The organism is Butyrivibrio sp. AC2005 (assembly GCF_000424145.1).
Lineage (GTDB): Bacteria > Bacillota > Clostridia > Lachnospirales > Lachnospiraceae > Butyrivibrio.
The window spans coordinates 1-87,687 of record NZ_AUJI01000028.1; the positions used below are offsets into that span (position 1 = coordinate 1).

Here is an 87,687-nt window from a genome sequence, read left to right on the forward strand (position 1 = left end):
GAATCACTTCTACAGATTATAATGTCCTAATTTTCTCCACAACTTTTTTAAACTCATCATATCTAATTTGCTCAGAAAAGGTTTCATACCCTTATTTTTTAATAGTTGAAACAAATAAAGAAAAGCCTTGTCATCAAGGCCTTTCCATTATAAAATCCATCTTTAGTTATCAGTTCTCGAATCGGCGAATTAACAAAAATATTGCGTCTTTGGGCTAACCTTCTAGGATGTCCAGTTCATCATCAATAGCTCTGGATACAAACTGGTTTATTGTGATTCCTTCATTGGCAGCATATAATGCAATTTTCTTGTGCTGTTCGGGTTTAATACGGACATTGAAGGAGCCTTTAAACTCACGCTCAGGCTCTTTACCAATCTTTTTGCAGTAATCCAGGTAATTATCTATACAGTCATGCATTGACTGGGAAAGCTCTTTTACCGATTCTCCATGAAAGTTCAGAGAATCATTGATTCCGAGAACATGACCGATAAAAATCTGATCTTCCTGGTCAAATTCTACCTTTGCATGATATCCGTTGTATTCCATCAGTGAACTTATCATTCTATCTCACCTACTTCCTTAAGAAATGCTATGACCATCTTTACATGATACCTGTACAGCTCATTGCCTGGGTGTGGACCGTCAAATTGAAGGATGCGCTTGGTTTCAACATGATAATAGCCTATTCCTGATCCTCTTCCGCCCTCGAACTTTTCGCAGCCACATTGCTTCATAAGTGCGTCCAGTTCTCTTATTGTAAAACTTGTCGGTGCGGGTTTGGACAGTATTTTTTCTAGTAATTTTGATTTCTTTGGCACAGTAATTCCTCTTGCAACTATTTTCTAGTTACAATATAACACTTTAGCCCTACCTCGTCAATTCCAACAGAGTAACAGCTAGCATTTCCTTATTTCATACATATCTTCATGTTTCAGATACAATACCTGATATGTCGGGATTATTAGTGTGTTCCATGGATCAGATATATATACTCCGCCTGTAGACGTTGCTGATTTCTTGAACTGGATCCATAGGTCATCTATCATATCTGACATGATGAAAAGTTTAAGATAAACTTTATCTGCTTCAGATTCGCCAATTTCGTAAAAACGTATCCCACCTACACAAGTAACATCTTCCAGAGTATATGACCGTAAATTTCTTTGCATTACAGGCCGGATGTTGTGTCCAAGGCAGGCTGCGCTGATAGCATCACCGGGCTCTTCGAAGCCCTGCATTATCCATGTGAAGCATATTGCGAGCAGTGTCATATCCGAATCACGGATACTGTCCACGTAATGTAAGGTGTTAACATCGTTTTCTGACAGTGAGAAAATGCCCTTGCCTATGATAGACATATATTTTGCGAATAAAAAGCAGTCAACCATATCATAAGAGTCATACTCTGCAGGCATAATACGGAAGAACTTCTTTATGCGCTCAAATGGGTTATATACTACATTCTGCTGATTAAACCACGTGAAGAAACCCGCTTGAAAACAATCATATGTTTCCGGGCGTCGATCAACATACATTTTCGATATTATAGGCGTTTTATCTGCTTCTTTAGAAAGAATAGGTGAATAAAGATAACTTATATTTGAAGTGTACACTTTCCCATATTTTTCAAAAGATCTATTGATCACATCTGTATCATAAAAGTCATTTGGATTAGTCCTGCAACAAGGAAGGGGTAATAAATAAGCATTAAATCCTGTCCCTTTATCATACGGACTGCATCTGATTCCTTCAGCGTGATAAAAATTATGTTCAAAAACAAATCTCCCATCCGTCCCTGTTCCCGGGTGGAAAGGGCAGGTCTTTACATAATGGAACTGATGGATTATGCTATGATATCCATCTTTCAGGCATTTGGGGCATATTCGCATATGATATGTACCAAAATAAGATCTTGCAGTGTTATAATCCATATGCGCAAAGATTTCCATTTTGTCTATATACCACTGGGGCAAAATTTTATTAAGGCACTCGATTGTTTCTAAACTGTTTCTGCAATGTCCATCCATCTGAAATCCTTCTATATATTTCTTCTCGTTGGTCGCTTCAGCTCCAAGCATTTTGAGCGCATGTTTACTTGAACATATGTTGACCCTGCAAAAGTTTGCAAGAATGCTGAATATGGATTCATAAGGTCTCACCCATTTTTTATCCCATCTGTATTTTCTGGAAAAAAGTAAATCCTCTTTATTTAGTGTATTCATCATCTGATTCACCATAGCCCGAAAGCGCTACACAACTTTCAAGTTCCTTTCTCGTAGGGAATGCAATTGGACTGCTTCCCAGTTTTCCATGCTTATTGAGGCAGATCACCAGTGAATCTATGAAATATTTCATGGGAATATCTTCTGCCGCAATCCTCTTTTGGATCCTTACACTCTGAAATGCTTCCCAGAAGTCATTGCTGATATCAAAAAAGGTCTTACCATCTGCGTAAGGAAAATAAAAATCCACAAGTCCATCCGATAATATTTCATAGTCTGTAATGCAAACATGAAGTTTATCTACCGAAGCCATGCAGAACTGGAGCTCTTTGGGATCCTGTATACCAAAGAACTGGCTTTCATTGATCATGAAACGTCCAACTATCTGATCTTTGCCCTGAAGTTTAAAGGAATGCTTAAGATCCTTAAGTTCCCTTGTCCCGTACATGAACACAGATAACTGGATATCTTTTCCGCTAAGATTGTTATATAAATCCATAAGCCAGTAAAAATCCTTTTCCCTTAGTTTCCAGGCTTCATCAATGAACATGACTGCTTTCTTAAAGGGGGTCTCGTGAGCACGTAATATAAGCTCATTAAGAACTCGTTCTTTTAGTATTAGTGCGGTACTGTATCTGGGACATTCATAGCCCATAGCCATAAGTATCGAGGCATAGAAGTTTCTCTCAGTTTCGGGGTGATCAGTCACATTCCATATAATGACCATTTCACGGCTCCCATATTGATTTCTTATGGATTCAGCTACATAGTTCATGCACACCGTCTTGCCTATCCTGGCTCTTCCATAAGTAATACTCCCACAAGCTCCTATGCCGAGCCATGAATTGATTCTCCGTTCTTCATCAAGGATGCTCTTAGTCGGAAATACAAGTTTACGGGAAGTAAGATAGCGGATAGTCATCTGTGATATGAACTGTTCTGATATATTATTAGCTGATACAGCTTCTTTTGCAGAATACACGCATTAACCCTCCTTTCTGTTTTGGAACATCAACGTATAAAGGTCTTCCGGTGAAAGACCTTTAATATCTTCATATCTTAGTACAGCCCCAGTTTCCTGTTTTTTACGTACAGTCTCCAGGTTAAATGTATTATCACTTTGCTGTTCTGCTGCTATGCCCTTGCTAATCTCACGTCTGACTATATCTGCCCTGGTAGCGTTTCTCCGGCTTTTCTTTCCTTTGACATCAAGGCTTGATATATATGCATCTATCGGTGTATCAAATATTAGTTTTGATCTCCCACGCTCTCTGGCAAGCTTCAGGGCATTCTTTCTCGTCCTGACGGAATGTGATTTTGTACCGAATTCCCCACTTGCCTTAAGCGTGTCTATATATCTGCCATCCTGATCATATGCCTCAATACTGGAAATATCCCTGGGGTCATAAAGGATGGTCAGTGACTGTCCAAGGTAGTGTTCAGTGGCAGAGAGTATCTTGCTACGATACTCAGTACCCATAAACTGAATATATGCGTGTTTGCCATGTGCTGCCCTACCTCTGACAGTGCGTTTGTCCATCCTCATGTTCAGACGTTCTATGACTGATATGATCATATCTTCGTCAGCCACATATGGGTAAAGCCCTGCTTGAAACAGTTTGCAGCTCATGCACTCTAAGGGTGAAAGTCCATCTACCCCTTTATGGGGTGTGTTATTATACTCAGCTATGAGAACATCTATCAGTTCAGTCATCTGTTCATATGTGACATCATATTTTATTGCATTTTTTTCAGGGTTTTTTCTGACAGGATCTTTGGTATCTGACCCGGTTGTTGATGGCAGCATATGGAATCCTCTGGACTCTAGCGTTCCGAAAAATCTTTCAACAATTCCTCTTGTTTCGGGAGTTGCAACAGATCCATAGTTAACGCAGCAGCCAAGCTCATCTACAAGTTTTCCTACCGTGTATGCTGACAGATGCGATTTTGCATTATCCAGCATTATTGAATCAAAGACTGCATATTTGAAATCAGAAAACGCGGTTGAATAGAAACCGCCATTAGATGGATACTGAAGTCCTTCGATGGTCAGATCCAGCAGAGTTTTCGGTATGATGGCATTTTTAATAGCATCCATGACATCATACTGGTCGTAATTAAATTCCTGAGAAAGGGAATATCCAAGGATACATCTTGTTGCTATATCTATCACGGCTATTAACCACGCCCTTGTAGCAACAACCTTGCTAACAGTGCCGTCTGTATTGGGTACATCAATTACATATTCGATATCTATGATGTGGCCGTCAATCTGTACTGTAGCAAAAGGAGCCACCGGATTGACTGTAAGCCTGTGCCCAATCCCTGTAGACGCAAGCTTCTGGGCAGTATTTTTATCAAATCTTCTGGCATTTAAAGAAATGTTATCAGCTTCAAGTTTATGGACGTAGGCACACATGCTGACATATCCACGGTTTTCTGTAGTAAATGGGTACTGCCACTCTGTGATGCCAAGATTGCGGCATTCTTTAAGAAATAACCTGTGAAGTGATGTTATGTTCATGTTCCTGACAAGCGTATATTTCCTGTCACCAAAATAACACCCTACTATGAACTCTTTCAATTGAGGATACTTCTCCAGAAGCTGATCAAACTCTCTGCCATGTCCTGATCTCGTTTCTCTAAAGGGTTTACTTCCTGTTAAAAGACCGTGATATCCAAGAATATTCCCTGTATCATTTGAAGAAAGACATCTTTCTATCAGCGATACCATTCTCGAACCGGGGATACCTGTCATTTCAGTAATCTTTTTTACAGATTCGCCATCTATGTACATATCTACAGCCTGCTTATTTAGCATATACCTACTTCTTTTAGATTCAGGGACAGTACTGATAAGCGGTTCAGTCCACATGCTCCTTGCCTGGCGGAGTTCTTCGATATTATATTTTTTATTAGCCAATGGAGATCACCTCCGTATCTGCAGAGATGCAGTCTGTATTCATATTGCTCAGTGTGACCAATCCTCTATAGTACAGATCTGAAATATAATCCAGCGCTCTGTACTTTTCTAGGCGCCCCATCTTTTCAAGTTCACCGATACATATATGCCTTTTTGCCTGGATAAAACTTAGGAAGATCCTGTCTGCATTTAATCCACAAGCTGTGAATCTTCTGGCCCTGGCTGCAAGAAGCGATATATTTCGGATATAGAAAGGTCCTATTTCAATATTCTTTTCGTTTCGGAATACAAAATTGACATCATTCTGTAAGCACCACGCCGACTGGCAGGCAACCTTCACATGATCCTTACTATCATCAGAACTGCAAAGATATGCAACACCTTGATATTCTTCTGTTCCGTCTTTATATTTTACCCATGCATTGAACAGAACCTTTGACTCCTTCCCTCCTATATAGACAGTAGTTTCCAAAGGATATTCACAGTACCACTCCACATCAGGATTCATCTCAAGAGTAAGAATATTCTCATATTCAAGGTTAGAAAATACTGCTACTCTTCTCCGAAGTTTTCTGCTGTGAAATACCCAATAGTTACTGCCATAGCTTGAACTTCTCAGCCTGAAAATAGGTTCCTCGTATCGATACATTTTTAGTGCACCTCCTATCGATAAAATTAAGTTTATATAACGATAATATTATCGGCATAATTATATCCTTGGCACTCATATTCGGCTTTTTACACTTTTATCTATAAAATTACGGCTTTTTACAAAAATAGCTTAAATGGTACGGCTTTTTACGATTTTTAGCTTTAAAAATTTAACCTAAATGGAGAGTAATGTAAAATGTGAAAAAAAAGAAAGCCCATGGTTGTGAGCTTTCTCGTATATGTATATTTTACTGTTTTAGGTTAATCTGACATTTGCACGCCATTACAAAAACGGACATCCGACAGCATTTAATCAGATATACACTATGGTTTACAGAGGTGGATGATTATGAGCCACGAATACAGAGATCAGCTTGATATAAAGAACAATGAGAAAATAAATGAGCTTTTAAATGAAATGCCGGAATTTGTTGAATATTTCTATGACCATATGGTAGCCAAAGGACGTTCAACAAACACAATTCTTGGTTATATGTATGAAATTAACGTTTTCCTTAGATTTGTACAGGTAATTGCAAAAAAGGATTCGGTAAAACACATTGAGGTAGCCGATCTTGAGAAATTACGTCAGAATAACATCGAATCCTACATTGCAAAATCCGAAAACGGCAAGGAACTGTCAAATAATGCAAAATGCAGGAAGCTTTCTGTATTAAAGACGCTGTATACATATTATATTGGCAATGAAATGATAACTAAAAATCCGACAGCTCTGACAGAAGGCCCAAAGATTAAAGCACATGATGTAATAAAGCTTTCAGATTCTCAGGTATCGGCGCTTTTAAACGCTATCAAAAGTCAGGATAAAATGTCTGAGCATGCAGTTAAATACAATGAGCGCATGGTTTCAAGAGATCTGGCAATAATGATGACACTCCTTGGAACCGGCATGCGTATTTCAGAGCTTGTCGGGCTCAACATTTCCGATATCGACAAAACTGACGAAAAAAAGCGTTATCTGCGTATTGTCAGAAAAGGCGGCGACGAGGATAAAGTACGTGTTATAGCCCCCGTTTACAATGCAATAACTGAATATCTGATAGAATCAAGACCTCAATTGGTGAGTTCTTCAAGGGAAAATGCGCTTTTTATCTCAACCAGAGGAACCCGTATGTCCGTAAACGCCATACAGAAAATGCTTGAAAAATACTGCGAAAAAGCAGGGCTTCCCGACAACATTTCACCTCATAAGATGCGTGCAACCTTCGCAACAAAGGTATACGCAGAAACCAAGGATATCTATGCAATCAAGGATGCCCTTCATCACAGTACCATCGATACTTCCAAACACTACATATCAGATAAGGAAGCAAGGATTGATGCAGCCGCAGAGGCGGCAGGATCATTTTTTGAATAATTGGCTAATCCCACCAGTAACTTCCGTAAAATCTGTCTATATGATCCCCTGTTACAGCTACATCGAACATTCCGATAAGGGCAGGACCTTTATCTGCGTAGCTGTCAAAATCAGTCTGTGCAAGCTCTTCATTCTTAAGAAACCACTCAAGCACAGACTGACCTTCCTCATAATTACCGAAAAAGCTCATGTTGCAGGAAGGATCAAATTCCGTTTCCTCATCTATGATCAAGGTCATCTCCTTTTCATCATCCCCCATGAGTGAACTGGTCTGAACACCGCTAATCGTGACCTTGTCCTTAGAAAAATCCATAACGTCATGTGAATATACTGTGTAATATATCCTATGCATTACCCTTTTACCGGAAAACTTAATGTATGCTTCTTTGTAGCCTGAGGTTTGTGCATTAACAAGAGCACCTTCTGCCGATGACTCTGTCTCAAATTTATCGTAGGTCACACAATAATAAGGCTTCTTACTCAGATTCTCCCATTCCTGTGAAAAGACAACCGATGCCACAGCGCCCTGATCCTCTACTTCCTGAGCAAGTGCCTGTGCATCCTCCAGATCCTCAAAAGCACCTATCCATACGCCGTAAAAACCTTCGTCATAATAGTCGTTTGGCAGAGTATATGCATCGTAATTATAACTATCAGTAAGTACTTTACTTACTTCATCAATAGTTACGAAAGGAACATCACTTTCGTCGATTTTCTCAAGAATCATATGGCTTCCACCATCTGTTGCCAGAGAATTATCCCATATGAAATCCAGCTCTATGGAGCTATCTCCATCTAAAGCAAGCTGTGCTTCATATTCCATCGGCATGCTGCCTGATCCAAGAACGCTATAAGTACCGCTGAGCAAATCATCACTGTTCATGTGGTACTCACCGCCTGCAAAAAACACCTCTGTTCCGGGAGTCTCTCTGTAAAGCCTGAGAATACCCTTCTCGCCAAATTCTACATAGAGCGGATTATCAGAATCCTTTTCTTTCCAAAATCCAATCATTTTCCCGGAAAGATTACCGGATCCGGCATCATCCTTGAACATATATGGAAATGCATCCTCAACCTTCTCATCTAAATTAAAATGCAATGTTTCCTCATTATCAGAGAAAAAAGCTCCCGTAAAATCTATTCCACCATCTGTAAGCATAAGTCTGCAGGGTTGCGGAGCACTCTGATATTTACCCATATTGGACATAATAGAAAATACCAGCATATCGCAGGTAAAGACATCATCATTCTGATTTTTTGCTACATCCTTATCATCAGGAATAAATTCAGCACCCCAAAATGTATATGCTTCGATATGTTCAGAGTTTTCATCCTCATTAGCAATCCCCACATACGCGTAGAGATTGTCAGCAAACTCATAAATATCAAGAATATAGTACTCACCTTCACTGTTTTTACAGCTGTACTTACCGCACAGGCGCTTAGCAAGAGACATCTTCATCTCAGGAGCTTCTGCAGCATCAGACAAATCATCCTGTGGTTTGTCTGCCGCAGGTTCTTCCTCAGAATTATCCACCACCTCTTTACCCGGAGCATCAAACACCCCGTTGCTTCCTGAATTACCGGAGGCTGATGTTACCTTCGAACATCCCGATAATAGTACTAATGATATAAGCAGACATGAAAACAATGCTTTCCTTTTCATTTATTTCCCCCTCAATTCGACCTAATACCACTATTGGACTACTATTCACCTTCGATTATAGCAGATATCAAAATATTTTTTGTTGAAAAATCACGCAATTCCTGCGTACTCATAGCCTGCTTCTGTAACTGCTTCCCTGATAAGAGCCTCGTCGACATCCTTTGAATTTGTAATAGTTACCATATTCTCCTCATGTGATGCTACAGCGGATTCAATTCCGTCAATAGCCTCAAGTGCCTTCTTTACATGAGCCTCACAGTGTGCGCACATCATTCCGTTTACCTTAATCTTCATTTCTTTGTTCTCCTTTTCTTTTTCATCATTTGTATTTGTATCATTATCAGTCTGAGCATCTGCTGACTGTATGACTTTATAGTCAATCGGATTACTTACAGCCTTGTCTTTTGAACCATCATGTACTTTTAGCCAGTTAAGCCTTAAGGCGTTAGATACTACGCAAAAGCTTGAAAGCCCCATAGCCGCAGCCCCAAACATAGGATTAAGTGTCCAGCCAAAAGCGGCAACATAGCATCCTGCTGCAAGCGGAATGCCGATAACATTGTAGAAAAATGCCCAGAAAAGATTTTCATGAATATTCCTGATTGTAGCTCTGGATATTCTTATGGCTGCTGCAACATCGCGAATACTGCTCTTCATAAGCACGACATCCGCTGCATCTATAGCGATATCTGTTCCTGCTCCGATGGCAATTCCGACATCCGCACGCGTAAGTGCCGGAGCATCATTTATTCCATCGCCAACCATTGCAACTTTTCCATGCTCCATGAGCTTTCTGATAACAGCTTCTTTTCCGTCGGGGAGTACACCTGCAACTACTTCATCTACTCCTGCCTGTTCCGCAATTGCTCTTGCCGTGATCTCATTATCGCCGGTCAGCATTACAACATGGATGCCCATTTTCTTAAGCTCACTAACCGCCTGCGGCGTATCATCCTTTATGGTATCAGCAACCGCAATTATTCCGATAAGTTTATTATCTTTTGTGAAAAGAACCGGTGTCTTGCCCTGCGCAGACAGTTTATCCATGGCTTTGCTGTTTAACGCATCAGGGCTTCCCAAAATACCTGTAATAAATCTTGTATTTCCACCTGCTACAAAAGTGCCGTCAAGCTTTGCCCTTAGACCGTTTCCGGATAATACTTCAAACTCTGTTGTCTCAATAAGCCCTATATTATGCTCTTTTGCATAATCAATGATTGCTTTTGAAATAGGGTGCTCGCTTTTTGATTCCAGTGCATATGCAGCCGCCAGCAGTTCATTTTCACTGATACCGTCTGTAGGAATAACATCGGTAACACGCATAACACCTGTCGTTATTGTTCCTGTCTTATCAAGCGCAACTATCTGCGTTTTCCCTGTAAGCTCCTGCACTGCTGCAGTCTTAAACAGAATTCCGCTCTTGGCACCAACACCGTTTCCAACCATTATCGCCACGGGGGTTGCAAGTCCCAAAGCGCAGGGGCAGCTTATTACCAGAACTGATACAGCTCTTGCTATGGCATATCCGAAGGTTTGCCCTGCCAGTAACCACACTATAAAAGTGACAAATGCAATACCGATGACCACCGGCACAAACACTCCCGATACTCTGTCGGCAATCTTGGCAATCGGTGCCTTGGTTGCCGCAGCATCGCTAACCATTCGTATAATTCCTGCAAGAGTTGTATCCTCACCAACCCTGGTAGCTTCACATACCATATATCCCGAAGTATTGATGGTTGCAGCTGATACCTTATCTCCTGCCTGTTTTTCTACAGGTACGCTTTCTCCTGTAAGTGCTGATTCATTAACTGCACTCTCGCCCTCTTTTACAATACCATCTACGGGTATACTGTCTCCGGGTCTTACAACAAATCTGTCTCCAACCTTAACCTCCTCTATCGGGACAGTTTTCTCTGTATCACCTTCCAGAATGACAGCGGTCTTAGGAGCAAGCTTCATGAGTGCTTTCAGTGCATCTGTGGTTTTTCCTTTTGATCTCGCCTCAAGGGTTTTTCCTACCGTAATCAGTGTCAGGATAGTTGCGGCTGACTCAAAATAGAATTGATCCATGTAGTACATGACCTGATCCCGGTTTCCATCCATCACAGCACCGGACATGGCAAAAAGAGCATATATGCTGTATGCATAGGAAGCTGTAGCTCCAAGCGCTACCAGCGTATCCATATTAGGAGCCCTGTGAATAAGTCCCTTAAATCCACTGACAAAAAACTTCTGATTTATCACCATGATAAATCCCGCAATCAGCAGCTGATATAATCCCATTGCCACATGGTTACCATCAAGAAAGGCAGGTAGCGGCCAGTTCCATAACATATGCCCCATTGAAACATACATAAGGGGAATCAGCAGAATGACTGAAGCTATCAGCCTTTTTTTCAGTACCGGTGTTTCCGTATCTTTCAGCGAATCCTCATAGCCTCCTGCCGTGTTACTTACCTTATTTGCATTCTTTAGACTTGCGCCGTATCCTGCCGACTCTACAGCCTTAATTATTTCTTCCGGAGATGCGCTTCCCTCAACGCCCATGGAGTTCGTGAGAAGACTTACAGCACAGCTGTCAACACCGTCTATGGCGTTTACTGCCTTCTCGACTCTGGCCTGGCATGCAGCGCAGCTCATTCCTGTTACGTTATATTGTTCCATTTTTCACCTACTTCATAAGCTTCTGCAGCGTAGCCACAAGCTCGTCAATAATCTCATCATTACCTTCGCGGATATTATCTGCCACACAGGTTCTCATATGATTAGCCAAAAGTACCTTATTAAAGCTGTTTAGAGCACAGGTGATTGCAGATACCTGCACCAGGATATCGGTGCAGTATGCATTGTTTTCAAGCATTCCTTCTACTCCTCGCACCTGACCTTCTATCCTTTTAAGCCGGTTCATCAAATCTCTTTTTTCCTTATCGTCTCTGTCTTTATGTTTGCCGGAGCAATGCGGACAGCAGCCATTCATTTCTTCCATATTGTTCTCGTTCTCAGACATATATTTCCTCCAATATAAATACCCCGCCAGGGTATATTGCTTTTTCTACAATATATACCCTGGTGGGGTATCTGTCAAATGCATTTTGTAAAATTTATTCTAACAAAATTACTCCCCGGTAATTTCAAGCAATGTGTATCCATCATCAGGACATACAGCTGCTTTTCCACCGACAGCAGGAACCTTGTTCGATAGGTCATGGATCGTTTCAATCTCTTCCAGCGGATATAAGTAAGCCTTTATCGGAAGATTGTCATATTCCATATATTTATTCAGAAACGTTATAGTAGTCAAGCCAGTAGTTGACATCATAGCCCTTTGATACCACATCATCTATAATTGCTAAGCCCGTTCCTTTTGGTATTATTCGCCCCTCCCCGACAAGCTTATCTGCTTCGGCTGCAGTAAGTGAATAGTATGAATTACTTACCCCATAATCTTCGTATTCCAAATCGTTCACGGCATATATGATGAATTCTGCCCGCAAAAAATCATAATTGTCACCGGGTATTCTCTGAAGGTCAGTCACCACAGTAAATGCGTTCCCAAGATAGGTCTCCCCGTCTATTGAAGGCTCTGTATACCAGGCTGTATTGTCTTCGCTTATCTCTATGGTGCCATTATATGGATTATCAGCTTCCACACCAAAGAAATCACCTTCCTCAAGGTTACTCCCGAAATACCTGCCTAGTATCTTATTTACGCTGCTCTGGTCGATCCAGGTGCGGCCATTCTCATATTTCAGACCGGAGGGATCATTTAAAAGCTTCCACACCAGAGTAAAATGTGCCCACTCTGCGGGATTATAGCCCGCGCAGTCATAATTCTGCTCTGAGAAATTGGACAGGAAAATGTTAACGTCATGCTGAAGCTCTTTGGACATCTCTATGGTCTCTCCCGTGGTTTTCAGCGGCCATACCGCTTTCAGTGTGTTCTTTGAAAGGCCGTAGGATTTAAAATCTTCCTCGTAGTCACCGAGATAAGCTCCTATATAATCCGTCGTCTGAAGCGCCCCCTCCTTAGAGCCAAAGTCCAGCAACAGGCATACTCCTCCATCAAGCTCTGCTCCTGTTATCCTTACCGAATTTGCTTCATAAGGCCGCCCTGTCTTTTCTGCAATTGCTTCCTGCAGCTCTTTTGAATTGATGATTCCTTCCTTATCAATAACAGGATAGGGAGTCCACTCTCCGGGCATACTGGTATACAAAGTAGTATCCCATGCTGTAACACCGCCGGTTCCAAGGGTGTAATGCGTTATAAGGATTTCGCAAACATTTCTGTTCCCTAAGTCCTGGAACTCTATCACTTCTCCCTCATTCGGAAGTGCAGAGTAATCATCCGTTGTAAATGTACCTTTCCTGGTACATTCAAATACGTAGTGTTTTCCTTCTCTTTTTATCACGTCCGGTTTATGGTCGCCGTCAAGATCCTTATCCTTATATTCCGGTATCACGTCACCTATATCGCCCTCAAAATCCGCATATTTCCCACCGTCCACAAGATTAATGGCATACTTATTAAGGATATCCTCAGTATCCATTTTATAGGACAGTCCATAAAACTCATCTGCCAGAGATGAAAAATCAGGCCCTCCATCCCACACATTCTCTTCTATCTCTTCAGGCTCTTCAGGATTTTCAGGCTTTGAGACAATTTCATCGTTCACCACATTGTCATAGCCGGAAAGCAGGCAGCACATAATTGCAGATATCAGAAGTACAGATAGTTGTTTGATTTTCATCCGGTCACCCCCGTAACCATTGTAGCTGATTAAGCACTTGGAAAAACTCCGTTGGATTTTGAGGTCCAACGGAGCTTTTGGCGTTGTCAGGTATTAATATTTTGTTCCGGTAGCTTCAGGTGTAACTGCCATGAGTGAACGAATAACATCGTTACCAAGGTCGCCCCTCTGATGATAGGACGATGTTCCTGATTTTGTAGTCAGATTTGACATCTCAGCAGTTGTAAGGCAGAAGAATTCTCTACAGATATTGCCCCCCTGTGTAAGTCCATCATCAAAGGTAACATCTACTTCATACCACTTACCGTCATCAAGCTTAATTACGTTCCACTGGTGAGCACCACCACCACCAAGGCCACCGCCTGCATTACCATATACGCAGAAGCATTCGATACCGGCAAGGTCACAAAGAAGCTTATAAGCCCGTGCGTATCCTGCACATACGGACTGCTTGTTTACAAGCGCCTCGTATGCTGTCTGTCCGCTGTACTCTCCACTTCCATAAGTCACAGTCTTTATAAGTTCATCATGAAGAACCTTAGCCTTCTTATACTTGCCCTTTTTACCTTTTGCTTTCTTGTAAATCTTTTGAGCTGCCTTGAAGGTTCTCTGTGCCTGATCAGGAGTAAGTGCTCCGTCCATCTTATAAGCAACAACGTGATCAGCCAAAAACCACTGCTTTCCTACAAGTGTATCCTGAGAATACTCAGCCTGTTTCCAGTCATTCTTCTTAAACTGTTTCCTTCCCTCTTTATATCCTGACTTTAACTGCCCGGACATTTTCTTATAGTAAACACCATTCTTCTTTATATATTTTTCATAGCTTAAAGTCTTCTTACTTTTCTTACTTGATTTATTCTTGGCACTTGCCTCTGTTTTTGTTTTAGCATTGACATCAACCGAAGAAGCAGGCTGTGCGAAGGCAAGCGTAAATGCCAGCATTAACACTGTTAGTTTTTTAAGATATCCTCTCATATGAAAACCCCTTTCTCATAAGAATTATTCCTGAACTAATTGGATTGGAAATACAGCTCGTCTGGTCTCTTTATTCTTCTTGTCGTAGTAGGTTACTCTGATGTAGGTATATGTTGTTTCGCTCTTTTTACCAAACTCCCAACCCTTAAGATATAATTTATTTACATCTCCTTCATCCACAGTGCTAAGCTTTATTTTTTTACCATTCTTTACTTTTTTCCAGGATATTGTCTTTGCGTCCTGATCATTAGGAGGATAATATCTATCAAGAGAACTGTATGCATCTGTATATGCCATCGCCATTTCCTGAGTTGTTTCATCTACAGGCAAATACCTTATGGATGGTGTACCTACCTCAAGTTTTTTAAGCTTGAAATCCGGGTTCATTACAACCTTTATAGCACCTGACTTCTTAGTTGTTACACCATAGCCAAATCCCTTTGCCCAAACACTGTTCCCGGGATCTTTATCCTTTGAAGCTGAAGCCATCACATCTAATCCGCCATAAGTAAGTGACTTAATCGGATTTCCATCTTCCTTCGCAATAACCTTGAAGGTCTTTTTTACTTTACCGCCATTTTTAAGAATAGCATCATAGCTCACCTTATATGTTCCAGCCTTAGTGGTATATAACCTAATCACATAGTATGAGCTATTATTTCCCTTAGGCATATCTGTAGCAGCCCTGGAAGCACTAACGGTTATAATCTTTCCATCGATATTTTTGTAGTACCAGGTTTGTCCATCTTTAGACATGTAATCGGGGGTACATTGTTCTTCCCCTAAATCCCTTTTTTCAACCTTGTTAATAATTTTAATCTGCAGATCCTTATTTTTTGACTTGAAGTTTTCAAATCTCGCTACATCTTTAGTTGTCGTAAAGTCAGCGGTTTCATGATATGAATTTGTCGTTATTGTTTTTGTTTTAAGCTCAGAATCAATCACTCCGGGATTTAAAATATCATAATCTCTCTCAGACAATGACTCTTTTGTGTCTTCATTAACATAGGTATAAATACGGTTCCCATTTGCATCAATCTCCCATTTATAATAGGATTCCGCATTTGCCGTTATAGGAGCAACCACCGTGACAGATAGTGCCAGTGCCATAGCGGCAGCACCGATTTTAAAGTATTGTTTCATAAAAATAGCACCTCCAATCATAAGAAATAGAAACTCTTCCATTTAATTATAAATAAGTCGACTTGAAAAAAAATGTCACGTTACGCAACATTTTCTGAAATTATTTATAACAATATTAAGCACAAATAAAGTTGCATTATAAATTTCTAAATTGAATAAAAAAAAACAAAACAGACATTTTTGCCTGCTTTGTTCTTTTTGCATCACATATTCTTATAGAGGCAGCCTTTAACGCGCTACCGGTAATAGCGCATCAATCCAACTTAACCGGATCCCAGCCATAATCCTGGTATGCGGTGATAGAAAGGTTATTACTCTTAACATACTCAGAAATAATCGGCTTTCTTTGCTCATCTCTGCTGGTTCCCTGTACAGTTTCAAATACCTTCATGAAATCATCATAATGCTCTCCGAAAATTTCCCTGGCACTGGAATCATGGTCGCTGCCATCTTTGCATACATCAAAAGAAGTAACTTCATAGCCTGTGTCGGTCTTCTTAAGATGCATCGCCCCGGGATAATCTCCACTGGATACACATTCAAGAATATCTCCGTTAAGGTTATAATTGAACACATAGAAATCGCCGTATACAACAATGTCGGCCTCATTACTATCATCCATAGTAGTTACAGTAACAACAGGAATACAAACATCAGCCGGTTCATATTCACTTGCAACATTACTTATAAGATAATTATTTACTTCATAGAGTACAGAAGCTTTATCAGGATATTCATATTGAGGAAGTCCTGCAGCATCCTCCACCGAAGCAGCTTTTGCAGTTTCACTCTCCTTAACTTCTGTAGTTGTAGCTAATTCTTCAGGTATAGCATCGCTTCCAACGAGAGGCTCCTGACTACCGCAGCCCGCTCCTGTTACCATAATTCCACACAACAATGCTAAAAGAATTTTACTTAATCTACTCATAATATCCTCCTCTCGAAAAGGAATTGTCTTACACCAATAATTATATGCCAGTCTGCGTTATGAATAGTGTCACGTTCTGTCACAATTTCTAAAGTTTTTCTTAAATAGACATAATCCCCGATCTCAATGTATTGTTAGCAGGCTTTATTAACATATAATTTTTTGCCATTCCATAGTTTAAAATTAACTTATGTTTCAAATTGAAACATCTTTTTTCACCATCATCATAGAGAAATTTTCGCGAAATCACTATACTTATAGGGATAGTGCATTTTGTTATTACTATGGTAGGAGTTATTTATACATGGACTTGAATTTAGGAGAGACAATCAAAACTCTTCGTTCAAATAATAATCTTTCGCAGCAGCAACTGGCTGATAAACTTTTTGTAAGCAGATCAAGTGTCGCCAACTGGGAAAATGGCAGGCGCAGACCTGACCTGGTTCTTATTCTCAGAATGGCTAATATTTTTAATGTCGATCCGTCAATTCTGATTGATTCTATAAGTACCACCAGTTCCTCACTTGAAGTCATCATTGTGGATGATGAAAAGATATTATTGCAGGGAGTTATTCCGATTCTGGAGGAAGCAATACCTGATGCCAATATTACCGGCTTTACAAAGGCTTCCGAAGTAATCGCCTACGCAAAGCAAAATGTTGTTAATATCGCATTTTTAGATATTGAACTTGGTAAGACCAGTGGCATAGAATTATGTAAGGAGCTTATGGCTATTAATCCTCATACTAATGTTATTTTCCTTACAAGCTATCCTGATTATGCTCAAAAAGCGTGGGAAACAGCAGCGAGTGGTTTTTTAGTCAAACCTATAGCGAAAGGGGACGTTATCGGTCAGCTTGCTAAACTCAGATATCCTATAAAGGGAGTAGGCCACTATGATGTATCAGATAAATTGGATTGATATAGTGGATTTATGCATTGCATCTATGGGATTTACCGTAGCTGTAATGGGACTTCTTCTGTCCATTCATGCCCAGTTCATGGAAAGCTGGATAAAAAAATATTTCACAATAGTATTTGGTATAACCATCGCATATATAGTATCTGACTACACGTCTCAGATCTCGCTTATATTTTTGGGCAGAGACTTTCGCCTGTTGTCAAAGGCAGCCGTTTTCTCCGAATCGTTCTTTTCATCACTACTGATGCCTGTTCTGGCAGTCTACATGCTACACCTTATTGGTGAAAAAATAACGCATACTTTTTTCTATGTTGTCAGCATCTTATGGGGAACCTATATCCTGCTTCTTTTGGCAACACAGTTCACAGACTATATATATTACATAACAGACGAAAATGTATATTACAGAGGACCGATTTACCCCGTCCTTCTGGTTCCGCCTGTTCTGCTTATGATAGCTAACCTGATATTTCTCCAGTACAATAGAGATCGTTTTTCCCAAAAGGAATCCCTCAGTCTACGGTTATATATTCTGATTCCTTTGTTTTCCATGATCCTCCAGATGCTGTTCTATGGAATTCTGATTATCGTCCTTGGTACATCTGTTTCCATCATGATCATGTTTGCAAATATCATGAGCGATCAGATTGAAAAAAATATCAGGCAGTCTTCAAAGATTGCAGAACAAAGACTGCTTATCACAACTCTGCAGATGAGGCCGCACTTTATATATAATACACTCTCGAACATCTATTATCTGTGTGATATCGATCCCGAGAAGGCCAAGACACTGATAGGTAATTTTACGACCTACCTGCAAAAGAATTTCCACGCAATAACTAAGCAGGAACCCATTCCCTTTGAGGAAGAGCTTCTTCACACAAAGGCATATCTTGAGGTAGCCAAAGTTCGGTATGAGGGCATGATAAATGTGAAATGTGATACTGCTTATACTTCTTTCCGTCTCCCGCCTCTTACCCTGGAGCCCATCGTGGAAAACGCTGTAAAGCATGGTCTTGATCCTGAGTCTGATAGTCTCAATATTTTTATAAAGACAGAGCACGAAAATGGAACCATCAGGATTGTTGTTGAAAATGACGGCGTAAATTATTCTGAAAAAGAGGATTCTACTGCAGAAGAAAGCACCGGTTCTGAGCACATCGGTCTAAACAATGTACGTAACCGTATAAAAGCAATGTGTAACGGAACTCTCGATATTGAACCGCGAAATGGCAGCGGAACTGTTGTAACAATAGTCATTCCGGAGTAAACCTAAAAACTCATCAAGCCGTTTCTTTCAAACCACTTGGCACTGACTTTAAGGCTCTTAACAGGATCCTTATCAATCCAGTTTTTGTGTGTTTCAAGAACAATAGCCTTAACACGTTTATTTAAACGGACTTTATCCATCATAGAATCAAGAGGCATATTTCCGGTACCAAGTTCTGCAGCATCTTCTTTAAGTATTGGAGTGGTAAATGGTCCGGATTTCCTGCATCCTCTGTCATTGATATGCCACATTACCATCCTGTCCCCAAGCTTGTTTATAATGTCATTCACATCCGCTCCTCCATCGGCCATCCAATATGTATCAAGTTCGAAATTAACATAACGCGGATCCGTGTTCTCCACAATGATATCATAAGCGGTCTTATCTTCTGTAACCCTTTGAAGCTCAACATTATGATTGTGGTAAAGCAGCTTAACACCATATTCTGAAAGGCTTTCACCGGCTTTATTCAGCCTTTTGGCCAATTTCTCAACTTCTGTGAGATTACCGTAATCAAACCTGTACATTCCTGTTATCACCACAGTATCCGTTCCAAAGCTCAGTGCCTGCTCAGCAACAGCTGCAGGATTTTCTTCAATACTGTTCAAATAACTGTGGACACTTATGACCTTAAGCCCACTTTCTGCAATCAGCTTCTGCCAGTCAAGCTTTCCTCCGTTACCTGCCGGCATTCCAGCTACCTTAGTCATTATTTTTACCAATAACGGGGTCGGCTTAATCATAAATTCATTAAGCTCTATACCGTCGTATCCAGCCTCTTTGATTTCTTTAAGAGTAGCAAGTGCTTCATCATAATTATTGCATCTGCTCCCTATCATTATCTGTTGGACACCCGTAAGGATCCGATTCTGCTCTTTTCTTGCCTGTAGTTCCGATTCATAATCAATAGGGCTATTTTCTCTTGTATACACTCTTTCTTCACCACTTCCTGTAACCCAAAATGTTGTTAGACAAATTATAACGATTACTACTGCAACAATAGCTACAAGTTTATTCCGTTTCATTTAAAATTTTAAATCCCTTCAAACATAATCATGGTACTCTTCTGTATTTTCTGATCATCTACCCAACTACCTTTATTGTATGTAGTTCCCTAGATGTTTTAAACTTTGTTTGGGAGTTCTAATCTGTGTCTTCCTGTCAACAGCACAGAGACCGAAAGTAAGTGCATAGCCCTTCTGCCACTCAAAGTTATCAATAAGAGACCAGTGACAATATCCAATTACCGGGATACCTTCACTTATGCAATTCTGCACACCTTCTACTGCCTTATCTATGAATGCAACTCTCTGAGCATCATCTGATGTGGCAATTCCATTCTCTGTAACCATAATGGATATACCCGGCATCTCTTTATGAACACGTCTGATCACATTCTCAAGAGCCTCAGGATATACCTCATAATCCATCTGTGTCATTGGTGTCCCTTCCGGAACAGGCACTATTCCATCATGTCCATATGTAGTTCTTGTATAGTTTTGCAGGCCAAAGAAATCGTCATCCTTTATATATGGAATATAATGTCCAAATTCTTCATCCCATTCTCTGTCTGCAGCTTCTTTACCACCCTCTATATACTGACAATCATGAAGAGACAGCGTTATTCCGACTTTAATACCCGGATTGACAGCCTTTATCGCTGCTTTCGCTGCCTGATGCGCTTTTATTACGATCATGTCTCCATTGGCATCGGTAGCCGAAACAAATGTATGTGGCTGAGGATCTCCAAATACTTTTGCATTTTCCATGGCTGCCATCTTCATTTTTTCCATTGGATCAGAGAGATTAAGCCCTACCTGAACCTGGCCTTCCATTGAATCCTTTTCACTATTATCAGTGTGGTGTTCCTTACCTGCATCCCCTGCTGCAGCTGCCATTTTAACCATCATCTGCTTTTTGAATCTTTCCATGAGGGCACCAATCTGCAATCTCATATTAGCTTCATTGATGGTACAGATGTACTTGATGTCGTCTCCAAGCTGCTCCGTTACATACTTTGTGTAATTCGCAAACAGCTCCACTACATTTTCATTATCCCATCCCCCTTGCTTGATCAGCCATATTGGGGATGTAAAATGCATGAGTGTAATAACAGGTTCGACTCCATTTTCCCTGCAGCATCTGATTACATTTCTATAATGCTCAATCTCTTTTTCATCGAATTTACCCTGCTCCGGCTCAATACGTGCCCACTCGATTGAAAACCTATATGTATTAAGACCTGCATCGGCAAGCATCCTGATGTCTTCCTCATATCTGTTATAGTGATCAACCGCATCAAGAGACGGCTCAACAAACTGGGAATATTCCATGTTCTCCATTATCCAGTAATCGGAGTTTGTATTGTTTCCTTCCACCTGGTGAGCCGCAGTTGATGCACCAAGCATAAAATTCTTATCAAATTTATTCATCATGTTATCCTCTCTTATCTTTATTGTAAAAGTCATAGCTTCCGCTTATCAAAAGGCGAGAATCCTGCCCCGGAAGTATAAGCTCTGCTTCCATCCCTTCCGGTATTTCAAAGTGATAGGAAAAAGAGTCATATTCTTCCACATATCTCCATTCAGAAACAACGCGTCCTTTGGGTGAATCATAAAATCCCCTGGCAAACTTAAGACTCTTATCCGGTACAGGCCTTATCCTGACCTTTTCAAAATCATACTGAATACCCAGAACACCTGACAAAATCCATCCGGAAACAGCTCCGTATGAATAGTGGTTCAGCGAATCATGAACTGTGTCGTCTTCTCTGATACCATCCCAGGTCTCCCAGATGGTTGTGGCACCTTTATCAACTGCATACAGCCATGATGGATAACCCTTTTGCAAAAGAAGTCTGTATGCAGTATCCACATATCCAAAATCTGATAAAACACTACAAAGGAACGGTGTCGATAAAAAGCCTGTATTCAGGTGGTAATCATTTTTGATCACCAGCTCATTAAGGTCCCTCGCCGCATCCCTGGCCTCTTCATCAGAAAGCAGCCCTAAAGCAAGAGGTCTTACATACTCGCACTGTCTCTCAGATCTTATGTGTCCATCCTTTAATACCAGATATCTGTACGCACTTTTTACCTTCTCTGATATCTGCTTATAACGGGCACAGTCTTCCTCCTTCCCTAATATATCTGCTATTTGGGAAAGGATTCCTGATGAATATGCATAATAAGCTGTTGCGACTTCCGGCTGCCCGTTCTTAAAAGCAGCCATCATAGTCTTCATAACATCTGCTCCAGGCTCGCACCATTCGCCATAATCCATTCCGGTGTCAATTATGTATTTCCTATATGGATTCTTTCCAAACCGGTTTTTTAGCTTGCTTTTCCCGGCTCTTTCCCCAAGAAAATCCACCCATTTTTTCATCATCTCATAATTATCTGAGAGAATAGTTTTATCCCCATACACTCTGTAAAGATTCCACGGGACAATTACCGACGCATCTCCCCATCCAACTGACGCAGAAAACATCTCTGCTATCTTTCCCGGCTCAGAATTCTTAGGGCATATATATGCCATTTTCCCGTCTTCATGCTGACTGAGCCTGACATTCGCAAGCCATTTTTCGTAAACAGCCCTGCAGTCCATCAGATATGTGCCTGTCCTTACAAAAACAGCTGCATCGCCGGTCCAGCCTGCCCTCTCTCTTGTGGGACAGTCTGTAGGAATATCACAGAAATTTGACTTCATTGACCATAGGCTGTTATTAAAAAGCTTATTAACTGCTGTGTCGCCGCACTCAAAACCTGCCGTAACCTTCATATCCGAATAAACTGCGATACTTTTTATGCTTATCTTTTCAAGAGGAATATCCGTTATGACCTTTACATATCTGAACCCAAATATTGAAAAATGCGGTCTGAACTCATTTCTTCCCTGTTTGCAGATATAGTTTATCTCCTGCCTTATTCCACCTGACTTATTTCTGTCCCCGGGCTGAAAATTGGCGATTGTAAAGTTTCCGTTTTCATCAAGTGTCTCCCCATGAATGAGAGTTATCTTTTCCCCTCCCATGGCATCTTCAATGACAAAAGATGTATATCCTGCCAGATTCTGTCCAAAGTCATATACGTTTTCACCGTTAGGTGTTTGTAAGAGTTTTCCTTCAAATGCCTCATGTTCTGTTATAAAAGGTGCAGACTGGCTTATAAGATTATCTAATGAAAAATCCAGGACTCTTGCCTTATGCCAATCCTTAGCTTCTTTTCTCGCATCAAAATTCTCTCCAAGCTCAAGATCGGTAAGAAGAATAGCTCCGTCTTCACAGGCATCCCAGTTTTCATCTGTCACAAGAATCGGGGCATCCTCCTTCTCATCCGCGAATATTGCACATAGAAAAGAAATATCGCTGCCATACAGATTACGAACACCATCTATTCCATTACATCCTCTGTACCAGCCATCTCCGAGCAAGGCAGTTATCTCATTTTCTCCATCCCGCAAGAATGATGTTATGTCATACTCCTGATATTGAAGCCTCTTATCATAGGAATCGCATCCGGGCATAAGCCGTCCTTTTGTTATTTCCTGCCCGTTTATTTTAACCTCATAAACACCATGGGCTGTAGCATAGAGCACAGCTTTATCACATGTACAGGAAAACTTTTGTCTTAGATATCCTGCACCTTTACGGACTTCCGGTTTTGTTTCCTTCTCCGGTGTTATCCATTTTGACTTATAAAAAATAGTTTGCTTAGTATTCATATCTTCCTTATTTTCAGAAGTGCCGCTGATATTGCCTGCACTTCTTCTGAATCTGTATCCATACCGCCCTGCTGAAGGAGCTTAACGAGCGGCTGGCGAGCTATCATCTGTTGCATAGCCTCTGAAATTTGAACTCCTACGCCCATTCCTCCGGCCGTTTCTTTTTTGATAGCAGCCATCATATGGTCAATTATTGCTTTACCCTCAGGGACAACCTGTATTTCTGCCATTGTACTGTTGATGGAAAGATAGCCTTCTTTTACTTCTATCTCTGCCGGAGCCTCAAACCAGTTCCTGACCTTTTTGTCCGGAGCAAAGTAGGAAGGATTCGGTGTTGAAACCTTTTTTATCTCCATCTCGTCAGAGAGTTCTCCCGATACAGCTTTAATACTATGTGTTCCGCTTATTAAAACATTAAACTTAAATACATGTTCTCCGTTTTTAGTTGCATACCTTGCACCATCAACATAGAGCGTTACTGACTTTTGATTGGAATAAACTTTTATCTCTGTCTCTTCTTCCAGTCTGTCATGGTATCGTCTTCCACACAGGTGAACGAATGGCTCATCTGACCACCAGGCCTTGTATATGTAATACGCATCCTTTTTCTGTTTTCTGTCAAAGGTGATCACACCCTTATGGTTCTTGCCGGGATCCCCCGCTTCATTTCTGCCTGCGGCTGCAAACTCAAACATATTCCATAGATATGTTCCCCATATATATGGTCTTGCAGCGAACACCTCAAGCATATGCTCATGATAGAGTGCCTGGTAGCTTTCGGTGTAATCCCCTTTTTCCGGCATCGGAGACTGAAGATCTATAACAGCATCCGCACCATACTCTGTCAGGCCGATAGCAACATCGGGGTGATTCTTATGGAACTCATCAAACCACCTGTCATTATCATCCATTTCTCCTACATACCAGCCGTAATAAAGGTTGTACCCCCTGATATCAGGCAGCGTCACCAGAGGTGAATCCGTCTCAAGCAAAAACAGATTTGCCATTGCTGAATACCTTATAGGATCCATCTCATGTACCATATCGTTTAGAATCCTGTGATTCTCCATCAGATCTTCTGTTACTCCCTGAAGGGTAATTTCATTGGAAAGTGCCCAGCACATGATAGAAGCATGATTGTAATTCTGAGTAATCAGTTCCTTCATCTGGCTGATGGTATTCTCCCTGCCTGCGTCCATGTGAACAGTTATATAAGGAATCTCTGCCCATACAACAATGCCCTTTTCATCACACAAATCATAAAAATACTGGTCATGCTGATAATGTGCGAGGCGAATGGAATTAGCCCCCATAGAAAGAATAAGTTCAATATCTTCCTCATGCATCTTCCTGGTAATTGCATTTCCAACACCCTCTCTGTCCTGATGCCTGGATACGCCATGAAGAGGATAGCTCTTACCATTTAGGAAAAATCCCCTCTTGGCATCCACTGAGAATTCCCTTACTCCGAATCTGTCATATATCCTGTCGCACTCTCTTTCTCCATCAAAAAGTGTTGCTGTTATGCTGTATAAATAGGGGTCATTCATCCCGTTCCATAGGTGAACATCAGCTATCATGAATTTCCCGTGTACCATTTTTCTGCCATCATTTTCCACTACCGGAAATCTCTGCTCAGAAACACCATCAACAGAGATGAGGACACTGTCACCACCATTTACATAAGCTTTTATTTCTATTTCTGCATCATCTCCGATAATTCTTGGAGTCACATACAAACCATCTCCGCCGTAATAATCCAGATCAAAATGCTTTTCATCTACTATTACCATATATACATCTCTGTATATCCCACCATAGAATGTGAAATCAGCTCTCTGTGGATAAACCTCTCCATTAGGTTCATTTGAAACCTCAACTTTAATAAGGTTTTCATCCTGCAAGAAATCCGTAACATCCACTCTGAAAGTCGAATAGCCTCCGTCATGAGCAGCTATCTCTTTTTCACCCATCAAGACTTTGCAGGAAGAGTTAACTCCCCTGAATTCTATGTAGACACGCTCCCCATACTCCAGTACAGGCCTGTCAAATTCTTTCTCATATATGCATGTACCCCTGTAGTACTGCTCGGGTCCGGTCTGCCCATCAACTGCATTCCAGGTGTGGGGAAGAGAGATTTCCTGTTTTTTTCCTTCTTTAATAAATATCCATTTATCATTCCAAAGAGTTGTTGTCCTCATAATGCCCTCAATAACTTTCCTTCTTCATTATTTTTGTATCCATGTTGATCCTGCGTTTGTGCAGCTTTTTTATCCGAGATATTTTTCTGGATTTCTTCCATTTTTTCATAGGTGATGGATGAGTTCTTCATTGCGACCAATGTACATATCCAGCCAATAATAGGGAAACCTATCATTAACGCTACCGTCATGAGCCTGACACCCCATGTAAGCGGATCTCCCTGTTGAGGAGCAGTTGTTGTATACCCTATAAATCCAACACACAGCGTCGCAATAGTAGCACCAAATGAAGAGACAATCTTATCGATGAAGCTGTAGGTAGCAGAAACTGTTGCCGGCATGTACTTTCCTGAGCGGTCCATTTCATAATCAACCACATCCATTCTTAAATGGCTGGTTGCAACAGAGACCACCATTTTCACTGCATTGTTACCAAAGTTAAACAACACATATGTTACTGCCATCATAATCGCACCTGTGGTAATATTGCCGCTGAATATACCTCCTACCAGCTGTGTCGGTGCAAAAAGAAGATAAGCAGCATACGCTATGTTCATAATAATACAAATCTTCGTCCAGCTGATCATTACTGCGCGGCTTCCTTTTCTGCCGGCTATCCTTGCTCCAATAATTGCAAATATGATGGATGGCAGCATAGCAGCTGCTGATAAAATCGAGGAAATCGCCATTGAACCAATCATGATTCCGTTAAGCATTGTCGATACAACTGCAGCTGATCCGATAGTCTGAGCAAGCTTATCTGAAGTCGCTGCCACAATAAATCTCTGAAGCTCCTTATTATCCTTTATAAGTGCAACCATATCTTTAATTCCCGGTTTTGCATCAGATGAATCTGCAGACTTTATACCCTCAAAATTTTCAGGAATGTCATAGGGAGCAATTCCTATACATGCAAGAATGTAGAAGAACAATGATACGAATATTGCTACAACATTGTATGTTCCAAAATACTCTGTTCCCTGAATATTATTGAATCTCGGAAGAATCACAGCTGATGCAACAACACCCATTATCATAGGAAAAAGGTATGCATAAGCCGTGCTCCATACTCCGATCGTAGGTCTCTGTTTGGGATCGTTCGTAAGAATACTCATATTAATCTGCCCAGCTATGCTCACAAATGTATAGCCAATAATGTAGATTGCATAACACAGAATAAAATACGCAATACCTGCTCCACCGGTTAAATCCATCTTTGGTCCAATGTTACACATAAGGGTTGTGGAAAGAGCCATTATCAGCCATCCAAACATTATGGAAAAGCGTACCTTTCCATATCTTGAATTGAATCTTTCAAGAAAATAAGCGATTATCGGATCCGTTATCCCATCGAGTAACCTGGATCCTGTAATAATAAGTCCTGTTACAGCAACAAGAATTCCAAAGTTTGCATTGCCTATATAAGTTGCGCCATTCATAAGCAAATAGAATGCCATCTGCCCCGCTCCTGTCATCATAGATAGCGCTATGTGCCAGGTCTTGGCCTTTTTATACATAACTCCATTTTCTTCTCTTATCAGAGATTTATCCTTTGCCATCTGTATTCCCCTTTCAACTGCTGTTTTTTACTAACGAAAGCTTTCCTTCTTAAGCAATACTATCATTTGACGTTATTTGTAGTTAGTATTATTTTATTATTAATAGTATTATTTTATCCTCTTTATGATTATTGTCAGGAGAAACTATGGATTACGCTTTATTTCAAACAATTCTTGAAAATATATTGGGAGTTAGCTGTGAAGATGTCACAGACATGTCTTCTTCTCTTGAAATTTTCGAGAAAAAAAATTGTTTTAGCAGTCACCTGCAGCCCATGTTTACAAAAGACGCGCTTCATTACCTCTTAAACGCATCAGATCGGGATACCATATATGAAATCATTGATTCCATCGGTGTCTGCGCCTGCTTTTTTGAATTCAATGATCACAGATTCATTCTTGGCCCATATGTAAAGGATGAATATTCTGATATTAAGGCAGAGACTCTTTTGGCTCAGTATAATGAGCCTTCATCCAAATCAATACCATTAAAGCTGTACTATACAGGCTTTCCAATCTGTTACACTGATCAGCTCACAAAAATAATAAATAACTGTATTATCTCTTTTGCTCCGGAAATAACAGAATACACATACAGACGTTTATCGGGATTTATTCAGGGTGAAACTGAATCTTTTGAATCTCACGAATACAAAGAAAAGAACTATAGCGAGATTTACAAACGATACGATGCTGAAAAAAGATTTCTTTCAATGATAAAAAATGGCGATACAGAAAACCTGCTATCTGCTTTTAGTGCCATGAAATCAGGTAATCTACTGGCTGCATTTCCAAAAGAGACTATGTCTTACTATGCCTCCGGATCAGGAATTGCCATTCTTCGCGCACTTTCCAGAAAAGCAGCTGAAGAATCCGGTCTTTCCGTTATCACGATCGATACTATAACACAAAAATATATTCAGCTTGGCACAAAAACAGCAAACCGCGACCTTCAGACAAAATATCTTATCGATATGATAAAAGAACTTACGGAAGCAGTTCACGATTTTCGCCTGTCTGCAGGAGGGTACTCTCCCGCGATACAAAAAGCCCTTGAATACATAGGTCTTAATCTCAGCGAAAAAATAACCTCGGAAGATATTGCAAACAAAACAAACCTCTCTGTCTCCTATCTTCTTAGACTCTTTAAAGAAGAAATCGGAGATACCATTACAGGATATATTGCGAAAAAAAGATGTCAAAAAGCTGCTGAACTCCTTAGAGAGTCATCACTCCCCATTCAGGAAATCAGCAGCTTTGTAGGATACCCGGACAACAATTATTTTGTCAAAGTCTTTAAAAGGTTCTATTCTGTTTCCCCTTCTGTATACAGAAGCAGGAAGGACTAATGTTTTGATGAGCAAGACAGAACACTAAGCAACCCCCATTACAATATACATTACATAGATTGAAATAGTGCTTACCACCGGGACAGTTACAGTATCATAACCATTTTTTGTTACAAGTTCAGTTATAGCAGCAAGTGGCGCAGCCACTATTACAGCAGGAATGCATATTTCAAGAGGAACATTACCAACAATCAAAAGACTTGCCATTCCAAATATGAACGCAATGAATGACATTGCTGCCGTACCTTCCCAGCTCTTTTTGTGGTCAACACTCTTAAAACGCAGCACCTTATGTTTTCCAAACCTTTTTCCAATAAGAGCCGCCGCTGCATCACCGAATCCCCACATGAGAATAGCAGCTACTGCAAGCTCTTTTCTTCCAATAATTCCCCAACTGAGAATAATGATCAGTGCCATGGTTCCAAAAAGCTGAATAAGGCTTGATTTAAGCTCCCCAGGCCTTCTCTCAGACATAAGCGCCGTGAATTTCTCATTCTTACTTGATATAAGTAGTCCCGGATACATCATCAGTATCACTACTATTGGAATAACAGCCGCCGCAATCCATACCTTCGCAGCATAAATCATCACTATAACTGACGAAAATGCCACAAAATGAAAAAGCTTTCTAAAGAGTTCTTTTGGAAGTTTTACAATTCGGTTGACTCCAAAAAGCAATGCAGCAACAGAAAACATATAAATTAAAAAGTATTTAAGTCCGTTTAAAACATCAAATAGTATCTCCATTTCTCGTTACCTCTCTCAATATTATGATAAACTTGCAATTGTTTTTCCTGAATCGTCAACTTCTCTTCTATTCGCTTTGTTTGAAACATGGTTCTTTCCTGATATTCTTTTCCATTCACAGATCATGCAAATGCAAGATATGATTATTGCTCCGAAATCTGCTACCACATAAGCCAGTCTTATTCCAATAAAGCCATAAATCTTTTCCAAAATAAAAAGCATTGGTGTAAGTAAGAGCCCTTTTTGAAGTACAGAAATAAAAGTAGCTTTCATGGCTGAACCGGTAGCCTGCAGGAAATTTGTTCCAAGGAAAAAGAAGCCAAGAAACGGGGAACTAATCATTAGTACTGTCAGGATACCCTCTGAAATTACTGCAACTGCCTGTTCTTTCAAAAACAATGCGATTATGCTGCTCCTTAATACCACAACTAAAACCGTGGTAATGGCTCCAACTGATGAAGTAAGAATCAATAAGATTTTCATTACTCCTGCAAGCTTTTTCCTGTTACCTGCGCCGTAGTTATAGGAAAGCAGGGGCTGTGCTCCCATGCATATTCCCATGAGTATCATTACAATAATCATATTCACTCTTCCGGCTGCGGCATTCGCTGCAATTGAGTCTGAACCGTATTTTGCCAAAAGCTGATTGGCAAAGGAATTAGATAATCCTGAGAGCAATGTACTGACTGCATTTGGAAGTCCAAGCGCCATAACAGAAAGAATATATGCCGGTTTTATAATAGCGTAATGCGGCTTCATGTTGAGAACTACCGCCTTCTTTTTCATGTACAATCCGTAATAAACTGTTGCTGCCATATTGCCGATTACTGTTGCTATAGCTGCACCTGTAACTCCCATTCCCAAAACGAGTATGAAGATGGGATCCAGGATTATGTTTATTATTGTCCCCATGAGATTTCCTATCAGCCCCTCTTTCATCGCGCCTTCAGCTCTCATGACCTGTGCAAGCATATTTGTAAGAAGCAGGAAAGGTGCACCCATTGCAAGGATGATCATATAGTTTCTTGCGTATCCTTCAATATCTGTAGTGGCTCCCAGGAAAGCAAGCAGAGGCTTGTTAAGCACTATTATCACTGCTCCCGAAACAATTCCAAGTATGACCGCTGTCCACATACACAGTGATGAAACCATTTTTGCATGCTCCAGGTCTTTTGCTCCCAAATCCTTTGATATAATTACTGTCCCACCGCCTGAAATAAGCATGGCAACGGCCATAATTATATTAAATATGGGACTAACCACCGAAACTGCAGCAACCTGCGCTGTATCCCCGGTCTGTCCGACAAATATCATATCAGCCATGTTATATATGAGCATGACCATTATGGCGATAAGAGCCGGAATAACCATCTTTAATACCGAAGCCCACAGATTATCACTCTCATAAACCTTCATCTGTTTATCTTTCATTTCTCCCTCTTTTCCCAATAATATACTATTGATATTTAATGTACATTTGTTTATTATCTTGTTGTGTGATTGATTATAGAAAGAGCAAAACTCTTTTTCAATCATCAATATCAGCTCAAACGTTACTTAATAAACAAATTGGGGAGAAGTGTTGATTATGTCACAGAAAATTAATAAAAAAGAAGACAGAAGAATAAGATATACAAAAATGAGAATCCGAACTGCATTTCATGAACTTATACAGGAAATGGATCATGAAAAGATAACAGTAACTGCCATCTGCAATCGCGCTGAGATAAACAGAGCAACCTTTTATAAATACTATCTGGATGTTCCGGATCTCGTAGATAAACTCCAGGACGAGACAATAAATGAACTGGCAGAAAAGCTGGATTTTACAGCAAAAAACAATACAACGGAAGAGTTTCTGATTGAGACACTTGCCTTTATAAAAAATAACAGCGATGGACATTCCAATCTTATCTCAGTTACCCCATCAGGTGCTTCCTCTTTTACTGATAAGATTTCAAGGCTGGTATATTGCAAGTTTTCATCTTTTATCGAACCTATGATACCGATAAAATCAAACATTGAAAAAGTAGTCGTCTTTTCATATATTGCTGCCGGAAGCGCAGGCGTCATAGATTATTGGATCAGAACCGGATACAAGGAAAATGAGAAATCAATCGCAAAGAAGATTTCTTTGTTAGCTTCAGCAACCCTTAAATGTCTGTAATTGGAAGTTAAATTATTCTATATAACTTACTATCGCATTATCCCGACAAATTCAATTGGAATTTGTCTTACTATTAGATGCCAGTTAGCGTATCTACTTTCATTGTCGGACATTCATGAACTCCCTTATATCTGTAAATGCAATAAAAATTAAGCTTTTTTTCGACAAAATACTAACGCATTTTTATGTAGTGCTTTTTGCAGCAGGCTATTTTAACCACTATCTTCTGCTGCTATTTCATTTTGACGCATTTGAAGCAGTCGCTTTTTACATCAACGGCCTACCGCTATTTCTGATCCACTAATATGCAGCAGAGATTTTAACCCATATCACTCTGCCGCATATTATCTCTTTCTTATTTGCGATAGAAAATATATTCTAAAATCAACTGCTGCAATCACCTATTTTCATATTTGTAGAAGACATTACATCCAAATTTCAACTGCAATTATTCACTTTTTCTTCTCTTACAGCAGTGATTTTACGAAATATCTTTCAACACTAATGGTATGGTGACTCTCCATATATCTTATCGAATCTTTAGAAAAAATCTATTAAAAACAGTACATTAATTATTCCCAAAACATGCTAGAATAATTGCATAGAACCATTTTTCAGAATCTGTTGAGGGGGATACGAAATTGAAAAATTTAAAGCGTTCAGTCATCAGTTTTTCTTTAGTTTTTTCACTAATCATTTTATCTACAGTCAATTGCATTACATATGCTGCAAACAGTTCCAAATCGTTAACAAAACATTATGACACATATAAGGATTGGTGGATTTACGACGGAACAATTCCGGATGTCGTAAGTAAAGATTTTAAACCTGACAGCAAAACGCAAAAGTTCCTGGATGAAGCTGAAAAGAAGGGCATCGCTGACTTTGCTCCTGAAGATACCAATGGGTATGAAGGGAAAGGTGATGTTTATTATAAGGTAATAGCCAAGACCCCTTCCTACACTTTATTCTTTGTTGGCGAGACTTGCAGGATGCTTCTGAAAACCGAAGATGCAAACTATGTAAGTATTGATGTACCGGCTGTTTCTATCCGTGGTATTTTTCCGGAATGTACTGAATACGATCTGGACAGTGACGGTGAACCTGAGCTTGTCATCAAACCTCATATTCTGCATGGCACTGGCTACTTTGAAGAGTTTGTCCTCATTGCAGATCTGGATAAAAAGTCTAAATGTACCGTATACTTTTTGAATCCCGAAAAATACATGGCAGATATTGCTGAGCATGTTGAAGCAAAGGAATCAAGTGGCAATGTATCACTTTACGTCGATGGTAAAAAGGAAGGAACAGAAGTCGCTTCATCGGATTTAAGTGATGACTTCAATCCGGGTCTTTATCTTGAAAATGTTATATATTTCAGAATATATGATGGCACAATATGGATAGGCGTAAATCCTATGTTTGATGCAGCCAGCATGACAAGTCCGGATGTAATGGTCTGGTATCCCGTGACCTATGAAGGAGACGGCGATTATACCGGCGGCGAAATTGTATGCAGACCTTTCGGCTACGACCTTTATCAGAGGATTACCGAATCCTTCACAGAAGATGATCTGTACACTACCTGGGACAATCCGATTTTTGAAAAGCCGCTTCTTTTAACTGCAGAAAAGAAAGACAGCCTCGACAAGAGCAAGACCTATGATATAGAAGTTTCTGCCTGCAAAGTATCTATTATGAAAAATGGGAAGCTTTCAGAGATTGGAACAATTGAAAGCGCCGACAAAAATCCTGTTGCCATGTCTCCCGACGGAATTGTTGCAAAAGGCAATCACTTTTTATATGTATACGAAGCTACTCCGAATTGCCGCGAACTCGTAATCAAGGATGGCGTTGAGGATAACACAATTAACAATTTCAGCAATCATAAGGGGTATATTCGAATCCGCAATGGAAAAGCCGAGCCCATTACAAAGAATGAATATGAGGCCATATATAAGACTTATGAAAATGCTGATTCTATAAAATTTTAGAACTAAATCGAGATAAAGCGAGAGCCTGCCATCAATTAGCGGGCAGGCTCTTATCATAATCCTACTAGTTAAGCATTCATCTCATCAACTAAGCTTTTTGGCTTGACGGTCATTTCTACCCACGCAGGGATAAAGCCACTTTTCACCGCATTCCTGGCAGATCTGATATTCGACCACGCAGAGCAATAAAACGGGACTTTTCCGCGATTAAGAATTTCCCTTGCCAATTTGCTTGTCAGTGCAGATGCAATCCCTTTTTGCCTGTATTCCGGCAGAACATCTACACCTATCTGCCACATATCATCGCAGTCAGCTGAACAAGCCGCAAAACCTACCAGCCTGTCATTATCATATGCTCCTACACCCAATACATCCAGATGCTTTCGATCCTTACAGAGTGCATTGCTCCATTCCGGCAGGTACAATTCTTTAAAGTCCTCCTGAACAAGTATGCGTGTTTCGTACAGACAATCCATATCACCTATCTTGTTTACATCAGGAAGATAATACTCCGCCATAAAGCATACTTCATACCCTCGTTCTGCCAATCTCTCATTAAGCCAATGCATATTCGGCGTCTCAAAACAATGGTAAAACTCAAATTTGCCAATATACTCAGTCACCAGATCTGATACTTCTTCTGTAGTAGCTGCAACGATGTTACTCCCATAGGAAACAAAATTGCATATAATTGGCTCTTTATAGTATTTTCGCGCATTCTTTCCCAAATAAAAGGGAACAACAATATTCTTATCTGATAAAAAATCATTTGCCTGACAACCTATATCCTCTGCAGATTGCCTTAATGCTATTTCCTTTATCTCACTGTTAGTCATTGGTCAAACCTCATTTTTTTCATCACATAGCCCCCATAACACACAACAAAACAGTGCTGTCATTTTACCTGCTCTTTAGCCATGAATCTTTTAAAAGAAGCTTTTCTGCAGCTTTCCTTCCTGCATTATATACCCTGTCGAGTTCCGCGGGATCTTTTTCAAGCGGTTTTATGTTAAGGGGGTCTTCCGGTCGGATAACCAGTACATCCCCTGTTTTCTCACGTTCACGTACATATTGTTTTTCCTTATTATACATAAGGTATCTGTTCTCTATTGCTTCAACAAATTTGGGATAACGTCTGTATACCCGTTTTATAAGCCACATGAAGCTCTGTTTTTTCTTTACAAAGTCATAGGGCTGAGTTTCAACAACAAGTATATGGTCAAATCCCTTATCTTCCATGAACTTTAGAGGGATTGAATCAGCTGTCCCTCCGTCGAGAAATTTTCTTCCATCAATCTCTACGATTCTTGAAGCAAGTGGCATGGACGCTGATGCCCGAATCCATGTGATGTCTTCCGACAATCCATCATAGCACTTATGATAAGCTGCTTCCCCTGTTTCGAGGTCTGTCACTACGACATAGAATTCCATAGGATTCTCCATAAAAGCCTTGTCATCCCACAGGTCGAGTTTATATGGCAATTCATTATAGCAAAACTCTGCTCCGAACAAATCTCCGGTCTTTATCCACGATGAAATGCTTTTATACCGCTTATCTGCTGAATATTTCTTGTTGTATCTTAATGGTCTTCCTATCTGCCTGGATTTAATATTACATCCAAAGGTGGCTCCTGCAGAAACTCCGATACCACCGTCAAAGTTTATTCCATTCTCCATGAGGACATCTATTACTCCGCAGGTAAAAAGTCCTCTGAGGGCACCGCCCTCCATCACAATTGCAGTCTTCATATATATAAATTATCCCCTATATCTTCATGTTCTCATAAACAATCAAATCATATCCAAACTATTTTAGCACAGAAATAGTATAAAGATTCTATTCATCATTCTTTCTTTTCACAATTGCAGAAACTTTTGCACTTGGTGCATTTTAGGCATGAAAAAACAGCCCAAGCCAAAAGCCACTATGCTTTAAACTTGGACTGTTTACTTCATTTTTTCTTATCCATTACTCTTCTTTAATATGCTGGGATATTTCCAGTAAAAATCCCGAAGGACCTACAAGTATTGTGAATTTTGAGGATCCGGTATCAATCGTCTGGCTGGCTCTTTCATGGTTCGGTTTCCTACAGCCATGAGCAAGGAAAAACTCAACTGCTTCATCAAAATCATCCACATTAATACGGATCATAGTATATTCGCCATCGCCTTTTGCCACGTCTACATGAAAACCGTTGGCGTCCTTCATTCTAACGTCAGTGGTCTTATCATCACCTATTCCTTCTTTAACATGGCGTCTCTCGAAGCCCATCTCTTCAAAGAGCTTGATAGCAGGTTCAGGATCCTTTGTGATAATCATTGGGTTAAACGATGTAATTTTCATTTTACTTGTCTCCTTTCTTTTTACATCTTTATATATCAATAAAACTCAGACAATTCGAAATAATAATCCCTCTTCACCTGCGATTATTATCCTTCCCAATTCACTTCATGTATGATTGTCGAAATTTTACCTTCGATATATCAAGGCAATACAGATTTCTATTCCCTACTCTTCAATGCATCTACCATATTGATGGAATAAACCTTGGAAGATACATACAGATTCACAAGAACAGAAACCATAAATGTTCCCACTATTGCTCCGATATAAGGCATTGCCGAAGGATTGATTACCATGTCACGATAAATTCCGGCCACAACATCAACAAGAATATCGAGCATTATACGACCAAAGGGCACGCCAAGCATAGCTCCCACCACTGTAATTGCAAGGCTCTGCTGCAACAGGATAAGTCTGATGTCTCCGGACCTGAACCCGAGAACCTTAAGCGTCGCTATTTCTCTGGTCTTCTCAACATATGATAAAACGCCGAGGTTATATAAGACCACAACGCCCATCACTATAGCTATAGCGATGATAATATAGGAAATGTAATATGATATTTCATTTGAATTTTCCAGAGTCTCTATCAGCTTTTCCTTAGTGTCTATCGAGTCTATTTCTGTCCGCGATTTTAATGAAGGCGGCACTGTTTTATTCGTATAGACATAATTGGGCATAAATTCACCGCCTAGATCTTCCCACACCTTTCGGCTCATTATGATTCCCTGCCCTGAAGCTATTCGACCCTTTTTTACGATTGGAGCGCTAAACACCTTTGAGCTTCCCGGTATCTTCCATCTAAGAGTCTGCCCGACTTCGATGCCCAGATAATCATACAGTCGTGAAGTAAGTATAATTCCATTTTCAGGCAGATCAGTATATTCAAGGTCCACATTTTCCATCATAAAAAGATTACCGTCATCAAGAACGGTCATCCCCCTTACGGATTCAGCAGAATCAGTGAAAAGTGTTACCTGAATGTCCTGGATCAGCTGTCCGTCGTATTCCTTAGCATACTCATAAACAGTCCCATAAGGTGTACCGTCCTTAAAGCTTATCTGACCATTTGCCCTGAAAATATCTCCATACATCCATTCAGATTGCGTAGCCAGGCACTCAAAAAAGCCAAGTGCCATAAATATCAGCATGCTACATACCAGAATTCCTACAATACTGACTGCTGTTCTTAGCTTATTTCTTCTAACATCACGAATATTCCATCTTGTAGCAAACTTAAGTGAATTCCATAGTATGGTTTTTTCAAAAATGCTTGCCGAATCAAACTTAGGTGCCTCTGCCTGCAATATCCTTGCAGCGCTTTGTACAAGAAGCTTTCTTGTTGTTAAATATGTCACCAGCATACAAAGGCCTATAGTCGCAAAGGACATATAAAGTGTTTTCACCGTAAGCTGAAGGTTCTGAAGAGGATTCTGGTAGTAATATTCATTAATTCCATTCAGATATGCTCCAAGCGTAATAGGTCCGATAATAATTCCGGATAAGCATCCCAGCGACGCTATGATCACAGAATATGACATATAGTGGAACATTATCTTTCCTCTGGAAAAACCCAGAGCCTTCAATGTTCCGATCTGTACTCTCTGCTTGTCAGTAAGTCTGGTCATGGTAGTTATGATTCCAAGCATTGCTACAGCCAAAAACATAAGTGGAAAAATTGTCGAAATTGCATTATTAGAATCCATTGAGCCGGCATAATCCGCGTAATCCTCATCCTCTATCTTTGTTTTTATAAGAAGATTAGGATTATCAAATTTATGCTCTATCTTTGAACGCATGGCATTCATTGTAGCCTTTTCTTCATCAGTAAGAAGATAGCTATTATGCGTAACATCCTTCAAATCCACAATAAGCTTATCAAACCCTATCCGGCCATTGGGATTCTCGTTTATGTCCATGATAATAAAGCCATGAGTACCATACTCCGGCTCAGTATACGTTGCATTGGGAATATAATATAAAAATTCCGGGCTATAAATTAGCCCCTTTACCTGTTCGTGCAGTGTATAGTTTCCACTGGTAAAGGTCAGTGTATCTCCAACCCTGATACCCATGGGATCCGCAAAGCGTTTCTCTACCCAGCATCCTGTACTTCCGGGAGTATATTTCTCTCCGTCAGTCAGATACATTTTTGAAACATTATTGCTGCCTATATAATTCAGAACCAGTAGCCTCTCCTTATCAAGGCTGATCTTACCGGTTCCTCTTAAAATACCATCGACATTATTAACACCTTCATAGTTATTTAGCATATCTATGTCATGATATGTAAATGCTATTCCCTCAATATTCAGATCTTTATAATTCGTCATCGTAAAGTAATCGGAGGCCGTACGGGTCGCTCCTACATTACTGGATTCAAATCCGCTCTGAATAAGAAGGGAAAGTAACGTCATTATATAAATTGCCAAAAACTGTCCTGCATTCTGTTTTAGATCACGCAATACTTTCCTTAAAAGAATCATCTGCGCCTCACCTGTTTACTGCTAAAGACTTTAGCTACTTAATTGCCCGGTTTAAATCTTTTTCCTACATCCTCGTCACTCATAGCAGAGGTAATAATCGACTCTCCTTCGGAAATCCCCTCAAGAATCTCTGTAACTCCATTTCCTGAAGCGCCTTTAACTATGCTTCTCTTCTCGGCTTTTCCTCCCTTGAGCACATAAATGTAATCTCCATCATCTCCCGTATAAACCGCTTTGTCCGAAACGCTAAGGACACTCTTTTCTTCTTTGGTAAAAATGTGAATCTGTGCTTCAAGGCCTATCGTAGGCTTTGCTTCAGAATCATCAAAGGTTATCTCAACCTTAACCTTAGGCTTTCCTGAAGTGTCTGTGGTAGTAGCAACCGGAGAAATTACAGATACTGATCCGGTATAGGTCTTTGCCCCAATAATAACCTCTGCTTTTTGTCCAACCTCTACGCTTTCTATATCATATCTTGACACCATCAGTGTCGCCTTGTATCCACTATCCGGCTGAATAACGAAAAGCGGTGTACCTGCTTCTGTTATTGCTCCATCATCCACAAGCCTCTCCAAAACCGTTCCTGAAGTTGATGCCGTAACGCCGTTCTTTACTATACTAAGCAATTTGCCCGCTATCTTTTCTTCAATCCTGGCGATTTCCACAGAATCTTCGTAGGATTTTAACTGAGCATCACTTACGATCTTTTCCTCTGCAGCCATCTTCTCAGATATAGATGTAGACCATTGTTTATCTATGACTTCAAGCTGTCTTGAAAGCTCTGCATATTTAGCATAATCTTCAGTTGACAGTTGATTAACCGGGATTGAAGCCAGCGCATCTTTGCTTTCATTAAGGCTGTTCTTGATATTATTTACGGAATCCTTCGCGTTTTGTGTCCCATTTGCATAACTGTTTGCTTCATCCTTTACTTTTTTATAAGTTTCCTTCTGCGCATCCTTCTCTCTTCTGAGTTCTTCAAGATTATTATTTTCATTCTCTATGAGCTGAAGGTACTTTGTATAATCCTCCGATCCCTCCTGATATTTCGAAAGCTCTGACTGATACTTTTTGATCTGATCCTTGGACAAATCTATTTTTTCCTTGATACTATCAATTTCTCCCTCGAGTTCGATCTGTTTTGCGTGAGTTTCCTGATATGCGCTAGTTTCTGCCGCAAGTCTTGCAGCTTCTGTCTCGAGATTTGTCTGCTGCTTCTCAATTTCCCCCTCAATGCCCTTAATACTCTGTTCAATGCTTCCACTTTTGGCATTTTGAGCAATACTTATATCATCCCTGTCTTCTTCAACGGAAACATACTGAGCAAGCAGATCACCTGCCCTGTTGGCAGCGGTTGCAGCCTTTGATCTGTTCTTCTGATTATCTGCCACAGCAGCATTATAATTATCTTCATAGTAGGTGACGTTAAGGCCGGCTTTATTATACTGATTCTCCGCCTCTGTCACATCATAATTGGCAAGCTGGTCTCCCTTTTCAACGCTATCATTCACCTTACAGGCTACAGATGACAATTTTCCGGAAGCAGGTGCATACACAGTTACCGCAGCATCCGCTTCAATGAGCCCTATCTCGCTAATGCTCTGGGTAACACTTCCCCTTACCACTTTTTCCACATCAACAGAATCCGGAATCATGCTATATGCAAAGACACCTCCCGCCGCCGAAAGAACTACTACTCCCGCAATTATATTTCTGACTATTGGCTTCATATCCCCCTCCTGAACTATTAAAGCAAACTCATGTATATACGGATTTATTTATCATTATCAGCATCACATCACCAATTAAGCTCGTCGGCTTCTTTGGGATAATCATTCGTTACTATCCTGCTTACAGTTCCATCCTTCACATATATGACTTTATCCGCTATATCTGCGAAAAGAGTATTATGCGTTACCATGACAACTGTTCTTTTATCCTCTCTGCATTGGGCGCAAAGAAGCTTTAATACCTCTTTGCCTGTTTCAGTATCAAGCGCTCCCGTAGGTTCATCACACAGCAGCAGTCTCGGTTTTTTAGCTATAGCTCTGGCTATGGCAACTCTTTGCTGCTGACCTCCTGACATCTGGGACGGAAAATTATTTTTCTTTCCATCCAATCCCACAAGCCGCAAGGCTTCAATCGGATCCATAATGTCAATTCCAAGCTCACTCATAAGTCCCACATTTTCCTCAGCCGTCAACGTCGGAATAAGATTGTAAAATTGGAAAATAATACCCACATCTATAGCGCGAAACGCGCTTAGCTGCCTGTCAGTTAAATTGGTAACCGTTTTTTCACCGAATGTGATCTGACCGCTGGTGGCACTGTCAAGTCCACCCAGCATATTTAGAAGCGTACTTTTCCCCGATCCTGATGGCCCCAGAATCACAACCATCTCTCCTTCATCAATGGTCAGGTTTACCCCCTTTAGGACCTCGTGCGGAACAGAACCGGAATAATACGTCTTGCCGACATTTTCCAGAGTAATCAATACTCCCATACGCTCTTTGAAATACCCCCATATCTCATAAGATATCTAATTTTAGCACATTTTTATATGCATTTACATATTTTTGTCTCAGGACAAATCCAGACGCCCTGAAATATAGTATTTGTAATGCTTTTTCTTGCAATATTCTCTTATTTTATTGCTGAATTTTTTATCCTTGGTGTATTCCAGCAGATAGCTTTTTTTATGGGCGCATTTTACAGTCTTTAACCTGAATTATTCACGGCTTAATTACAAAGCCGCATAGTTACTGCAATTAAATTGCATATTGCTTTCACCCAATAAGTGAATCCTTAGGGGTATTAATAAAGCCCCGATTCTGTTACAATTTTAGGTGTCGAATCCAAAACCATAACAAAAAAGAGGCTTCATATATCTAGTTTAGATTACACAACCTTAGAAAGCAATAAACGTTTTAAATATCAATTTATTGATATTTTAGAATTACTCTTTCAGGATAGAAAGAAGCCAGTCAGAATCAGGAGTATCCAGGCTTTTATCTATGGTCATTTCCTCCATTATCCCCTGGAATGCAGACCAGAAACACAACGCCAGAAGCTTTGGATCACCCTTTCTGAAAATTCCTTCCTTCTGTCCTTTTTTTATCAGCTTTGCAGTGTTATCAATTGCTTCCACCGACAGAGCAACCTTGCGCACCTCTTCAGGCATGCCGGCTCTTCTGGCCTGTGCCATAAGTACAAACATATTTGCAACATAAGGATCCTTTTTGGCGTAGGTAAAAAGCTCATCCAGCATACCTTTCAGGAAAATGTCGCCGGGAATTCCGTCACCCCCGGCCGTTGCCTTTGTAAAATCCTTCCCCATAAGCACAAGTGCCATCAGCAGCTCTTCCTTAGATTTAAAATAATGGAACATGAGTCCTGTACTCATTGGAACAGCTGCTGCTATATCCGTGACCTTTGTCTCATGATACCCTTTCTCTACGAATAGAGTCAGTGCAGTCATAAGTATTGCTTTTTTTCTCTCTTCCTTCTGTTCTTCCCTTGTCATTATCTTCGCCCTTAAAATATCCCTTATTTTTGCATATCCTCTGAATAGCAAACTTACCGTTGGTTACAGCTACCGGAAGTCCTCCGGGTGAGTTATTCCACTGACCTGCAAAGCACAGGTTTCTGATTCCCTTTATATCGCCTTTTACTCTTATCTGGGTACCCTTGGGAGTTGTGATAAAGCTCATATAACTTCCATGATAAGCATTACAATATCTTTCATATGTGAGCGGTGTCCATGAATCGAGATAATGAAGCTCTCCTTTGAGCTCAGGGTATTCAGCCTCGATTCTATCTGTTATAGCAAGCACCAGCTCTTCTTTTGCTTTTCTATACTCATCTTTGGACAGGCTCTTCCAGAATTCATAGTCCGCATCGCTTTGAACGATATTCGTCTGAAGTACCTGTTTTCCATCCTTCACACATTTGGGGTCATATCCGTATACCTTCACATACATGCGGTCCACTGTTCTGGCACCAACCTTAAGAGGCTCTATACCGATAAATACGGTTTCCCCGGGATTAAAATTCTTATCTACAGCATAAGCTACCTGAAAACCACTTACAGCAGGATAGGCTTCCGTCTGCTCATAAGCCTTTTTCAATGCCTTAGGCATATACTTTTTATCAATCATTTTTCCGAAAAGTATGCTTGTATCTACAGTAGCAACGAAATAATCTCCTTCGACCCTGGTGCCATCTGAAAGCAGCATAGCTTCTGCATTCTTTCCATTGATGATAACTTTGTCTACTGCTTTATTATAGAAAATTTTTCCACCCAAATCCCTGAATCGCTTCTCCATCCTAAGTGACAACTCAAGAGAGGCTCCCATAGGAATGTCACCATTTCCATCTGCAATTGAGGCATAGGATACAAGCAGTGAATATGCCGTGTATTCCTTCGGGAGATAATCACAGAATAGCTTTTGAAGGAGAGGCGACTTAAATCGCTTGCTGTAATCCTCCAGAGAAATCATGCCAAGGTCCTTAATTACCTTAACGAAATCCCCCATAGATTTGCCAAGGCGTATATAGTCACCTATACCAAACATATCCATAGGCTTCTTTGCAGGCATTTGACACTGTTTCGAAAATTCCACATATTCTATGAATTTATCTATCTCATCCTTATCTTCAGGTGAGAGTTCTGTCAGTTCACTCCTGGTCCTCTCAAGATCAGCCCATAATGTTGCCTTTTTCCCATCCAGACAGGATGTGTAAAACGAAGTAAGTCCAACATATCTGGTATCCTCTGAGATGGCCCCTACTGTCTTCCATACATCATACAGTTCAGTCCCCTTCTTTGTTCCTGTAAGCCAATGTATGCAATTATCTATATGATAGCCTTCCCTGTTCCAGCCAATGCATTCACCACCGGGAATGGCGTTCTTCTCATATATCTCAGCCTCCATACCGGCTAAAAGCGCATATATTCCTGCTGATAATCCTGATATTCCCCCACCAATGATTACTATCTTCTTTACCTTCTTCATGTTCTCTCTCCATAATATTGAATTTTTATTCATTGAATATATATTCAATATAAACCCACAATGTGGTAATGTCAACCCTCAAAAACGAATTAGTGACACTTTTGTGACACTAATAGTGAGATAATAAAGTCCCAAATGATTTCCTCTATTATATAGTTCCCTCTATAATAATTAAGGATGATAAAGGCGTCTGCTTCAGCAGGCGCCTTTATTCATGCAAACATATTTTTATGATCGTTGGCTACAGATATTATACATTTAATATATTTAATATATTTTGTATATTTATAATAACCCAAAATATCATAGTGGTTTCTTCTGTATTACCATGTTTTTGCTTCCCAGTCATAGTTTTCGTCATGTATAGTATTATCGCCGTCATAACCTGACCATTTATCCATCATTTTCTGGTTTTCCATGTTTTCCTTCATTGACTGCTTTCTGATAACGTCAGTTGCATAACTGAACTCTTCCTCTGTAATTGTTATTTTGTTCTGTATGATCCCCATTTTCTTACTGGTCTCCTATTATTTTTCACCATCTCTCCATCGCTAAGATAGTGTTATCTCCTCACCTGTACAGCGCTTCAATCCTCCTTCTCTGTACCGATTTCACTTTTAATACAGTTCATACAGAAGTTTTGTTGCAGATGATTACAGATTTTTTAACTTAATGCGCGATAATGTATTCAAGCTGCTGTGCTAGCTTCGTATTCTCCTTCACGCACCTCAGTCAATATTTGATATTCCTTCTATAGTGACGTAATCGAGATTTAAGTGGTAGATCAACAAATCTGATAAAGTACTTTTAGACTTACACATTTTAGCTTGCGGAAATTATGTTCCCTGCATGAGTTAAGTCTATTCGCGAACAATTATGAATATAGACTTAATCAATATTTGGGCGGTAAACCAACTCTTGCATTCTGCTACCTACTGACGTAATTGTTCAGCTATTGAAAATTTTACAGTCTATGCATTTTACGTCTATTTATGCTGATATTAGCTCATTGGAATACTGCTCTAATTTCACTGTAGACCAATATCTGTTTTTCCGCCTCCATTGACTGAATTCTCATGGCTTGCGGGGATACACTTCATCAACGAATTACGTCTATGCGCAAACAAATCAGTAGTTAGGAATAACCCCCATTTTGGCGTTAACCCAATTCTCTCTTAAAAGCCTTTTCTGACGTAATAACATCTTCTCCCCAAAATGACTTCTTGTATGCACAAATCTACTTTTGTACGCAAGAAGTTACTCTTATATAACAAAAAAGTCAGTCCCAGGTTTTATCCCGAAACTGACTTTTCTAAATAATTTACCATTCTATTAGTTTATTGTTTGTCATGCCACCATATTACAATACCTTACTCAAAAGCTCTTCCAAACATAATTCCAATCTGTGACAAGGCCACCATTATCTTTGCCATCACTCATAGAGCCGGTATAAATACGCACCCTTATGGTCATCTTTTCACCTTCATACTCTCCTTCAGGAAATACATAGTAAAAGCTTCCTGCATCTTCATATTGACGATTACTCGGTGGTCCTGCCCAGACATCAATATAACCATCATCTTGAGAATCTGTTATCACATTTTTAAATCTATCACCTGCGCCTCTTCTGCTTCCATCTTCCCAGTATGAAAGCTTTCTTATATCTACCGAATTATCACACAGCTGATTATCCATTCCACCCTGAAGTGTGGCACTAAGCCTCATCTCAACTCTTTCTCCGGCGCTTATGTCAGCCGGAGGTATATCAGCAATTGTCGTATATAAACCAGTAAAGGTTCCATTAATATTTGAAAACCTGCGAGTAAGGCGGTATACCATCTGACCATCTATTTGCTCATGACTATATTGATAGATAGTACCCAAATACTCTTCATTTCCATAAACTGTTTCTGATGACTGCAATAGCCACATTCCTGTAGACGTTTCATCACCATTTCCAAAGGACTGCATTCCAATTTCATTTTCAGAGAGCTGCATTCCCTCTTCTGTATAGGAAATATCTTCACCAGAAGTCGTCCAAATATAATTCCAGTCAGTGACAAGACCACCATTATCTTTGCCACCACTCATAGATCCGGTATAAATATGCACTCTTATAGTCATCTTTTGACCTTCGTATTCTCCTTCATCGAATACATAGTAAAAGCTTCCTGCATCTTCATATTGGCGATTACTGGGCGGTCCTGCCCAGACATCAATATAACCATCATCTTGAGAATCTGTTAACACATTCTTAAATCTATCACCTGAACCTCTACTACTTCCATCTTCCCAGTATGAATGCCTTCTTATATCTACCGAATTATCACACAGATGATTATCCAGTCCACCTTGAAGTGTAGCACTTAGTCTCATCTCAACTCTTTGACCAGCGCTTATGATAGCCGGAGGTATATCTGCAGTAGTCGTATATAAACCAGTGTGGGTTCCATTGATATTTGAAAATGTACGAGTAAGATAGTATACCATCTGACCATCTGTTTCCACATGATCATATTGATAGGTCGTACCCAGATACTCGTCATTTCCATAAACTGTCTCAGATGATTGCAGAACCCACCTTCCTTCAGCAGCATCAGCTTTTACAGGGGTCTGCGTAAACACACCTGCTACAACAGTAAAAATTAATAAAGCGGTAAGTAGTATCGAAATCAATCCTTTTTTATTCATGATATCACCTCGCTCATATATGCAGCTTTTAGTGCTCCGATACTATTATACTATGATTTATTATTTAGGATTCTTAAATTACTCTAAAAGAAGTCATACGGCAACTTCATTGTGAAAAATCATATTGAATACTCATCTTTTTACATATAGAATATATGCTTAGCAAAGAAAACTACATCGTATATAAATGGATAGGGGAATAGATTTGAAAACTACTAATATGACGTCAGGAAACAGCATGAAACAGATCGTGATGTTTTTCCTGCCGTTACTTTTTGGAAATCTTTTTCAGCAGGTTTACAGCCTGGTTGACAGCATAATAGTTGGCAAAGGAATAGGTGATAAGGCTCTGGCGGCCGTTGGCGCATCAGGAACCCTTAATTTTCTCATACTTGGATTTGTAGTGGGACTGACAAGAGGATTTGGAATTACTTTCTCCCAGTCATTTGGAAAAGAAGATTCAAGACTTCTTCGGGGCTACGTTTTGGCGGCACAGTATATCAGCACAATCATGAGTGTCTTGTTTACTCTCCTATGTCTAATGACATTGAAGAGTATGCTGGAATTTCTTAAAACACCCTCCGATATTTTCAGTGATGCCTATAACTATTTTGCCGTAATACTCGCCGGAATAACCATCACTGTACTTAATAATCTTGCAATCACCATACTTCAGTCTCTTGGAGACAGCAAAACGCCACTATCTGCAATGATAATCTCATCCATAACAAATATTATCCTGGATGTTTTTCTCGTGATGGGTCTGCATTTTGGCGTCATAGGGGCAGCTGTGGCCACAGTTATCGCGCAGGCGGTTTCATATATATTCTGTCGAATGAGAATTAATAAGGTACCTATCTTAAATGATGAAAATCCGAAAGACAAAAGTAAAAGTCCTCTGGTTTTTCCACAGTTTTCCTTATGCATTGACCTGCTTAGAATCGGTCTTCCTGTAGCATTTATGAATTCTGTAACAGCGGCTGGCGGAATGATTCTTCAGTACTTTGTAAATCTTATGGGCAGTGCATATGTTGCCGCTTATTCTGTCTGCATGAAGTTTGCGGGATTGTTTGAGCAGTTTGGTATCTCTGTGGGACTTTCTATCCTTACTTTCGTTGGACAGAATAAAGGAGCCGGAAAATATAGCCGTATTCGCATAGGAGTAAGACAAGGGCTTGTTTTATCCATAATTGTGAACGTTCCACTTGCACTGATACAGATTGTAACTCCTGAAATCATTTCCAAAATTATGATAAGTGATTCTGTCACTATAGGGTATTGTGCAGAATTTATGCCAATTCTGGGGATAAGCCTTTTTGCACTTGGCGGATTATTCGTATTCCGCTATGCAGTGCAGGGACTCGGGAACACTATGATTCCGATGTTTTCAGGTTTTCTTGAGGTTGCAATGCGACTGGGGTTCGGATTTACCCTTGGAAGATTATCATTTAGAGGGATAGCCATCTCTGAAGTCTCTGCTTGGATTGGTGCATTCATAATGCTGGCTTTGACTTATTTCATATTAATGAAGAAAAACTGAAACCCTTTTTGATACCCCATCCCCTAAAACCGTTAGGGGATGGAATATAACTCAACGTTTTGAATAATACGCTTTTTTATCTTCATACATTTTTCCATCTGCGGCCTGTATAGCTGCAGTTAAATCGTATGAGCCCTGGCAGAACACGCTTCCTACAGCAAAGCTTACGTCGGAGGTATTATCTGCCATACCTTTTAGCTGCGACACCTGCTCATTCATCTTTTCCTCAGTGATATCCGGGCAGAGCACTACAAATTCATCGCCTCCGATACGATAGATCTGATTATCTCCAAAGGTTATCTTTAGGATGGCAGCTGCTCTCATCAACAGTTTGTCTCCTTCATCATGGCCCTTTTCATCATTGGTCTTTTTTAGTCCGTTCAAATCTGCGAATACAACCGCCATAGATTCAGGCAATTTGCCTGTTCCCTGAGTATGTCCGTTAATGTACTCATCCATAGCGTTACGATTTCCTACCTGAGTCAGTGCATCCACAGTACTCTTTATTTCCAGCATGGACATAAGCTGATGGTTTTTAATAACTGCAGCAAGTAAAAAGGTTGAAAGCTCCAATGTCTCCTTTATCTCATCTGTACGCGTAACATCATAGTTCGCAGCCCAGATAAAACCTACTAATGTCTGACCATATCGAATGGCATACAGGATTATATTGTGTATTCCATATTTGCATAATGACTGATACCAGGCAGGATCCCGCTCCTCAATGACATGAAGATCATCCATAAGCAGACAATCAGAAAGAGCCAGATCTGCTTCCCAGGCCATGGCCGCTTCAAAAGGAGTGCGTCCCATTTGCTGAGCAAGTTCTTCCATAAATTGATTCCGAACTCCACTTTCATCAATAAATGAGCATTCCTGGTTATCTTTATCTACCGTATACAATGCACACCTTTCAGCACCGCATATATTTCTGAGCAGAGCAGAAACATCCATAATGGACTGACAAAAATCCTGTGTTTCATGCAATTTGATTCCTATATCCAATACAGCGCTGGCTATTTTCGGGGACTTTATTGACATGGAATCGGTCTCCACCTGATCTGAAAAAGTGATCACATAAAGACAATATACTCTCCGGCCGCCCTCCGGTACTTTAGGGTTCTCATCTTCATCCCATATATCCGAAATAGGCATATAAAATCCCTTAAGCCATAGACCGCGAGCATTAACATATGAATATAAAGGGCTGGAAGTACTGGCACATTTATAAACATAACTCTCAAAATTCAGATCCATCCAATAATTTCGGTAGGGAATTCCGGGATAAAACTCCGGTGCATCTGGATTCATCTGAAGCATAACCACATTTTGCTTATTTACTGCCATCAGACGAATTTCACTATACTTTCCGTCTGACAAAATATCAAAAGAATACAGACTGGCAAAGCCATCTATTCCCTCGATCCAAGACTGATAATCCATATAATTAAACGTCCTTCCTCAAAGACCATTATAATTGAATGCAAAAAATACTTCGTTTTAGGTCGAAGCACTGTCCGATTTTATTTTATACTTTCTCTAATAGCAATTCCATACAAATCAATAGTATAATATTAAACAAAGGGGGATTTTGCCATGGTAGGAATTGCACTTATTATTCTTGGAATCATATTTGTTTTTGTGGGACTGTATTATGTACTTATAAAAGCGCCAAGATCAAGAGCTCAGTTTGAAAGAAGAACAGCAAAAACAGGTGGAACAATTATCGATGTTATCGTAAAAACGCACAAACAAAAAAGGAAAAATCATGCAGGTTATCACACAACGTATACTTATAAAGTTACCACTAGTTATAATGTAAGCGGAATGGAGTATACATTGAAGAATATACCTGCTGTCCTGGCACCGCAAGTAGGTGATAGTGTGGATATATCATATAATCCGGATGATCCGCAGGATGCTCATGTTGACCAGTACACAGCTGATCCTGACACAAATAAAAAAGGCGGACTTGGCATTCTTGCCTTCTCAGCTATCATGATAGTACTTGGCGTGATTGTTCAATTCCTTAAATAAATAGGATTGTTTTCTAAAGCATAACTTCCCAAACAAAGGACGTATAATAATAATAATGAGTAATACACGTAATTCAAACAGACGAGAAATGATGACACAGACTCCTGTGCCTCAGCTGATACTTAGAATGTCGGTACCGACTATTATCAGTATGCTGGTTACAGCTATCTATAACACCGCAGATACTTTCTTTGTTGGAAAAATCTCAACTCAGGCAACTGCTGCTGTAGGAATTGTTTTCACGGTAATGGCACTGGTTCAGGCCATTGGCTTTTTCTGCGGTCACGGCTCCGGAAATTACTTGTCAAGAATGCTTGGTGCCGGAAAACACAAGGAAGCTGATGAAATGGCTTCAACCGGTTTTGCTCTTGCAATAATCATCGGCATTATCATCGCAGTAATCGGAAATCTGTTCGTAAAAGATCTGTCCTACTTAATCGGTGCTACCAGCACAACTCTTGAGGATACCCAGAATTACATGAGAATAATCCTTCTTGGAGCTCCTTTTATGATCGGTCAGTTTGTCATAAACAATCAGCTGAGATTCCAGGGCAGCGCCATGTATGCCATGGTTGGCCTTATGTGCGGCGCTGTAATGAACATGGGGCTTGATCCTCTTCTTATTTTCGTATTTCATCTTGGTGTAAGAGGTGCCGCACTCGCTACAATTGCGGGTCAGATCACCAGTTTCTTCGTTTTATATATAGGAAGTAAGCGAGGTGAAAACATCCGCCTTCGACTTTCAAATGTACACATAAACGGACATTATTTATATGAGATCATTAACGGCGGTGCACCATCTCTTTTCCGTCAGGGCATGGCTGCAATCTCAACTCTGCTACTTAACAGAGCCGCAGGTTCTCTTGGAGGAGACGCAGCAATCGCAGGTATGTCCATAACTACAAGAGTCATGATGATGCTTATGTCCGCACTTATTGGTTTTGGTCAGGGTTACCAGCCTGTATGCTCCTTCAACTATGGCGCAGGTTTCTATAAAAGAGTTAAAGAAGGTTACTTCTTCTGTGTAAAATATGCAACTATATTCCTTACAATTATAGGTGTAATCTGCTTTGCATTTGCTCCTCAGGTCATAGGAAGTTTCCGTGATGACGCTGATGTAATCGCAGTTGGCGCTGTGGCCCTTAGATATCAGTCAGCAACCCTTCCTCTTGGAGGAGCCCTGGTTATCTCCAATATGATGCTTCAGTCCATAGGAAAAGGTGTCAAGGCTTCTATCACATCTTCAGCAAGGAATGGTATTTTCTTTATTCCACTTATCCTGATTCTTCCTGCAGTCTTAGGAATCCGTGGAGTTGAGATGACTCAGGCCTGCGCTGACGTTCTCTCTCTTGCAATTACGATTCCTCTTGCTGCATCAGAGCTTAAGAAATTCAAGTAAGATTTTCAGCGGTTATCGTCTTTTCACTTCTATTAATCTCTCATTTTTTGGTAAAAAGAACCCTGCTACAGGTCCAACAAGCAACACGCAGGCATCAGAATCGTTCTTCAAAAGCTGAGGCTATATTATTCATTTATCTATTCTGTATTTTGGTTGTGTAAATTCCCCCAAATAGCTGCAACAATTTCTTATCTCCAACTGTATTATAGATAGACTGAGATCAGCCGGAGGGTTATCTTAGCAAAAACAATCAAAAAAGAAGGAGAAAAATCAGATTTTTCACATTAGTCATTCTTTTTAGTATTGCTGCAACCGCTGCACTTGTAACTTTCTTTTAAGAAAACAAAAGAATCGTCATCATAAAATATATTTTTTGTCGGAGAACTATATGAATACAAAATCCAGAACCATAATTTCAAATCAAAACAAATACAATGAAATCTCAGTGTTCCGTTTCATTGCTCTAAATATTGCTGTCCTGTGTATTGGATTGACTTTGATCCAGCTTTTCGCCGCATATGAATTTAAAGATTACGAAACAGCTACTGCATATATAGACAATGTCTCTTCAAGAGAACGTTATACAAGAAAAGGAGTTAGGACAGAATACACATATGATGTTCACTGGACCTATGATGGTGAGAAACATGTAACAACTAAAAAATCATCTATGGATAAGCCGGATTACAATCTTTCTGAAGTAAGAGTTAACCCTGAAACAAAAGAGATGACTCTTGGAAGCAGCAAAGGAAGCCTTGACGGAGCGTTGCTTACAATAGGTACCTCGGCTGTCTGCTTCCTGATATGGTTGATTTTGTTTTTATTCTCTAAGAATCGCAAACAGGAAGTAAATGAAAACTGCACCCTTTCCATAGGAATTGGCATTGTTGGCCTCCCTATGACGCTCCTTTGTACCTTTGCGATTTTTTCAGATAGCAAATATTCTTCCAGCGCTTTTCCAATAGTAATGCTTGACATCTGTTTTGCAATATCACTTATAGCCGGAATCATTGTGAAGAAAAAGGTCAAAAATTCGTAAACGAGGAGACTGTGATTATGCAGATAGTTTTTTGTTCTGGGTTTATTCCACTTATGATAAATACAATACCATTACGGTATCTTAGTTTGTAAGTATCTCATCAAGGAGCTGTGGCGTATCATGGAATGAAAATCCCGCGTGCAAAGACCATTGCTGTACTTTTTTTCCAAAGAAGAAATGCTAAAGGCATTCCCAGAAACTCAGCAATTATAAAGCTCATCCACACCATATTCAGATTACCAAAACTACTTGCTGCTAATGCGAATATTAAAGGAAGCAGTGCCTGTCTAAGCATAGTCAAATACATGCTCTTTGTACCCAGAGATAATCCCTGAAGTGCAGCTGCGATGATAAGATTGATAATTGATAAAAGGTATGCTACTGCGAGAAGCCTGATTGCAGGCACTCCTATAGCCAGCATATTTGAAGATGCATCAAAAATCTCCAGTACTTTTACAGGTAGTATTTCCAGTATCAGAAAGAATACTGCATAAAACAGCAGTCCATATCCAAATGCCCATTTAACTGCGTCGTTTACCCTGTCTTTCTTGCTTGCTCCATAGTTATAAGCAACTATCGGAATTAGCCCATTGTTTATGCCATGTACTCCCACAGTTACAACGCCGTACATGCGCGTGCAGACACCGTAAACGGCAACAGCTGTGGATGAGAACCCAAGGAGTATTGAATTCATGCCAACATTCACGAATGAAGTAAGTATCTGTACTACTGTAGACGGTATTCCCACACTCAGAATCGCACGAATGCTTTCTTTGTCCGGATGAAGCGTGAATGCAAAAGGTATTTCCTTATTCCATTTCCTGTTTATAAGGACACCTGCCATGAGCCCCACGCACTGCCCTATTACTGTTGCTATAGCAGCACCTGTAGTTTCCAAACGTGGAATTCCAAACATTCCGAAAATAAAGATCGGATCCAGGATCAGATTTGTTATGGATGCAGCAGATAATGTAAAAATAAACAGAGTAGATTTACCGCTTGCTATTACAAATCGGTCAAATACCCACTGTCCCATCTGGCCGAATGAGAACAGCATGCAGATGGTAAGATATTGTTTTCCATAAGTAGCAATGGCTGCATTGCCGCCGGACTGCCAATCATAGTAAGCATTAACAAAAAGCAAGCATACTACCGCATTTATCATCCAGGAGCATATTGCAATAAAAATTGCAGCACTGGCCGTCTTTTTTACCCTATCAGGTCTTTTTTCTCCAAGAGCTTTTGATATTACTGCATTCAGACCAACAGCGTTACCAAGTCCCAGTGATGATACGATCATCTGCACAGGAGCAGCTAATGAAAGTGCAGTAAGTGCATCCTCAGATATTCTGGAAACAAAAATCGAATCAACAAAGTTGTAAAGTGAGTTTATCAGAAGGCTGAGCATAAGCGGAATTCCGGTTCCAAGAAGAAGTCTGCTCATCTTCTGCGTTCCCATGATATTTTCTGTTTCATTTGAATTTCTGCTCATCCGGCACCTCCTTTGTGTTGTCCTAATGCAATCATATTATAGCCATTTACTATAATCAAATACTTGTATTAGATACCTTGCTATAATAAAATCGAATAGGAAGTACAAGCTTTTAATGGAGGCTTACATTATGGATATAAGGATTATGCAATATTTTCTGGCGATAATAAGAGAAGGGACTATTTCAGGAGCAGCAGAAGCTTTGCATGTGGCGCAGCCATCACTTTCAAGGCAAATGCGCGCATTGTATGAACCACGCCTGCCTGATTAGGCAAACACTTCCTTTCCATTAACAATGATCTTTACCTCATTACATGTGAAGATCTTGAAAAAATAATATATATTCTCTTTAGTGGTGCATATCTGAAATTTAAATGATATTCGATTTTGTCGTAGATTTCCTATGCATCCTTATATGCTGACAGTGCTTCCGTAAGCTGAAGGGTATAGTTTTTTGTCAGCTTAGATGCACCAAGTGGATATGAATCCGGCAGAACCTCAGAGCATACCTCCGGCTCCCAATAAAAAATCCCAAGTCCTTCATTATCAGGAACTCTTTTAAGCATCCTGATAGTGTCTCCTATAAGCTGTCTTGTTTCTTCTGCCTCATATTCAGGTCCACCTATTTCTGCAATCATAACCGGCTTATGAAATCTTTCTCTGTACATATCAATACATCTTGTCCAGTTACTTATGCTGGAATCTACGTTTTCTTCCGGGTTTTCCCTGTTTATCAGATCGCACCAGTATGGATAATCCGAAAAGCCAAGTATATCTGTCATCCCACCATTATCAAAAAAGTTTTCCAAAAACGGCATTACCCAATCAGGATGCTGACCACTCGCAAGATGAAGCACAACTTTACAATCCGGGAATATATTTTTTACAGCCAGATATCCGCTGTTTATGTATTCGACCAACTGCAAAGGGTGTTTTTCCAAATCCCCCATAGGATGCATCATTCCGGGGTTTATCTCATTGCCAACCTGAACCCATTCAGGATATATGTCCTTATTTTTCATGATTCTTAGAACATTTTCAGTATGTTCTTCAACCTTTTTGCATAACTCCTCATGGGTTAATCCCGACCATGCTTTGGGTATGTACTGTTTTTTGGGGTCTGCAAATTCATCACTATAATGGAAATCGAGCATAATGCGCATACCGGCTTTTTTTGCCCTTAAAGCAGCTTCGGCCACCCTGGGCGCATCACAGTATCCAAGCATTACCATTGTTCCGTCTTTTTCCTCAACATAGCTTTCATTTGGAGGATCAACAAATATCCTGAATCTGACTGAATCGGTGCCCTTTTCCTTTACCGCCTCCAGGCAGGACACATTCTTACCCTTTTCATTTACCCATTTAAAACCTCTGTCCTCAAGCTGAGTCATCCATCCAAGATCAGCCCCATATGCAAATTTATTCTTCATCATCAGTAGTCCTTTATTCTTGTTATTTTAGAAAAGCCGCACATGGCGGCTTTTCCGTTTGTATTATTTATCTCGTTGCTTTCCATGCATCATACTGTGTGTTGAATTCATCAAGAACGTTCTGAAGGCCTGAATCATAGCAAGCTTTGATCATCTCATCTATTGTAGAATCCACATCATCTACAAGTCCAAGCTCCAGCATGGGTACATAGTCATTAAGCACCGCACTTACAGCTGCCTTGTAATCAGCCACATTTGAATCGTCAAATACAAATGTTACTGTAGGATTGTTTACTACTCTTTCCTCCCAGCTTTCTGTTACCTTTTCAGCCCTGGGGTCACCACCGGCTTCCTTAAGATCACCGTTTTTGATAGCCCAGGATGCAGAAATCGCATATGCAGCAAAGTCTCCTGCTTTATCTGTTTCTGTATATTCCCCTGCATCATTTATTGTATAATGCTCATCTTCTACTCCGAGTATCCAGAGATGATTCAGATATGTGTCATTTTTCAGAATATCCAAGACCATTGCTGCTCTTGCAGGATCAGCACTTCCTGCAGCTATAGCCATATCGTTGTTTGAATAACATTCACATCCAACAAGGTTATTCTTTGTCAGATCATAAGCAGCCCCCACTACACCTTCAGTCTGCTCTGCCTGATCAATATATGTGAATACTGATGTGTTCCATGCAATTGATGCCCCCTGAAGATTTCCAAAAGCATCATCATCCGTAACTGTATTTGTAAGAGCACTTCTGCTCCATGCCCCCGCATCTGCCAATTCCTTCATGTCATGAGCATAGCTTTTGAAAAGATCCGTCGCATATACAAGCTGAATATCAGATGATTCAGGTAATGATCCCTCTTTATAGTCATAGATCAGATCAAAGTAATCGCTGTCCAGAGCAAGGAATGTATTCTCCTGTTGTCTGTAAACATCCCAAAGCTCATTGTTGTCGCATGACGCAGCCAGCGCATAGATTCCACTCTCCGGCGTTTCTTTTTCAGCAATCGTCTTTGCATAATTCATGTAATCATCCCAGCTATCAAGTGAGCTAATACCATATTTATCCGCAAGATCCTGTCGTATTGCGACAATCTTCCCCATAGGTTGTGCCTGATTTGAGGGAACAGCTATTGTCTGACCGGAAATGGTTGTTTCATCCCAACTCTCAGCTGCCTGATATTTATTTGTAAGTGGCATATTTTTTGAAATAAAATCAGTATCAAGCACGAAGAACGAACCTTTCGCAGCTTCTGTATACATAAAGCACCATGGTGCGGTAAATATAAGATCAACCTGACCACCTGTAAGCGTAAGCGGATACATCTGCTGATAATCTGACCAACTAAGGAAACTAACATCCACATCTGTATTAAAAGGCTCAAGATATTCATTTGTCTTTGCCAGAACATCATCCCACGCAGCAGGCGTATCACCTATAAGTGTTATATTCACTGTCTTATGCTCAGACAGATCCACATCCGCATACATTTCAGGAGTAGCTTTTACTATTCCTTCTCCGATTTTTTCCGGCAGATCATCAAGTGATACAGATGGTGCCTTTGCAGTAGCTTCATCCTTTATCTCTGCATCTCCTTCATTCTCCGTACTTACACTTTCTGTTCCCCCTGAAGCTGATCCGCATCCTGCCAGCATGGATGCAGTCATAGCCATACTAAGAATTACTGACACTACCTTCTTTCTCATTATTATTTGTCCTCCTTTAAATCTTTAACCCATTATGGGTAATGCACGCTTTTTTCATTACGAATCTATAAAAAATTTCTTCAAGTTAAACTCATCATCCCTTGACTGCTCCGATTGTAAGTCCCTTGACAAAATACCTCTGGACGAAGGGATACAACAGCACTATCGGACCTGTCGCGATTATGGTCATCGCCATCTTCATTCCCTCAAGGGGTATGGATGGCAGTGCTATTCCGGACTTTTCAGCCACTATCCTCATAGCCTCAGCACTTCCAAGGATTCTCTGAAGGTAGTACTGCAAAGTGAACATATCCTCATTTGTTACAAACAGCATGCAGTTATACCAGTCATTCCAATATGCAAGAGCTGCAAACAGAGAAAGCGTCGCAATAAGAGGCTTACTCAGAGGTAGTATCAGTTTTGCAAATATCGTTATGTCATTTGCTCCGTCAATTTTTGCGGATTCTGTTATCTCTGCAGGAATCCCGGCCATAAAAGATTTTGCGATGATCATGTTCCATACTGAAAACATCAGCGGAAGAATGAGTCCTACAATACTATTCTTGAAATTTAAGTAACGTGTGCACATTAGATACCATGGAACCAGTCCTCCATTAAAAAGTGTTGTAAAGAAGAAGAAAAACGAAAACTGATTTCTCCAGGGAAAATCCTTCCTGCTAAGCACATATCCTGTCATTGTTGCCATAAGGACAGAAAGGAATGTTCCTATAGCGGTCACACTTATTGTCATCCCATAGGATTTAAGTATTGCTGCAGGATTCTTAAGGCACAGCGCATAGCTCTGAAGACTTAACTCCGAAAGCTTTGGCAGTAAGGGATACCCATCCCTTATCAGTGAAGTCTCACTTGTAATTGACGCCACTATTATCAGATAAAATGGGATAACGCATATAAGAGCGAATAATCCAACTACTACTGAACCAACCGCGTTTACAGCCATCTGATCCCGGCTTACTTTCTTTTTCTTCTTTTCACCTGTTTTATCAGGCATTCCTATATCTTCAACATTTGTGCCTTCCGTAAGGCTTATAACATCAACAGACATTTTCTCCTCCTTAGTAAAGTGCATAATCAGGATTTGCTTTTTTAACCAGCTTGTTACATACCATGATGGTTATGAAACATAGAACTGACTGATACAAACCAGCCGCTGCAGACACTCCCACATTTCCATTGTCGATAAGAAGTCTGAACACATATGTGTCTATAACATCCGTCATCGGCTGAAGAAGTGCACTACTCTTAACAGTCTGGTAGAACAACCCGAAATCTCCGCGGAAGATGTTTCCTATACCAAGAAGTACCAGGATCATCATCGTTGGCAGGAGGGAGGGAATTGTAAGATACCTTATCTTCTGCCATGCAGAAGCGCCATCAATTGAAGCAGCTTCAAACATTTCCTGATCCATGCCTGTTATTGCAGCAAGGTATACAACCGAACCATATCCTGTTTGTTTCCACAATTTTAAAAAGATAAGGACGAAAGGCCATGCACCAGGTGTGTTATAAAGGTCAAAGGGCGTTCCTCCTAATGAAGTTACAACGTTATTAAATACTCCCCGCTCAAAGTTGAAAACATTGTAGATTATGGCTCCTGCAACAACCCAGCTTATGAAATAAGGAAGAAACATAAGTGACTGCACTGTTTTCTTAAAAGTCTTGTGAATGATTTCGTTTAGAAGGATTGCACTTCCCATTTCAAATACAACACCAAATGCTATGAAGGCTATGTTGTATAAAAGCGTGTTCCTTGTTACCTGAAACAACTTCCCTGAGATAAGAAGTGCCTTGAAATTATTAAGTCCATTCCATGGGGAAAAATAAATGCCGCCGTTATACTGATACTTCTTAAATGCCATTATTATTCCCGTCATTGGAATATAGCTGAAAACTATAACATATATAAGTGCCGGTAAAAGCATTAATAGCAACATCCAGTGACGCTTCAATTTTTTTATCATATCCATGCCTCTTTTCCTATGCAAAAAATACTGTTAATACATGATTATTACTGTGTTTTCATGCATCTGTCCTGTTATTATTTTATGATTCAGAAAAAGCCAAAACAATGACACGAACCGACTTCTGTGCTAAAATTTGTATCATATATGGGAATGAATGGAGTGGAAATCAATGTTAAAAGAGATAACTAAAGATTATATAACCAGCACAAATCCTAACGCTTCGTTCGAAATAAGTACCGGAAGTGACTCAAATTACTATCAGTTAAAGCAACCGTATCAGATCACGTACGAATTCTGTAGTGGCACCAAAGAAAGCGACTATATGAATGCCATTACATTCTCAGAGGATGAGTCATTCTATGCAAGGGACTCATTTTATGGTCACGATAAGGCCTTTCATGACCATCCTCTCCATTTTCATGACTATTACGAAATAATGGTTGTTCTTAGTGGAACTGTTACGCAAAGAATTGAAGATATCGATTACAAATATCCTGAAGGAACATGTTGTCTTATAAACAGAGGAATACGGCATTCTGAAAACTTTGATACAGAGGCAAGTATCCTGTTTGTTGGACTTTCAACAAGCATGATTGGAGAATTGTTTACAGTAGCAGAACATTCATCTTTTCACTCTGAAAAAGATTTTATGAAGAGTGATCTGTATAATTTTATCATCTCAGATCTGGATAACCCTGAACGAAAAGCATATCTGGATATGATACCTGCGTTCAACAGTATTTCCAACCTTGGAAAGCTTCGTGAAATAACAATTGAAATGCTTAACACTATGATGTTTCCTCACTTTGGCTCTTCATATAAAATGAGAAGTCTACTTAGTGAGCTTCTATTTTTTATATCCTCCAATTACAATTATCACTGTACTGAAATTGAAATGGGTATGGGAAACGATCAGCTTCTTTTCAGCCGCATAGGCCATTTGATGGATGAAAGAAATGGCAGAATAAGCCGTGCAGAACTTGAAAAAGCATTAAATTACAGTGGCGATTATCTAAACAGAATCGTGAACAAATTTACAGGCATGTGCCTCTATGATTATGGTATGACATTTTGCCTGAAAAAAGCTGCAAATGAGCTGGCAACAACCAAGGCATCCATAACTTCTATCGCACAGAGCCTGCAATTCTCCAACCGGACACATTTTTATTCACTGTTCGAAAAACAATACCATATGACTCCTAAAGAATACAGGGCAAAAAACTCCGTTCACATGGCCAGTCATAGTTTTAAGTGCGAATGACTTCAGTGAGAACAACCAGCTGCGACTATAATTTTTTTCTCCTTTTTCTTCATTAAAAAATAGTTGTTGTTTATCGTTACAATATAAAGAGGGTTCATGTTCACAAAAGGTTTCACTTTTTTTGAAAAAATATTAAAAAAGTTTTGGCGGCTGATTTTGGAGCACAAAAAAGGAATGCGACAAGTCTTTAATACTTGCGCATTCCTTTTGTAATTCAGTAACCTATTTTTCTTAGTCCATAAGTAAATGGCGGATTATCTCTTTACCTTTACAGCGTATTTTCCGGAATTACCACTTACTTCTATTCTATATGTGCCCTTTTTCAGTTTTAATTTAAGCACGTTTGTATCAGCTTTTCCTGCATAGACATAGTCAATTCTCTTATTTCCCTTGTATACAGACATAAATATACTGGTGGAGTCTATGTTCTTAATGATGAATTTATAGTTGCCCTTCTTGTTGGCTTTTACCTTAAACCAGTCATGATCATCATCAGTATCAAGAATACCGTTTACATTTTTCTTAAGCTTTATGCTCTTAGCCTTTTTAGCCTTGCTGGGTTCATCTACTCTTCCGGAAATAGAGATTTTATATCTCACATCATCGTAGTAGCCTGTCACCTTTATATAATATGTTGTTCCGGCGTTTACTAAAACAGTTCTCTCATTTGACTGTGCCTTACCTGCATAATAAGAGTCGCTCACACTTGTCTCATCTGCCTTAAACACCTGAGCAGTCACACCGCTTCCATCAATATTCTTAACTGTTACTGTAACAGCGGTATTAGCACCTGAGTTAAAGCTAAGCCAGTCCACATCATTTTCCGTTTTAATTGTTCCTGAGTATTCGTTTGCTATCGGAGATGCAGTAGCAAGAGTGTCTCCTTCATCATTCTCAGCTTTCATATTGAGGACAAAGTTTCCACAGCTATCATCGTATTCACCATGAACCTGAACAAAATACACAGATGACGGATTGAGTTTTACATACTTAGATTTTGTCTCATTTCTTCCTGTATATACAGTTTCAATATTTGCTCCGTCTGAATCATACAGACGGCTGTAACAATAAAATCCAGTATTCTTCAGCTCCATCACATACCAAAAATCATTGCTTGCGTTTGTTGTAAATGTGTACCAACGATTACCCTTCTCTGTGATTACTCCGGAAGTGGGAGTATTAAGTGCCAGCTGTGCTACATTTGACTTTTCAAAAAAGTCCCCTTGCGTTGCCTTACCGGTAAGGCTGTGTCCGCAAAGTACTGAAGCACAACAACATAAAGTGAGTACCAGTGTTAATAGTTTTTTCATCGTTTTCTTCATTTCAATTCCTCTCTTCATACAATATTTGATAGCGACAAATATGTCCCCTCTGCGCATCATCCATCGCGTTTGCGGCTGAATACGCACTTAAACATTTTATCACTACTTCCATCAGTTGCCTATCACAAAAAATTGCCTTATTCCATATTCTTCCTACATATTAACCGTCATCACAAATCGTTTTTGTCGTCTTTGCAGCCTTGTCCATTTTACTCATGCGCATACCCTTCATCTTTATTGAGGATTCTTGAGTTTATCCGGCAGCCTTCTATTATCTGCTTAGACATCTGCCGTGTTCCGTTATAGGAAAATGCCCTGTACATCAGGTACATCCACAGGGTTATAAGCGCAAATCTATTATATGTTAGATAATGCTAACTGTTTTTTCAAGAGTAATCATAGAAAAGATGCCGCATTGAACATTATATAAGCGATGAATCCTTTAAGGCTATAAAAAAACACATGGCACAGTTCTGTCCCAACCATTAAATGTCTATTTTAGCTTCCCTACGCCACCTTCTGTAAAATTTTTCTGATTAGCCATGTACATTACCTCCAAAAAAAGGCAGCCGTTCCAACGGTCAGTAATTGTTTTAAATACGAAAAAGTAAATAATAATACAGACAATTATGCATGTGTTATAGCTTGTAGCATGTATTCTTCATTACGGTTTTCCTCGAAGAACTTTCCTTTAACAAAAAATGTTGTATCCTCCTCATGGAGTTCGCTTTTCTCAAAGCCGCTGACATCCTTCGGTGTAAAACAAAGAACGACCTTTTTCACCTGAGATCCAAAGGAAGTAATAACCTCATCAACCGATCCTTCGCCAATAATTGTATGAAGAATCAGCGTACCATCCTCTATTTCAGCAACTGCATAGCTGTTACAGTCCTCAATATAGAACAGGTTCTCTGTCATAAACTGCGATAAATAGAACATATATAATCCGGTATTTCCGACCATATACATCTGAGCATTCTGACTTTTGGTGTCAAGAAGCAGGGCAGCCTTATCAAAATCATCCCTCCCGTTTAGAGGCACCATCTTTGCTTTATTTTCTCCTGTTATACTTACTTCTTTTGTATACTGATATTCCTTTGCCTCTTTAAAGCCAAATCTGGGATAAAACTCAAGAACAGAGTCATTGGCAAAAAGATAAATTCCATCTACCTTTCCTTCATAATCCTTCATAACCTGTTCCATCAGCATTCTTGCATAGCCTTTTCCCCTGTGATCAGGATCTGTCATAACTGTGCCTATCTGAATCAGCTTTATGGTTTTGTCCTTATAATTCATATTGCAGGCATTTACCGAGACATTGGATATAACCTCGCCATCTGACACAATAGAATACGGAATATAATTATCCTTCCAAAATCCATTTTGATACCAGTTTTCAAAGTTAAGTCCAAAATTCTTTTCAGCAAGTCTATTGAACGATGCTCTAAGAGCATCATTATCTCTATAATTTTTTTCTATATATGCTTTCAATAAAATCAACTGCCTCCTTTATACCACCGCTTTTTTTAAAGCTTTCCGATATCTTTTCAGCGCCCTCCCTGAAGCCTTTCTCTTCAATAACCCGTGTAACTGCCATTAGTACATCATCTTCTCCTATTGAGGCAAGCCTAAGTCCGGCACCAAGTTCTTCTGCCCGCCGTGCCACTGCATCCTGCTCAGGTGTCTGAGGGAACAGAATGAGCGGAACTCCAAAATACAAACCTTCAGAAGCAGAATTCATTCCACAGTGCGTAATGAACGCATCAGCAATCGAAAGCACAGCCATCTGATCAACACTTTCATAAACCTCAATATTATCCGGCAAATAATCAAAATGATCCTTATTCGTTCCCATCGACATAATGACCTGATAGTCCGTATTGCCCAAAACATTGATACAGTTATGATAAAAATCTCTGTTCTGGTTAACCGTACCCATAGAAATGTAAACTGTCTTTTTTGCTTTCTTTTCAAAAGCATCCGTAATTGGACGAATCGACGGACCTATGAAATGATACTTATCGGAAAACGTATCCGAACATGGCTGAAAAAACCTGGAAGTATACACCACTGTATTTGTATTATTATCATTCTGTACAATATCCAGGAGCCCCTTTACCGGATAGCCTTTTTCCTGAAGTCGTTTTATCTGTTTATTAACCTTGGGCATAGAGAACAGCATTTTCAGTGTTTCTCCAATGCCGTGTTTCATATATCTGGATGAATACCTGTTAAACGCGAAAGTTGTCGTTGATGAAACAAAAGGAATCCCATGCTTCATCGCAGCCAGCTTACCCCAATACGCAATGGAATCAGCGACAATAACATCCGGCTGCAATTCATTGATTTTTCCGGTAACCATCTCGTCCAATGCAAGCGTAGATGATACAAGAAGTTCAACCGCAAATGCCTGATCTTTCCCGACTCGATCAGCATTTTCTTTATCTTCCATTTCGAAGTCATAACCATCACAGGGAATAAAAAGCGCTCCTGCAGCCTCTATCTTTTCTCTGAACATCTCAAAAGAAAAATAATAAATTCTATGCCCTGCTTCAGTCAGCGCCTTGACAAGACCAAGTGTAGGATTGGTATGTCCATGGGCAGGAATGCAAAACCACGCTATTTTCATAATTCCACATTGTCCTCCTTCACTTCCTTCATACAGTAATAATCACCTCATTCAAAAGCGCTTCTTCATCTGCTCCTATGATGTCGAGTCCGGTTGTCTTGATTAGTTCTACATTTTTTATTCCGTAGAAATTCTGAGCAAGGGTTTTTATATAGCCAAATCCATAGTCCGTCGGTACATAGTTGCCCCCTGCTGTCATAACATAATAAAGCTTGTTTGCTTTACACAGGCCCCTTGGAAATCCCTCCGGTGTATACTCGAAAGTAACTCCCAGCACGTTTATAACTTCAATATACTGTTTTAGCATAGCCGGAAAAGACAAATCCCAGTAAGGCGCTGCTATCACGATTGTATCTGCCTCTGCAAACTGCCTGGCCAAAGCAAACATGTCATCGTCAAAAGCGCCTTTAGAAATAAGGTGATCTCTCTTTTTCAGATAAGTCTCATTCGTTACACCAAAGGAAATATCTTCAAGAGCGACACGAACAACCTCTTCATTAAGCTTTTTCAAAAGAGCTTCTGCAAGCCTCTTTGTCCTCGAATTCTCTCTAACACAAGCATCAATAAATAAAATCATATTATTCAGCATTCTCCTTTCAACCAACCGACAGATTTTTTCAAAGCCTCAATATTTTCTTCCACCGTGCGATTCTCTATGAGTGTTTGCATACCAAAGTGTATCATGTTCGTCCCCCGCTGTATTTTTTAACTACTTCATATTGTATCTCATTTTCTTTGCTGCTTTAGCCCATTTTGATATTTCTTTTTTCTTGGCGTAATTCCTTGTATTCTCAGCGCTTAAAGATTTATACAGCGTATATCTTTCGAGTGACAATTCTCCGTTTTCTATCGCTGCTTTTATGGCGCAGCCGGGCTCTGTATCATGCTTACAATCACTGAATTTACAACATTTCTCTAATTCAAGGATATCCGAAAAGGTATCATCAATTCCCTGCTCTGTGCCGGCCATTCCAATTTCTCTCATGCCCGGAGTATCAATTACAGATACACCGTTAGCGAGCTCTATCAATTGTCTGTGTGTAGTGGTATGTCTACCTGTAGAATCTGATTCCCTGACTTCAGAAGTTCTCATTATTTCTTCACCCGCAAAGGCATTTAGTAGTGTTGACTTGCCTGCACCGGAGGATCCCATGAGACATATAGTCACACCGGGCTTCATATATTCCTGTAACTCATCTACTCCTATCCCATACAGTGCTGAAATTGCATGAACTCTGACTTTGTCAGATATACTCTCAACTTCCCTTACATATCTGCCATAATTACTGCATAGATCTGACTTGGTCAAAACCACCACCGGAATTGAATTTCCCTGAAGAACAACACTCACATATCTGGCGATTCTGTTGTAACTGTAGTCTTCATTGAGAGATGTCACAATAAAAGTATAGTCTACATTAGCCACCATATATTGCATAACTCCTGTTTTTGCCTGATCGGGTCTCTGCAAAAAGCTTGATCTCTCGCAGACAGAAATAATCATTGAATCTCCCTGGCTGTTATATAAAAAGTTGACGTAATCTCCTACAACAGGTAATTTGTCTGCCTCCTCTTCGTAGAAGCTTCCTTTTAGTCTCGCAGGTAGCTCCTGCTCAAAAAACTTTATGGTATAGCTGTTCTTACTGATCTCAGATATTCTTCCACGTTTTAATTCAGTATTATAGTTATCTTCCTTTTTTTCTTTTCTGATAGTTATGTTACTCAATTTTTCGTCTCCTTATTTTTCATTCATAAATTCACTCAAATAGTACTAATATGGAGACCCTCGTAGCGTAATTCTGCCCGAAAAAGGCAAAAGAAAACCGTGACAAATATGCCACGGTCTGTAAGCAATTAATTACCCTGTATAAAATCAAAGGGCGCAAACCGAGGTCTTCATACTATATTCTGTTATAATGGTCATTTTCTTTACACTCATCACGAATACCTCGCTTTCTTTAATATTTTAGAACAAAAATATTGTATCAATATTCAGTACTAATTTCAACAGTTTTTCATGCATAGATTGTAATCTGACTTCCTTGATAATGGTACCTACGGAAAGTAGAGTTCATCTATTTCTTCTTCATATATCCATTTCAAGTTCCAGGCAATCCCATGTTTCGCCATTTATCTCATAAGTATCAGTTTTCGGAAGATCTACAAATCCAACTGATCTGTAACAATAATAAGCAGGTTCGTTATTCTTAAACACACCAAGGGATGCCTTCCCCGCACCATAGATTTCTTTGGCAAATACTAAGCCCAGCTGAAGCATCTTTTTACCGTAGCCTTTGCCTCTGATAGCAGGGTTTACAATTACAAATCCAAATCTCAATTCATCATGGGACTTAGTAGGCCTTCTCATTGTGAAGAAGCCGACTATCTCATCATCATCTACTGCTGTAAACGCCATCAGGTTGCTTACTTCATTAAACTGTTCAACTGTAAGCGGAAATTTCCCAAGCACTCCCGCAGTCCATTTGTAAAATGCAGTCTCTTCGTTTGTCCAGCTTAAAATTGTCTCTGCATCATTTTTATTATATGGTCTAAGCCTTAGCATAGGGTTACCCTCCTTTATGCCTGTGTTCCTTAATGCTAATTCTCTGATTAATTTTCCTCTCGTTCCTAACGCCGATTATAACACAAGCCCAACTACAATGACCGCCACCACACTCATGTATGAAAAAGTCATCTCCTCTTCCTGCCCTTATTTCAAGTAATACTCTTTGCGGCAGTCTATTTTAACCACAATTATCTAACTCAATATCTGTTTTAAGATTTTGTAGCAGTTACTTTATATATCGAATGACTAACGCTTTTTCCTTTTCTCCTATTTGTAGCAGAGGTTTTAATCTATATCCCACTGCCGCATATTTTTCTTTTCTTATATGTGTCAGAAGATATGCTCTAAAATCAACTGCTGCAATCAGCTAATTTCACATTTTTAGAAGACTTTCTTTGTTATACATAGACTTCCCTGCCATTCCCCACTTTTCCAAGGGTGGTTCATTCATAATAATAAAAATATCCGAAGGATCAACAGATAAATGCCGTAAATTGTTGTATTCTATCTCATTACCATGTTATTTCATAAAAAGAAAAACAGATCTAAACGCACATATTTAGGTCTGTTTTACACTTATTTTTTCATGAACTCAAAAACCTCAAACAGTCGGTAACACCTTTTGTTCTATGAATTCCACCCTGTCGAAGATCCTTGGTTTAAATGTACCCGTCATTCCCACGGATACGTTTTCTTCTTTGTTTACATAGATGATATTTCCGCTGTCACCAATCGCAGCATAAACCTCTCTGTCATCATAAGGCTTGTACCATAAGTAGCCGTAATTCATAAAACCAAATCGCTCCCCCAACTTAATATGGGGTGACAGCATGTCGTTCAGGTACTCTTCGGAAATTATTCTATTCCCGTTATACAAGCCTCCATCAAGAACAAGTTCACCAATCACTGCCATATCCTTTGCAGACATACATAATCCCCATCCCGCAGTAACGCTGCCCTGAGGGTCGCTGTACCATTCATATTTTCTGGGATTCTTATTCATGAAAAAATCAAACTGGTCTTCCTTGGAACTGTCTCCGTGTGGTATTCGCTTCGGAAGTCCTAGGGGAAGGAAAAGATTCTTATTGGCAAAGTCTATGCATTTCTCGCCCGACGCTCTTTCAATTATTCCCGCCAGAATCTGAATGCCAAGGGTAGCATACCTGAACTCACCGGTAATTCCCTTACGTCCTCCAAGATAATCTAGTATCGCAAGAGTAAAGTCCTGCGAAGTGCAAACCTTTTTCCAGGGTTCTGACTTTCCTTTATACGGAGCTGTCATTGTAAGCAAATGCCTTATTGTAACATCATAGATAGTTTTCTCTCCGCGCTTTACTGTGTAATCCGGGAAATATTCCATCACCTTCTGATCCAGATTTCTGATGTGTCCCTTGTCCAACGCAATGCCTGCAAGCATCCCCATCACACCTTTAGTCACAGAGTTTACATTCATCGCATCTAAAGTCTTAAACCCGTGCCAGCAATCATCATAGGCTAAATCACCTTCTTTAATCGCGTATATCTGACAGATGTTGCTCTCATTTCCGGTGCTCTCCGAAATGTATTTGTGAAGTTGTTCTTTATTCACTATAAAAGCCTCCTCTTAGAAAGATTTGGACGTCCTAAGAAAAGGCTAATATGATTAAAAATTGTTTTCAAGAAAAATCTTCTTCAGTATTACACTTTCCAAATAAGAAACTTTTTTCTTTCCATCAACACTATTCCTCCGGAATACTTCCGTAGGCAGCTATAGCCTCATCCACTGTCATTTCTCCATTGCCAACAGCATATATAGCAGCCCTGAATTGTCTGACCGCCGGATCCAGAAGCCCGGTTTCCTTGTCACTAAAACACCTGTCAGCCGGTATATCTGCAAGCGACGAATAAAGTTCGTCAGTTGAAAAATCATCTATAGGTGTGATCAGACGCTTTAATTCTGCCATGTTTCCAAGCTCTTTCTTACTGATAAGAAACCGCATGAATTCATTAGCCATATCGAGATTTCTGCTTTTCTTGTTAACGGAAAAACAAATACTGATAGAATTGATGAAATAACCGCCATCATCACCTGCAGGCGCAACATAGAATCTGTATTTAAACGGATGTGCGGAAAAAGCATCCGACTTACTCTCTCTCTTAGCGGTTCCAGAAACCACATCACCTGTAGCAAGCATTATCGGTACATCACCTTCAAAAAATCTCATGATTACCGAGTCATATTCGTCTGTAATCTCCGCCTGGCATTTTGCCACATCTATACAATCTGAGGTGACAAACTCATTAAGTCTCGCCAGCGCAGGACGCATCAGCTCTCCGGATGACGGATCCAGATTATTGAGTCCATCAACCTTATCGCTGTTTTTTAAAACATCATATGCAAACATCGGATAGGCAAAACAGTTAAACAGCCCCGATCCACTGAACACATCTGGTCCCATCACAGGAGATTCATATCCTGCATCTTTGAGCTTTGCACAGACATCCATAAGCTCATTAAAATTATTCGGAACCTTTAATCCTTCTTTTTCAAAGATATCCATATTGACAAGCATGCCATAAGAGGTGGTGAAAATCGGGAGCATAACAACATCCCCCGAATCCGTAGTCCTTATAAGCGAATTCCTGATGCATGAATAATCGATTGCGACAGAAGAATCGGAAAAAACCTCACAGGCTTCAAACATGGCATCATACTTTTCATCACCGATCATCGATCCGTTAGTAGTAAAAATATCCGGTGGCTCGCTGCTCACAAGAGCGCTGGGGATGACGTTCTTATAATCATCCATTGTTACATACTGCAGATTTGCATTCGGATAGTATTCATAAAAGCGCTCAAACTCTGCTTCAAGCGACTCAAAGTTACCATAGCTGCCTGCAACCGTTAACGAAAATTCAGTATCCTTGTCATACTTCGGGACAAAAGAAACATCCTCTTTCTTTTGGCTGCCACAGCCCTGCAAGAGAAGTATACCAACCATACTAAGTGATAATATCATTCTCAGGGTCTTTTTCATAAGCGTCACCTCATCCTCTTTATCCTGTTTACTCCAGGTCATTTAGTGGTTCAAGATCTCTCGCCAGCTGCCTGTACCTGGAAAGAAATCCGTCAAGTTCTTTCTCCAGCATTTCCGAATCGCCGTTGTTTCCGGCCTTCTCAAGTTTTTCAGCAAAATCTCCCAGCTCCATTGCACCTATCAAGCGTGAAGCACTTTTAAGCCCATGCACCTTTATGGTTGTGTTCTTAATATCCTTTTCAGCCCAGTAGTTCTCTATTTCTTCAGCTTTCTTTGTAGCACTGCTCATGTACAACGTCAGAGCCATAATATAATCCTCGGCATCGCCACAATAATCAATGCCTGAGGCTAAATCGAGTTCCTTAAGATTGTACAAAAAGGCCGGAAGTCCATTATCGTCAGTATCCACATTTTCAGTTTCGGGAAGCTCATTGTCATCAGTATCCCCGTTATCAGATTCGGTATTTACCTTATCCCCGGGAAGATATTGTAATAGCATCATCTCCAACCTTTCTGCATCAATTGGCTTGGTGAGATAGTCATCAAATCCGGCATTTGTGTACATCTCGCGCATACCCGATATCGCATTGGCGGTAAGACAGATTACAGGCGTACCTGTATTGGGAGTCTCCGTCAGCGCCTTCATCTCCGTGAGAGTTTCTATACCATCTTTGTCGGGCATCATATGATCCAGGAAAATAGCATCATAATGCTTTTTGGTAAAAAGCGATATGCATTCATCACCACTTTCTGCTGTATCAATCTGGAGGCCGGTCTTCTTTAACAGATTTACAAATACCGTAAGATTAACAGGCGTATCATCAACTACAAGCACTCTTGCATCAGGTGCTGTGAATTTCTCATGGTAGTTTGTCCTCTCACTGGATGCACGTCTGAAAGCCTCCTCGAAATCTCCAAGGGGATCCCATTTAACAACTTTCTGCTCAAGTTCGAAGGAAAAAACCGAGCCCTTACCATATTCGCTCTCCACCTCAAGATGACTACCCATCATATCAAGAAATCTCTGGACAATAGTCATTCCAAGGCCTGTACCTTCAATGTTTCTGTTCCTTTTTTCTTCAATACGCTGAAAAGCAACAAACAGTTTGTCAAGATCTTCCGGTTTTATGCCTATACCGGTGTCTGCAACACTGATTTTAAGTATGATTGAATCCGGTTTATCCTCAGGCTTGCGAGCATTTATGGAAAAGGTTATGGATCCCTGTTTGGTGTACTTTACTGCATTAGAGAGAATATTAATTACGACCTGCTTGATTCTGATCTCGTCTCCGTTAAGGACAGTGGGAATGTTCTTGTCTATGTTTAGTTTTAAGGCAAGCCCCTTGTCCTCCGCTTTCTTTTGCACCATGTTTACAAGATCGTTAAGAAGGGAGACAAAATAGTAATCAACGTTTATTATTTCCATTTTACCCGCTTCTATTTTTGAGAAATCCAGAATATCATTGATGATGCCAAGAAGCGTATTTCCTGCGGTTCTTATACTTTCTGAATACCTTCTGATATTCTCATCCCGGGAATCCCTAAGTACCATCTCGTTTAACCCCAGTATCGCATTCATCGGAGTACGGATGTCATGGGACATAGTAGATAGAAAGTTGGATTTGGCCTCATTAGCCTGATTAGCCTGCTTTGCAGCCTCTGAAAGCTTGCGGTTGTAAGTCATCATGACAATCGAATTGAATATAAAAAGAATTAAAAAGCCAAGGGTAGCTATGCCAAGTAGCAGCCAGTCTATTGACCTGCTCGCCACCAGATTGCTCGCAGGAATATAAGCCAGTAAAGACCATGTCGTCATAATCTCAAGAGGTGTATAAGATAAAATACAGTCCTCTCCCTTATAGTTCCTGATCGTCATGGTACCTGTTCCGCCGGCTATCTCATTGATTACTTGCTTATATTCCTCTGACGTAGCAGCATTATATGACTTATAATACTCAAAGAAATTGCTGTTCTTAAAGGATTTGCCATGGACAACATAATTACCTTCCTTGTCCACAAGGCTTATCTCAACATCCTCATACTCACCTTTGAGAAAAACAAGCTTTTGCTCAAGACGACTCAAAGGCACAACTCGCATCAGAAGACCTTTTTTCAATTCATTATTTTCGTTGTCAAGAACAGTCACATTATTTAAAAACGCGATAGACTGCACTCCGTTCATAGGGTTTGTGTAGGCTCTTGTGAGGCCAACAACATCATTTGTATCCCGCTCAGTTTCGATATTGTCAAAGATTTCAATTTTCTTGTAGGAAACAGTATAGACATTGGGATCAGCTACATTAGGCGTCGTCGAAATACCTTCCCGTTCAGGACTATCCAAAAAGATTAAATGCCCCTCAATCTCCGAAGAGATTTTTGACTTCCTGATATAGGATATAGCGTCCTCTGCTGTCATCGGGGCACCATCTTCCGCTGAACGATTGATATAGTTCGCCCATAAATCACAAAGATGCTGTTCATCCTCAAGGTAATTGGCGATGATCTGACTGGTAGTCATGGTCATCTTTTCAAAGGCGATGATCGCATTTTCGTTGCTCTCTTCTGCCTTGGTATTCGCATACCTTATGATAAATAGCATGATAAAACCCATTATTAAAAGATTTATTGTTATTATCAGCCCTCTTTTCAAACTCTGCCCTCCGGCTTCCCTCAAAAGAAAATGGAACGGTGTTAGTCGCATAATACCGCTAATTTTATTATTACAAAAATTAATAAAATTTATCTTAAGCCTGGATAAAATTATTCTAATTTGAGAAAAGTCATGATGTTCTTTCCTTCATTTGCGGGATCAAACACCTCCCCTTACCCGGGAAAAGGTTTTAGATGACCAGAAAACTCCTTTTGGTCCATTAGAGACGGGATGGTATAATTATAGAGCTATGATTGAATTGAAGGGAACACTAATATTGATGAATATCCTAAGGAGGCAAGAGCAAAGATGAGCACCCCCGGTACTGCAAGATTGGAATATGGCGATGACTCTTTTGAAATCAGATGCTTTTCCCACAGCGAAGAAGATGAGAAATCCGGCAATCCCTATAACTGCTCTTTTTATATGAGTGTTAATTCCGGAGAGTTTTCAGGCAAAAGCCCCTGCTGTGAATGCGATTATACGGATATAAAAGAACTAATTACACAGCTTGAGGATCTTATCGACTTTAAAGCAGATGAAGCTGTTTTCCGGGAATTATCCTACGATTCAATTATACGCTTTGTCGGAGACGGATGTGGGCACATCACAGTGTCGGGTACTATTTACGGAGATGCAAAAATCCAATCCCTGTGTTTCGAATTCATGACTGATCAGACGGTATATCCTTCGTTCATAGACGAACTTAAGAGACTATGAATTCATCTATTTGCTATTTTTTTATATTCTCACTTAGCCAGGATTTCTATAAAAATTATAAATAATTTTATCCTCAAAAATGTCAGTATAATCTTCACAAAAGAATGTACACTGCCCAAATAATGCTAATGCTGATGGACATGATCAAAGAGAAGTAATTGGCTGTTTCCAGCTATTACTTCTCTTTTTTTCATGGACTGATTATTTCACAGCCCCTTCTTTTGTATTTGATATTACATGTGTGTGATCATTCAAACTCAGTAAGATCAAAATCTTCTCCGTCCATCTCACCCTCTTCCATGTAGGGGACACCATCTCTTATTCCAAATTTTACGGTCACATCATAATCATGATAGATACCCTCATAATCATAATCTACGTAATCTGCTGCATTTATGTACTTCTCAAGTTCTTCAGCAGCTTTTACAACCTGCGGATCATCTGAATCACCACCAATTGCAGGTCCTGTCGGTCCATGATAAGCAGTAAGCTGATAGGTATTGCCCTCTTCATCCGTGCCGAGAATAAAATAGTCATACGCGTTTTCAAGATCATCAGTAGTGTAAAGCGGCTCCCCAAACAGATACTGAAGACGTCCGTAAGTCAGCACCATTGAATTTGGATCCGCAAGGAAATTCCCTATATGGCGGATCTGACTACCGGCATCCCATTCTTTTACCCTTTCGTCATCTTTTACAGATTCAAACTTGATTTTCATACCTTCTTTCCTCCTTGAAAATAGTTCCCCCTCTATCGTCAATATACACCAACATTATAACATTTTTTCAAACCTTGTTGGACAATTGTTGGACATAGCGTTTTACAATGCATTCAGAAGGTATAAATAAGCATATATTTATTGAAGATATGTTATTAGTTTCGAAAGGAGATATTATTTATGAGGAAGAATGTTAGTTTAAAGAGAGTTATGGCATCAGCAATGGCAGTCGTTATGGCTGCAGCACTTTGCGTAACAGCTGCACCTACATGTCACGTAGAGGCTGCTACAAAGAAGGTAACAGTTAAACTCAAGCAGAACGGCGGCGATAAAGACGTAAAGATGGATAAAGGAGCCAAGCTCCAGATTAAAGCAAAGAAGGGTGGCAAAACACTCGGTAAGAAGAGCTTAAAGTATTCGTCATCAGATAAAAAAATTGCTACAGTAAACTCCAAGGGTGTGATTACAGCAAAGAAGAACGGCGAGGTTGATATCGACATCGAAGAGAAGAACGGTGACTATAGCGCAACAATTACTGTAACTGTAGGTAATAAAAACAGTGGTAAAAAGTCAGACAGTATCTGGCTCGATGCACCTTCAATCACACTCAAGGTTGGTCAAACCTTCCAGGCACATGTACACAGCAAGCCCGAGGGAAGTGCTAAGGCTGACAATGTTTCCTGGTCAAGTGACAACAGCGAAATCGCTACCGTATCCGGTGGCAAGATTACAGGCGTTGCAGAAGGTAACACAGTAATCTACGCAACAAAGGATGGTAAGACAGCAGCTATGCAAGTAATCGTAACGAAATAAGATATAGTAAAAAATAAAGGGGCTGTCGCATTAGATGAATTCTTAGTGCGACAGCCCCTTTTTTTAGTTAATAGGTGCGGTACATTATCAATCCAAATCTGTCACATACTCAGGTGTCTCGTTCCATGTACCATCACCGTTTAATGTAAGATGCAAAAGAACATATCCAAAAGTATCTGCGTGTCCCTGCCTTGTATCAGCAGGAAGTGCGATCTCTTTTCCGTCCGCTCCATAGACATGTGGCTCATAACCGCCGTCCCCGCCCTAATATCCAAGGTCGATTACTTTTATCTTTTCCTTCTTTCCGTCGCCGTTTAAGTCAGCTTCTTCAGAATATCCATCAGTCATGGATTTGTGTTCATGAGCATTCTCAAAGTAATCCTCACCATCTGAAAATGGAAGATTTATAAACTTCTCTCCGGAACCCTTTATGTAGTTAGGAAGCTCTGTCGAATTCACATTACCATTTGAGTTGCTATGTACTCTATCGTCATTCTCTATAATATAAGAAACCTCTTCATCATCAGAATCCCAACCAGCTGACTCATCAGAATCACACTGCACAGGTACATAGATTCCATCGCTTCCCCATGGCTGAATCATAAGCATATTGACTGCTACATTATCATCGATGAAGAATATCGAAACAAGCTTGCCATCTTCTGTATCTTCACCGGCACTAACAACAACCTTTGACTCATCCTCAGAAAGGTTAAGAAGATATCTTGCTGCGGAAACCGGATCAAAAAGTTTTGCGTAAAGACCATTTGTATCCTCTTTTGCATTTTGGTTTAGATCCTCACCAAGACCGTTCTTGGAATAATCCATCTCGTCAATGTTAATGCCACTATAATAGGCATCCATAAAATCATCATAGTTTTCAATGTCAGTCATCTCTTTGAATTCTTCAGAGGTGATTTTTAAATCTCCGTTTTCATCAGCTTCTATGCCAAGGTATTCCTTCCACAGATACAGATGAGGCTCCGAATCTGTTGCGCGATAAATAATCTCAATACCCTTATTACCTATCCCCCCATAGAGTACAGAATAGCTGACAGATCCGCTTATATCTCCTGTAAGCATTCCCGGCCAGGGACTTGACCATCCAAAGGAGTCGCCGTCCTCATCCCTCATAAGCAGCTGCTCTTCGATGAGAGTCTGCTGAACTTCTTTAGTGCATGCGTTCACAATGCCTTCCGCATTCCTGTCCATAAAATCCTCGCACCACTGTCTTACAAGGCCGTCTCTCGTCTGCTTAATATTTAAAACATTTGAATCGTTTGCATCTTCTGCAACACTTGTAAAGAAACAGGTTGAAAGTCCGGCACATACTAACACCAGCATCACGATAAGCCAGAAGGTAGGCTTTTTATAATTGAAGATTTGCTTAACTCTTGTTCCTACTCCCACTTCACCAAAAGCAAGCGGATACGCCAGAACAAATCTCCTATGGGTACTGCAAAGAAGTAGCGACGTTGCATAGGATTTTTTCTCATCCAATGACATGTTACTTATGACCTTTTCGTCACAGGAAAGCTCAATGTCCTTACAGAAAAGTGCGTAGGAAATCCACACAAGAGGATTAAACCAGTGAATAGCAAGCAGTAAAAATCCAAACTGTTTTCTTACGTGATCACACCTCGATATATGAGCCTTTTCATGTGCAAGTACGTTTCTTACTGTCTCATCATTAAGCCCTGAGGGCAGGTATATCACAGGTCTAAAAACTCCAAGAATAAATGGCGTGTCAATCTCGTCACAGACAAATGCATTATCACTGCCTTTCATCCTGATGGAAACCCGTGTCTTCTTTTTTATGGATAGGTAGCTGAGAAGTGCATATCCAAGAACGATGAGTCCTCCAAACATCCAGATCATCTGAAGTCTAATAAATAGGTCTTTTCTTAATGTCATATTGTCATGGCTGGCAGTATCAACCGTCGTAATTTCTTCACTTGGAAGGTACTCTATTTCTTCATCAGCAGTTTCAGGTATGATAGCTTCATTTTCATCTATTCCTGCCATCCACCCCGACTGTAATGAGGAAGACGGCTGATAATCATGCAGGACAACCTCTGTCACCTGACTGCCATTACCACTTCCATAAATATATTCCTCGATCATGCCACCGATGTTGGGAAGAAGTCCAAAATCAGCCTCTATTTGAAAAGGCATAATCAGGCGTAGCGCAACTATTGCCCACAGCACCCCCATGAACCACTTAGGCGCTTTCTTAAGTGGTATTCTAAGAAGTATTACTGCAACCATCAGAAAAGTTGCAGCCACATTCATTTCAATCACTTTTATAAAAATCGTCCCCATACTTTTTCCCTCCGGCTGTCTTTATTAAGTGCTGCTCTACTATGACTATCCTCACCCCAAGCACCTAATATTCCTATAATGTTAAAACTTTATTCTTTTGCGTTATCAATTATCTTCTTTATCTCTGCAAGTTCCTTCTTCGAAAGCTTCTGGCGTGATGTGAACGCTGCAAGAAAAGCAGGCAGCGAACCACCAAAGGTCTCCTCCACAAACTCCTCACTTTTCCTCGTATAAAACTCTGCCTCGGAAATCATTGATGTGACAACGCCATCCACATTTTGAAACAAACCCTTCTCGCAGAGCTTTTTAAGAACTGTATAGGTGGTAGATTTTTTCCACCCGAACTCGTCTGCACAGAGCTTTACCAGTTCGCCTGACCCAACAGGCTCCTTCTCCCAGATAAGCTTTGCAAACTGCATCTGAACATCCCCTAACTCAACAGCCATGGCCACCTCCCATTTGGACTATCCACTATAGACTACACTTTAAGTCTATGACAGATAGACCATTGTGTCAATGTATTTTTATTTGACATTACAACGTTATTTTCTCTTAAATGAAAAAAGCCCCTTAAATTATACAGAGCGAAGGGTCTTTAGATAATTTAGGATATAAATAAAAAAAGACCGTATTTTGACGTTTAAGACGCTCATTTCGCACAGGTGGAAATATATACGAAAAAATATTTAAAGCAGCTTATACGGGAAAATATGATCATATTGTGCATTGCCTCACTACTCAAGGATTGACGACGGTATACAACTAGCAGAAAATCCTCCTTCTACTGATAAAATATAAGAATTTTGCAAACTAACCACAGTGCAAACAACTAATTTTGTGCTATGATATCTACTCAGAAGAATCACTATGAGGAGAAAAAAACAATGAAAAAAGTTTACAAGTCAATTCTGATGCTCTTATTTGTACTGATCATATCAGTAGGTCTAAAATGTTCATTAAAGGCAAAGGCATTTAATAACGCTGAATCGTCCAATATATACACGATCAGTAATGAAGAATCATCTCTTGATAGTTATGAACCCGATGATCCAGTTGAAAAATTCTATTATACTTTGGGCTACATATCAGTACCTATCGCAATAATTGTGCTGATCATCATAGCTATAATCACTTCATTAAAGAAAAAGAAGAAGCCTTATCCACAGCAGTATATGAACCCTTACGGGCAACCATTGAATTCAGCAGCATCCCAAGCCGGACAGAAAAATTTCTGTACCAAATGTGGATCCAAAATTGTGAAAGGTGCAGTCTTCTGCGTGAATTGTGGAACAAAAATTTAAATCAGATCATCACTGAGGAGGCATCTATGCCAAACAAAATCAGTCTGTTATTCCCAAATCAATCTGTAAAATTTTCATCACTTCCTGATACCATCATTCACGATATAGGTATGGATAATATCATCAGTAAATTATCAGGCCAGCAAAACGAACAGACCTATATCAAAAATGTAATGAAGACAGTGACGGCTGATTCAGAAACTGCCATGTACCGCGCAGATATTTTTGATGATTTGATGAAAAATAAAAAGATGCGGGACAATATCATGGTTCTGCTGGACAGAATCAATTTTCTAAAAGAATACGGCAGTTATAAGCACGACCATGACCACGATCCCGGTGTTTGGGATCTTCTCCACAGACTTGATGAAATACACGATTATATCGACAGCATAGAAGCCCTCTATAACTGTCTTAATGATGCTGACCTAGGTTCAAAGGGACTCACATCTCTCAAAGAATATGTTTCAGATTTGTATAACGACAACTGTTTTGGAGAATTACAGAAAGATATAAGTGAACTTAAAGCAGATACCGGTAATCTCAAAAGCGTGACCGTAGGAATCAATCTAAACGAGCGCTTTGAAGCAAGTGGCATCGGCATAGTTTCAATAAACAGCAAGCCCTTTACAAAATCTAATATCCTGAGCCATTTTTCAGATAAAATCACCAAAAACGGGGGTATTAAGGATACTACTGAGTGGTCCGGAGACTATCACTTTGAGGAATTTTCAGCAAAAAATCCGATTGCATCGAATAACACTCCGGTCATTCCTATGTTTAGTCCCCTCGCTTTCATGAGCCTTAAAGCTGTTTCCGAAGCTGACGAGACTACCCGTAGCATCACTAACTACATGGATGATATTACCGACAAAATGCTAAAAAGTACTGTCCGCCATCTCCGCGATGTACTTAGCAAATACACAATGCTTACGATTACTGACATCACTGATCTTATGCCTGAGTTTATCTATTACATAAGGTGGGTTGAATATATAGAAAAGCTTACAGCGGAAGGATATATCTTTTGCAAACCTGTAGTAAACAAAACTCCGGAGCTTTCTCAAAGAATGGACGCTAATGACGTCTATAACATGAAGCTTATCGGAAGTCTGCCCATGTCAGATATTGTAGTTAATAACCTGATATTCGATAGCGAGCATAGCCTGTACATACTAACCGGTGCCAACCGTGGCGGTAAAACCACAATCACCCAGACTATAGGTCAGCTCTTTTTCATGGCACAGGGTGGCATATATGTCACAGGAAGCAGTTTTACATATGAGCCTGTGGATTCCATATTTACGCATTTTCCCGCGGATGAGGATAAGACCATGGATCTTGGAAGGCTGGGAGAAGAATGTAAAAGATTTAAGGAAATATATGGAGATGCAACAAAAAGCAGCCTTCTGCTCCTGAATGAAACCTTCTCTACCACATCGTTTGAAGAAGGCTATTTCATAGCAAAAGACTGCGTTAAGGCAATTCTGAAAAAAGGAATCAGAACAATCTACAACACACACATGCACAAGCTGGCTTATGATATCGATGCCATCAATGATACTTCGGATTCACATAAAGCAGCTTCTCTGATTGTCTGCTCTGAAGGAGGCAACCGTTCTTATGAAGTTAAGATAGCTCCTCCTGAAGGAAACTCCTATGCAAACGATATTGCTCAGAAATACGGCGTTACGCTTGAGCAGTTAACCTCGAATGAGTAATCATTGCTTCTTATTTATTCATGTCGGGAAATACAACGCACGATCCGTTTTCTGCCCCGGTATATATTTTCTGCTTTGCCTTTTTAGTTTTCTCCTGCACAGACCATATGCCGGGATAGTTTGAATGCACACTATACTGCGGAAAGTCTGATGAGCTTATATCAAGCCTTATCTTACTTCCCTTTTTAAAGCACCAATCAATATCCCAGGTTTTTAATTCGATCATTACTTTTTCTCCGGGAATATAGGTAACTCTTCGAGGAGTTCCGTTTCGATAGGCAAGGGTAGTAATGGTACCTCTTACGTTATACGCCTTGCCGTCTTCATATACTTCACTAATCTTTACAGAAAAAGCGGTATCTTCTGCATCAGACGAAACACAAAGTTTCACGCATATCTTTCCGCATATATGCATATCTTTGTCCAAAGGGGCAGAAATAAAAGAAACAACATCCGACCTGTAATCTGCCTCAGGCTGAAGATGAGAACCATTTTCCGTCATAGAATGAAATGTTGATTCCGCTCCTTTTGAGAAAAGCGGATCATCAGGATCATATATAAATTCTGATTTTCCCTCGTTCTTAGGAAGTTCCCATGATAAACACTTTTTTCCATCGCTGTTAAGATACAAGATTGTTCCGCTTATTTCTTCTTTAGGAAAATCATTAAGTATATCCCATTTATCCTCTCCTATTCTGTATAGCTTTATCATACCCTCAGGTTTCGCATCTCCCCTTTTTCATATGTGCCATATATTCTTCAATAAGCTTTTGTATATCTGTTTTTTCATTACCCATGTAGAAGTCCTCCTCTCTATGTTATGATTCACATAATCAGAAAAAGAACAATTTAATTTACCTTTTATCAATCCTTAAGCATAGTTTTATCATTATTTATTATAATAGAGAAAACCTGATATTTCTTGTATTTTGAGGTGACTGCTTATGAAAAAACAAATTAAATATCTAATATTATTATTCTGTTCTATTGTTCTTATAACAAACGCACACTGTTTTAATCAAATTTCTGCATATGCCAAAGCAAATTCAGATGTATCCTCTACTTATCAGATTAAGGATATATCCTCCCTAAATACCAGTAACGAACAGGCTTATGTCATAGATAATTCAGCCTTCCTCACTACGGAGCAGGTAAAGGAACTATCTGACAAATTGATATATGAAAACAATAAGAACAACTTTGATATAGTAATCCTTACTGTGAATACTATTGGTGACAAGGATCTTACCACTTTTTCCGAAAACTTTTATGACTCTAACGGATATCGTCCTGATGGTATCCTACTGGTAATAGATACAGAAAACCATGCCTGGCACGTTACCACTACGGGAAGCGCTATCAAATTGTTTCCTTCCCGCCAAATAGATGACATGATGAAGGATGTCGTTGCAGAACTATCTGCAGATAATAACTATGCTGCTTTCTGCACTTTCATAGAGAAAATACTAACAGATCTATGAATGGCTATATCATTTGCAACTACAAATGATATAATATTGTAGAAACGTATAGTAATCATCGTTATTTAGAAATGCGATGTTTTTCTGCATAGGAGGGTCGGGTATGAAAAAATATATTGCAGAATGTATTGGAACCTGTGTGCTTGTTGTTCTTGGTTGTGGTACAGCCATGCTTGTTGGGTGTGATGCAGCAAATGGCAGTGGTTATCTGCTGACTGCTCTCGCATTTGGCCTTACAATTGTTGGAATGGCATATTGTGTGGGGAATATTTCAGGCTGTCACATCAATCCCGCTGTATCCTTAGGTGTTCTCATGAGAGGTGGGATTGAAATTAGCGATTTCATCGGTTATGTAGTATCACAGTGCATCGGTGCTCTTATTGGATCAGGAATACTTGCTCTTATCTTTGGCACAGGCGGAGTAACAGATCAGACCGGCGGCTTTGGTTCAAATGGACTTGCAGGTGTTGGAGGCAGCGTTATTGCAGGACTTATCGTTGAAATAGTCCTTACTTTTGTCTTCGTTCTCACAATACTTGGTGTGACCTCTGAAAAAGCTGACCATGGCTCTTTTGGCGGACTTATAATTGGTTTTACACTTACTCTCGTGCACATCCTTGGTATTGGGCTTACAGGCACATCTGTAAATCCAGCAAGAAGCTTTGGTCCTGCTGTAATAGCTGCAATCACCGGAAACACCGCTCCTATTGCATCACTGTGGGTGTTCATTGTAGGACCTCTTGTTGGTGCAGCACTTGCAGCGATTGTTTATAACTATCTTGAGGATTAAATTTATCATATTATATGAAAAGGCGAACCCTTTCGGGTTCGCCTTTATGTTTTTCAGTTATCAACAAGCTGAGCTTCTATATCATCATAGGTGTACTCATTTTGTTTGAAATTACTAAAAGTATTCTTCTTCTGTCTCACTACAGGCTCTTCATATCCATCCTTTATGGCTTTAATCATAAACCCAGTAATATTCTCAACTCTTCCGGGGGATAAGCATAATACTTTATAAGCCTTTTCCACCTTGGAAATATCATATTCCGCAGCTTCTGATATAGCACGGAGGTCTTTTACTTTAAGCTTCTCGTCAATGATTTCATTTACCTGATCTATGAAGTCTTCCTTTTCTTCAGGCGTTAATACCCTAATCTGTACCTTTTCAGCAGCCTTTACTTTCGTAGTCTTCTTGTCATAGATCATGAATCTGATCGAATTGGTTTTTCCACCTGTTCCTGTTCTGATAGGTTCATATTCGAACCTGATGCTTGTGGTTTCATCAAGTTCCTTCTTTGCCTTATCCAGGGTATTTTTCCTGAAAGTCGTGAAATTACTGTATTTTGCCTTTCCCGTCTTTCCTGTACCCTTTGCTTTTTTCTTTTCAGCTGTCTCCTGGGCTAACTGTTCAATATATCCGAAATCAACATTCGATTTTTTTAAGGCGTTTACAATCTCTCTGTTCTCCGTAGGATCTATTATTCCAAGTCTTAATTTCAGATCTGTAAGGTTCATCACCAGTATATACGGTTCTGAATTATCCAGGTTTTCTCCTCTTTTATGAGCAACATAGCTCTGTTTGTCAAATTCTGACTTTAATATCTCGTACATTCTGTAGCTATAGATACTTTTAAGCGGAATAGTCTCCTCCAGAGAGAACATTGTATAATTCTCTTTCAACTGATAGAGCTGATCCGTTATCTTGTTATTGTATCGCATCTCAAGAATTCCATCCTTGAATTTACAATCCGTAACAACATTTAACGCTTCCAGTTCCTGTGTACTGTCATTCGTATAGATGATTCTCCAGTCAAGAAGTGATGCCTTCTCTTTTTCCGGCTCCACAAGTGCCTTTATATGGTCATAAAAAGATCCACTCTTATTTGAGAAAATCCTTCTAAGATCACTGCCATATAACGTTGCTACCAGCTGTCCGGTCATATTGTCCAGCTGCGCCTGCTGTATTCCAACTGAAAAAATCTTCTGAGCCAGAAGAGACGTAGTACCTTTAGCATTTATAAGGGCATTCGATTTTGAATAATGCCTGCCCTTAAGGATACTAAGATCATAAGACGATTCTTTTTTCTTAGTCATATATCCCCCAAATTCAAATAATGATACAAACTTTTTTCACTAAATACATTATATGGGCACAATAATAGATATGTCAACCAAATTACACCATATCTTGTCCCCATCAACATCAGAACTTGAATAAATATTATCACATCTTAACCCTTTTTTCATTAGTTCTTTTCCCCGTGAACGTTAGAACTTCCACCCTCGCATACTATACATGCACTATTTGGCCGTATTTGTTATTGACTTATTCAGTCATACTAACCTGGTCAATATTACTTGTATTCCCTTTTACGTCAGAACTTCTTTTTTATCATTCCCAAATACATCAGATCTTCCCTTTTTATATTCCCAAAAACATCAGATCTTCTGTTTTAGGTTCCCTTTTTCATCAGAACTTTATATATGACCATTCCCAATTACGTCAGAACTTCTTTTGCCATATTTTTTATATCAATAACTTGTCATCAATATCTTGTATTAAAAAAAAGATGAGCAACAAATTGTCACTCATCTACTATCTTTTAGATGTTTTATCATACTTTATAGTATAATCATTCCCTTTTACATTAGAACTTTCTTCCCTATTCCCTTTTACATCAGAAAGCTATATTTTTTTGTTCCCATTTACATCAGAACTTCATGTCTTTTACCTATTTTCCTGGGTATTTTACTTACTTAAGAATGGCCATTTTATGCCATTTCCCGGATTTAAATTCCCATTTACGTCAGAACTTCATTTCAGGTTCCCATTTACATCAGGACTTTTACCCTCAAAACAATAATTTCCTTCTTTATCAGCCTATAAAAACCGGCCTTATAGAGTATTATTTCGCTTATTCCCATTTACATCAGAACTTCAATTTGCCATTCCTTTTTTACTCATGTCATTTTCCCTTTTACGTCAGAACTTCCTCCATCCGCATCAGGTCTTCATTCCCTTTTTCATCAGCAAAAACATTCCCTTTTTCATCAGATTTTATTCCCTATAACATCAGGGTTTAGCCCCATTTCCGTCAGAAGTTCTTCCCCATTTCATCAAATCTTTTACATAAGAATGGCTTATTCATGCGTTTATTTAACTCTATAATATAAATTAAAAGAAATGTTGTTAATAAACACTAAAAGATAACACAACCTCCTGTGATGAAAAAAAGAGCCCAAAGTGAGCTCTTTTGATAAAATCAGGTTTTAGAAATTAGTCCTCAGCATATATTTTAGATTTAACTGTTTCATAATAGTCAAAATTTTCCTGATAATCCTTTTTAAGAAGATTAACAAGATAATCAAGCTTATTTTTACCTGATGCAGATGATGCTACTTCAAGCATCTGCTTTTCTTCAGCAGTAAGCTTGATATTAAATATAGTTCTTTCTTCGAGGGTTTTTCTGGGTCTTCCAACTTTCTTCTTAACAACAGTGGTTACTACAGTATTTACAGGTTCTGGTGCGATAATAGTCTGAGGAACAGGTTCTGGCTGTTCTACAGGCTGAGGAACGACTTCCTCAACAGATTGTTCTTCCGCTTGAGTACTTTCTACAGCATTTTCATATAACTGCTCTACTATATCATCTGTTGAAGTCTTATTTCGTGAATTGTATTTATCTTTGAATTTATTTGGTCTGGGTGCCATGTTATATCCTCCTTCACTCTTCGATTCTGCTAATGATTTCATCTACAATATTTCTGTAATCAATTGCTGCTGTAGATGATTTTTTGTAAGTCTGTACCGGTTGATGCATCATTTTTGCCTCATCTACTGCTGCTGTTTCCCTAACACTCATTACAAATGGGATTTTCTCTGTCTTTATTTCATCAGGAATATCATTTTCAACCTTTTCATTTATGATATCCAGTACGGTATTACCAATGTTTGTCTGCCTGAATCTTGTAATGATAACGCCCATGATTTTTGAATCTGCAAGTTTTCTTTTGCCCGGTTTATGGTATTTCATCATATCTGTTACGATGGCATCTATTCCATCAAGACTGTCTTCGCCTGAATCAGCACACATAATGAAGTAATCTGCAGCTATGTAACTCATATTGAGTAATCTGTTACGAGCAGGTGCATTATCAATAAGGATATAGTCATAATCATCAGATAATGCATCAATAAGATCTGCAAGAAGGTATGCATCATCAATATCTTCGAATTCCTTATCGGCCTTAGACATTGATGAAGATCCGGCTATAAGATCATAACCTGCAGGTACTTTTTGGATAGCTGCGTTTATATCAGGATCATCATCAGAAAATAAATCATATATTGTGGGCAAGGATTTGTCTGCCTCTGCGTTTTTTGTAAGATTACATTGCTGATCAAGATCAATTGCAAGTACCTTCTTTTCCAGTTTTGTAAGTATTGAAGCAATTTCTATTGTGGAGGTAGTCTTACCTACTCCCCCTTTCTGGTTTGCAAGTGCTATAGTTACTGACATTTTTAAAAATCCTTTCGTAAATAATATAAATTTAAAATGGTTTTTATATAAATAAAATCATTTTTAAATTTATAAAATTATTTTATGTATTTTATATATGAAAAACCTAAAAACATTATAATACAGGCTATTACTGGTGTAAAGGAAAAAGGAATATAAAATATACAATAAATTATAAATAATAAAATATATTATAAATATAATAATATATTGAGAATAATTAATAAATAATAAATATATATAATTAAATGAAATATAAAAAATAAATAAAATACATGAAATATATAATACATAAAAAAATATAATAAATTGCAATTCGTTTTATAAATTATTTAAATCTAAAAAATATATATATTAAACAGCTACATATACTATTTGTAAAAAAATAAATACTGGCAATTTAAATATATTAAATATATAAATATATATAAATTCAGGCTTGAAAAAATCTTCAGAAAAATTTCAAAAAATCTACTATATAAAAAACATATACAAAATTAATTTGTATATATGAAATATATTTTAAATTATTAAATTTATGAAATTAGTAAGAGTTATATATATTTAATAAATAAAGTAAATATAAAATATAATATAGTTACAAAAAAATATTTATAAAATATAAATATATTGTAAAGGTAAAATATTTAAAATTACCAATTTGAATATAATATATATTTAATATATTATATATTTATTATATATACTATAAAATATATAATAAATATATTGAATATATGGAATATAATGTATATATAGAATATATGAAAATGAATAGAATATATTATAATAATTAAATATAATAAATATATTATAAATATAAGCTATAATAAAAATAACACATATATGAAATATATTATAAATAATATAAATTATAAATAAATAATATTTTGTAATACATATATTATTAGGTATGTCTAAATATATGAAATATATAAAATATAAAAAATATATTATAAATAATATATTATAAATAATATATAGCATAAAACATACATTATTGTTTAATAAAGAATATATATTTTATATATGTAAAATATTAGACCCATGCCGGCTGTATAAAATAATACCAATATAAATAATTTAAATATATAAAATATACATAATACGTAAATGAAAAAAATCTAGATTTCTTGGTAAAATAAAGCATTTATTCAAGGAATCATATAGTAAAAAATGAATTTAATGTATATTTTAAATATATATTATTTGTTGTCGATGATAATAGTTATTATAAATTATAAATATATATAATAGTGAAGAAAAATATAAAATTTAAATTTATGTTATTTTTTTGCATGATTTTTAGAATATAATATATATATTAATTTTACTATAATTAATATATATATTATATGTAATAAATTTACTATTTATATTAAATATACTATATATGCTATATACTTTTTGCTTAATGCATATTTTATATATGCTATATATTTAATATATATGAAAAATGTGTCCGCTAATGAATTATGTTTGATAAATATTAATTATTTTGTATATTTATAATTTATATAAATTAGACTACAATCATATATTTATATAATTTTAAATTTATGTTTTTAAAATATTCAAGATGTATACTAGCGTAAGTTTACAAGTTATAAAAGGCTAATGCCTCGAAACGCAGTAATCATCTGCGTTTCAGGCAAGTCAAGCCGTATACCTAACTATAGTATTTTTGCTGAAGTCCGTAGACCTCTTCGATCCGTGATGCCAGTTCATCACCTTCGATGAACGCCTCTATCTTCTTGGGCTTTGCTATATCACCATAGAAGGTGGTGACCCTGTTGATCGCATTCATAGACTCAAGGCACTGATCTATGCTGCAGTCAATGCCTTTTTGATGAAGTTCCTTGCGAAGCAGGGTACATAATCTATAGGCAAGCACACAGATAA

The 87,687-nt window shown here is 39.3% G+C and carries 73 protein-coding genes; 18 read left to right on the forward strand and 55 right to left on the reverse strand.

Annotated elements, in window-relative coordinates; genetic code table 11:
• Nucleotides 1-214: 214 nt before the first annotated feature.
• From G602_RS0107895 to G602_RS28755, 6 genes are all read right to left on the reverse strand, one after another.
• The gene (locus tag G602_RS0107895; RefSeq protein ID WP_022766333.1) at nucleotides 215-562 is read right to left on the reverse strand and encodes a type II toxin-antitoxin system HicB family antitoxin; all 348 of its coding nucleotides are present in this window, start codon (nucleotides 560-562) and stop codon (nucleotides 215-217) included.
• Nucleotides 559-819: a type II toxin-antitoxin system HicA family toxin gene (locus G602_RS0107900; protein ID WP_013282470.1), complete on the reverse strand. Its 261-nt coding sequence runs from the start codon at nucleotides 817-819 to the stop codon at nucleotides 559-561. The genes G602_RS0107895 and G602_RS0107900 overlap by 4 nt, the downstream gene beginning before the upstream one ends.
• Before the next feature lie 78 nt (nucleotides 820-897).
• Complete coding sequence (locus tag G602_RS0107905; RefSeq protein ID WP_155829732.1) at nucleotides 898-2,226, reverse strand: hypothetical protein; 1,329 nt, start codon at nucleotides 2,224-2,226, stop codon at nucleotides 898-900.
• Nucleotides 2,207-3,205, reverse strand: coding sequence for an ATP-binding protein (locus G602_RS0107910; RefSeq protein ID WP_022766335.1), 999 nt, complete (start codon nucleotides 3,203-3,205; stop codon nucleotides 2,207-2,209). The genes G602_RS0107905 and G602_RS0107910 overlap by 20 nt, the downstream gene beginning before the upstream one ends.
• A gap of 3 nt (nucleotides 3,206-3,208) precedes the next feature.
• Entirely contained in the window at nucleotides 3,209-5,146 is a 1,938-nt protein-coding gene (locus G602_RS0107915; RefSeq protein WP_024864881.1) for a Mu transposase C-terminal domain-containing protein, read from the reverse strand.
• On the reverse strand, nucleotides 5,139-5,795 hold the full coding sequence (locus tag G602_RS28755; protein ID WP_022766337.1) for a hypothetical protein: 657 nt from the start codon (nucleotides 5,793-5,795) through the stop codon (nucleotides 5,139-5,141). The genes G602_RS0107915 and G602_RS28755 overlap by 8 nt, the downstream gene beginning before the upstream one ends.
• A gap of 351 nt (nucleotides 5,796-6,146) precedes the next feature.
• On the opposite strand from G602_RS28755, the gene G602_RS0107925 reads away from it, so the two are divergent.
• Nucleotides 6,147-7,175: a tyrosine-type recombinase/integrase gene (locus G602_RS0107925; RefSeq protein ID WP_026658521.1), complete on the forward strand. Its 1,029-nt coding sequence runs from the start codon at nucleotides 6,147-6,149 to the stop codon at nucleotides 7,173-7,175.
• 4 nt (nucleotides 7,176-7,179) lie between these two features.
• Here G602_RS0107925 and G602_RS0107930 read toward each other — a convergent pair whose 3' ends face one another.
• From G602_RS0107930 to G602_RS0107965, 8 genes are all read right to left on the reverse strand, one after another.
• Entirely contained in the window at nucleotides 7,180-8,841 is a 1,662-nt protein-coding gene (locus G602_RS0107930) for an SPOR domain-containing protein (RefSeq protein WP_026658522.1), read from the reverse strand.
• Nucleotides 8,842-8,931: 90 nt separating this feature from the next.
• Entirely contained in the window at nucleotides 8,932-11,508 is a 2,577-nt protein-coding gene (locus G602_RS0107935; protein WP_026658524.1) for a heavy metal translocating P-type ATPase, read from the reverse strand.
• A 7-nt stretch (nucleotides 11,509-11,515) separates the two neighbouring features.
• Nucleotides 11,516-11,830: a metal-sensing transcriptional repressor gene (locus G602_RS0107940; protein ID WP_196808621.1), complete on the reverse strand. Its 315-nt coding sequence runs from the start codon at nucleotides 11,828-11,830 to the stop codon at nucleotides 11,516-11,518.
• A 129-nt stretch (nucleotides 11,831-11,959) separates the two neighbouring features.
• Nucleotides 11,960-12,115, reverse strand: a complete 156-nt coding sequence (locus G602_RS30240) for a hypothetical protein (RefSeq protein WP_155829733.1) — start codon at nucleotides 12,113-12,115, stop codon at nucleotides 11,960-11,962.
• Between the two features lie 4 nt (nucleotides 12,116-12,119).
• Nucleotides 12,120-13,592, reverse strand: coding sequence for a hypothetical protein (locus G602_RS0107950; RefSeq protein ID WP_026658526.1), 1,473 nt, complete (start codon nucleotides 13,590-13,592; stop codon nucleotides 12,120-12,122).
• A gap of 93 nt (nucleotides 13,593-13,685) precedes the next feature.
• Nucleotides 13,686-14,567 carry a transglutaminase domain-containing protein gene (locus tag G602_RS28760; protein WP_026658527.1) on the reverse strand — a complete coding sequence of 294 codons (882 nt, stop codon included), beginning with the start codon at nucleotides 14,565-14,567 and terminating at the stop codon, nucleotides 13,686-13,688.
• Between the two features lie 24 nt (nucleotides 14,568-14,591).
• Entirely contained in the window at nucleotides 14,592-15,710 is a 1,119-nt protein-coding gene (locus G602_RS0107960) for a hypothetical protein (RefSeq protein ID WP_026658528.1), read from the reverse strand.
• Nucleotides 15,711-15,963: 253 nt separating this feature from the next.
• Nucleotides 15,964-16,638: a hypothetical protein gene (locus G602_RS0107965; RefSeq protein ID WP_026658529.1), complete on the reverse strand. Its 675-nt coding sequence runs from the start codon at nucleotides 16,636-16,638 to the stop codon at nucleotides 15,964-15,966.
• Between the two features lie 304 nt (nucleotides 16,639-16,942).
• Here G602_RS0107965 and G602_RS28765 point away from each other — a divergent pair, with 304 nt between their 5' ends.
• Entirely contained in the window at nucleotides 16,943-17,560 is a 618-nt protein-coding gene (locus G602_RS28765; protein WP_049945127.1) for a response regulator, read from the forward strand.
• Nucleotides 17,535-18,830 (forward strand): sensor histidine kinase, encoded by a 1,296-nt coding sequence (locus G602_RS0107975; protein ID WP_026658530.1) that lies wholly within the window; start codon nucleotides 17,535-17,537, stop codon nucleotides 18,828-18,830. Before G602_RS28765 ends, G602_RS0107975 begins: the two co-directional genes overlap by 26 nt.
• Nucleotides 18,831-18,832: 2 nt before the next feature.
• On the opposite strand, the gene G602_RS0107980 is transcribed toward G602_RS0107975, so the two are convergent.
• The 5 genes from G602_RS0107980 to G602_RS0108000 form a co-directional block, all read right to left on the reverse strand.
• Nucleotides 18,833-19,855 (reverse strand): sugar phosphate isomerase/epimerase family protein, encoded by a 1,023-nt coding sequence (locus tag G602_RS0107980; protein WP_081675901.1) that lies wholly within the window; start codon nucleotides 19,853-19,855, stop codon nucleotides 18,833-18,835.
• Between the two features lie 72 nt (nucleotides 19,856-19,927).
• Complete coding sequence (locus tag G602_RS0107985) at nucleotides 19,928-21,262, reverse strand: glycoside hydrolase family 1 protein (protein WP_026658533.1); 1,335 nt, start codon at nucleotides 21,260-21,262, stop codon at nucleotides 19,928-19,930.
• Between the two features lie 4 nt (nucleotides 21,263-21,266).
• Nucleotides 21,267-23,552 (reverse strand): alpha-L-rhamnosidase, encoded by a 2,286-nt coding sequence (locus G602_RS0107990; RefSeq protein ID WP_026658534.1) that lies wholly within the window; start codon nucleotides 23,550-23,552, stop codon nucleotides 21,267-21,269.
• Entirely contained in the window at nucleotides 23,549-25,753 is a 2,205-nt protein-coding gene (locus tag G602_RS0107995) for a glycoside hydrolase family 2 protein (RefSeq protein WP_026658535.1), read from the reverse strand. Before G602_RS0107995 ends, G602_RS0107990 begins: the two co-directional genes overlap by 4 nt.
• Nucleotides 25,750-27,312, reverse strand: a complete 1,563-nt coding sequence (locus tag G602_RS0108000; protein ID WP_026658536.1) for an MFS transporter — start codon at nucleotides 27,310-27,312, stop codon at nucleotides 25,750-25,752. Before G602_RS0108000 ends, G602_RS0107995 begins: the two co-directional genes overlap by 4 nt.
• A gap of 146 nt (nucleotides 27,313-27,458) precedes the next feature.
• Between G602_RS0108000 and G602_RS0108005 the strand changes: the two genes are divergently transcribed.
• Nucleotides 27,459-28,661, forward strand: coding sequence for a helix-turn-helix transcriptional regulator (locus G602_RS0108005; RefSeq protein WP_026658537.1), 1,203 nt, complete (start codon nucleotides 27,459-27,461; stop codon nucleotides 28,659-28,661).
• A 24-nt stretch (nucleotides 28,662-28,685) separates the two neighbouring features.
• Here G602_RS0108005 and G602_RS25765 read toward each other — a convergent pair whose 3' ends face one another.
• On the reverse strand, nucleotides 28,686-29,408 hold the full coding sequence (locus G602_RS25765) for a diacylglycerol/polyprenol kinase family protein (protein WP_049945128.1): 723 nt from the start codon (nucleotides 29,406-29,408) through the stop codon (nucleotides 28,686-28,688).
• 21 nt (nucleotides 29,409-29,429) lie between these two features.
• On the reverse strand, nucleotides 29,430-30,839 hold the full coding sequence (locus G602_RS0108015) for an MATE family efflux transporter (protein ID WP_026658539.1): 1,410 nt from the start codon (nucleotides 30,837-30,839) through the stop codon (nucleotides 29,430-29,432).
• Between the two features lie 157 nt (nucleotides 30,840-30,996).
• On the opposite strand from G602_RS0108015, the gene G602_RS28770 reads away from it, so the two are divergent.
• Both G602_RS28770 and G602_RS0108025 read left to right on the forward strand, forming a co-directional pair.
• Entirely contained in the window at nucleotides 30,997-31,575 is a 579-nt protein-coding gene (locus tag G602_RS28770) for a TetR/AcrR family transcriptional regulator (protein ID WP_026658540.1), read from the forward strand.
• Between the two features lie 641 nt (nucleotides 31,576-32,216).
• On the forward strand, nucleotides 32,217-33,569 hold the full coding sequence (locus tag G602_RS0108025; RefSeq protein ID WP_026658541.1) for a hypothetical protein: 1,353 nt from the start codon (nucleotides 32,217-32,219) through the stop codon (nucleotides 33,567-33,569).
• Between the two features lie 68 nt (nucleotides 33,570-33,637).
• Here the strand turns inward: G602_RS0108025 and G602_RS0108030 are convergent, their stop codons facing one another.
• The 10 genes from G602_RS0108030 to G602_RS0108080 all read right to left on the reverse strand — a co-directional run bounded on the left by G602_RS0108030 (nucleotide 33,638) and on the right by G602_RS0108080 (nucleotide 46,105).
• Nucleotides 33,638-34,405: a GNAT family N-acetyltransferase gene (locus G602_RS0108030; RefSeq protein ID WP_026658542.1), complete on the reverse strand. Its 768-nt coding sequence runs from the start codon at nucleotides 34,403-34,405 to the stop codon at nucleotides 33,638-33,640.
• Nucleotides 34,406-34,469: 64 nt separating this feature from the next.
• Nucleotides 34,470-35,318 carry a patatin-like phospholipase family protein gene (locus G602_RS0108035; RefSeq protein WP_026658543.1) on the reverse strand — a complete coding sequence of 283 codons (849 nt, stop codon included), beginning with the start codon at nucleotides 35,316-35,318 and terminating at the stop codon, nucleotides 34,470-34,472.
• A 220-nt stretch (nucleotides 35,319-35,538) separates the two neighbouring features.
• Nucleotides 35,539-35,913, reverse strand: coding sequence for a VOC family protein (locus tag G602_RS0108040; protein ID WP_026658544.1), 375 nt, complete (start codon nucleotides 35,911-35,913; stop codon nucleotides 35,539-35,541).
• Between the two features lie 158 nt (nucleotides 35,914-36,071).
• Nucleotides 36,072-38,399, reverse strand: coding sequence for an ABC transporter permease (locus G602_RS0108045; protein ID WP_026658546.1), 2,328 nt, complete (start codon nucleotides 38,397-38,399; stop codon nucleotides 36,072-36,074).
• 38 nt (nucleotides 38,400-38,437) lie between these two features.
• A complete protein-coding gene (locus G602_RS25775; RefSeq protein ID WP_044931512.1) occupies nucleotides 38,438-40,129 on the reverse strand; it encodes an HlyD family efflux transporter periplasmic adaptor subunit in 1,692 nt (563 codons plus the stop codon).
• 68 nt (nucleotides 40,130-40,197) lie between these two features.
• Nucleotides 40,198-40,902, reverse strand: coding sequence for an ABC transporter ATP-binding protein (locus G602_RS0108055; protein ID WP_026658547.1), 705 nt, complete (start codon nucleotides 40,900-40,902; stop codon nucleotides 40,198-40,200).
• A gap of 453 nt (nucleotides 40,903-41,355) precedes the next feature.
• Complete coding sequence (locus G602_RS0108065) at nucleotides 41,356-41,922, reverse strand: TetR/AcrR family transcriptional regulator (RefSeq protein ID WP_026658548.1); 567 nt, start codon at nucleotides 41,920-41,922, stop codon at nucleotides 41,356-41,358.
• Entirely contained in the window at nucleotides 41,837-43,414 is a 1,578-nt protein-coding gene (locus G602_RS0108070; RefSeq protein WP_242835527.1) for a phytoene desaturase family protein, read from the reverse strand. The genes G602_RS0108065 and G602_RS0108070 overlap by 86 nt, the downstream gene beginning before the upstream one ends.
• A 323-nt stretch (nucleotides 43,415-43,737) precedes the next feature.
• On the reverse strand, nucleotides 43,738-43,923 hold the full coding sequence (locus tag G602_RS0108075) for a hypothetical protein (RefSeq protein WP_026658550.1): 186 nt from the start codon (nucleotides 43,921-43,923) through the stop codon (nucleotides 43,738-43,740).
• 865 nt (nucleotides 43,924-44,788) lie between these two features.
• Nucleotides 44,789-46,105 (reverse strand): hypothetical protein, encoded by a 1,317-nt coding sequence (locus G602_RS0108080; protein ID WP_026658552.1) that lies wholly within the window; start codon nucleotides 46,103-46,105, stop codon nucleotides 44,789-44,791.
• A 205-nt stretch (nucleotides 46,106-46,310) separates the two neighbouring features.
• Here G602_RS0108080 and G602_RS25780 point away from each other — a divergent pair, with 205 nt between their 5' ends.
• Nucleotides 46,311-47,645, forward strand: coding sequence for an MATE family efflux transporter (locus G602_RS25780; protein WP_196808619.1), 1,335 nt, complete (start codon nucleotides 46,311-46,313; stop codon nucleotides 47,643-47,645).
• 51 nt (nucleotides 47,646-47,696) lie between these two features.
• On the opposite strand, the gene G602_RS0108090 is transcribed toward G602_RS25780, so the two are convergent.
• Nucleotides 47,697-49,088: a GGDEF domain-containing protein gene (locus G602_RS0108090; protein ID WP_026658553.1), complete on the reverse strand. Its 1,392-nt coding sequence runs from the start codon at nucleotides 49,086-49,088 to the stop codon at nucleotides 47,697-47,699.
• A gap of 153 nt (nucleotides 49,089-49,241) precedes the next feature.
• On the opposite strand from G602_RS0108090, the gene G602_RS0108095 reads away from it, so the two are divergent.
• The 3 genes from G602_RS0108095 (at nucleotide 49,242) to G602_RS0108105 (ending at nucleotide 52,120) form a co-directional block, all read left to right on the forward strand.
• On the forward strand, nucleotides 49,242-49,682 hold the full coding sequence (locus G602_RS0108095; protein ID WP_026658554.1) for a DUF3592 domain-containing protein: 441 nt from the start codon (nucleotides 49,242-49,244) through the stop codon (nucleotides 49,680-49,682).
• Between the two features lie 55 nt (nucleotides 49,683-49,737).
• Complete coding sequence (locus G602_RS0108100) at nucleotides 49,738-51,081, forward strand: MATE family efflux transporter (RefSeq protein WP_196808620.1); 1,344 nt, start codon at nucleotides 49,738-49,740, stop codon at nucleotides 51,079-51,081.
• Nucleotides 51,082-51,469: 388 nt separating this feature from the next.
• Nucleotides 51,470-52,120, forward strand: a complete 651-nt coding sequence (locus G602_RS0108105) for a hypothetical protein (protein ID WP_026658556.1) — start codon at nucleotides 51,470-51,472, stop codon at nucleotides 52,118-52,120.
• A 118-nt stretch (nucleotides 52,121-52,238) separates the two neighbouring features.
• Here G602_RS0108105 and G602_RS0108110 read toward each other — a convergent pair whose 3' ends face one another.
• Nucleotides 52,239-53,612: an MATE family efflux transporter gene (locus tag G602_RS0108110; RefSeq protein ID WP_026658557.1), complete on the reverse strand. Its 1,374-nt coding sequence runs from the start codon at nucleotides 53,610-53,612 to the stop codon at nucleotides 52,239-52,241.
• Nucleotides 53,613-53,742: 130 nt separating this feature from the next.
• Between G602_RS0108110 and G602_RS29750 the strand changes: the two genes are divergently transcribed.
• Nucleotides 53,743-53,883 (forward strand): LysR family transcriptional regulator, encoded by a 141-nt coding sequence (locus G602_RS29750; RefSeq protein ID WP_081675903.1) that lies wholly within the window; start codon nucleotides 53,743-53,745, stop codon nucleotides 53,881-53,883.
• Nucleotides 53,884-54,013: 130 nt separating this feature from the next.
• Here G602_RS29750 and G602_RS25785 read toward each other — a convergent pair whose 3' ends face one another.
• The 4 genes from G602_RS25785 to G602_RS0108135 all read right to left on the reverse strand — a co-directional run bounded on the left by G602_RS25785 (nucleotide 54,014) and on the right by G602_RS0108135 (nucleotide 58,738).
• Entirely contained in the window at nucleotides 54,014-55,045 is a 1,032-nt protein-coding gene (locus tag G602_RS25785; protein WP_049945130.1) for a glycosyl hydrolase 53 family protein, read from the reverse strand.
• Between the two features lie 64 nt (nucleotides 55,046-55,109).
• On the reverse strand, nucleotides 55,110-56,756 hold the full coding sequence (locus G602_RS0108125) for an ABC transporter substrate-binding protein (RefSeq protein WP_026658559.1): 1,647 nt from the start codon (nucleotides 56,754-56,756) through the stop codon (nucleotides 55,110-55,112).
• A gap of 94 nt (nucleotides 56,757-56,850) precedes the next feature.
• Nucleotides 56,851-57,822: a carbohydrate ABC transporter permease gene (locus G602_RS0108130; RefSeq protein ID WP_330369090.1), complete on the reverse strand. Its 972-nt coding sequence runs from the start codon at nucleotides 57,820-57,822 to the stop codon at nucleotides 56,851-56,853.
• 10 nt (nucleotides 57,823-57,832) lie between these two features.
• Nucleotides 57,833-58,738, reverse strand: a complete 906-nt coding sequence (locus tag G602_RS0108135) for an ABC transporter permease (protein ID WP_242835529.1) — start codon at nucleotides 58,736-58,738, stop codon at nucleotides 57,833-57,835.
• Between the two features lie 172 nt (nucleotides 58,739-58,910).
• Between G602_RS0108135 and G602_RS0108140 the strand changes: the two genes are divergently transcribed.
• Complete coding sequence (locus tag G602_RS0108140; protein WP_026658562.1) at nucleotides 58,911-60,002, forward strand: AraC family transcriptional regulator; 1,092 nt, start codon at nucleotides 58,911-58,913, stop codon at nucleotides 60,000-60,002.
• Nucleotides 60,003-60,256: 254 nt separating this feature from the next.
• Here G602_RS0108140 and G602_RS0108150 read toward each other — a convergent pair whose 3' ends face one another.
• From G602_RS0108150 to G602_RS28775, 10 genes are all read right to left on the reverse strand, one after another.
• A complete protein-coding gene (locus G602_RS0108150; protein WP_155829734.1) occupies nucleotides 60,257-61,324 on the reverse strand; it encodes a hypothetical protein in 1,068 nt (355 codons plus the stop codon).
• 627 nt (nucleotides 61,325-61,951) lie between these two features.
• Entirely contained in the window at nucleotides 61,952-62,815 is an 864-nt protein-coding gene (locus G602_RS25790; RefSeq protein ID WP_049945131.1) for a GNAT family N-acetyltransferase, read from the reverse strand.
• On the reverse strand, nucleotides 62,787-63,953 hold the full coding sequence (locus tag G602_RS0108165) for a macrolide family glycosyltransferase (RefSeq protein WP_330369092.1): 1,167 nt from the start codon (nucleotides 63,951-63,953) through the stop codon (nucleotides 62,787-62,789). Before G602_RS0108165 ends, G602_RS25790 begins: the two co-directional genes overlap by 29 nt.
• A 28-nt stretch (nucleotides 63,954-63,981) precedes the next feature.
• Complete coding sequence (locus tag G602_RS0108170; RefSeq protein WP_242835535.1) at nucleotides 63,982-64,530, reverse strand: NAD(P)H-dependent oxidoreductase; 549 nt, start codon at nucleotides 64,528-64,530, stop codon at nucleotides 63,982-63,984.
• Between the two features lie 132 nt (nucleotides 64,531-64,662).
• On the reverse strand, nucleotides 64,663-65,679 hold the full coding sequence (rsgA, locus tag G602_RS25795; RefSeq protein WP_049945132.1) for a ribosome small subunit-dependent GTPase A: 1,017 nt from the start codon (nucleotides 65,677-65,679) through the stop codon (nucleotides 64,663-64,665).
• Nucleotides 65,680-66,039: 360 nt separating this feature from the next.
• Entirely contained in the window at nucleotides 66,040-66,516 is a 477-nt protein-coding gene (locus tag G602_RS0108185) for a GNAT family N-acetyltransferase (protein WP_026658566.1), read from the reverse strand.
• 376 nt (nucleotides 66,517-66,892) lie between these two features.
• Entirely contained in the window at nucleotides 66,893-67,027 is a 135-nt protein-coding gene (locus G602_RS32200) for a tautomerase family protein (RefSeq protein ID WP_442855903.1), read from the reverse strand.
• Between the two features lie 93 nt (nucleotides 67,028-67,120).
• Entirely contained in the window at nucleotides 67,121-68,107 is a 987-nt protein-coding gene (locus G602_RS0108190; protein ID WP_026658568.1) for a serine hydrolase domain-containing protein, read from the reverse strand.
• Nucleotides 68,108-68,237: 130 nt separating this feature from the next.
• Nucleotides 68,238-69,536, reverse strand: coding sequence for an ABC transporter substrate-binding protein (locus tag G602_RS0108195; RefSeq protein ID WP_207638170.1), 1,299 nt, complete (start codon nucleotides 69,534-69,536; stop codon nucleotides 68,238-68,240).
• 28 nt (nucleotides 69,537-69,564) lie between these two features.
• Nucleotides 69,565-72,186 (reverse strand): ATP-binding protein, encoded by a 2,622-nt coding sequence (locus tag G602_RS28775; RefSeq protein ID WP_049945133.1) that lies wholly within the window; start codon nucleotides 72,184-72,186, stop codon nucleotides 69,565-69,567.
• A gap of 309 nt (nucleotides 72,187-72,495) precedes the next feature.
• On the opposite strand from G602_RS28775, the gene G602_RS0108205 reads away from it, so the two are divergent.
• Complete coding sequence (locus G602_RS0108205; protein ID WP_026658570.1) at nucleotides 72,496-72,906, forward strand: WapI family immunity protein; 411 nt, start codon at nucleotides 72,496-72,498, stop codon at nucleotides 72,904-72,906.
• A 247-nt stretch (nucleotides 72,907-73,153) separates the two neighbouring features.
• On the opposite strand, the gene G602_RS28780 is transcribed toward G602_RS0108205, so the two are convergent.
• Complete coding sequence (locus tag G602_RS28780) at nucleotides 73,154-73,624, reverse strand: hypothetical protein (protein ID WP_026658571.1); 471 nt, start codon at nucleotides 73,622-73,624, stop codon at nucleotides 73,154-73,156.
• 180 nt (nucleotides 73,625-73,804) lie between these two features.
• Here G602_RS28780 and G602_RS0108215 point away from each other — a divergent pair, with 180 nt between their 5' ends.
• Nucleotides 73,805-74,437: an Ig-like domain-containing protein gene (locus G602_RS0108215; protein ID WP_026658572.1), complete on the forward strand. Its 633-nt coding sequence runs from the start codon at nucleotides 73,805-73,807 to the stop codon at nucleotides 74,435-74,437.
• 264 nt (nucleotides 74,438-74,701) lie between these two features.
• Here G602_RS0108215 and G602_RS28785 read toward each other — a convergent pair whose 3' ends face one another.
• A complete protein-coding gene (locus G602_RS28785) occupies nucleotides 74,702-76,759 on the reverse strand; it encodes a M56 family metallopeptidase (protein ID WP_049945134.1) in 2,058 nt (685 codons plus the stop codon).
• An 89-nt stretch (nucleotides 76,760-76,848) separates the two neighbouring features.
• Nucleotides 76,849-77,205 (reverse strand): BlaI/MecI/CopY family transcriptional regulator, encoded by a 357-nt coding sequence (locus G602_RS0108225; RefSeq protein WP_026658573.1) that lies wholly within the window; start codon nucleotides 77,203-77,205, stop codon nucleotides 76,849-76,851.
• Between the two features lie 438 nt (nucleotides 77,206-77,643).
• Here G602_RS0108225 and G602_RS0108230 point away from each other — a divergent pair, with 438 nt between their 5' ends.
• Nucleotides 77,644-78,060, forward strand: a complete 417-nt coding sequence (locus tag G602_RS0108230) for a zinc ribbon domain-containing protein (protein ID WP_026658574.1) — start codon at nucleotides 77,644-77,646, stop codon at nucleotides 78,058-78,060.
• 26 nt (nucleotides 78,061-78,086) lie between these two features.
• Nucleotides 78,087-79,781: a MutS-related protein gene (locus G602_RS0108235; RefSeq protein ID WP_044931524.1), complete on the forward strand. Its 1,695-nt coding sequence runs from the start codon at nucleotides 78,087-78,089 to the stop codon at nucleotides 79,779-79,781.
• 10 nt (nucleotides 79,782-79,791) lie between these two features.
• Here the strand turns inward: G602_RS0108235 and G602_RS0108240 are convergent, their stop codons facing one another.
• Nucleotides 79,792-80,493, reverse strand: coding sequence for a CocE/NonD family hydrolase (locus G602_RS0108240; RefSeq protein WP_026658577.1), 702 nt, complete (start codon nucleotides 80,491-80,493; stop codon nucleotides 79,792-79,794).
• Nucleotides 80,494-80,725: 232 nt separating this feature from the next.
• Here G602_RS0108240 and G602_RS0108250 point away from each other — a divergent pair, with 232 nt between their 5' ends.
• Both G602_RS0108250 and G602_RS0108255 read left to right on the forward strand, forming a co-directional pair.
• The gene (locus G602_RS0108250; RefSeq protein ID WP_026658578.1) at nucleotides 80,726-81,262 is read left to right on the forward strand and encodes a TPM domain-containing protein; all 537 of its coding nucleotides are present in this window, start codon (nucleotides 80,726-80,728) and stop codon (nucleotides 81,260-81,262) included.
• Between the two features lie 103 nt (nucleotides 81,263-81,365).
• A complete protein-coding gene (locus tag G602_RS0108255) occupies nucleotides 81,366-82,052 on the forward strand; it encodes an MIP/aquaporin family protein (protein ID WP_026658579.1) in 687 nt (228 codons plus the stop codon).
• A gap of 53 nt (nucleotides 82,053-82,105) precedes the next feature.
• On the opposite strand, the gene G602_RS0108260 is transcribed toward G602_RS0108255, so the two are convergent.
• From G602_RS0108260 to G602_RS30910, 4 genes are all read right to left on the reverse strand, one after another.
• Nucleotides 82,106-83,359: a replication initiation protein gene (locus G602_RS0108260; protein ID WP_026658580.1), complete on the reverse strand. Its 1,254-nt coding sequence runs from the start codon at nucleotides 83,357-83,359 to the stop codon at nucleotides 82,106-82,108.
• 1,183 nt (nucleotides 83,360-84,542) lie between these two features.
• Entirely contained in the window at nucleotides 84,543-84,977 is a 435-nt protein-coding gene (locus G602_RS0108265) for a hypothetical protein (protein ID WP_026658581.1), read from the reverse strand.
• A gap of 13 nt (nucleotides 84,978-84,990) precedes the next feature.
• Nucleotides 84,991-85,785: a ParA family protein gene (locus G602_RS0108270; protein WP_026658582.1), complete on the reverse strand. Its 795-nt coding sequence runs from the start codon at nucleotides 85,783-85,785 to the stop codon at nucleotides 84,991-84,993.
• Nucleotides 85,786-87,454: 1,669 nt separating this feature from the next.
• The coding region (locus tag G602_RS30910) for a hypothetical protein (protein WP_026658583.1) at nucleotides 87,455-87,687 on the reverse strand (233 nt) is incomplete at its 5' end.

Bases quoted from the DNA above. Each gene is read 5' to 3' on its own strand.
- G602_RS0108035 (WP_026658543.1), bottom strand. From the start codon at position 35,318: ATGAAGACTGCAATTGTGATGGAGGGCGGTGCCCTCAGAGGACTTTTT.
- G602_RS0107905 (WP_155829732.1), bottom strand. From the start codon at position 2,226: ATGATGAATACACTAAATAAAGAGGATTTACTTTTTTCCAGAAAATAC.
- G602_RS0108055 (WP_026658547.1), bottom strand. From the start codon at position 40,902: ATGGGAGTATTGATTACTCTGGAAAATGTCGGCAAGACGTATTATTCC.
- G602_RS0108015 (WP_026658539.1), bottom strand. From the start codon at position 30,839: ATGAAAGATAAACAGATGAAGGTTTATGAGAGTGATAATCTGTGGGCT.
- G602_RS0108000 (WP_026658536.1), bottom strand. From the start codon at position 27,312: ATGGCAAAGGATAAATCTCTGATAAGAGAAGAAAATGGAGTTATGTAT.
- G602_RS0107965 (WP_026658529.1), bottom strand. From the start codon at position 16,638: ATGAGTAGATTAAGTAAAATTCTTTTAGCATTGTTGTGTGGAATTATG.
- G602_RS0107985 (WP_026658533.1), bottom strand. From the start codon at position 21,262: ATGAATAAATTTGATAAGAATTTTATGCTTGGTGCATCAACTGCGGCT.
- G602_RS0107935 (WP_026658524.1), bottom strand. From the start codon at position 11,508: ATGGAACAATATAACGTAACAGGAATGAGCTGCGCTGCATGCCAGGCC.
- G602_RS0108135 (WP_242835529.1), bottom strand. From the start codon at position 58,738: ATGATAAAAAAATTGAAGCGTCACTGGATGTTGCTATTAATGCTTTTA.
- G602_RS0107950 (WP_026658526.1), bottom strand. From the start codon at position 13,592: ATGAAAATCAAACAACTATCTGTACTTCTGATATCTGCAATTATGTGC.
- G602_RS0108065 (WP_026658548.1), bottom strand. From the start codon at position 41,922: ATGACAAGGGAAGAACAGAAGGAAGAGAGAAAAAAAGCAATACTTATG.
- G602_RS0107990 (WP_026658534.1), bottom strand. From the start codon at position 23,552: ATGAATACTAAGCAAACTATTTTTTATAAGTCAAAATGGATAACACCG.
- G602_RS0108185 (WP_026658566.1), bottom strand. From the start codon at position 66,516: ATGCTAAGGCTTAGACCATATAATAAAAATGATGCAGAGACAATTTTA.
- G602_RS0108230 (WP_026658574.1), top strand. From the start codon at position 77,644: ATGAAAAAAGTTTACAAGTCAATTCTGATGCTCTTATTTGTACTGATC.
- G602_RS0107980 (WP_081675901.1), bottom strand. From the start codon at position 19,855: ATGAAACGGAATAAACTTGTAGCTATTGTTGCAGTAGTAATCGTTATA.
- G602_RS0108030 (WP_026658542.1), bottom strand. From the start codon at position 34,405: ATGACTAACAGTGAGATAAAGGAAATAGCATTAAGGCAATCTGCAGAG.
- G602_RS28765 (WP_049945127.1), top strand. From the start codon at position 16,943: ATGGACTTGAATTTAGGAGAGACAATCAAAACTCTTCGTTCAAATAAT.
- G602_RS0107895 (WP_022766333.1), bottom strand. From the start codon at position 562: ATGATAAGTTCACTGATGGAATACAACGGATATCATGCAAAGGTAGAA.
- G602_RS0108105 (WP_026658556.1), top strand. From the start codon at position 51,470: ATGAATACAAAATCCAGAACCATAATTTCAAATCAAAACAAATACAAT.
- G602_RS0108110 (WP_026658557.1), bottom strand. From the start codon at position 53,612: ATGAGCAGAAATTCAAATGAAACAGAAAATATCATGGGAACGCAGAAG.
- G602_RS0108140 (WP_026658562.1), top strand. From the start codon at position 58,911: ATGTTAAAAGAGATAACTAAAGATTATATAACCAGCACAAATCCTAAC.
- G602_RS0108150 (WP_155829734.1), bottom strand. From the start codon at position 61,324: ATGAAGAAAACGATGAAAAAACTATTAACACTGGTACTCACTTTATGT.
- G602_RS0108125 (WP_026658559.1), bottom strand. From the start codon at position 56,756: ATGAGAAAGAAGGTAGTGTCAGTAATTCTTAGTATGGCTATGACTGCA.
- G602_RS0108270 (WP_026658582.1), bottom strand. From the start codon at position 85,785: ATGTCAGTAACTATAGCACTTGCAAACCAGAAAGGGGGAGTAGGTAAG.
- G602_RS0107925 (WP_026658521.1), top strand. From the start codon at position 6,147: ATGAGCCACGAATACAGAGATCAGCTTGATATAAAGAACAATGAGAAA.
- G602_RS0108005 (WP_026658537.1), top strand. From the start codon at position 27,459: ATGGATTACGCTTTATTTCAAACAATTCTTGAAAATATATTGGGAGTT.
- G602_RS0108215 (WP_026658572.1), top strand. From the start codon at position 73,805: ATGAGGAAGAATGTTAGTTTAAAGAGAGTTATGGCATCAGCAATGGCA.
- G602_RS25785 (WP_049945130.1), bottom strand. From the start codon at position 55,045: ATGATGAAGAATAAATTTGCATATGGGGCTGATCTTGGATGGATGACT.
- G602_RS0108095 (WP_026658554.1), top strand. From the start codon at position 49,242: ATGGTAGGAATTGCACTTATTATTCTTGGAATCATATTTGTTTTTGTG.
- G602_RS28770 (WP_026658540.1), top strand. From the start codon at position 30,997: ATGTCACAGAAAATTAATAAAAAAGAAGACAGAAGAATAAGATATACA.
- G602_RS0108080 (WP_026658552.1), bottom strand. From the start codon at position 46,105: ATGAATAAAAAAGGATTGATTTCGATACTACTTACCGCTTTATTAATT.
- G602_RS0108205 (WP_026658570.1), top strand. From the start codon at position 72,496: ATGAGCACCCCCGGTACTGCAAGATTGGAATATGGCGATGACTCTTTT.
- G602_RS0108070 (WP_242835527.1), bottom strand. From the start codon at position 43,414: ATGAAGAAGGTAAAGAAGATAGTAATCATTGGTGGGGGAATATCAGGA.
- G602_RS0108040 (WP_026658544.1), bottom strand. From the start codon at position 35,913: ATGAAAATTACATCGTTTAACCCAATGATTATCACAAAGGATCCTGAA.
- G602_RS0108045 (WP_026658546.1), bottom strand. From the start codon at position 38,399: ATGATTCTTTTAAGGAAAGTATTGCGTGATCTAAAACAGAATGCAGGA.
- G602_RS0107975 (WP_026658530.1), top strand. From the start codon at position 17,535: ATGATGTATCAGATAAATTGGATTGATATAGTGGATTTATGCATTGCA.
- G602_RS0107995 (WP_026658535.1), bottom strand. From the start codon at position 25,753: ATGAGGACAACAACTCTTTGGAATGATAAATGGATATTTATTAAAGAA.
- G602_RS0107960 (WP_026658528.1), bottom strand. From the start codon at position 15,710: ATGAAACAATACTTTAAAATCGGTGCTGCCGCTATGGCACTGGCACTA.
- G602_RS0107940 (WP_196808621.1), bottom strand. From the start codon at position 11,830: ATGGAAGAAATGAATGGCTGCTGTCCGCATTGCTCCGGCAAACATAAA.
- G602_RS28755 (WP_022766337.1), bottom strand. From the start codon at position 5,795: ATGTATCGATACGAGGAACCTATTTTCAGGCTGAGAAGTTCAAGCTAT.
- G602_RS0108260 (WP_026658580.1), bottom strand. From the start codon at position 83,359: ATGACTAAGAAAAAAGAATCGTCTTATGATCTTAGTATCCTTAAGGGC.
- G602_RS0108100 (WP_196808620.1), top strand. From the start codon at position 49,738: ATGAGTAATACACGTAATTCAAACAGACGAGAAATGATGACACAGACT.
- G602_RS0108225 (WP_026658573.1), bottom strand. From the start codon at position 77,205: ATGGCTGTTGAGTTAGGGGATGTTCAGATGCAGTTTGCAAAGCTTATC.
- G602_RS0108130 (WP_330369090.1), bottom strand. From the start codon at position 57,822: ATGTCTGTTGATGTTATAAGCCTTACGGAAGGCACAAATGTTGAAGAT.
- G602_RS28785 (WP_049945134.1), bottom strand. From the start codon at position 76,759: ATGGGGACGATTTTTATAAAAGTGATTGAAATGAATGTGGCTGCAACT.
- G602_RS0108250 (WP_026658578.1), top strand. From the start codon at position 80,726: ATGAAAAAACAAATTAAATATCTAATATTATTATTCTGTTCTATTGTT.
- G602_RS0108195 (WP_207638170.1), bottom strand. From the start codon at position 69,536: ATGAAAAAGACCCTGAGAATGATATTATCACTTAGTATGGTTGGTATA.
- G602_RS0107930 (WP_026658522.1), bottom strand. From the start codon at position 8,841: ATGAAAAGGAAAGCATTGTTTTCATGTCTGCTTATATCATTAGTACTA.
- G602_RS0108075 (WP_026658550.1), bottom strand. From the start codon at position 43,923: ATGGGGATCATACAGAACAAAATAACAATTACAGAGGAAGAGTTCAGT.
- G602_RS28760 (WP_026658527.1), bottom strand. From the start codon at position 14,567: ATGAGAGGATATCTTAAAAAACTAACAGTGTTAATGCTGGCATTTACG.
- G602_RS0108255 (WP_026658579.1), top strand. From the start codon at position 81,366: ATGAAAAAATATATTGCAGAATGTATTGGAACCTGTGTGCTTGTTGTT.
- G602_RS29750 (WP_081675903.1), top strand. From the start codon at position 53,743: ATGGATATAAGGATTATGCAATATTTTCTGGCGATAATAAGAGAAGGG.
- G602_RS0108165 (WP_330369092.1), bottom strand. From the start codon at position 63,953: ATGAAAATAGCGTGGTTTTGCATTCCTGCCCATGGACATACCAATCCT.
- G602_RS25765 (WP_049945128.1), bottom strand. From the start codon at position 29,408: ATGGAGATACTATTTGATGTTTTAAACGGACTTAAATACTTTTTAATT.
- G602_RS0108240 (WP_026658577.1), bottom strand. From the start codon at position 80,493: ATGATAAAGCTATACAGAATAGGAGAGGATAAATGGGATATACTTAAT.
- G602_RS30240 (WP_155829733.1), bottom strand. From the start codon at position 12,115: ATGGAATATGACAATCTTCCGATAAAGGCTTACTTATATCCGCTGGAA.
- G602_RS28780 (WP_026658571.1), bottom strand. From the start codon at position 73,624: ATGAAAATCAAGTTTGAATCTGTAAAAGATGACGAAAGGGTAAAAGAA.
- G602_RS0108090 (WP_026658553.1), bottom strand. From the start codon at position 49,088: ATGGATTATCAGTCTTGGATCGAGGGAATAGATGGCTTTGCCAGTCTG.
- G602_RS0108235 (WP_044931524.1), top strand. From the start codon at position 78,087: ATGCCAAACAAAATCAGTCTGTTATTCCCAAATCAATCTGTAAAATTT.
- G602_RS0108265 (WP_026658581.1), bottom strand. From the start codon at position 84,977: ATGGCACCCAGACCAAATAAATTCAAAGATAAATACAATTCACGAAAT.
- G602_RS25775 (WP_044931512.1), bottom strand. From the start codon at position 40,129: ATGAAGCCAATAGTCAGAAATATAATTGCGGGAGTAGTAGTTCTTTCG.
- G602_RS0108170 (WP_242835535.1), bottom strand. From the start codon at position 64,530: ATGATTTTATTTATTGATGCTTGTGTTAGAGAGAATTCGAGGACAAAG.